Below are 115343 nucleotides of genomic sequence, written 5' to 3'. Positions count from 1 at the left end.
GCCAAGGGAAACGGTGCCCCGGGACCGGGCCGCACCGACGGACCTCAGCAGGATCGCGGCCATCGTGGCCGAGCTGGACGCCGTCGAAGTGATCGTCGGGCTGCCGCTGGGGCTGTCGGGACGGCACACTGCCTCCACGGATGACGCGGTCACGTTCGCCACCACCCTCGCCGGAACCGTGCCGGTCCCCGTGCGCCTCGTCGACGAGCGTCTGTCCACGGTGTCGGCTCACGCCGCCCTCCGCACGGCCGGACGCAGCACGCGCACCCAGCGTCCAGTGGTCGATCAGGTGGCCGCGACTATCATTTTGCAGCATGCTCTCGATACCGAACGTGCCTCCGGCAAGCCAGCCGGCACGTCCGTCGACCAGACCGGAAGGCCGTAACCGTGGCGAAAAGTCCGCCGGAAAACCCCGACCCGAACGTGTCGGGCGGCGCTGGCGACGCGCCGCTGCCCTCCCGCCGGGCGCTCCGCGAGGCTCAGGCCGCCCGGGACGCCCAGGTTGCGAACGAGACTGTCACCCCGGCCGCCCCAGCCCAGCCGGCGGAAGAGCAGCAGGCGGCGGAGCCGCCCGTTGACGCCGGTACCGCCGAGCAGAACCCCCTCGCCGGGCTCGGGTTCGGCACCATGCCAGAGGCAGAGGCCGCCGCAGCACCGGCCGGCACACCGGGCACACCCGGCGCGCCCGCTCGCGCCGGACGACCCAACTCGCGCGCGAACCGACGCGCGCAGCTCGCCGACCACCCGGCCGTGGAGAAGAAGTCCCGCAAGGGCGCGTGGGGCTGCCTGGTGGTCATCCTGGTCCTTCTCGCGCTGATGGGCGCGGCAGCCCTGGCCCTGCAGGGGCCGATCAGCCAGTTCGTAGCCGCCACCCAGCCCCCAGGGGACTACGAGGGGTCGGGCAGCAGCGAAGAGCTCGTCATGATCCACGACGGTGACACCGGCTCCGACATCGCGAACACCCTGGTGGCTCAGGACGTGGTCAAGAGTTACGACGCCTTCTACACGTTGCTCCTCGCACAGGCGACCGACCCGGTCTTCCAGCCCGGTGCCTACCTGCTCGCCTCGCAGATGAGCGCCCAGGCCGCGCTTGATGCCCTGCAGGATCCCGAGACCCGCCAGGACCTCACCGTGGTGATCCCGGAGGGGACCGCGGCGGGGGAGGTGCTGGCGTCGATCTCGGAAGGCACCGAGATCCCCTTGGCTGACCTGCAGGCCGCCGCGGCGGACCTGTCCGGTTTCGGCCTGCCGGCCGAGGCCACCAGCCTCGAGGGCTTCCTGTTCCCGGCCACCTACACGTTCCAGCCCGCGACGAGCGCGCATGACGCGATCAAGACCCTCGTCGACCGCCAGTTCGAAGCACTGGACGCGGCGGGCGTCGCTCCCGCCGACCGTTGGTCGACCATCGTGATGGCCTCGCTGATCCAGCGCGAAGCGGGCCTCAGGGATGACTACTTCAAGGTCGCGCGGGTGTTCTACAACCGGCTCGACCCGGCCCAGTGGGAGAGCGGACTGCTGCAATCGGACGCCACGGTGGCCTACGGGACCGGCAACACGCACCTGGTCACCACGACGGATGCCGAACGCGCCGACGCGAACAACGCCTACAACACCTACGTGCACCCCGGTCTGCCGGTCGGACCGATCAGCAACCCCGGCGATCTGGCCATCGACGCCGCCCTGCACCCTGCTGACGGAACCTGGCTATTCTTCGTCACGTGGAACCTCGATACCGGAGAGACCATTTTCTCGAGCACGGTGGAGGAACACGAAGCCGGCGTCGCGAAGTGGCTGGACTGGATGGATGAACACCCCGAATATGGCTGATTCGAGAAACGGCTCACCGAGCCCGGCGCCGAGGCGCCGGTTGGCCGTGCTCGGCTCGCCGATCGGCCATTCGCTGTCGCCCGTGCTGCACACCGCGGCGTACCGGGTCCTCGGCCTGGATTGGGAGTACACGGCCGTCGAGGTGGGCGAGGGCGAACTGGATACGTTCCTCGACGCTCTCACGCCTGACTGGCTCGGCCTGTCGCTGACGATGCCGCTCAAACACGAGATTCAGCCCCGCCTCAACGACCTGGACCGCGTCGCGACTCTCACCAGCGCGGTGAACACCGTGCGGTTCGGTGACGCTCCTCCGGCCGGCGGGTCGACACCGGTCGCCCCGCGAGCGCTCTCCGGTTTCAACACGGATGTGCCCGGCCTGGTCCGGGCTCTCGCCGAAGCCGGCCTCGACCGTGCCGCACACGTCACCCTGCTCGGCGCCGGCGCGACGGCCGCATCCGCCCTCGTCGCGGCCGCCGATCTCGGTGCGGAGACCGTGGACATCATCGCCCGCACCCCCGAACGGGCCGACCCGCTGGCAGACCTCGGCCGCCGGCTCGGGCTCGTCGTCACGGTCTCCGGCCTGTCTGCCCTGGCCGCGGCCGACCGGGTCAGCGACCTGGTGATCAGCACTCTCCCCGGCGACGCCGTCCTGCCGAATGAATTCCCCGAGACGCTCAGAGCCACCACCCTGCTCTTCGACGTGGCCTACGCGCCCTGGCCCACCGCCCTGGCCCGCTCCTGGGCGGCCGCCGGCGGACGAAGCAGGTCCGGTCGAACGATGCTGCTGCACCAGGCCCTGGTGCAGATCCGAATCTTCCTCTTCAACGACCCCTTTGAACCGCTTCCCGGCGAGGATGCGGTTCTGGAGGCCATGCGCGACGCGTTGGAGGACGGCCGCGCTGTGGAAGGATAGAACCATGCTTCGTTGGCTCACCGCCGGAGAGTCCCACGGCCCCGAACTCCTCGCCATTGTCGAGGGTTTGCCCGCCGGGATCCCGGTCACACTAGATGCGATCCGCCTCGACCTTGCGCGCCGCAAACTCGGCTACGGCCGAGGGGCGCGGATGAAGTTCGAGCAGGACGAACTGAACATTTCCGGCGGTGTTCGCCACGGCGTCACCCTCGGCGGCCCCGTGGCGCTGCGGATCGGCAACACCGAATGGCCCAAATGGGCCGAGGTGATGAGCCCTGAGCCCGTGGATCCCGCCCTGCTCACCCGCGGCCGGGGTGCGCCGCTGGTGCGCCCCCGTCCAGGTCACGCCGACCTGGTCGGGATGCAGAAGTACGACTTCGACGAGGCCCGCCCGGTCCTCGAGCGTGCCAGCGCCAGGGAGACCGCTGCCCGTGTCGCACTCGGCGCCGTCGCCAGGGCCTTCCTCGCCGGCCTCGGCATCGAACTGGTCAGCCACACCCTCTCGATCGGCCCGGTTCGCGTGCCGGAGGGCTCGCCGCTGCCGCGCCCCGGCGACGTTGACGCCCTCGACGCCGACCCGCTGCGCTGCTTCGACGCCGCCACGAGCGCGCTCATGGTCGCGGAGGTCGACGCCGCACACAAAGACGGCGACACCCTGGGCGGCATCGTCGAGGTCCTCGCCTACAACCTCCCGCCCGGCCTCGGTTCCTTCGTGCACTGGGACCGTCGGCTGGATTCCCAGCTGGCCGCCGCATTGATGGGCATCCAGGCGATCAAGGGCGTCGAGGTCGGCGACGGTTTCCTCACCACCACTCGCCGCGGATCCCAGGCCCACGACGAGCTCGTCCAGGTCGACGACGAGATCATGCGCGCCAGCGACAAGGCCGGGGGTACCGAGGGCGGAATGAGCACCGGCACCGTGCTGCGGGTACGCGCCGGCATGAAACCCATCGCCACCATCCCGCGGGCCCTGCGCACCGTGGACATCACCACCAACGAGGCCGCACCCGCCCACCACCAGCGTTCCGACGTCTGTGCGGTACCGGCGGCCGGCGTCGTCGCCGAGGCCATGGTGGCGTTGGTCCTGGCCAATTCGGTGCTGGAGAAGTTCGGCGGCGACTCGCTGGGCGAAACCAAACGGAACCGGGATTCCTACCTCGCCAACATCCCGGCCAACCTGCGCAGCGGGGCGTCCAGCGACGCCACGCTCTAGCGTGCTGTTCTTGAGCCCGGACGCGTCCCGTCCGGCCGGCGGCTGGCCGGCGGCCAGGCCGGAGCCGGCTCGGACGGACCCGGCGGCGCAGGGAGTCCGCGCGGCGGGATCGGTGGAGCGGAGCGTCGAACCGGTCCGTGATTCGGACGCCCCGCTCTACCCGCTGGTCTTCATCGGCCCGATGGCGTCGGGCAAGTCCAAGATCGGTCGCCGCGTGGCCCGCACCCTCCGGGTTCCGTTCATCGACACCGACACAGACATCGTCGCCGGCCACGGGCCGATCACCGAGATCTTCGCCTCGGCAGGTGAGGGGCACTTCCGGTCCCTCGAGCGCGCCGCCGTCCAGGCAGCATTGCTGCGGCACCGCGTCGTCGTATCGCTCGGCGGTGGAGCCGTGCTGGACCCGGCCACCCGCGCCGACCTGCGCCGCGCCACGGTGATCTCGCTGAGCACCACCGCGGAGGCCGTGCGGAACCGCACCAAGAACGCCAAACGCCCGCTGCTTGCGGCGGGCCCGGACGCCTGGCAGCGCATCTACGACGAGCGCCGCCCCCTGTACGAGGCGCTGGCCAGCATCCACTTCGATACGTCGACCAGACCGGTCGACGCCATCGCCGCCGACATCGTGAAATGGGTAAGAGAACAATCGTGACCGACATGCAGCCCGAAGAAACCGGCACCACCACCATCACCGTCAGCGGTGTCGACAGTTACCCCGTCCTGATCGGGCGCGGCATCGTCGCCGACGTCGCCGAGCAACTCGGCGACACCGTGAAGAAGGTGCTCATCGTGCACACCTCGCACCTCGGCGCCCGCGCCGTCGCCCTGCGGGAGAGCCTGCTGGATCGCTACGAAGTGCTCATCGCCGAGGTTCCCGACGCGGAACCGGCCAAGCGGGTGGAGGTGGCCGCGTTCTGCTGGCAGGTGATGGGTCAGGCTGACTTCACCCGCACCGACGCCGTGATCGGTTTCGGCGGCGGCGCCGTGACCGACCTGGCCGGCTTCGTCGCGGCGACCTGGCTTCGCGGCGTGAAGCTCGTGCAGATCCCCACCAGCGTGCTGGGCATGGTCGACGCCGCCGTCGGCGGTAAGAACGGGATCAATACCGCCGAGGGCAAGAACCTCGTCGGCACCTTCTACGCTCCCGCCGCGGTCGTCTGTGACCTGGACATTCTCGCCGACCTGCCCCGCAACGAGATCCTCGCCGGCTTCGCCGAGATCGTGAAGGCCGGCTTCATCCAGATCCCCGAGATCCTCGACATCGTCGAGGCGGACGTCGCCGCCGTCACCGACCCGACCACGCCCGAGTTCCGTCGGGTGCTCGAACTGGCCATCGCCATGAAGGCCCGCGTCGTCGGCGCGGACTTCAAGGAGGCCGGCTTGCGCGAGATTCTCAACTACGGGCACACGCTCGGCCACGCCGTCGAGCACGCCGAACGCTACGGCTGGCGCCACGGTGCCGCCGTCGCCGTCGGCATGATGTTCGCCGCCGAGCTCGCCAGGCTCAGCGGCCGGCTCTCCGACGAGGCCGTCGACAGGCACCGCCGCATCCTGGAGTCACTGACCCTGCCCACGACCTACCCGGTGGGTCGCTGGCCCACGCTGTTGGCCACCATGCAGCGCGACAAGAAGACCCGCAGCGGCATGCTGCGCTTCATCGTGCTGGACGACATCGGCAAGCCCACAGTGCTCGAGGGGCCCGATGCCTCGCTCCTGTTCGCCGCGTACCAGGAGATCGGCTCCTAACCGGGTTCGAACACCGGCCAGCGGTGCTCCTTTCACACCTTTCTGGCTGACTGTGCCTAGAATGAAGCACCCGACCGGCCGCGACGCAGGTCGCCTACGACCAGCGTTGATCGGTGGTGTTGTGAGCAGCCAGTTGCCAGCAAGCCTGTGGACGGTAAGCCCGTCGAGCGCAGACTCACTCGACTCGTCCCTCCGCCGGTTCTCCCGGCAGGAACGCCTGCATGAGGCCGCCATCGGGGACCGAACCGACCTGCGCTCCGCTGCCCTGCAGGTCGGCGTGCGCCGCCTGGTGCGGGAATCCTGGCAACGCTCGATCACGCTCCGGCTGGACCCGTTGACGGCGCAGGCCGCGCCGACACTGAGCGCCGAGGAGCTCGAGGGGTTGCGCGCCCGCAATCCGCTGGCCGCCGTGCTGCCGGTGATCAACACCCTCCTCGTGCGGCACGCGGCCGAATTCGGGTTGATCGTTGCCGTGGCCGACGAGTCGGGGCGGTTGCTGTGGATCGACGGTGACAGCGCCGTGCGCACCCGGGCAGAGGAGATGCACTTCGTCGTCGGCGCGGACTGGTCGGAGGCCAGGGTCGGCACGAGCGCTCCCGGCACCGCCCTGGCGCTCGACCACGGCATCCAGATTCAACGCGCCGAGCATTTCAGTCAGCTCGCGCACCCGTTCAGTTGCACAGCAGTGCCCATCCACGACCCGGTCACCGGGGCGGTACTTGGCGTGATCGACATCACCGGGGGAGACGCCGCCGTGGCGCCGCAGACACTCCCGCTCGTGGAGGCGGCCGTCGCCGCGCTCGAAGCGGAGCTGCGCATCCAGAGCCTGAGCGCTCCGCGGGCGGCAGCGGCCAGGCCGTCGGGTTTCACTGCACCCGGGATTCTGTTGAGCGTGCTCGGCACCGAACACGGCACCCTGCAGGGGGCGCCACCGGCTGGCACTCCGGGCGGTTTCGGCGCGCCGGTACCCGGCACCCGGCAGAGCGTTGATCTCAGTCCCCGGCACGCCGAGATCCTGCTGCTGCTGGCCTGGCACCGGCAGGGCCTGTCCGCCGAGCGGCTCGCCGGCCTGCTCAGCGACGAACCCGCGCACGGCGTGGAGAACCTGCGCGCCGAGCTGGTGCGGTTGCGCCGGGTGCTCACGCTCAGTCATCCGCAGCTGCGGATCGGCTCGCGCCCGTACCGGCTGGAGACCAGCGTCGACACGGATGCCGGTCGGGTGCTTCGCCTGCTCGGCCGCGGTGCCCACAGGATGGCCCTGGCCGCCTATCGGGGATGCGTGTTGCCGGGTTCGACAGCGCCCGGTGTCGTGGAGATCCGCGCGGAGGTGAGTGCTCGCCTTCGCCAGACCCTGCTCAGCGACGCGTCAGTGGAGGTGTTGCTCGACTTCGCCCGCACCGAGGAGGCCACCTGGGACAGCGAGGTGTGGCGAGCCTGCCTGGAGCTGTTGCCGGCCCGGTCGCCCCAGCGCGCCGCCGTGGTGGCGAGCCTGGCGCGCATCGAGGCGGAGCTGGGCGTGTAACCGACCCGGTGAACGGTCAGCTGAGGACGAACAGGCAGACCGCCACAAAGGCGAGAGTGCCCAGCAGCCCCACGCAGACCACCAGCGATATGGACCGGGGCGCCAGGCGGGCGTGAAGGATCGCCGCCAGCAGGAAGACGCCTGACAACACGATCTCCAGCGACCAATAGACCGGGCTGGTGGTGTCCGCGATAGTGTTCAGGGCCCAGATGCCCTCACCCAGGAGCACAGCGCACAGGGGTGTGACCGCCAGAGCTCGCCACAACGGCGGGGCATACCGCACCAGACCGGCAGCGACACCGAGAAGCGGACCAGCGACCAAGCCCACAAGGGTCCAGATGGAGGTGAACGGATCTCCGTCATCGAAGCCACGCCACTCGGTGACCACGCTGTACGACTCGACGAGCAGTTGGAACACCACCACGCCCAGGACCGCGGCGAGAAGCGGCCGGGCCCGGCCGAGCCAGACGATCAGGAAACTGAACATCGTCCAGCCGCCCACGGAGTTGCTCAGCGAGTGAATCAAGGGCGGCAGGTACTGCTGCGCGAAACTGGTCAGCCCGCCGATCAGCACCGCGCCGGCGATCGCCACCAGGATCGCCCACAGGGCCGACCGCCGGGTCTCGGCGTGCCACCACCCGCTGCGGAGGGCTATCGGCTCGGCTGCCGGCTGGGCTGCCGGCTGGGTGGTGCGGGTGCTCTCCAGGGGTTCCATCTCACCCACGATAGAGAGGCCGGCCCGTGCGGGCATCCGCCCAGAGGGTGACCGGGGCAAACCGGAGGATGACCTCGCCCTCGCCCGGCACCCAGGTGGCCCCGAGCCCACCGCAACGTTTCGCAACCTCGGTTTTCGTAGGCTCACCGCATGGACCGCGAGACCGCGGACGCCATCGACAGAGTCGTCGAACAAGGAGCGAAATGACCGTTTACGCCGCCCCGGGCACACCGGGCGCCAAAGTCACCTTCAAGTCCCGCTACGAAAACTGGATCGGAGGCGAATGGGTGCCGCCGGTGAAGGGTCAGTACTTCGAAGACATCTCCCCGGTCAACGGCAAACCGTTCACGGAGGTCGCCCGCAGCACTCACGAGGACATCGACCTGGCCCTTGATGCCGCCCACAAGGCCGCCCCGGCCTGGGGCAAGACCACGGCCACCCAACGCGCGGCCGTGCTCAACAAGATGGCGGATGTCATCGACGCCAACCTGGAACTTCTCGCGGTGGCCGAGAGCTGGGACAACGGCAAGCCGATCCGCGAGCCCCTGAACGCCGACCTGCCGCTGGCCGCGGACCACTTCAGGTACTTCGCGGCCGCCATCCGCGCGCAGGACGGTGACCACGCCGAACTCGACAATGACACCGTCTCCTACCAGTTCCACGAGCCCCTTGGGGTGGTCGGCCAGATCATCCCGTGGAACTTCCCGATCCTGATGGCGGTCTGGAAGCTCGCGCCGGCCCTCGCCGCCGGGAACGCCGTCGTGCTGAAACCCGCCGAGCAGACGCCGGCGTCGATCCTGGTGTTGATCGAGCTGATCGGCGACATCCTGCCCCCTGGCGTGCTCAACATCGTGAACGGTTTCGGGATCGAGGCCGGCAAGCCGCTGGCCTCCTCGAACAGGATCCGCAAGATCGCCTTCACGGGTGAGACCACCACCGGGCGGCTGATCCTGCAGTACGCCAGCGCCAACATCATCCCGTCGACGGTGGAGCTGGGCGGCAAGAGCGCCAACATCTTCTTCGACGACGTGGCGCAGAAGGACGACAGCTACTACGACAAGGCCCAGGAAGGTTTCGTGCTGTTCGCGTTCAACCAGGGTGAGGTGTGCACCTGCCCCAGCCGGGCGCTGCTGCACAAGCCCATCTACGACAGCTTCCTCGGCGGCGCGATCGAACGCACCAAGCTGGCCAAGCAGGGCAACCCGCTGGACACCGACACCCAGGTGGGTGCGCAGGCCAGCAACGACCAGCTGGAGAAGATCCTCTCTTATATCGACATCGGCAAGAAGGAGGGCGCCACGCTGCTGCTCGGCGGCGAGCAGCTCGACCTCGGCGGCGACCTGGCCGGCGGCTACTACGTGCAGCCGACCATCTTCGAGGGCCAGAACAAGATGCGCATCTTCCAGGAGGAGATCTTCGGACCCGTCGTGGCGGTCACCAGCTTCGAGGACTACGACGACGCGATCTCCATCGCCAACGACACCCTGTACGGTCTCGGCGCCGGCGTCTGGTCGCGGAACGGCAACACGGCCTACCGGGCAGGACGAGACCTGCACGCCGGCCGGGTCTGGGTGAACAACTACCACAACTACCCGGCCGGGGCCGCTTTCGGTGGTTACAAGAGCTCCGGCATCGGCCGCGAGAACAACAAGCTCGCCCTGGGGCACTACCAGCAGACCAAGAACATGCTGGTGTCCTACTCCGAAGACGCACTGGGCTTCTTCTAGACCTGCACCGTGCCGGCCGGGGCGGCAACCCGAAAGCCGCCCCGGCCGCACGGCACCACCGGACCTGCCGCACACCCACGTCCATCACATTGCATCTGCTCTCGCTGGAGGAACCATGACCGATCTCATCACGCCACCACCGGACGCGTCCGTCACGGCAGCCGTCGAGGCAAGCATCACCATTCAAGGCGAGACCCGATCGCGCGTCGCCCTGACCCAGGCCACCGTCGAGCTGCTGCGGAGCCTCTGGGAGGAGCACGGTCCGCTGATGTTCCACCAGTCCGGCGGCTGTTGCGACGGTAGCTCGCCGATGTGCTTTCCGGCCGGTGAGTTCATCACGTCGGACCAGGACGTGCTGCTCGGCCGGCTCGACATCGCGCCGCCGGGCGAGCCGGAACAGGTGATCGACTTCTGGATCTCGGCCGAACAGTTTGAGTACTGGAGCCACACCGCCCTGCTCATCGACACCGTCAAGGGCCGCGGCGGCGGCTTCTCGGCTGAGGCTCCGCGCGGAGTGCGCTTCATCATCCGCTCGGAGCTGATGGAGTCGTTCAGCGCCTGACGGGGGCGCGGTTCGGCCGGGCCTAGGCTGGGTGCATGCGCACAGTCCTCGTTCTGAACGGCCCGAACCTCGGACGCCTCGGCAGCCGGGAGCCCGACGTTTACGGCTCGGCCGATCTCGACGACCTGCGGGTGCTGCTCACCGACGCCGCCCCGGAGGACGTCACCGTCGATCTGCGTCAGACCGACGACGAAGCGGAGCTCATCCACTGGCTCTACGAGGCCGTGGATACGAACACGCCGGTGGTGCTCAACCCGGCCGCGTTCACGCACTACAGCTACGCGTTGCGCGACGCCGCGGCCCTGGTCACCAAGGCGGGGATCCCGCTCATCGAGGTGCACATCTCCAACCCGCACGCCAGGGAGACCTTCCGGCACACCAGCGTCGTCAGCGCCGTCGCGACCGGGGTGATCGCCGGATTCGGCTTCGACTCCTACCGGCTGGCCCTTGACCACATCGTGCGCCTGGCCTGAGATCGCCGCAGGCCGAAAACGCCGGCCGAACACGCTGCCTGGACACGCTGCCTGGACACGCTGACCGAACACGCTGGCCCGGGCCGTCGCGCAGATCACGGAATCGATCGGGCGCGGCCTGTCGGCTACACTCGTCTGAGGCCTGTGGCCGCGCACCTTCCCAATTGAATCGAACGGAACACCTCTTCATGGCATCTACCGCCGACATTAGAAATGGCGTCGTCCTCAACATCGACAAGCAGCTGTGGGCCGTCATCGAATTCCAGCACGTCAAGCCCGGCAAGGGCGGCGCGTTCGTGCGCACCAAGCTGAAGAACGTCGTCACGGGCAAGACCGTCGACCGCACCTTCAACGCCGGCGCCAAGATCGAGACCGAGAATGTCGATCGCCGCGACTTCCAGTACCTGTACGCGGATGGCGACTCCTACGTCTTCATGGACGTCTCCGACTATGACCAGCTCACGGTGTCTTCCGCCGTCGTCGGCGATGCCGCCAACTTCATGCTGGAGAACCAGGCCGTGACCGTGGCCCTGCACGACGGAAACCCGCTCTACGTCGAGCTGCCGGCATCCGTCGTTCTCGAGATCACCTACACCGAGCCGGGCCTGCAGGGCGATCGCTCCACCGGCGGTACCAAGCCCGCGACCGTCGAAACCGGCTACCAGATCCAGGTGCCGCTGTTCCTCGAGCAGGGCACCAAGGTCAAGGTCGACACCCGCAATGGTGACTACCTCGGCCGCGTCAACTAGTGAGCGCCCGTACCAAGGCGCGCAAGCGCGCCATCGATATCCTGTACGCCGCTGACATCCGCCAGACCACGATCCCACAGTCGCTGGCCATGGAGGCCGAACGCGCCGCCAACGAACCGGCCCGCATGGTGTCGTGGTTGTACGCGCGTGACATCGTCGACGGGGTCGTCGACCACCGCGAAGAGATCGACGAACTGATCGAGACGTATTCGCAGGGCTGGTCGCTCTCCCGGATGCCCACGATCGACCGTGCCATCCTGCGCATCGGCATCTGGGAGATCCTGTACAACGACGCTGTGCCGCACGCCGTCGCGATCGACGAGGCCGTCGAGGCCGCCAAGGTGCTCTCGACGGATGATTCCGCGGGGTTCGTCAACGGGCTGCTCGGCCGGATCGCCCAGACGGCGCCATCCGCCTGAGCCGGCGGCACCAGCAGTATCGGCTTCGGCTGTAGGCAGGCCGGGCCGGGTGCATCCGCCCCGGCCCGGGTCGACGAGGGGGAGCAGCAGCATGACGGAACGCACCGACCACAGCACCGGGGCACCGGGCACTGCAGGACCGGGCGCTGCGGAACCGGGCACCGGGGCGGTGGCCGACCAGCCGACCGCGTCGCATGCCACCCCTCCCGCGCCGGTTCCCTACCAGGTCCTCCCCGCGCCATACGCCGGGTCGGTGGGCGGGCCGGTGGGCTGGCCCTACGCACCGCGTACCAACACCCTGGCGATTGTGTCGCTGGTGACCGGTTTCTGCTGTTCCATCGCCGCCGTGATCACCGGGCACATCGCTCTGGGCCAGATCAGGCGCACCGGCGAGGCCGGCAGGGGCCTGGCCATAACCGGCCTGGTGCTGGGCTATGTGAGCCTGGGGTTCGCTGCGCTGATGCTCGTGATCCTGCTGTTCTTCACGGCGGCATTTGGCGCGATCCTCACCGGCGTCGCGAATTCCACCTCCTCGCTGGGTTCGGTTGAACCACCGGTCGTGGAAGCCGCGAGTGGCCAGACCGGCGCCGCGTACCTGGACGACGGCTACCTTCAGGTGGGCATCGGAGCCGCTGTTGTCGATCTCTATATCGACCCGATGTGTCCCTACTGCGGCCAGTTCGACATCGCCAACGGCGACACCCTCGCGGCCATGGTCGACGACGGCACTATCACCCTACGCCTGCACCCGCTCACCTTCCTCGACCAGGCGTCGCAGGGCTCCGAGTATTCCACCAGGGCCTCCGCCGCGCTGACCTGCCAGGCAGCAATCAACCCGGAGTCCACCCTTGACTACCTGGCCGCGCTGTTCCTGAACCAGCCGGCCGAGGGCACCACTGGTCTCAGCGACGACGAACTTGTGGCGTTGTCCAGCGGCAGCGCACCGATCGCCGACTGTGTCGCCAGCGAGCGTTACCAGGGCTGGTCACAGCAGAACACCGATGCCGCGCTCACCGGCCCCATTCCCGGCGCTGACATCTCGTCGATCCAGGGCACCCCCACGGTCCTGGTCAACGGCAGCCAGTACAGTGGCCCCATCAACGACCCGCAGGCGCTGGCTGATTTCATTCACGGCGCGACGGTCTAGCGGAAACTCAGGTTGCCTTAGTCACACCGCCCGCTTCTGGCCGCCCGTTTCAGGTCACCCGTTTTAGTTCGTCCGTTTCAGTTCGTTCGTTTTAGGTCGTCAGAGTGATGCTGGGAACGGTCCCGGCGATCGACGCCCAGAGTTTCACATCGTCCCCGGGTTGGGGCAGATACTGGGTCCCAGAGCGGTCCCGGCACTCGAAGGAAATTTGCGCTTCCAAGGCCACGCCGATCGCGTAGGTCCGCGAGCCGCGCAACTGCAGCGTAACCGAGAGGTCGGCGAACGAATGGCGCTGTGAACTGATAGCCGAACCGCCCTTACCGCACTCGTCGAAGGCGAACAGGGTGCGAGACCCGAACGGGCTCAGCAGTTCCCAGGCCCCGGTGATCGGGTCGATTTCCCACCCGGCAACGTACGCCGTGCCGCGGTAGGAGAACGCCGCGAAGCCGATCGGTCCGGCGGGAAGGAACCACCATCGGCTCTCGGCCACCAGGTCCACTTCGGCCGTCACCGTGACTGATGAGAGACTGGCCCTGGGCGCGAGCGTCACTCCGGTTCCGGCGAAGCTGATGTAACCGGCGTCCAGAGCGGATGCATTCACCCAGCTGAACAGCCGTCCGGTCTTCTCTGACGCGTCGCTCCCATCCGGCTGCCCGTCACGGCCGTTCGCCCACCGGTACCGATAGCGATGGTCGTCTGGAGCCGGTGCGCTCCAGTAGGCGCGGTAGTCGGCCTCGGCGGGGATGTAGAGATTGTCCGGCCAGGTGACGACGAACGGTGAACGCGTCCGGAAGTAGTTCGCGAACAGGGCGTCGCGGTACTCCCGGACTCCGACCAGGGCGCGGGATCGATCGCCAGTGCTGAGCTCGATCTCCTGATGCACCGCTTCGATCTCTCGCCTGCGCACGAAGCTGATCGGGCCGGCCGGTGCGCCGATCTCCGAAACGACATCCGAGGGCTGGCGCGAGTCGGACCTGGCCGTCGAGGCCTCCTCGGTGGCTTCGCGGCGGTTCTGGCGATGGGTGCCGGGGTGCTCGTGCCCGGGGCTGGGGAGGGACGCCACGTCGCCCGGCGGGCTTGTCGGGTCTGTCGGGCTTGTCGGGTCTGTCGGACTTGTCGGGTCTGTCGGGTCCAATGGGCCTGTCGGGTTTGTCGGGTCAAGCGGGTGGTCTAAGGTCGGGTTCGCAGGAGTGTCCTGTGGCCCGTTCTGCGCACCGTCCTGAGGCGTGTCCAGTGTCGATTCCACGGCTGGGATCCGCGGAAGATTCTCTGTCGGGTGGGCGTTCTGAGCGCGTGGCGTCCCCGGTCGGTCCTCGTGGGTGTGGCCGCCCCTGCTGTCTGGGCGCTCGATATCTCCGAGACCTTCAGTGTCGCCGGGTCCCTCGGTGTCGCCGGGTCCCTCGGTGTCGCCGGGTCCCTCAGTGTCACCGGGTCGTTCCGTTTCGTCGGGACGGTCCATGTCGGCGGAGCTCATCAGACCACCTCCTGGCACCATGATGCACGGCATTCCAGATCGCTGAGTTGTATCGCAATGCAGGGTAATCAACCTGAGCCGGTTATGCGAGGTGCAGGAGGTGCCGCGATAGGCGCGAGCCCTCCGAGAATCCATGACCCATCGCAGAAGTCCCTACATGTGCGCCTTTCGGCCGTCCATGTCGTGCGCGCCTCCGCGTCTACGTCGTGCGCCACTCGCTGGTCGAGGATTTCGACTCCTGCCGACCGTGTGGGGTAGAGCCGGTGAGCGGTCCGATGGTGTGTGGATCAATATCCCCTGGATCAGAAGGGCGGGTCCTCGGGCACCGGTGGTGTGGGTGTCCGGGTTGGCCGGTGCCGGGGAGGCATCAGGTAGCTTTCCTCCGGGGGTCGTTTCCGGGTTTTCGGCCCCACCACCGGGGCGTGTGGCCGGGGTGGTCCCATGGGGTTGGCGGGGTCGGTGCGGTAGCTGCGTTTGCCCGGGGAGGTCCAGAGCAGGATGCCGCCGGGTTGTTGAGTGACTCGCCAGTGGGTGAGGTGTTTGAGGCGGTGGTGGGGTTCGCAGAGATGGGCGAGGTTGTCGCAGTCGGTGGTGCCGCCGTCGGCCCAGTCGTGGGTGTGGTCGATGTCGCTGGTGACCGCGGGCCGGGAGCAGCCGGGGAATCGGCAGGTTTCGTCGCGCACCCTCAGCCATTTCTTCATGGCTGTGGTGTTCTTGTGTTGGGTTTTGCCCAGGGAGAGTACGACTCCGGTTTCGGGGTGGGTGAGTAGTCGGGTGAAGCTGGGGGCGTGTCCGGCGATCTGTCGGGCGATTTCGGGGGAGATCGGGCCGTAGCCTTCGAGGGTGGCGGGTTCCTCGTCCAGGCCGAGCAGGGTGAGCACGGGCACGGTGATCATGACCGTGCCGCGGATCCCGGCGCCCATCCCGTCGGGGGTGATGCCGTCCAGCAGGAGGGCCCGGGTGATGTCGGCGCGGAGCTGGTCCAGGGTGCGTTTCGTCTCCTCCGCATCAGCTGCCGCATCTGCCGTCGCGCCGGTCCCCGCGTTCGCCGCCGTACCGTTCCCTGCGCTCGCGTCCGCCGCCGTGCCTGTCCCCGCGCTGGCGTCCGCGCCTGCCTGCCCACTTCCCAACCCGACGGCTTTCCCGGCCGCGTCGCCGGCCCGGGTGGGGTCGCCGAGTTTTTTCAGTTTCACGGCCATCGTGTTGATCCGGGTGTAGGCGGCTTTGGTGTCGTGGGCGGTGCCGTACCAGTGCAACCAGCCCATCCCGTCCGGCGCCGCTTCCCACCGGGTGTGCCTCTCGGCCAGGGCGTTGGTGGTGCGGGTCACGATGGACTCCGGGTGCAACCGCTCCCGCAGCCGGCGGGCCCTGTCCGTGAACCGGCTCACCGGGAGTCGCTTCGCGTCTGGCAGTACCTTGTCCTCGAAGGCCTCCTGATCTTCGGCGGGCAGGGTGCGCATCTGGTCGATGAGCACGGTGGCGTGCCGGTAGCTGATCTCGCCGTTGGAGAGGGCGTGGAAGGTTGCCGGGGCCGACAGCAGCCAGAGTGACTGCTCCATCAGGTGTTCCACCGTGCGTTCGGCCATCCGCAGCAGGCAGGCGGTCTCACTCACGATCGTGCGCCGGGCCACGTCCCGGTCCTCCCACCGGCCATAGAAGGCCGCGCGGGCCTGATCCTCGGTCATGCTGGCCGCGTTCACGTCGGCCAACCGGATGCTCTCCGGGTTGCCGTGCAGCCGGGAGGACACCTGCGGGTCCTCGCTCCAGCTCTGCAGCTCGACGAGGAACTCGGCCTGCCGGGCCTGCGCGTGGGCGATGGCCCGGGCCTCGGCCGCGATCAGCTCGGTGCGGCGGGCCAGCTCCGAACAGACCAGCTCGTCCAAGGTCGGATTGGGGACATACGCCTCACGCCCTGCCGGTTCGGGCCCTGCCGGTGTCGGCCCTGCCGGTTCGGGCCCTGCCGGTTCGGGCCCTGCCGGTTCGGGCCCTGCCGGTTCGGGCCCGGCCGGTTCGGGCCCTGCCGGTGCGGGCCCGGCCGCGGTGGACTCGAGTCCGGCCGGCTCGAGTGCCGGTTCGGCCGCGGTGGACTCCGCCGACCCAGCTTGCGTCGGGTCGACAGGAGCGGGGATGTTGCCAGGTGGAGCGGACTCCGGAGAGTAGTGGTCATCATCCGGAGCGGGCGGTAGTGCCTGGTCGGGGTTACTCATAATGAGATCGTCTCACCTACCACCGACACTGCCCCCGCACGCCCCCACACCCCACTCGACCCCTCCGCGAACCGTGAGAAAAGCACCCAAAATCGCGAAAGTGCGGTGCTTAACTCACGGTTCGCGAGGTGGGAGCGAGGGGGAGGCGCGGGCGAGAGCGGGCGCGGGCGCGGGCGGGGATGCTAGGGTCGAGGGGTACGTAAGACCTACTTTAAGAGCCGTCCTGTGAGACGGGAAAGGAGGTCGGTTTGACAGAGCGCACCGTGCTCACCCAGGCTGACGTCACCCGAGCGTTGACTCGGATCTCCCACGAGATCCTGGAGTCCAATCGAGGAGCGGAGAACCTGGTCATTCTGGGCATCCCCACCAGGGGAGTGGCCCTCGCCCAGCGCATCGCCGGCATCATCCAGCGCATCGAACCGGCTTCCGGCGCCGTGCGTGTCGGGTCCCTCGACGTGACGATGTACCGCGACGACCTCGCGCACACCCGCACCCGCACCCCGTCACCCACCCAGGTGCCCGGCAGCATCGACGGCGCCACGGTGGTGCTCGTGGACGATGTGCTCTACTCCGGCCGCACCATCCGCGCGGCCCTGGACGCCCTCGGCGACCACGGCCGGCCCAGTGTCGTGCGCCTGGCCGTGCTGGTGGACCGGGGCCACCGCGAACTGCCCATCCGGGCCGACTTCGTGGGCAAGAACCTCCCCAGTGCATCCCACGAACGCATCAACGTGCACGTCACAGACGTGGACGGCGACGAGTTCGTCAACATTGAGGGAGGCGCAGAATGAGGCACCTGCTCTCCACCAAGTCGCTCAGCCGCGACGAGGCCATCACCCTGCTCGACATCGCCGAAGACATGGCGGATGTGGCCAACCGCGAGGTCAAGAAGCTCCCGACTCTGCGCGGCAAGACCGTGGTGAACCTGTTCTTCGAGGATTCCACCCGCACCCGCATCTCCTTCGAGGCCGCGGCCAAACGGCTCAGCGCCGACGTAATCAACTTCAGCGCCAAGGGTTCCAGCGTGTCCAAGGGCGAGAGCCTGAAAGACACCGCCCAGACCCTCGCCGCGATGGGCGCGGACGGCGTCGTCATCCGTCACCCGGCCTCCGGCGCCCCGCAGGTGCTGGCCGGCAGCGGCTGGATCGACGCCGGCATCATCAACGCCGGCGACGGCACCCACGAACACCCCACGCAGGCCCTGCTGGACGCGTTCACCATCCGCCGCCGCCTGCACGGCCCGGCGTCCAGAGGCCATGGCCTCGACGGCGTCACTGTCACCATCGTCGGCGACATCCTGCACTCCAGGGTCGCCCGCTCCAACCTGTGGCTGCTTGACACGTTGGGCGCCCAGGTGACCTTCATCGCCCCGCCCACCCTGGTGCCGGCGGACACCTCGGCCTGGCCGGCCACCATCGGCTACGACCTGGACGCCGCCATCGACGCCGGCCCCGACGTGGTCATGATGCTGCGCATCCAGGCCGAACGGATGAACGCGGCGTTCTTCCCGAACAGCCGCGAATACTCCCGCCGCTGGGGCCTGGACGACGAGCGATTCGCCCGGCTCTCGTCGCATAGCATTGTCATGCACCCCGGACCGATGAATCGCGGCCTGGAGATCTCCTCCGCCGCGGCCGACTCTGAACGGTCCACCGTGCGCGAACAGGTCGCAAACGGGGTCAGCGTGCGCATGGCGGCGTTGTACCTGCTGTTGTCGGGCGACCGAGAGGATCACTGAATGTCGAGCGAACGCTACCTTGTGCGCGGAGCACAGCTGAGCAACGGAACCACCACCGACCTGCTGTTGGACGGAGGCCGCATCTCTGAGATGGGCGCCGGGCTCTCCGACGTGGGCGCCACCGTGATCGACGCCGACGGCCTGATCGCCCTGCCCGGCCTGGTCGACCTGCACACGCACCTGCGCGAACCCGGCTACGAACAGAGCGAAACCGTGCTCACCGGCAGCCAGGCCGCCGCGATCGGCGGCTTCACCACGGTGTTCGCCATGGCAAACACCTCGCCGGTGCAGGACACCGCCGGCGTCGTCGAGCAGGTTCTCGCGCTGGGGGAGAGCGCCGGGTACGTCACCGTGCAACCGATCGGCGCCGTCACCGTGGGCTTGGCCGGCGAGCGACTCGCCGAACTCGGCGCCATGGCCGCCAGCCGAGCCAACGTGCGGGTCTTCTCCGACGACGGCTTCTGCGTCTCCGACCCGCTGCTGATGCGCCGGGCGCTGGAATACGTCAAGGCCTTCGACGGCGTCGTCGCCCAGCACTCCCAGGAACCGCGCCTCACGGTGGGCGCCCAGATGAACGAGGGCGCGCTCTCCAGCGAACTCGGCCTCACCGGCTGGCCGGCGGTCGCCGAGGAATCGATCATCGCCAGGGATGTGCTGCTGGCCGAACACGTGGGTTCCCGGCTGCACGTCTGCCACGTCTCCACGGCCGGCGCCGTCGACGTGGTGCGGTGGGCCAAGGCCCGCGGCATCAACGTCACCGCCGAAGTCACCCCGCACCACCTGCTGCTCACCGAGGAACTGGTCGCCGGCTACGACGCCCGCTACAAGGTGAACCCGCCGCTTCGCCGCCGGGAAGACGTGGAGGCCCTCCGCCAGGGGCTGGCCGACGGCACCATCGACATCATCGCCACCGACCACGCCCCGCATCCGGTGGAGGCCAAGGACTGCGAGTGGGACGCCGCCGCCAACGGCATGGTCGGTCTCGAATCCGCCCTGTCGGTGGCCCACGCCGCCGTGGTGGAGACCGGATTCCTGGACTGGAACGATCTTGTCCGCGTTCTCTCGACGACCCCGGCCCGCATCGGCCGCATCCAGGGCCAGGGCCACCAGCTCACCGTCGGTGCACCCGCCGAACTCACCCTCTACGACCCCAGCGCCCGCCGCGTGTTCGGCCGGCAGAACCTCATCGGCAAGGGCGTCAACTCGCCCTACCTTCAGATGACACTGCCCGGTCAGGTGCTGGCCACCTTCCATCGGGGCTACGCCACCGTGCTCGACGGCGTGCTGCGCACCCCGGCCGAGATCGGAGCAGCTCGGGCGGCCCTGGCACTGGGCAGCCATGAGTAGCCGCACGGTCGCGACGATCATCACGGCTCTGGTCCTGCTGACCGTTCTCGCCCTGATGCTGCGCTCCTGGCGCCGGCGCAGCAACCGGGATGCCGCGCTGCCCGCCGGCTACCCGCTGCCCGCCGATCTCGGACGCGAGCTGGCCTCGGCCGCAGCCCTGTACGTGGCCACCACCCCGCGCGACACGCCGCTTGAGCGGCTGAACATCCCCGGGCTCGGCTTCCGCGCCCGCGGCGGTGTCTCCGTCTTCGAACGGGGCGTGCTGCTCGAACTGGCCGGCTCGCCCACCCTGTTCATCCCCACGGATGCCGTGCAGATCGTGGCAGACGCCACCGTGGCCATCGACCGGGTCGTCGAGCCCGGCGGCCTGTTGCGGCTCGGCTGGGGATTGAACACCACCTCAGCCGACGCCCCGGCGCACAACGTCTCGGAGGGCGTAGACAGCTACTTCCGCTTCAGCGACCCCGTCGATCGCCGGGCGATCAGCGAGGCGATCAGTTCCACCAGAGCACCTGGCAAGACAGAATTCGGCACCGAAGAAAGTGAGGTGTAGCCCGTGAGCTACCCAACAACCACACCGGCTCCGGCCGTACTCGTCCTCGAAGACGGCAGCCGATACGTTGGACGAGCCTACGGCAGCCACGGCCAGACCCTCGGCGAGATCGTCTTCGCCACCGGCATGACCGGCTACCAGGAGACGCTCACCGACCCGTCCTACGCGGGCCAGATCGTCCTGATGACGGCGCCGCACATCGGCAACACCGGCGCCAACGACGAAGACATGGAATCCTCCCGCATCTGGGTCTCCGGCTTCGTCGTACGCGAGCCCGCCCGGGTGCCGTCCAACTTCAGGTCCCAGCGCACCCTCGACGCCGATCTGGAATCCAACGGCGTCGTCGGCATCAGCGGCATCGACACCCGGGCCGTCACCCGGCACATCCGCTCGCTCGGCGCCATGCGCAGCGGCATCTTCTCCGGCGAGGACTACCACCTCTCCGAGGGCGAACAGCTCGCCCTGGTGCGGGGCGGTGCCAGCATGCGCGGCCGCAACCTGTCCGACGAGGTCTCCACCGTCGAGCCGTACTCGCTGCCCGCCCAGGGCGAACGCATCGGTTCAGTCGCCGTGCTCGACCTCGGTGTGAAGACGTCCACCCTCAACTACCTCGCCGAGCGCGGGTTCGAGGTCTTCGTCCTGCCGCAGTCGGTCACCGCGGAGCACGTGCTGTCGCTGAACCCGTCGGCGCTCTTCTTCTCCAACGGTCCTGGCGACCCCGCCGCCTCCGACGCGCACGTCACCCTCTTGCAGGAGGTGCTGCGCGCCGGCGTGCCGTACTTCGGCATCTGCTTCGGCAACCAGCTGCTCGGCCGCGCCCTCGGCTTCGGCACCTACAAGCTGCCCTTCGGCCACCGCGGCATCAACCAGCCGGTGCTGGACAAGGCCACCGGCCGGGTGGAGATCACCTCGCAGAACCACGGCTTCGCCGTCGACATGCCCATTGAGGGCATCAGCGAGTCCAAGACCGGCTTCGGTCGCGTCGAGGTCAGTCACTACAGCCTCAACGACCAGGTCGTCGAGGGCATCAGATGCCTGGACATCCCGGCTTTCTCGGTGCAGTACCACCCGGAGTCCGCGGCCGGCCCGCACGACGCCAACTATCTTTTCGACAGGTTCAGGGATGTGGTTGTCGCGCACGCGGCCGCCGGAGCAGGAGACGCCAAGTAATGCCCAAGCGCGACGATATCAACAGCGTCCTCGTCATCGGAAGCGGCCCGATCGTGATCGGCCAGGCGTGCGAGTTCGACTACTCGGGCACCCAGGCCTGCCGGGTCCTCCGCGAAGAGGGCGTCCGGGTCATCCTGGTCAACTCCAACCCGGCGACCATCATGACCGACCCCGACTTCGCGGATGCGACGTACATCGAGCCGATCACCCCGGAGATCCTCGAGACCATCATCGCCAAGGAGCGCCCGGACGCGATCCTGCCGACCCTGGGCGGCCAGACGGCCCTCAACGCTGCCATCGCCCTGCACGAACGCGGCATCCTCACCACGTACAACGTGGAGCTGATCGGCGCCAAGTTCGAGGCCATCCAGAAGGGCGAAGACCGCCAGATCTTCAAGCAGCTCGTGCTCGACTCCGGCGCGGACGTGGCCAAGTCGTACATCGCCCACACCGTGGAGGAGGCCGTCGGCTTCGCCGAGGACCTCGGCTACCCCCTCGTGGTGCGCCCGTCGTTCACCATGGGCGGCCTGGGCTCAGGCTTCGCCTACACCGAAGCCGAACTCCGACGCATCGTCGGCGACGGCCTGCACCAGAGCCCGACCACCGAGGTGCTCCTGGAGGAGTCCATTCTCGGCTGGAAGGAATACGAGCTCGAGATGATGCGCGACACCGCCGACAACACGGTGGTCGTCTGCTCGATCGAGAACGTCGACCCGGTCGGCGTGCACACCGGGGACTCGATCACCGTCGCCCCCGCCCTCACTCTCACCGACCGCGAGTACCAGAAGCTGCGCGATATCGGCATCGACATCATCCGCGCCGTCGGCGTCGACACCGGTGGCTGCAACATCCAGTTCGCCATCGACCCGGCCGACGGTCGTATCATCGTCATCGAGATGAACCCGCGGGTCTCCCGCTCGTCCGCCCTGGCCAGCAAGGCCACCGGGTTCCCGATCGCCAAGATCGCCGCGAAACTGGCCCTCGGCTACCGCTTGGACGAGATCCCCAACGACATCACCGGCGTCACCCCGGCCAGCTTCGAGCCCACCCTGGACTACGTCGTGGTCAAGGTGCCCCGGTTCGCGTTCGAGAAGTTCCCCAAGGCCGATGCGCGCCTGACCACCACCATGAAGTCCGTCGGCGAGGCCATGGCCATAGGCCGCAACTACGCGTCCGCCCTGCAGAAGGCGCTCCGCTCGCTCGAAAAGCGCGGCTCCTCCTTCCACTGGGGCGCCGAGACCCGCTCCGTCGAGGAACTGCTGAGAGTCGCCGAGATTCCCACTGACGGCCGTATCGTCACCGTGCAGCAGGCGCTCCGCAAGGGCGCCAGCATCGAGCAGCTCTTCGAAGCCACGAAGATCGACCCGTGGTTCCTCGACCAGATCGTGCTCATCAACGAGATCGCCGACGCCGTCGCCGCCTCGGACACCCTGGACACCGAGATCCTGCGCACCGCGAAGGACCACGGCTTCTCGGACGCCCAGATCGGCGAACTCCGCGGTTTCGGCGAAGCGGATGTGCGCAAGGTCCGGCACATCCTCGGGGTGCGGCCGGTCTTCAAGACCGTCGACACCTGCGCCGGCGAGTTTCCCGCCCTCACCCCGTACCACTACTCGAGCTACGACCAGGAGACCGAGGTGATCCCGAGCGACCGCCGCAAGGTGGTGATCCTCGGCTCCGGCCCGAACCGGATCGGCCAGGGCGTCGAGTTCGACTACTCCTGCGTACACGCCTCGTTCGCCCTGTCAGAGGCCGGCTACGAGACCATCATGATCAACTGCAACCCGGAGACGGTCTCGACCGACTACGACACCAGCGACCGGCTCTACTTCGAGCCGCTCACGCTGGAAGACGTGCTGGAGATCATCCACGCCGAGAGCCAGAGCGGTGAGCTCGTCGGCGTGGTCGTGCAGCTCGGCGGCCAGACCGCGCTGGGCCTGGCCAAGGGCCTGGAGGCCGAGGGCATCCCGATCCTGGGTACCTCGCCCACGGCGATCGACCTGGCCGAGGAACGCGGCCTGTTCAGCGGCATCCTCGCCGGCGCCGGCCTGCTCGCTCCGCGGAACGGCGTGGCCATCGACTACAGCGGCGCCGTCGTCGTGGCCGAGGAGATCGGCTACCCCGTGCTCGTGCGACCCAGCTACGTGCTGGGCGGCCGTGGCATGGAGATCATCTACGACAGCGCCAGCCTGGCCGACTACTTCACCCGGATGCAGGGCCAGGGCATCATCGGCCCGTCGCACCCGCTGCTGGTGGACCGGTTCCTCGACGACGCCATCGAAATCGATGTGGACGCCATCTACGACGGCCACGAGCTCTACATCGGCGGCGTCATGGAGCACATCGAGGAGGCCGGTGTGCATTCCGGTGACTCGAGCTGCACCCTGCCGCCGGTCACCCTGGGCCGGGCCGAGATCGACCGCGTGCGCGACGCCACGCTCGCCATCGCCAAGGGCATCGGTGTGCGCGGCCTGCTCAACGTGCAGTTCGCCATCGGTGCCGGCGTGCTCTACGTGCTCGAGGCCAACCCGCGCGCGTCCCGCACCGTGCCGTTCGTGGCCAAGGCCCTCGGCATCACCCTCGCCAAGGCCGCGTCGCTGATCATGGTGGGCACCACCATCGCCGAACTCAAGGCCGACGGCAAACTGCCGCTGATCGACGGCTCCAGGGTTCCGATGGACTCGCCGGTCGCCGTGAAGGAAGCCGTACTGCCGTTCAACAGGTTCCGCACCCAGGAAGGCCTCATCGTCGACTCGGTGCTCGGCCCGGAAATGCGCTCCACCGGCGAAGTCATGGGCATCGACCGGGACTTCCCGCGGGCGTTCGCGAAGAGCCAGCTCGCCGCATACGGCGGAATCCCGCTGACCGGCACCGTCTTCGTGTCGGTCTCCGACCGGGACAAGCGCGCCGTGATCCTGCCGATGCTGCGCCTCTCGCAGCTGGGTTACACGATCATGGCCACCGAGGGAACCGCCGAAGTTTTGCAGCGAAACGGAATCGGGGCCACAGTGGTGGCAAAGTTCAGCGAAAAGGCCGATGAGTCCGTGGACACCGTCGTCGACCTGATCCGCCGCGAGGAGGTGCAGATCGTGATCAACACACCCAACGGTCGCTCCGCCCGCGCGGATGGCTACGAGATCCGCGCCGCGGCCGTCGCCGGCGACCTGCCCCTGTTCACCACCATCGCCGAGCTCTCCGCCGCCGTGGCATCGATCGACTCGATCCGCACCGGCTTCGAGGTCACCAGCCTGCAGGAGTACCAGGCGAAACGGTCGGCAGCACTGTGACCCCAGCCGGCGCCGTGACTGCAGCCGAATCGGTCGGCACGACCGCAACCTTCGGCGAACGCCTGCACGGCGCCTTCGAACGATACGGCAGGCTCTGCGTCGGCATCGACCCGCACGCCTGGCTGCTGACCGACTGGAACCTGCCGGACAGCGCCGCCGGCGCCGAGAACTTCGGCCGACGGGTCGTCGAGGCATCCGCGGGCGTGGTGGGCATCGTGAAGCCGCAAGTGGCGTTCTACGAGCGATTCGGCTCCGCCGGCTACCTGGCCCTTGAGCGGGTGCTCAGCGACGCACGCGCCGCCGGGCTTCTGGTCATCGCCGACGTCAAGCGCGGAGACCTGGGCACGAGCGTCGAGGCGTACGGCCAGGCCTGGCTGAGCCCCGGCTCTTCGTTGGAGGTCGACGCCATCACCGTGAACGCGTACATGGGAGTCGGCTCCCTTGCGAGCACCGTGGCACTGGCCGATTCCCAGAACAAGGGACTGTTCCTGCTCGCCGCGACCTCCAATCCTGAAGCCGCTGAGCTGCAGCAGGCGGTCGTCTCGCGGGGCACACACGCCGGCCGGACCGTCGCCGGATCGGTCCTCGCACAGGTGGGCGCCATCAACGCCGACCACGCGGCCACGCGCTCCGCCGGCTCGTTCGGCTCTATCGGCGTGGTGCTGGGTGCCACGGTTTCCCTGGCCGACTTCGGCATCGACATCCACGCCCCGGCCGCCGCCATCGTCACTCCAGTCCTCGCCCCGGGCTTCGGCCATCAGGGCGCGAATCCCACCGATCTGGCGAGTTTGTTTGGCGGATACGCACAAGGCGTTATCGTAAGTGAATCGCGCAGCGTTTTGTCCGTCGGTCCCGACCGGGTGGCCGATGAGATAAACCGCCGAGTAACCGAAGCTGGAGCGACCCGTGGCTGACAATCGCCCTACCCCACCCGACGTCGACCGTGTCGCGGCCTCCCGGGCCGCCGTAGCGGCCCGACGAGCCCGCGCCGCAGTGAAGGCACAGGTCGCCGCCGGTGAGCGCACGTCGCTCGACGTGCTCGCCGCCGCAGTGAAGGACCCCAACGGAGTCGAGGGGCGCCTGCGCGTGACCGAGCTCCTCGTGAGCATCCCGGCGATCGGGGTGACCAAGATGCAGCGCATCATGAGCCGGCTGGAGATCTCGCCGTCCAAGCGTCTGGGCGGCCTCGGCAAGCACCAACGCGACCGGCTGCGGGACTTCCTCGCCGCCCGCCCGCCTGCCCGCCGCGGCGCCCCCGACTCCAGGCTCGTCGTCCTCGCCGGGCCCACCGCCGTGGGCAAGGGCACCGTCGCCGCGTATATTCGCGAGCACCACCCCGAGGTGCACCTGTCGGTCTCCGCCACCACCCGTGCGCCGCGCGCCGGCGAGGTTGAGGGCGTCAGCTACTTCTTCGTCGACGACGCCGAGTTCGATCGCATGATCGAAGCCGGCGACCTGCTCGAGTACGCCACCGTGCACAACGCCTACCGCTACGGAACCCCCCGGGGACCGGTCGAGGCGGCCATCGCAGTCGGCAACAGCGTCCTTTTGGAGATCGACATCCAGGGTGCGCGCGCCGTGCGCCGGGCCATGCCGGAGGCCCGGCTGGTCTTCCTGCTCCCGCCCAGCTGGGACGAACTCGTACGCCGACTGATCGGGCGGGGCACAGAGGATTCCGCCGAACAGAGCCGCAGACTCGAGACTGCGAGGCTCGAATTGGCCGCTCAGGGCGAGTTCGATTACCGTGTCGTGAACACCGACGTGGCCGAAGCCGCCGAAGAAGTCGTAGACTTGATGCAGATTCGCAAGACAGCGGCGCCGTCGTAGCGCCTGCCGTACTTGAATTTCCGCGTCGAATAGACGCATCATCGCGGTAAAGCCTGAAGTTTCCGGCCATGGGAACCACCGGCATGACACCGCGCAGCCCGTACATTTTGCTTGAACTGCATGAAGGAGTGTGACAGCGTGCCCAACAAGCCCACTGGCATCATTGACCCGCCCATCGACGACCTGCTGACCAAGGTCGATTCCAAGTACGCCCTGGTGATCTTCGCGTCCAAGCGCGCCCGCCAGATCAACGACTACTACGCAGACCTGCACGAAGGCAGCCTGTTCGACAACGTCGGACCGCTCGTCGACTCCACCGTCGACGACAAGCCGCTCTCCGTGGCGCTGCGCGAAATCAACGAAGACAAGCTCACCTCGAAGCCCATCGTCGAATAGCTCGACGCAGCCCTTCGTAAGCGCGCAGGATGTCGACTGGTCGCACGATCGTCGTCGGGATAACCGGCGGCATCGCTGCCTACAAGGCCGTCAACGTCGTGCGCGCTTTTGTGCTGCTCGGGGACGACGTGCACGTGGTCGCCACGGCAGCTGCCCTCCGGTTCGTCGGCAAGCCGACACTGGAGGCGATCTCCCGCAACCCGGTGAACACCGACCTGTACGAGGGCGTCGCTGAGGTGCGGCACGTGGCCATCGGTCAATCCGCCGACCTCATCGTGATCGCCCCCGCCACCGCGAACAGCATCGCCAAGATCGCCCTCGGCCTGGCCGACGACCTGCTCGGCAACACCATTCTCGCCAGCACCGCGCCGCTCGTGCTCGCGCCCGCCATGCACACCGAGATGTGGCAGAACCCCGCGACCGTGGCCAACATCGTCACCCTCCGAGGACGTGGCGTGACCATCGTCGGACCAGGGATCGGCCGCCTGACCGGCTCCGATTCCGGTGCCGGCCGCATGGAAGAACCCGACACGATCGTCGAGGCCGCCCTCGCCGTCCTGGCCGCCCGGGACGCGGAGCGGTCCCGCGGGCAGGACCTGGCGGGCCTGCAGGTGCTGATCAGCGCCGGCGGGACCCGCGAACCCCTCGACCCGGTGCGTTTCCTCGGCAACCGCTCCAGCGGGCGCCAGGGCGTCGCCCTCGCCGAAGCCGCCCTGTCCCGCGGTGCCACGGTGACCCTGGTCGCCGCGCACCTCGAAGTCGCCGTACCCGACGCCGTCACCGTGCTGAACGTGAGTAGCACCCTCGACCTGCACGGGGCCATGCGCGAAGCCGCCGCAACAGCCGACATCGTCATCATGGCCGCCGCCGTCGCCGACTACCGGCCGGCGGAGGTGCAGGCCGGCAAGATCAAGAAGGACGTCGCGGGGGACCGGTTGTCGCTCGAGCTGGTGCGCAACCCCGACGTGCTCGCGGGCCTGGTCGAGGAACGCCACCAGGGTCAGGTCATCGTGGGCTTCGCCGCCGAAACCGAACCGGATGACACCCTGCGCCGGGAGCTCGGCCGCACCAAGGTGCAACGCAAGGGCTCAGACCTCCTGGTGCTCAACCGCGTCGGCTGGACCCAGGGCTTTGCCACCGAACGTAACGAGATCGAAGTGCTCGACCGCGCCGGAGATATAGTGATGGAGGCCTCCGGAACGAAGTTGTCGGTGGCCCACCGTATCCTCGACAGCATCCTCCAGGTCATTTCCCCCGCCTGAATCTGCAGCATCGTGAGTACCCCGTCAACCGCAGCACCTTGAACACAGAATTGAGACATGCCCCGATGAGCGAACTTCGCCTCTTCACCTCGGAGTCGGTCACCGAAGGCCACCCGGACAAGATCTGCGACCAGATCTCCGACAGCATCCTCGACGCGCTCCTCACCGAGGACCCGCACAGCCGCGTGGCCGTGGAGACCCTGGTCACCACCGGTCTCGTTCACGTTGCCGGTGAGGTCACCACCGCGGGCTACGTCGAGATCCCCTCGATCGTGCGAAAGTGCATCACCGACATCGGCTACGACTCGTCCGACGTGTGGTTCGACGGCCGCTCCTGCGGTGTCGAGATTTCCATCGGTGGCCAGTCGCCCGATATCGCCCAGGGGGTCGACGACGCCTTCGAAAGTCGCGAACAGGACAGCCTGGACGACTACGACCGCCAGGGTGCCGGCGACCAGGGCATCATGTTCGGCTACGCCACCCGCGAGACCCCCGAGCTCATGCCGATCCCGATCTGGATCGCGCACCGCATGGCCGAACGCCTGGCCGAGGTGCGCAAGTCCGGCGAGCTGGACTACCTGCGCCCGGACGGCAAGACCCAGGTCACCATCGGCTACGACGGCATCGTGCCGCGCACGGTCGAGACCGTGGTGCTCTCCACCCAGCACGCCCCCTCCGTCACGACAGCGAAGCTGCGCGCCGACATCGCCGAACTGGTCATCCGTCCCGTGCTCGAGCGGGTCGACCTGGACGCCTCAGCGCTGCGCACCCTGGTGAACCCGACCGGCCGGTTCGAGATCGGCGGCCCCCAGGGCGATGCCGGACTCACCGGCCGCAAAATCATCATCGACACCTACGGCGGATCCAGCCGGCACGGCGGCGGTGCGTTCAGCGGCAAGGACCCGTCCAAGGTGGACCGCTCCGCCGCGTACGCGATGCGCTGGGTCGCCAAGAACGCCGTCGCGGCCGGACTGGCCGAACGGCTCGAAATCCAGGTGGCCTACGCCATCGGAACCGCCTCACCGGTCGGCCTGTACGTGGAGACCTTCGGCACCGGCGCCCTCCCGGAGAAGGACATCACCGCCGCGATCCGCGAGGTGTTCGACCTGCGCCCCGCCGCCATCATCAAGGACCTCGACCTGCTGCGCCCGATCTACGCCCAGACGGCCGCCTACGGCCACTTCGGCCGCGAACTGCCCGACTTCACCTGGGAGCGACTCGACCGGGTCGACGACCTGAGAAGCGCAGCGGGACTCTGAACCGTACCGACTCGACCGCACCGATCCGGAACCAGGGAGGCCGCCGATGACTCGCACCGGCCTCATCGCGCGGGTGCTGATCGACTCACCCCTGCCCCAGCTGGACCACCTGTTCGACTACGCCATTCCCGACGACCTCGCGCACCTCGCCCAGCCGGGTGTGCGGGTGCGGGTGCCTTTGCGCTCGGCGAACCGGGTGGCCGACGGATACCTGATCGAACTGATCGACCCGCAGCAGGCGTCCGATGCCGCGGCGGGCCCCGACGCTGCGGCGACCCTGGAGGGGACCGGCCCGGACACCGGGTACAGCGGCAAGCTGAGCCCGATCGACTCGATCGTGTCGGCGGTGCCCGTGCTCACCGAACCGGTCTGGCAGCTGGCCAGACGACTGGCCGACCGGGCCGCCGGCAACGCGAGCGACATCATCCGCCTCGCGGTACCGCCGCGCGCCGTGCGTGTGGAGAAGGCCTGGTTGGCGGCCCGCACCGCCCTGGATGCCGCCGCGGTGAATCCGACGGCCCCGGGTGCCGCCGACCGGCTGGCCGAACCCGGCTTCGCCGAATACCCGGCGCAGACCCTGGGGACCATCGTCGCCGACCGGCTACGGGTCTGCGTCGCCGCGGTGCCCGGCGTCGTGCGCCTGCCCGGGCTCGGCGGGCCCGCCGACGCCAGCGCGACGACCGCGGCGTCAGCCGGCGGTCCCACCGTCGGAAGCTGGGCGCTCACCGTGGCTGAACTCGCCGTGTCCGCGCTGCGCCAGGGCAAGAGCAGCATCCTGATGGTGCCCGACTATCGCGACCAGGACCAGTTGCAGGCGGCCCTGGCGGTGCTGGTACCCGCGGACGATGTGGTGCGGGTCGACGCCCGGCAAACAAACCCCGACCGGTACCACGGCTTCCTGACCCTTCTGGAGGACACCCCGCGCATCATTCTGGGCAACCGGTCCGCCGTCTACGCCCCGGCCCACGAGCTCGGCCTGATCGTGCTCTGGGACGACGGCGACCCGCTCTACGGCGAACAACTCAGCCCCTACGTGCACGCCAGGGACGCCGCCCTGATCCGTCGGGAAGCCGCAGACTGCGCCCTGGTCTTCATCGGGCACTCCCGCAGCGTCGAGACCGAACGCCTGGTCGAGATCGGCTGGCTGCACGCCGTGCACCCCAGCCGCGACGCTCACCCCAGGATCATTCCCACCACCTTCCAGGCCGAGCCGGATGCGCAGGCCAGGGCCGCCCGCATCCCGTCGGCCGCCTGGCTCGCCGCGAAGGAGGCCGTGCGCACCGGGCCCGTCCTGGTGCAGGTCGCCAGCCCCGGCTACGCGCCGATGCTCGCCTGCCGCTCCTGCGGGCAGTCCGCCCGGTGTACCCAGTGTCAGGGGCCGCTCGCCCTGACCTCCGCCACCGCCACCCCGGCCTGCCGCTGGTGCGGTCACCTCGCCGCCGGGTGGCGCTGCACGCACTGCGAGGCAACCGTGTTCCGCGTCGTGACCGTCGGGACCGGCCGCACCGCGGAGGAACTCGGCCGGGCCTTCCCCGGCTCCAGGGTGATCGTCGCCGACGGCGAGCACACCGTGCAGACGCTCGGCCCCGAGCCGGCCCTCGTGATCGCCACCCGCGGCGCCGAACCGATTCCCCAGAACGGCTACAGCGCCATCCTGCTGCTCGACGGCGAACGGATGCTCGCCCGGGAGTCGCTGCGGGTCGGCGAGGACTGCCTGCGGTGGTGGGCGAACGCCGCCGCGCTGGCCGCACCCGGCGCCCCCGTGATGCTCGTCGGAGTCGGCGGGGCCCTCGCCCACGCGCTGAACACCTGGCAGCCCGGCCCGTACGCCGCCGCCGAGCTCGCCGACCGCCGTGCACTGCGGTTCCCGCCCGCGGTGCGGGTCGCCTCGGTGACCGGCACCACCGCCGAAGTCGAAACGGCCATCGACTCGCTGACCGACCTGGCCGGTCTCGACGTGCTCGGCCCTGTCAGTCACGACCCGGCGGGCCCGGGGCAAAAGGCCGGCGGCCCCGCGCTGGTGCGCGCCATCGTGCGGTTCGGCTACCCGCTCGGCGACGAGGTCGCCCGCACCCTCAAGGCTGCCATCGTGCGGAACGCCGCCACCAGACGGAAGCCCAAGGGCGCCGCGTTCCGTCCTGCACCTACACTCAGAGTACGATTCGACGACCCGGAGCTGCTGTAAATGAAACTCGTCTTCGCCGGGACCCCGCCGGTCGCCGTGCCCAGCCTGACCCTCCTGGCCGCCTCGGGACACGAGATCGCCGCAGTGATCACCCGCACCGATGCCGCCCTCGGCCGGAAGCGCGTTCTCACCCCGTCGCCGGTCGCCGCCGCCGCCGAGAAGCTCGGCCTGCCCGTGATCAAGGCCAACCGGCTCGACCAGGCCGCGACCGAGAGCATCACCGCTCTTGACGTAGATCTCGGCGTCATCGTGGCCTACGGCGGCCTGGTGCGCGAACCGCTGCTCTCCGCACCGCGCCTGGGCTGGATCAACCTGCACTTCTCGCTGCTGCCACGTTGGCGCGGCGCCGCTCCCGTGCAGCGTGCGATCATGGCCGGCGACACCGAGACCGGAGCCGCAGTGTTCCAACTCGTCGCCGAACTCGACGCGGGCGCCGTGTTCGCCCAACTCAGCACCCCCATCGGCCGGCACGCCACCGCTGGGACCCTGCTGGAGAGCCTGAGCCGCAGCGGAGCGGCCCTGCTGCTCGACGTGGTGAACGAGCTGGCCGCAGGCACCGCCCAGTCTGTGCCGCAAGCGGGCGAGGTCACCCTTGCTCCCAAGCTCACCCTCGACGACGCGCGCATCGACTGGAGCCTGCCCGCGGAGACCGTGCACGCGGTGGTGCGGGGCGTCACTCCCGAACCCGGAGCGTTCACCGAGATCGACGGCGCCCGGCTCAAACTCCACGATGTGGCGCCCGCTCACGGCCACCCCGCCCTACCGGCCGGACACATCACCGAGATCGACAAGAGGGTTCTGATCGGCACCGGCACGGAGCCCCTGGAACTCATCAACGTACAACCGGCAGGAAAAACCCCGATGAAGGCAATCGACTGGTGGCGCGGAGTGGCAGCAACCGAGGTGACCGCATCATGAGTGGACCAGATCAGAACGGCGCCGGCAGGCCCAGGGCGCCCCGTCAGGGCGCCCGCACGGACAGCCGGCCGAGCTACGTCGTGCAGCCCGCCCGCCGGGTCGCCTACGAGGTCATCGCGGCCGTCCGCGAATCCGACGCGTACGCCAACCTGTTGCTGCCCACCCGCATCCAGCGTGCCGCGCTGAACACCGCGGATGCCGCCCTGGCCACCGAGCTCACCTACGGCACCCTGCGCATGCAGGGCTTCTACGACAGGGTCATCGCCGAGGCGGCCGGCCGGCCGGTCACGGCCATCGACCCGGCGATCCTCGACGTGCTCAGGCTCGGCGCGCACCAGCTCCTGGCGACGCGCGTCGCCACCCACGCCGCCGTCAACGAATCCGTCGAGCTGGCCCGCCAGGTGGGCTCCCGGTCTGCGACGGGCTTCACCAACGGCGTGCTCCGCGCCATCGCCCGGGTCAGCGCCGACGAGTGGCGTGAACGCATCCTCGCCGACACCAGCACCCCCGACGACGCCCTCGCCGCCCTGTACTCCCACCCGGTCTGGGTGGTGCGGGCATTCCGGCAGTCCCTGCGTCAGGAAGGCCGGGAAAGCGAACTCGAGGAGCTCCTCGCCGCCGACAACGCGGCTCCGCGCGTGAACATGGTGGCGCTGCCCGGGCTGGCCGAGGCCACCGCGGACCTCGGCGACGCCAACGACTTCTCCCCGATCGGCTTTGTGCTCGGCGGGGGAGACCCGCACCCCCTGATGAAGCAGAGCGACGGCCGCTTGCGTGTGCAGGACGAGGGTTCTCAGCTCGCCGCCCTCGCCCTCAGCCGCGCCCGACCGATCGTAGAGGGGGAGCGGTGGCTCGACCTCTGCGCCGGCCCCGGCGGCAAGGCAGCCCTGCTTGCCGCTGAAGCCCTGAACGGCGGCGCGACCCTGGTCGCCAACGAGGTCGTGCCGGCCAGGGCCCAATTGGTGCGCGCAGCTCTGGCCGCCGTCCCATCCGACGTGCCGGTCTGGGAGATGGACGGCACCTGGGTCGGCGAGGACCAGCCGGAGGCCTTCGACCGGATCCTGCTCGACGCTCCGTGCACCGGACTGGGTGCGCTGCGCCGTCGCCCTGAGGCACGCTGGCGGAAGCAGCCCAAGGACGTTGCCGAGCTCTCCGACCTGCAGTCCGCGCTGATCCATGCCGCGCTCGGCGCCCTGAAGCCCGGCGGCATCCTCGCCTACGTCACCTGCTCCCCGCACATCGCGGAGACCCGGGGGATCGTGGCCACGGCCCGCAAGGCCTGGGGTGACAAGGTGGCGCCGCTGGACACCGCGGCGGTGCTGCAGAACCTGGCCGTGCATCCGCTCGACCTGGCCGGCGACCCCGGCAGTGTGCAGCTGTGGCCGCACCGGCACGGCACCGACGCCATGTTCATCACGCTGCTGCAGCGCCAGGCCGACTGAAGCTGCAGGCGCGGCCCGGGCGCGGCCCGGGCGCCGCCCCGGGTTCCGCCGCCCTGGGACCCGCCCCCGGGCCCAGCTTCCGGGCCGCGCCTGGGAGCCTGGGCGACCGTTCGGTAGGCTGACGGCATGGTTACCCGGATCAACCCGAGCATTCTGTCCGCAGACTTCGCCAACCTGGAGCGGGAGCTTGGCAGCATCAGCACCGCCGACCTGGCGCATGTCGACGTCATGGACAACCACTTCGTGCCGAACCTCACCCTCGGCCTGCCGGTGGTCGAACGCCTGCTGCAGGTGTCGCCGATACCACTCGACCTGCACCTGATGATCGACGACCCCGACCGGTGGGCACCGGCCTACGCCGATGCCGGCGCGTACTCGGTCACCTTCCACGCCGAGGCGGCAGCGGACGCCGTTGCGCTGGCCCGTCGGCTGCGCGACATCGGCGCTCGGGCCGGCATCGCTCTGAAGCCCGGCACCCTCGTTGAGCCCTACCTCGACCTGCTCGCCGAATTCGACCAGGTACTGGTGATGACTGTCGAGCCGGGCTTCGGCGGCCAGAGCTTCATGGCGACCACCATGCCCAAGCTCTCCCTGCTCGCCGATGCCGTGCGCGCGAGCGGCCTGGACGTCTGGCTGCAGGTGGACGGCGGCATCACCGAGGACACCATCGTGCAGGCCGCCCAAGCTGGTGCCAACACTTTCGTCGCCGGCTCCAGCGTCTTCAACGGCAATCCCGCGGAACAGATCGCCCGGCTGCGCGAGGCCGCCGCCCTACACACGCACACCCACTAAGCGACGCCCCGTCCCTCCCTGCCCCGCTGTGCTCGGTCAGGCGACGTCCGAGTAGCCCCCGCCATGACTCGCCCAGTTTCGCCAGTAAATCGACCCGACCCACCCGCAAAGCTGGGCGAGCCATCCGCGGGCTCCGCACCGGATCCGGCGTCGCCCCCTGACTCGCCCGTTTTCGCTGGTCCGCCGACTCACGCATCAGCAGAAACAGGCGAGTCATGGCTTGGGGTGAGTATCGGTCGCCTTCGCGTCCTCGCGGGGAGGTCGGAACCGAGCCGGGGAGCCGCTCGAACCGCCGGAGGCGACAGGCCCGCTCCCGGGGAGCCGACGGGACCGGTAGCCTGTACAGGTGAAAACTTTCGACGACCTGTTCGCTGAGCTGAGCCAGAAGGCCATTGACCGGCCGGAGGGCTCCGGAACCGTCCGCGAACTCGACGCCGGCGTGCACGCCATCGGCAAGAAGATCGTCGAAGAGGCCGCAGAGGTCTGGATGGCCGCCGAGTACCAGAGCGACACCGAAACGGCCGAAGAGATTTCGCAGCTGATCTACCACCTGCAGGTCCTGATGGTGGCGAAGGGGCTTTCCCCCGAGGACGTCTACCGACATCTGTGATGACGGCACCCGTACGGAAAACCACCCACCATCCTTGGAAAGATTGACATGTTGAGAATTGCTGTGCCCAATAAGGGCTCGCTCGCCGAGACCGCCGCCCAGATGCTGTCAGAGGCCGGCTACAACGGCCGCCGTGACCCGCGCGACCTCGTCGTCGCCGACCCGCGCAACGACGTGGAGTTCTTCTACCTGCGCCCGCGCGACATCGCCACCTACGTCGGCAGCGGCGCCCTGGACGTCGGCATCACCGGCCGCGACCTGCTGCTGGACTCCCGTTCGACAGCTGGGGAGATCGCCAGCCTCGACTTCGGCGACTCCACCTTCCGGTTCGCCGGTCCCGCCGGCCGGTTCACCGAGCTGGCCGACCTCGAGGGCTTGCGCGTCGCCACCAGCTACCCCGGCCTGGTCGGCAGCTTCCTCGCCGGCCACGGCATCAGCGTCGACCTCGTCACCCTCGACGGCGCCGTCGAGTCCGCCGTGCAGCTCGGTGTGGCGGATGCCGTCGCCGACGTCGTCTCCACCGGCTCCACCCTGCGCAAGGCCGGCCTGCAGATTTTCGGCCCGGTGATCCTGGAATCCACCGCCGTGCTGATCACGTCAGAGAACGCCCACCCGGGCATCAACACGCTGCTGCGCCGCCTCCAGGGCGTTCTCGTGGCCCGCCAGTACGTGCTCGTCGACTACGACGTGCACGTCGACAACCTCGACGCCGCCTGCCAGGCCGCGTCAGGGATCGAATCGCCCACCATTTCGTCTCTGCGCGAACCGAACTGGGTGGCCGTTCGAGTGATGATCCCGCGCCTGGACACCAACAGCGTGATGGACCGGCTCTACGAACTCGGCGCCCGCGCGATTCTGGTCACCTCGATTCACAACGCCAGGTTGTAAAACCATGAGCCTCGCCGTCAGAGTGATCCCGTGCCTCGACGTGGCCAACGGCCGGGTCGTCAAAGGCGTCAACTTCCAGAACCTGCGAGACGCGGGCGACCCCGTCGAACTCGCCAAGCGCTACTACGAGCAGGGCGCTGACGAACTGACCTTCCTCGATGTGACGGCAACGGTCGACGACCGCTCCACCACCTACGACGTGGTGCGTGCCACCGCCGAGCAGGTCTTCATCCCGCTCACTGTCGGCGGCGGCATCCGCAGCGTCGACGACGTGTCCAGGCTGCAGGCCAGCGGCGCGGACAAGGTCGGCGTGAACAGCGCCGCCATCGCCCGCCCGGCGTTGATCTCCGAGATCGCCGACCGGTACGGCGCCCAGGTGCTGGTGCTCTCCCTCGACGTCAAACGCAGCGAGCGCACGTCGTCCGGGTTCGTCGTCACCACCCACGGCGGCCGCACCGAGACCGAGCTGGACGCCCTCTCCTGGGCCCGGCAGGCGATCGAGCTGGGCGCGGGCGAACTGCTGGTGAACAGCATCGACGCCGACGGCACCAAGGCCGGCTTCGACCTCGAACTCATCACCATCATGCGCGAGCTCAGTTCCGTTCCCGTGATCGCCTCCGGGGGAGCCGGCCGCGTCGAACACTTCCCGCCGGCCATCGCGGCGGGCGCCGATGCCGTCCTGGCCGCCTCCGTCTTCCACAGTGGAGACCTGACGATTGGCGACGTCAAGCGGGAGCTTGCCGACGCCGGAATGGTGGTGCGCCGATGAACGTCGACGCCGCTCTGGAGTCCGCACTTTTCTCACCAGACGGGCTGCTGCCCGCCGTCATCCAGCAGTGGGACACCCGCGAGGTGCTCATGCTGGGCTGGATGGACCGCGAGGCACTGCGCCGCACCCTCACCGAGGGCCGGGTCACGTTCTGGTCCCGAAGCCGCCAGGAGTACTGGCGGAAGGGCGACACCTCCGGGCACGCCCAGTTCGTGCGCTCGGCCGCACTGGACTGCGACGCCGACACCCTCGTGGTGCAGGTCGAGCAGATCGGCGCTGCCTGCCACACCGGCACGCACACTTGCTTCGACGGTCGCGGCATCGACGTGACCGGACTGAGCGGCGCCGACGACGACGACGAGGCCGAGCGATGAGTGCCGGATCGACCACCCTGGTGGATTTCACCGGTCTGCTCGCCGACCACCGGGTGATCCCGGTCATCCGTGAACTCTTCGCCGACGGTGAAACCCCCGTCGGCATCTACCGCAAGCTCACCGGGGGAGCCGCGGGCAGCTTCCTGCTCGAATCCGCCGAGCAGGGCGGCATCTGGTCCCGCTTCTCCTTCGTGGGAGTGTCCTCCTTCGGGGTGCTCACCCAGACCGGCGACGACACCGCCTGGCTCGACTACGGTATCTCGGCCGAGCGCGCCTTCGGCGGCGCCACCGACCTGGCCCCCCTGAACGCCCTGGCCTACCTGTATGAGCGCTGGCAGACGCCGCGGCTGGCCGAGCACCCGCCCCTGACCGGCGGACTCGTCGGGTTCATCGGCTGGGAGGCCATCCGGCAGATCGAACGGCTGCCCAACCGGCCGCCCGCCGACTACGACGTGCCGGGCCAGGCGTTCAGCTTCGTCGCGGACCTGGTCGTGATCGACCACAAGTTCGGCACCGTGCAGCTGATCGCCAACGTGCTCAACGACGGCGTGGAAGCCACCGATGCCCTCTGGCCGGCCGCGCAGGCACGCCTGGACGCCCTGCAGAGCAGGCTCACCCAGCCGGCGGAAGCCTTCGTGTCCGAGGTCGACCTGACCACCCCCGCGGCGCCCCGGCACCGCACCGAGCGAGCCGACTTCCTCGCTGCGGTGGGCACGTCCAAGCAGCACATCGTCGACGGCGACGTGTTCCAGGTTGTCGTCTCCCAGCGGTTCGACCAGGACTGCACCGCGGACCCGATCGATGTCTACAGGGTGCTGCGCAGCCTCAACCCGAGCCCGTACATGTACCTGCTCAGCCTCGAATCCACCGCCGGGTTGCCTTATTCGATCGTCGGGTCGTCCCCGGAGGCCCTGGTGAAGGTGGCGAACACCCGGGTCTTCACCCACCCGATCGCCGGGTCAAAGCCCCGCGGGGCGACCCCGGAGGCCGACGCCGACTTCGAGACCGAGCTGGCCAAGGACCCCAAGGAACGCGCCGAGCACCTCATGCTCGTCGACCTCGCCCGCAACGACCTGCTCAAGGTCTGCCGCGCCGGGTCGGTGGAAGTGACCGAGTTCATGCGCATCGAACGGTTCAGCCACATCATGCACCTGGTCTCCTCCGTCGAGGGCGACCTGCTGCCGGAGATGACCGCGATCGACGTCTTCAGGGCCACCTTCCCGGCCGGCACCCTGTCGGGCGCGCCCAAACCGCGGGCTCTGGAGATCATCGACGCCCTCGAACCGGCCCAGCGCGGCGTGTACGGCGGAGTGGTGGGCTACTTCGGCTTCGCCGGCGACGCGGACCTCGCCATCGCCATCCGCACCGCGACGATCATGAACGGCATCGCTTACGTGCAGGCCGGCGGTGGCCTGGTCGCCGATTCGGATCCCGCCTCGGAGTTCCAGGAGTCGCAGAACAAGGCGGCGGCCCCGCTGCGCGCCGTCGCCGTGGCCAACGCAATGACCCGGGTCTACTGAATGGCCGCCCCACGTCGGATCAAGCCGATCCTGATCCTGGCGGTCATCGCGGCCAGCGGCCTCGCGTTGCTGGCCTGGACCCAGGTCTGGGCAACCGTGCGGCTGTCCGCCGACGGCACCAGCCAGCAGGTCCTGGACGTCACCGGCTCGATCGCCGCGCCGGGCCTGACCGCCCTGGCCCTGGCCGGGCTGGCCCTCGCCGGCGCGCTCACCATCGCCGGTGTGGTGATTCGCATCGTCCTCGGCATCCTCGAAATGCTCCTCGGCGTCAGCGTCATCCTCTCGGCAGCCCTGGCCCTGGCCGACCCGGTCGGCGCCAGCGTGGCGGCGGTCACGGCTGCCACCGGCATCGCCGGCACCGACTCCACCCGCGCGGCCGTGCAGAGCGCCGCCGTGACCTTCTGGCCGTTCCTGGCCCTCGTCGCCGGGATCCTGATGCTCGTCGTGGGCCTCGTGGTCTGCGTGAGCGCCCGCCGCTGGCCGGGCCCGACCACACGGTACGAGAGCACCCGCTTCACGCCGGTCACGGATGCCGCAACGGGCCAGACCCGCCCCCACGACGCCGTCGACGACTGGGACGGCCTCACCAGGGGCGACGACCCCACGGCCTGACCCGAACAGTCTGATCCGGATTACCCGGCAAGCTAGAATTATGTCGCACGCCCCTTGACCTTAGGAGAACCATGAGCTTCGAGTCGGCAGACCCCGGCCACGGCCACTCGACGGCGGCCTGGACCGCAGTCACCATCATGCTGATCGCATTCACCATCGGCACCGTCGCGTTCTTCTTCGAGGTCGCCTGGCTCGTCTGGACCTCCGCGGCGCTCCTGCTCGCCGGCCTCGTTGTGGGCTGGATCATGGCCAAGGCCGGTTACGGCGCGGCATCGGTCGACGGAAGCCACTGAATCAGTGCCAGCCAACCTCCTCGCTGAACTTCTCGCCGGCTCGCTCGCCGACGCCGACACCCGTCGGCTGGAGCGCCCGTTCGCCGCGCTCGAAGCCGACGCGCTCGCCCAGGCGCCCGCCCTCGACGCGGTGCACGCACTCGCGCCCTCCGACCGGGTGAGGATCATCGCCGAGGTGAAGCGCGCCAGCCCCTCCCGTGGGCCGCTCGCCGAGATCACCGATCCGGCCGCACTGGCCGTGTCCTACGAATTCGGCGGCGCGAGCGCGATCAGCGTGCTTACCGAAGGCCGACGGTTCCTCGGGTCGCTCGAGGACCTCGAGCAGGTCAGGGCGTCCGTGTCGATCCCGGTCCTGCGCAAGGACTTCATCGGCACCGACTACCAGGTACTCGAAGCGCGGGCGGCGGGGGCCGACCTGGTTCTGCTCATCGTCGCGGCCCTCGACCAGGCCACCCTCGGCACCCTGCACCGCCTGGTGCTCGAGCTGGGCATGACCCCGCTGGTCGAGACCCATAGCGCGGATGAGGTCGACCGCGCCCTGGACGTGGGCGCCAACCTGGTCGGCGTGAACGCCAGAGACCTCAGCACCTTCGAACTCGACCAGAACCTGTTCGCCAGCCTGGCCGACCGGATCCCCGCCGGCGTCGTCCGGGTGGCCGAATCCGCGGTCAAAACCGCCGCCGACGTGGCCCACTACCGCGCCGCGGGCGCCGATGTCGTGCTGGTCGGTGAAGCTCTCGTCACCAACGATCCCATTCTCACCCTCAACGAATTCCTGGCGGTATAGATGTCCAACACCACCGATTCCCTCCGCGCCCAGTCCGGGCCCTACTTCGGCGACTTCGGCGGCCGGTTCGTGCCGGAATCCCTCGTGGCCGCGCTCGACGAGCTGTCGGCGGAGTACGCCCTCGCCAAGGCCGACCCGGCCTTCGCCGCCGAGTTGACCGAGTTGCACCGCAGCTACACCGGTCGGCCGTCACTCATCACCGAGGTGCCCAGGTTCGCCGCGCACGGCGGCGGCGCCCGCATCATCCTCAAGCGCGAAGACCTCAACCACACCGGCTCGCACAAGCTCAACAACGTGCTCGGCCAGGTGCTGCTCACCAAGCGCATCGGCAAGAAGCGTGTCATCGCCGAAACCGGCGCCGGCCAGCACGGCGTCGCCACCGCGACGGCCGCCGCCCTGTTCGGGTTGGACTGCGTCGTCTACATGGGCGAGGTCGACACCGAGCGCCAGGCGCTCAACGTAGCCAGGATGCGATTGCTCGGGGCCGAGGTTGTCTCGGTGAAGACCGGCTCACGCACCCTCAAGGACGCCATCAACGACGCAATGCGCGACTGGGTCACCAATGTGGACACCACCAACTACGTCTTCGGCACCGTCGCCGGCCCGCACCCGTTCCCCGCCATGGTGCGGGACTTCCAGAAGATCATCGGCGAAGAAGCCCGCCAGCAGGTACTCGACCTGACCGGCCGGCTTCCCGACGCCGTCACGGCCTGCGTCGGCGGCGGCTCCAACGCCATGGGCATCTTCCACGCCTTCCTCGACGACCCCGAGGTGGCCCTGTACGGCTACGAAGCCGGGGGTGAAGGCATCGAGGGCCTGCGCCACGCCGCGACGCTCACCAAGGGCCGCCCCGGCGTGCTGCACGGCGCGCGCAGCCTGATGCTGCAGGACGAAGACGGCCAGACCGTCGAGTCGCACTCCATCTCGGCCGGCCTGGACTACCCGGGCGTCGGCCCCGAGCACGCCTGGCTGGCCAGCATCGGCCGCGCCACCTACCTGCCCGTCACCGACGCGGAGGCCATGGACGCGCTCCGCCTGCTCAGCCGCACCGAGGGGATCATCCCCGCCATCGAATCGGCGCACGCCCTCTCCGGAACACTGCAACTGGGCAAGGACCTCGGCCCGGACTCGATCATCCTGGTCAACCTGAGCGGCCGCGGCGACAAGGACATGGAAACCGCCGGCCGTTACTTCGACCTCCTCGACGCTGGAGCGCAGCAGCTGTGACGAACACTCGCAACACCCAAACCAGCACGGTCGCGGCCACGATCGCGGCCAGCCGTGCGGCCGGCGGCGGCGCCCTGATCGGCTACCTGCCGGTAGGTTTCCCCACCCTCACCGAGAGCATCGACGCGGCCGTCGCGATCGCCGGGAGCGGGGTCGACGTCATCGAGCTCGGCCTGCCGTACTCCGACCCCGTGATGGACGGCCCGGTCATCCAGGCCGCCACCCAGCAGGCCCTGGCCAACGGATTCCGCCTGCGGCACGGCTTCGAGGCCGTCGCCGCGATCACCGCCCAGGTCGACACGCCCGTATTGATGATGACCTACTGGAACCCGGTCCTGCAGTACGGTGTCGACCGTTTCGCCGACGACCTCGCCGCCGCCGGGGGAGCCGGGCTGATCACGCCGGACCTCATCCCCGACGACGCGCAAAGCTGGCTCCTGGCCAGCGAACGGGCCGGCCTTGACCGGGTCTTCCTCGCCGCGCCGTCCTCCTCCGACGAACGCCTGGTGCAGGCGGTGACCCGTAGCCGCGGGTTCGTCTACGCGGTCTCCACCATGGGCATCACCGGGGCCAGGAGCGATGTCGACTCCGCCGCCCGGGTGCTGGTCACCCGACTGCGGGAAGCCGGCGCCACGAGCGCCTGCGTCGGCCTGGGAATCTCCACGCCCGCCCAGGTACGCGAAGTACTGGAGTACGCCGACGGCGCCATCGTCGGCTCCGCGCTGGTCAAGGCCCTTGCCGACGGGGGAGTCGCCGCCGTGGCGACCCTCGCGGCCGAGCTCGCTGCCGGGGCCAGAGACATCCGCGCCGCCGTCTAGTCGCGTGCTTCCCGGTAGGCGATCCCCGCCGCCCGGTCCCTTCGTTTAACCCAGCCCGGTTAGGCTAAATTGTCCGAGGCGGTCGACCGACCGGCTCACAGTGACCAGAGCGTCACGATGAAAGGTTGTTGTGGTGTCGTTGCCCTTGAGCATTCCGAGCCCTGAGTGGAGCTATTTCGACCTGGGGCCGTTCCGCATCCACGCGTACGCGATCTGCATCCTGATCGGGATCTTCCTGGCCACCGCCGTCACGAGCCGGCGCCTGACCAAACGCGGCGGTGAGCCGGGCGTGGTGCTGGACATCATCCTCTGGGCCGTGCCGCTCGGCATCGTCGGCGCCCGGATCTTCCATGTGCTCACCCACCCTAACGACTACTTCTACGACGGTGCGAATCTCTGGGACGTGTTCGCGGTCTGGAAAGGCGGCATCGCCATCTTCGGCGCCCTGCTGGGTGGCGCCGTCGGGGCCTACATCGGCACCCGCCGTGCCGGCATCCGATTCTGGTCCTTCGCCGACGCCCTGGCCCCGGGCATGCTCCTGGCCCAGGCCATGGGTCGCCTCGGCAACTGGTTCAACCACGAACTGTTCGGCCTGCCGACCACGCTGCCGTGGGGGCTGGAGATCTCTCCCGACAACCCCGCCTACCCGGTCGGCCTGCCCGCGGGCACCCTGTTCCACCCGACGTTCCTGTACGAGATCGTCTGGAACCTGGTCGGTGTCGCCGTCATCCTCATCCTCGAGCGCAAGTTCCGGCTGCGCTGGGGCAGCGCGTTCGGCGTCTACCTGATCTGGTACGGCGCCGGCCGCAGTGTCTTCGAATCGATCCGGGTCGACCCGAGCGAGATCTTCTTCGGTCTGCGCACCAACGTCTGGGCCGCCCTGTTCGCGATCGTGGTGGGACTGGTCATCATCCTCGTGCAGAGCCGACGCCACACCGGGATCGAACTGAGCCCGTATCTGCCCGGACGCGAGTGGAAGCTGGTCGACCCTGAGGTAGAATCTGGTGAAACCGATTCCGAACGAGGCGATCCCGGCGATGAAGCTGATGAACCCGTTGAATCACGAGACGTCGACGCCACAAGCACCACCGACTCCCGCCCCTAACCGGGGTCCCCACCCGGTCCACGGTTTCCGCCCTCCATACCGGGCGGCCGGCATCTCCATTTCTAACGGGCCAACGTCGTCCCCACCTGCCAGTCATTTCGTGAGGACGGTCCAATGACGCAGCAACCTCTCTTCTCGCGGTTCAGTAGTGTCCCCCCAGCCCAGGGGCTCTACAACCCGCACGACGAACGCGACGCCTGTGGTCTCGCCATGGTCGCCACCCTGCGGGGACGGCCGGACACGACATCATCACGCGAGCGCTCGACGCCCTCCGCAACCTCGAACACCGAGGTGCGGTCGGATCCGACGCCGGAACGGGCGACGGCGCCGGGATCGTCACCCAGATCCCGGACGACTTCTTCCGCGCCGTGTCGACCTTCGCGCTTCCCGAGGCGGGGCGATACGCCGTCGGCAACGTCTTCCTGCCCACGGAACCGACCGCGCGCAGCGCCGTCAAGGGCGCCATCGAGAAGATCGCCAAGGAGGAGAACCTCAGGGTGCTCGGCTGGCGCGAGGTTCCCGTGCGGCCCGAAGAGGTCGGCAACCTGGCCCGCGCGGCAATGCCCGCGATCCAGCAGCTCTACGTGTCCAGCAGCCGCACCACGGAGGAGGGCCTGCCCCTGGGCGGCATCGACCTGGACCGCCAGGCCGTACGGCTGCGGAAGCGCGCCGAACGCGAAGTGGAGACCTACTTCGCGTCACTGTCCTGCCGCACCATCGTCTACAAGGGCATGGTCACGACCATGCAGCTTGAGCCGTTCTACCCGGATCTCTCCGACGAACGCTTCACCTCCAAGCTGGCACTCGTGCACTCGCGGTACTCCACCAACACGTTCCCGTCCTGGCCGCTGGCCCAGCCGTTCCGCATGATCGCGCACAACGGCGAGATCAACACCGTGCAGGGCAACCGCAACTGGATGCGCGCACGCCAGTCGCAGCTCGAATCGAGCCTGCTCGGCGACCTGAACCCGCTGTTCCCCATCGTCACCCCCGGCGCCAGCGACTCGGCGTCCTTCGACGAGGTCGTCGAGCTGCTGAGCCTGTCCGGCCGGTCGCTGCCGCACGCCGTCATGATGATGGTGCCGGAGGCCTGGGAGAACCAGCCAGACCTGGACCGTGACCGTCGCGCCTTCTACGAATACCACTCCATGCTGATGGAGCCGTGGGACGGACCGGCCGCCATCGTCTTCACCGACGGCACCCTCGTCGGAGCCACCCTCGACCGCAACGGCCTGCGCCCCGGCCGATACGTCATCACCGACGAGGGCCTCGTCGTGCTCGCCAGCGAGATCGGCGTCATCGACGTCGACCCCGCCAGGGTCGTGCGGAAGGGCCGCCTGCAGCCGGGCAAGATGTTCCTCGTCGACACCGAAGCCGGCCGCATCATCGAAGACGAAGAGGTCAAGGGCTCCCTCGCCGCCAGCGAACCGTGGGGTTCCTGGCTCGACGCCGGCCGCATCAACCTCAAGGACCTGCCGGACCGCGAGCACATCGTGCACCCGCCGGCATCCGTGGTGCGCCGTCAGCGCACCTTCGGGTATACCGAGGAAGAGGTGCGCATCCTGCTCGCCCCGATGGCACGCAACGGCGCTGAGCCGCTCGGCGCGATGGGCAGCGACACGCCCATCGCCGTGCTCAGCGAGCGTCCCCGGCTGCTCTTCGACTACTTCACCCAACAGTTCGCCCAGGTGACGAACCCGCCGTTGGACTCGATCCGTGAGGAGGTCGTGACCAGCCTCAAGCTCGGGCTCGGCCCCGAACTGAACCTGCTCGCCGCGGGTCCGGAGCACGCCCGCCAGGTGGTGCTGGACTTTCCGGTGATCGACAACGACGAACTGGCCAAGATCCAGCACATCGACACCTCGCCCGGCAGCCGCACCACCACCACGATCCGGGGCCTGTACCGCTTCGACGACGGCCCCAGCGCGCTCTCGAACCGCATCGAGGAGATGTGCCACGAGGTCGACGCCGCCATCGAGGCCGGCGCCCTGTTCATCGTGCTCTCCGACCGGGACAGCACCAAGGACCTCGCACCGATCCCGTCGCTGCTGATGATCGCGGCCGTGCACCACCACCTCATCCGCACCGAGAACCGTCTCAAGGTGGGCATCGTGGTGGAAGCCGGCGACGTGCGCGAGGTGCACCACGTGGCCCTGCTGATCGGCTACGGCGCCAGCGCCGTCAACCCGTACCTGGCCATGGAAACCTGCGAGGACCTGGTCCGCAGCGGCTACATCACCAACGTCACTCCCGAAAAGGCCGTGAAGAACGTGATCAAGGCGCTCGGCAAGGGTGTGCTCAAGATCATGTCCAAGATGGGCATCTCCACGGTTTCCTCCTACGCCGGTGCGCAGACGTTCGAGGCCGTCGGCCTCAGCCAGGAGTTCATCGACCAGTACTTCACCGGCACCACCAGCAAGCTCGGCGGCGTCGGCATCGACGTGATCGCGGCCGAGAACCTGGAACGCTACGCCGGCGCGTACCCCCAGGACGGCGCCGTCACCGTGCACGAGCGACTCGCGACCGGCGGCGAATACCAGTGGCGCCGCGACGGGTCTCCGCACCTGTTCAACCCGGAGACCATCTTCAGGTTGCAGCACTCCACCCGCACCCGCCGCTACGACATCTTCAAGGAGTACACCAAACTCGTCGACGACCAGTCGGAGAGCCTGATGACCCTGCGCGGCATGTTCGCGTTCAACATCGGCCAGCGCAAGGCCGTGCCGATCGACGAGGTCGAATCGGTCGCGTCGATCGTCAAGAAGTTCTCCACCGGCGCGATGAGCTACGGCTCCATCTCCCAGGAGGCCCACGAGACTCTCGCCATCGCCATGAACCGGCTGGGCGGCAAGTCCAACACCGGTGAGGGCGGCGAAGACCTGGACAGGCTGCTCGACCCCGCCAGGCGCAGCGCCGTCAAGCAGGTCGCCTCCGGCCGGTTCGGCGTGACGAGCATGTACCTCACGCACGCCGACGACATCCAGATCAAGCTCGCCCAGGGTGCCAAGCCCGGGGAGGGCGGCCAGCTGCCGCCCACCAAGGTCTACCCGTGGGTTGCCCGCACCCGGCACGCCACCGCGGGTGTCGGCCTGATCTCGCCGCCCCCGCACCACGACATCTACTCGATCGAAGACCTCAAGCAGCTGATCTTCGACCTCAAACGGGCCAACCCGACCGCGCGCATCCACACCAAACTGGTCAGCCAGTCCGGGATCGGTGCCGTCGCTGCCGGTGTCGCCAAGGCGCTCTCCGACGTGATCCTGGTCTCCGGGCACGACGGCGGCACCGGCGCGAGCCCGCTCAACTCGCTCAAGCACGCCGGCACACCCTGGGAACTCGGCCTGGCCGAGACACAGCAGACCCTGATGCTGAACGGGATGCGCGACCGCGTCGTGCTGCAGGTCGACGGCCAGCTCAAGACCGGCCGGGACGTCGTCATCGGCGCCCTGCTCGGGGCGGAGGAGTTCGGTTTCGCCACCGCCCCGCTCGTCGTCGAGGGTTGCATCATGATGCGGGTCTGCCACCTGGACACCTGCCCGGTGGGCGTCGCCACCCAGAACCCTGAGCTGCGCCAGCGCTTCAGTGGCAAGGCCGACTACGTGGTGAACTTCTTCGAGTTCATCGCGCAGGAGGTCCGCGAGTACCTCGCAGAGCTCGGCTTCCGGAGCCTGGATGAGGCCACCGGCCGCAAGGAACTGTTGAACGTCGACGGTGCCGTCAACCACTGGAAGGCGTCCGGGCTCAACCTGGCGCCGATCCTGGTCGGGCCGGACTTCTCGGCCGGAGAGCCCCGGCAGTCTGCCCGGGAGCAGGAGCACGAACTCGACAAACACTTCGACGTCGAACTGATCAGGCAGAGCGCCAGCGTGCTCGAGCACGGCGGTGAGATCAGCATCGCGCTGCCCATCCGCAACACCGAACGGGCCGTCGGCACCATGCTCGGCCACGAGGTGACCCTGCGGCACGGCGAGAACGGGCTGCCGGCCGGCTCCATCGACGTCACCCTGACCGGTTCGGCTGGACAGTCCTTCGGTGCGTTCCTGCCCAGCGGCATCACCCTGCGCCTCGAGGGCGACTCCAACGACTACGTGGGCAAGGGCCTCTCCGGTGGCCAGATCGTCGTTCGTCCGGACCGCGGCAGCGTCTTCGCCGCCGAGGACAACGTGATCGCCGGAAACGTCATCGGCTACGGCGCCACCCTGGGCAGCATGTTCATCCGCGGCATCGTCGGTGAACGGTTCCTGGTGCGCAACTCCGGTGCCACCGCCGTCGTCGAGGGAGTGGGCGACCACGCCCTCGAGTACATGACCGGCGGCCTCGCCGTGATCCTCGGCGAGACCGGCCGTAACCTCGGCGCTGGCATGTCCGGCGGAACCGCCTACATCTACCGGCTGCGTCCCGATCTGGTCAACCGTGACTCGCTGGACTCCGGCGAACTCACGCTGACGCCGCTCGGCAGCGCCGATATCGAAATCGTCGGCGACCTGCTCGAACAACATTTGGAGCAGACCGATTCTGTTCTGGCCGCCCGGCTCCTCGCCGACCGCGGCACGACAATGAAGAACTTCGTCAAGGTGCTGCCGCGTGACTACGCAGCCGTCCTGGCGACCAGGCAGAGCGCCGTCGCCGAGGGGCTCGACCCCGACGGTGACGTGGTCTGGAACCGCATCTTGGAGGTAACCAATGGCTGACCCGAAGGGATTCCTGAAGGCCACAGAGCGGGAACTGCCCGCTCGTCGTCCGGTATCCATCCGTTTGATGGACTGGAAAGAGGTCTATGAGGCGGGCGATTCGGCCGTGCTCAAGCGACAGGCCGGCCGCTGCATGGACTGCGGTGTGCCGTTCTGCCACCAGGGCTGCCCACTGGGCAACCTGATCCCGGAGTGGAACGACCTCACCTGGCGGGACGAGGGCCGGCAGGCCATCGAGCGCCTGCACGCCACGAACAACTTCCCGGAGTTCACCGGCCGGCTCTGCCCCGCGCCGTGCGAATCCGCCTGCGTGCTGAGCATCAACCAGCCTGCCGTGACGATCAAGCAGGTCGAGGTGTCCATCATCGACCAGGCCTTCGCGGAGGGCTGGGTGACCCCCCAGCCGCCCGGCCGGCTCACCGGCAAGACCATCGCCGTCGTCGGCTCCGGCCCGGCCGGCCTCGCGGCCGCCCAGCAGCTGACCCGGGCCGGCCACACCGTGGCCGTGTTCGAGCGCGACGACCGCATCGGCGGCCTGCTGCGCTACGGCATCCCGGACTTCAAGATGGAAAAGAAGCACCTCGACGGCCGGCTCGCCCAGATGACCGCGGAGGGGACCCGGTTCCGTGCCGGCGTCACCATCGGCGTGGACATCACCTGGGCCGACCTGCGGGCCCGCTACGACGCCGTCGTCGTCGCGACCGGCGCCATGGTGCCCCGCGACCTGCCGATCCCGGGCCGCGACCTGCCCGGGGTGCACTTCGCCATGGAATACCTCGTGCAGCAGAACAAGGTGGGCGCCGGCGACACCGTCGACAACCAGATCATCGCTGAAGGCAAGCACGTGGTCGTCCTCGGCGGCGGTGACACCGGTGCCGACTGCATCGGCACCGCGCACCGCCAGCTCGCGGCATCGGTGACCAACCTGGCCATCGGTAAGCAGCCCGGCGACAGCCGGCCGGAGCACCAGCCCTGGCCCATGTCGCCGACCCTGTTCGAGGTGTCCAGCGCACACGAAGAGGGCGGCACCCGCGAGTACCTAGCCTCCACCATCGAGTTCCTCGCCAACGACGCCGGCGAGGTGCGGGCCATCCGGGTCGCCGAAACCGAGTATCTCGACGGCCGCCGGGTCCCCAAGGCCGGAACCGAGCGAGAGATCCCCGCCGATCTTGTGTTGCTGGCTCTCGGATTCACCGGTCCGGACACGGCCGAGCTGACCCAGCAGCTGCACGTACCGCTCGACGACCGGAGTAATGTCGTCCGTGATAGTGATTACCAGACCAGCCACGAGGGTGTTTTCGTTGCCGGAGATGCAGGCCGAGGTCAGTCGCTCATCGTATGGGCGATCGCCGAAGGGCGCGCTGCCGCGGCAGCCGTCGATCGGTATCTCGAAGGCGAGACTCAACTGCCCGCCCCGGTGAAGCCGACGGATCATTCGTTTGCCATCTGAGCGAACGAACTGAATTCCGCTGCCCATTCTCTCCAATCAACCGAACGCACAATGCGCCACACCGGCGCGGAAACCGGAGATCCACCAGTATGAGACGCGCGAAAATCGTCGCCACCCTCGGGCCGGCAGCATCAAGCTACGAACAGATCCGCGCCATTATCGACGCCGGGGTAGACGTCTGCCGGATGAACCTGAGCCACGGTGACTACACCGTGCACGAGGGCGTTTACGCCAACATCCGCAAGGCAGCCAACGACTCCGGCCGCGCCGTCGCCGTGATGGTCGACCTCCAGGGCCCGAAGATCCGCCTCGGCAAGTTCGAGGGCGGCCCGTACGACCTCGCCGTCGGCGACATCTTCAAGATCACCACCGAGGACATCCTCGGCACCAAGGAACTGTCCGGAACGACCTACAAGGGCCTGCCGAACGACGTCAAGCAGGGGGACTTCCTCCTGATCGACGACGGCAAGGTCAAGGTCGAGGTCGTCGAAACCGACGGCACCGTCGTGACCACCAAGGTCATCGTTGCCGGACCGGTTTCGAACAACAAGGGCATCAACCTGCCCGGTGTCGCGGTCAACGTTCCCGCCCTGTCCGTCAAGGACGAGGCAGACCTGCGTTGGGGCCTGCGCCTGGGCACCGACCTCATTGCGCTGTCCTTCGTGCGCAACGCCGCCGACATCGACCGGGTGCACGAGATCATGGCCGAAGAGGGCCGCAAGGTTCCCGTCATCGCCAAGATCGAGAAGCCGCAGGCCGTGGAAGCCCTCGAGGGCATCGTCGACGCGTTCGACGCGATCATGGTCGCCCGTGGCGACCTGGGTGTTGAGCTTCCGCTCGAGGCCGTCCCCATCGTGCAGAAGCACGCCGTCGAGCTGGCCCGCCGCATGGCGAAGCCGGTCATCGTCGCGACGCAGATGCTCGAATCGATGATCCACAGCCCCGTTCCGACGCGCGCGGAGACGTCTGACGTCGCCAACGCCGTGCTCGACGGTGCTGACGCAGTCATGCTCAGCGGCGAGACCAGCGTCGGCGAATACCCGGTGGTCACCGTTCAGACGATGGCCCGCATCGTGTCCTCCACCGAGGAGCACGGCTTGGAGCGGATCGCTCCGCTCACCAACAAGCCGCGCACCCAGGGCGGCGCCATCACGCTGGCCGCCATCGAGGTCGCCGAGTTCGTCGAGGCCAAGTACCTGTGCATCTTCACCGAGTCCGGCGACTCCGCGCGTCGTATGTCGCGCCTGCGCTCCTCGATCCCGATGCTGGCCTTCACCCCCGAGGCGAGCATCCGTCGTCGCCTCGCGCTGACCTGGGGCGTGCAGACGTACCTGGTCGACCGGGTGACCCACACCGACTCGATGTTCGGTCAGGTCGACGACATCCTGCTTGGCCAGGGCCTGGCCGAGATCGGCGACAAGGTTGTGGTGATCTCCGGATCCCCTCCCGGAATCGCGGGTTCCACGAACGACATCCGGGTTCACCGCATCGGTGACGCCCACAACGGTGTCGCTCCGGCGTACGCCCAGCAGTAAGCAGCAGCGCGTCGACAGCCCCGTGGAGAAACCCGCGGGGCTGTTGTCGTTCCCCCAGGCACAAGCCCTCCTGAACGCCCGTGCACGGCCGATGGGCGCCTGTGCGCCCACACCCGCGCCGCCTGGACGAATGGCGCGAACGATGGCTGAGAAGGGCGTATGCGGGCGCTGGACGCCTCTGCCGGTGTCGCCGCCTGAGTGACGGACGTCTCATAAGGACAAAGGTCGCAAAAAATAAGGACAAAGGTCGCAAAAAAGGACGAAATGTCCGATTCCGTCCTTATGCAGTCACTTCTTCCTCGTATCGAGCTGACGTGACACCGGGCACCGGAACGCGGCCTTGGGCTCGCTCACGGGCCGAGACACCGCATGCCCGCCGCCGGGGTCAATCCGGGGGACGGGCATGCGGTGAAGTGGTACCGGTGGTGGGACTCGAACCCACACGTCCTTTCGAACAAAGCATTTTGAGTGCTCCGCGTCTGCCATTCCGCCACACCGGCTCACAACACCTGCACCAGAATACCGTAGGCTTTTGGCTGTGACCGACCAAGAGACAACTCCAGCACCCCCCCGCCGCGTCGTTGTAGCGGAGGATGAATCCCTCATCAGGCTCGACATCGTCGAGATCCTCCGTGACAACGGATTCGAAGTGGTCGGCGAAGCCGGCGACGGCGAGACCGCCGTGGCCCTTGCCACCGAGCTCCGCCCCGACCTGGTGATCATGGATGTGAAGATGCCCCACCTCGACGGGATCTCCGCGGCGGAACGGATCACCAAGGCCCACATCGCCCCCGTCGTCCTGCTCACGGCGTTCAGCCAGAAGGAACTGGTCGAGCGGGCGAGCGAGGCCGGCGCGCTGGCCTATGTCGTCAAGCCGTTCACCCCGAACGACCTGTTGCCGGCGATCGAGATCGCCCTCTCCCGCTACAGCCAGATCATCACCCTCGAGGCCGAGGTCGCCGACCTGGTCGAGCGCTTCGAGACCCGCAAGCTCGTCGACCGGGCCAAGGGCCTGCTCAACGAGAAAATGGGCCTAACCGAGCCGGAGGCATTCCGCTGGATCCAGAAGGCGTCCATGGACCGCCGCCTGACCATGCACGACGTCGCCCAGGCGATCATCGAACAGCTCAGCGCCAAGAAATAACCCGAACCACGACGCCCACCGTCACAAAAAGGGCGGGCCCCTCCTGGAGGGGCCCGCCTTTTCGTACCCGCGCGCGGAACGGGCGCGGAGTCAGGCCCCGGCGGGACGGTCCATGATCAGGTTCGTGATGCGGATGGTGGAGCAGCGCCGACCGCGGTCGTCGGTGACGACGATCTCGTGGGTCGTGAGCGTGCGGCCGAGGTGGATGGGCGTGCACACCGCCGTGACCCAGCCGGAGGTCGCTGAACCCGTGTGGCTGGCGTTGATCTCGATGCCCACCGCGATCTTGCCGGCTCCGGCGTGCAGATTCGCGGACATCGACCCGAGCGACTCGCCCATCACCACGTAGGCTCCGCCGTGCAAAAGCATGGCCGGCTGGGTGTTCCCCTCGACGGGCATCCGGGCGACCGCCCGGTCGAGCGAGAACTCGGTGAACTCGATGCCCATCTTGTCGGCGAGGTCGCCGGCGCCGCGCGCCTTCGTCCAGGCCAGGTAGTCGGCATCGTGCGCGGGCCTGATGGGTTCGTGCCTGGCGTGTTCGGTCATGGTCACCTCGGGTCGGCCGGGTCCCATCCGAAAGCGGCTTGTAGGCTGGGACTGTGTCGGAATCCAAAAAGCCTACCCTGATGATCATCGACGGCCACTCGCTGGCCTACCGGGCATTTCATGCCCTGCCCGTCGACAGCTTCCAGACCAGGGACGGACAGTACACCAATGCCATCCACGGCTTCCTGTCGATGCTGCTGAGCCTGCTGCGCAACGAGAAGCCCACCCACATCGCGGTTGCCTTCGACATCTCCCGGTACTCGTTCCGCACTAGGGACTACCCCGAGTACAAGGGCACACGTGCCATCACGCCCTCCGAGTTCAAGGGCCAGGTTCCGCTCCTGCAGGAGGCCCTCAAGGCCATGAACATCACCACCCTCACCAAGGACGACTACGAGGCCGACGATATCCTCGCGACCCTGTCGGTGCGCGGCACGGCGGAGGGCTACGCCGTGTACGTCGTGTCCGGCGACCGTGACACCATCCAGCTCGTCAACGACACGGTGACGTTGCTCTACCCGGCCAGCCAGGGCGTCTCGGCGTTGACCCGGTACGACCCCGCGAAGGTGCGCGAGAAGTACGGCATAGCCCCGGCCCAGTACCCCGACATCGCCGCGCTGGTGGGGGAGACCAGCGACAATCTGATCGGCATCAGCAAGGTCGGCGAGAAGACCGCGGTCAAGTGGCTGGAGCGGTTCGGCAGCCTGAACGCGATCCTCGAACACGCCGATGAGATCACCGGCGTTGTGGGCGCCAACCTGCGCGAGCAGAAGGAGAACGCCATCCGCAATCGCCGGCTCAACCGGCTCGTGACCGATCTCGACCTTCCCGTCGAGCTGGCGGACCTGGTGCGTGGCCCCATCGACGAGGACGCCGTGCGCGACGTGTTCGGACGCCTGGAATTCCGCACCTTGCTGGACCGGGTGATCAAGATCGAAGCCGGGAACGGCAACGGTGTTGGTGCCACTCCGGCTGCCGCCGTCGTGACCCCCGAGGCTCCCGCCGCGGCCCGGGCACCCGTTGAACGCGAACTGCTCGACGAGGAACTGGCCACCTGGCTGGACCGGGTGACCCGCGCAGGCACGGCGATCTCCGTCACCGTCGAGGTTCAGGGCGGCCTGCCCATCGGGTTCGGTCTGGCCACGGCCACCGAGACTGCCACGGTCGCCTGGCAGCCGAACCGGGCCGACTACCGGCCGCTGGAGGACTGGCTCGCCGGCCCCAGCCCCAAGATCATGCACGACGCCAAGCCGCAGGTGAAGGCACTCACCCGGGCCGGCCTGTCACTGGCCGGACTGGCCGTCGACACTCTCATCGCCGGCTGGCTGCTGCGGCCCGGCGGCCCCGACAAGACCCTCGCCGACCTGGTCACGCGCTACCTGGACGAGAGCCTGCCGGTCGTCGACCCGAACCAGCTGGTGCCGGACGAGACCCAGGCCGGCGGCGTCGCCGTGGATTCCTGGTACACGGTCCGTCTTGCCGCCACCCTGGTCGGCCTGCTCGACGCCGGGTCGCTGAACGTGCTGTCCGACCTCGAGATGCCCACCCTGATGACCCTGGCCGACATGGAGCTGGCCGGCGTCGCCGTGTCCCACGACGAGCTCGCCGCCCTGTCCACCCAGCTCGGCGACTCCGCGGCCGGACTCGCGGCCAGTGCCTACGCCGAAATCGGCCGCGAGGTGAACCTCGGTTCGCCCAAGCAGCTGCAGGAGGTGCTCTTCGATCAGCTCGGCATGCCGCGCACCCGCGCCAACAAGACCGGGTTCACCACGGATGCCGGCGCCCTCGCCGACCTCCAGGCCAGCAACCCGCACCCGTTCCTGGACCTGCTGCTCAAGCACCGGGACGCCACCAAGCTCCGCCAGATCGTGGAGACCCTGGACAAGGCCATCGACGACACCGGCCGCATCCACACGACGTACGTGCAGATCGGCACGGCGACCGGCCGGATCTCCTCCAACGATCCCAACCTGCAGAACATCCCGGTGCGCACGGAGGAAGGCCGCCGTATTCGGGCCGCCTTCCACGCCGGCGCCGAGGCTGATTGCCTGCTGACCGCGGACTACTCCCAGATCGAAATGCGCATCATGGCGCACCTGTCCGAGGATGCCGGCCTGATCGAGGCGTTCAATGCGGGGGAGGACCTGCACCGTTTCGTCGGAGCCCGGGTGTTCGGTGTCGCGCCGGAGGACGTCACCGGCGAGATGCGCAACAAGGTCAAGGCCATGTCGTACGGGCTTGCCTACGGGCTGAGCGCCTTCGGGCTGTCCCGCCAGCTGCGGATCGAGACCCGCGAGGCCAAGCAACTGATCACCGACTACTTCGCCAGGTTCGGCGCCGTGCGGGACTACCTGCGCCGCGTGGTCGAGCAGGCAAAGGTGGACGGCTACACCACCACGATCTTCGGGCGTCGCCGGCCGTTCCCCGAGCTGAACAGCCCCAACCGGGTGCTTCGCGACAACGCCGAGCGAGCGGCGCTGAACGCGCCCATCCAAGGCTCCGCCGCGGACCTGATGAAGATCGCGATGAACAACATCGCCGTCGACCTGCGCGAGCAGGACCTGGCTAGCCGGATGCTGCTGCAGGTGCATGACGAACTGATCTTCGACGTGGCACCGGGCGAGTGGGACGCAGTGAAGACCGTGGTCACCGCCCGCATGGAATCGGCCGCCGAGCTGCTCGTGCCGCTGGACGTGCAGGTCGGCCGCGGCGCCAACTGGGACGACGCCGCCCACTGATCGGGGGCATGTCCTAGGCTCGGTGCATGACTCTGAACGAACAGCGGACGCCCACTCCCGTCGACCAGATCGCCGAACAGTGGGTCGACACCCTCGTTGAACTCGACCCAACGGTTGGCACCTACATCGGCCGGTCCAGGGACGGCTCCGGGTTCGCCGACTACTCACCGGATGGCCACGCCCGGTACATCCAGGCCGCTACGGCCACCATCGGCGCACTGGACGCGACAGCCGCCGTCGATGCGATCGACGAGGTCACCCTCACGGACCTCCGCAGCACCCTCGCCCTCGACCTCGAGAGCTCGGCGGCGCAGCTGCAGCTGCGTGACCTGAACGTGATCGCGTCGCCGGCCCAGGCCATCCGTGAGGTCTTCGACCTGATGCCCACGGGCACCGTCGCCGACTGGACCAACATCTCCGCCCGATTGCAGGCCGTGCCCGACGCCGTGACCGGCTACATCGAGACCCTGCGGCTCGGCATCGAGCAGGGCGTCACTCCCGCCCGTCGCCAGGTGGTCGAGGTGCTCGGCCAGGCCAGGCGCAATGCCGCGAACGACGGCTTCTTCAACCAGTTCGTCGCCGAGGCGGCGCTCGAAAACGGTTCGTTGCCGGCCTCCCTGGCCAACGACCTCTCGGCCGGTGCCCGCACGGCTACCGCCGCGTACGAGAAGCTGGCAAGCTTCCTCGCCGACGACCTCGCTCCGCGCGCCACTGAGCAGGACGCCATCGGCCGGGAGCTCTACGCCCTTCGTTCCCGCCACTTCCTCGGTGCGAGCATCGACCTCGACGAGACCTACGAGTGGGGCATCCAGGAACTCGGGCGCATGGTGGACGAGCAGGAGAGCGTGGCCAGGCAGATCAAGCCCGGCGCGACAGTGCTCGAGGCCATCGAATTCCTCGACACCGACCCCGCCCGCAAGCTGCATGGCACCGACGCGCTGCAGCGGTGGATGCAGGAGACCAGCGACCGGGCCGTCGCCGAGCTGGGGGAGACCCAGTTCAACATCCCCGACGAAATCCGCCGTCTCGAGTGCATGATCGCGCCCACCCAGGAGGGCGGGATCTACTACACCGGTCCCACCGACGATTTCTCCCGGCCGGGCCGGATGTGGTGGTCGGTTCCCGTCGGCGTGACCGAGTTCGACACCTGGCGGGAACTCACCACGGTGTACCACGAGGGTGTGCCGGGCCACCACCTGCAGATCGGCCAGGCGGTCTACAACCGGGCCAAGCTGAACACCTGGCGACGGCAGCTGGCCGGCACCTCCGGCCACGCCGAGGGCTGGGCGCTCTACGCCGAGCGCCTGATGGAACAGCTCGGCTACCTGGACGACCCGGCAGACCGGCTCGGCATGCTCGATGGGCAGCGGATGCGGGCGGCCAGGGTGGTGCTCGACATCGGTGTGCACCTGGGCAAGAAGGTGCCGGACGGATCACAGACCTGGACCGCCGACTACGCATTCGACTTCCTGGCCAAGAACGTGAACATGAACGAGGGCTTCGTCAAATTCGAGGTCAACCGTTACCTCGGCTGGCCCGGCCAGGCGCCGTCGTACAAAGTCGGCCAGCGCATCTGGGAGCAACTGCGCGACGAGGCCCAGACCAGGGACGGTGCGGCGTTCAACATCAAGGAGTTCCACCGCCGGGCCCTCGACCTCGGCGGGGTCGGCCTGGACACCCTCAGAACGGCGCTGCAGGGCTGATCCGACCGACTGCACAATCGGCCGCGATACGCCCCGTCAGGCGGGTTGCCCGGGGCGCCCGGAAACAGCTAAGCTTTACTGTCACGCCTGTGACGAATTAGCCGCTGCCAGTCGCGGAATGTCAACAGAAAACGCACCACCATCAATCGCACGTCCCTCCCTTCTGGCCCGAATATGTCCATCCTGGAGCAACTACTACATGACAATCGCAACGACCGAACGGGCACCCAAGCAGGTCGCCATCAACGACATCGGATCTGCTGAAGACTTCCTTGCCGCGGTCGAAAAGACTCTGAAATTCTTCAACGACGGAGACCTCATCGAGGGCACCGTTGTGAAGATCGACCGCGACGAGGTCCTCCTCGACGTCGGCTACAAGACCGAGGGTGTCATCCCCTCCCGCGAACTCTCCATCAAGCACGACGTTGACCCTTCCGAGGTTGTCAAGGTCGGCGACCTGGTCGAGGCCCTTGTTCTTCAGAAGGAAGACAAAGAAGGCCGTCTCATCCTGTCCAAGAAGCGCGCTCAGTACGAGCGTGCATGGGGCGACGTTGAGAAGATCAAGGAATCCGATGGTGTTGTCACCGGTTCGGTCATCGAGGTCGTCAAGGGCGGGCTCATCGTCGACATCGGCCTGCGCGGCTTCCTGCCGGCATCGCTCATCGAGCTCCGCCGTGTTCGCGACCTGACCCCGTACCTGGGCCAGGAGATCGAGGCCAAGATCCTCGAACTCGACAAGAACCGCAACAACGTTGTGCTGTCGCGTCGTGCGCTGCTCGAGCAGACCCAGTCTGAGAGCCGCACCACCTTCCTCAACAACCTCCAGAAGGGACAGGTCCGCAAGGGCGTCGTCTCGTCGATCGTCAACTTCGGTGCGTTCGTCGACCTGGGCGGCGTTGACGGCCTGGTTCACGTCTCCGAGCTCAGCTGGAAGCACATCGAGCACGCCAGCGAGGTCGTCGAGGTCGGTCAGGAAGTCACCGTCGAGATCCTCGAGGTCGACCTGGACCGTGAGCGCGTTTCCCTGTCCCTCAAGGCAACTCAAGAGGACCCGTGGCAGGTCTTCGCCCGCACCCACGCCATCGGCCAGGTTGCACCGGGTAAGGTCACCAAGCTCGTCCCCTTCGGCGCGTTCGTTCGCGTGGCAGAGGGCATCGAGGGCCTGGTGCACATCTCCGAGCTGTCCGGCAAGCACGTCGAACTCGCAGAGCAGGTTGTCTCGGTCGGCGACGAGGTGTTCGTCAAGGTCATCGACATCGACCTCGAGCGTCGCCGCATCTCGCTGAGCCTCAAGCAGGCCAACGACGGTGTCGACCCCGAGGGCACCGAGTTCGACCCGGCACTCTACGGAATGCTCACCGAGTACGACGACCAGGGCAACTACAAGTACCCCGAGGGCTTCGACCCGGAGACCAACGAGTGGCGCGAAGGATTCGAGACCCAGCGCGAGAAGTGGGAGCAGGACTACGCTGCAGCCCAGGCTCGTTGGGAAGCTCACAAGAAGCAGGTTGCATCCGCGAACGACGAGATCATCGCCCCCGGCGACGTCGCGTCCGTCGCTGGCAACTCGTTCACCGGTGAGGCCGCCGGAGCCGGTACCCTCGCCGACGACGAGGCGCTTGCCGCTCTGCGCGAGAAGCTGTCCAGCAACAACTAGCAACACCCGCCCCGCTTCGGCATGGGCAACGACAGGCCGGACCCTTCGGGGTCCGGCCTGTCGTCGTTAACCGGCGCCACCATCAGATCGGCTGATGAAGCGGTGTTCCCACCGCGGCCCAAGCCCCACCCGGTAGCATGGGTGGGTGTACTTGATTGGGTTGACCGGCGGGATCGCATCGGGGAAAAGCACCGTGGCCAAGCGCTTCGCCGAGCACGGTGCCGTGGTGATCGATGCCGATCAATTGGCGCGCGCCGCCGTCGCACCCGGCACGGAGGCGCTGGCGCACATCGCCGAGATCTTCGGCTCGGAGGTCATCGCAGCGGACGGCAGCCTCAATCGCGCGCGGCTGGGGTCGATCGTCTTCGGGGACGCGACAGCGCTCAGCGTGCTCAACAATGTGGTGCACCCCGCGGTCCGGGCACTCTCCGCCCAGGCCATCGCCGCGGCCCAACTGGACAACCCGCATGTCGTCATCGTCTACGACGTCCCCCTGCTCGTCGAAGCATCCGTCGGCCACCCCTTCGACCTCATCGTGGTCGTCCACGCCGATGCCGAAACCCGGGTGCGCCGGATGGTGGAGCTGCGCGGGATGCCCGAGGCCGATGCCCGCAAGCGGATCAGCTCCCAGGCCGCGGACGCGGATCGTCTCGCCGTCGCCGACGTTGTCATCGACGCGATGGTGTCCCTGGAGGAGACCATCGCCCAGGTGGACCTGCTGTGGGATCAGAGCGTCAGCTCGCACCACAGCTTCGCGCACTCCGACGCCGGTGTCGGTGGCGCTCCTTAGACTGGAGTAATGGAACCCACCCGCGCCGTTCACCCCTTCGAGGTCGTGAGCGAGTACACGCCCAGCGGCGACCAGCCCGCTGCGATCGCCGAGCTGACCGGTCGCATCAACGCCGGCGAAACCGACATCGTTCTGCTCGGAGCCACCGGCACGGGCAAGTCCGCCACGACAGCCTGGCTGATCGAGCAGGTGCAACGGCCCACCCTGGTGCTGGCACACAACAAGACCCTGGCTGCCCAACTCGTCAACGAGTTCCGCGAACTGATGCCCAACAACGCCGTCGAGTACTTCGTCTCGTACTACGACTACTACCAGCCGGAGGCGTACGTACCGCAGACCGACACCTTCATCGAGAAGGACTCCTCGATCAACGAGGAAGTTGAACGGCTGCGACACTCCACCACCAACTCGTTGCTCAGCCGGCGCGACGTCATCGTCGTCTCCACGGTCTCCTGCATCTACGGCCTGGGCACCCCTGAGGGCTACCTGGAGGCCATGGTCGCGCTGCAGGTGGGTCAGAAGGTGGACAGGGACTGGCTGATCCGCCGGTTCGTGGCCATGCAGTACCAGCGCAACGACGTCGACTTCTCCCGCGGCCACTTCAGGGTGCGCGGCGACACCATCGAGATCATCCCGATGTACGAAGAGCTCGCCATCCGCATCGAAATGTTCGGCGACGAGATTGAGGCGCTGTACAGCCTGCATCCGCTCACCGGCGACGTCGTGCGCAAGCTCGACGCCGTCTCGGTGTTCCCTGGCTCCCACTATGTGGCCTCGACCGACGTGATGCAGCGGGCCATGGTGACCATCCAGGAGGAACTGGCCGAGCGTCTCGGCCAGCTCGAACGCGAGGGCAAGCTCCTCGAAGCACAGCGCCTGCGGATGCGCACCACCTTCGACCTGGAGATGATGGAACAGATCGGGTTCTGCTCCGGCATCGAGAACTATTCCCGGCACATCGACGGACGGAACGCCGGCGAACCCGGACACTGCCTGCTGGACTACTTCCCCGACGACTTCCTCGTGGTCATCGACGAGTCCCACGTGACGGTTCCGCAGATCGGCGCCATGTACGAGGGGGACTCCTCGCGGAAGCGCACCCTCGTCGAGCACGGCTTCCGGCTGCCCAGCGCGTTGGACAACCGCCCGCTCAAGTGGAACGAGTTCAAGGGCCGCGTCGGTCAGACGGTGTACCTGTCCGCCACTCCGGGCAAGTACGAGATGGGCATCGCCGACGGCGTCGTCGAGCAGATCATCCGCCCCACCGGCCTGGTCGACCCGCAGATCGTCGTGAAGCCCTCCGCGGGCCAGATCGACGACCTCCTCGAGCAGATCCGGCTGCGGGTCGAACTGAACGAACGGGTGCTGGTCACGACCCTGACGAAGAAGATGGCCGAGGAACTCACCGACTTCCTCACCGAGGCGGGTGTCCGGGTGCGTTACCTGCACTCGGACGTCGACACCCTGCGCCGCGTGGAACTGCTCACCGAACTCCGGCAGGGCCTGTACGACGTGCTCGTGGGCATCAACCTGCTGCGGGAGGGCCTGGACCTGCCCGAGGTGTCCCTGGTCGCCATCCTCGACGCCGACAAGGAGGGCTTTCTGCGGTCGTCGACGTCACTGATCCAGACCATCGGCCGCGCCGCCCGCAACGTGTCCGGTGAGGTGCACATGTACGCCGACCGGATCACCGACTCGATGGCCAGAGCCATCGACGAGACCGACCGCCGGCGGGAGAAGCAGGTGGAATACAACACCCTGCACGGCATCGATCCCACCCCGCTGCGGAAACGCATCGCCGACATCACCGATGTGCTCGCCCGCGAGGAGGCAGACACCGCCGAGCTGCTCGCCGGCCGGGACGCCCGCCGGCGCAGCCCCACCCCGTCGATCCGGAAGGGCCTGGCCGCCAACGGCGCCAACGATCTCGAATCGATCATCGCCGACCTCAACGCCCAGATGCTCGAAGCCGCCGGGGAACTCAAATTCGAGCTGGCCGGCCGGCTCCGCGACGAGGTGTCCGAACTCAAACGGGAGTTGCGCCAGATGGAGAAAGCCGGCCACCTGGCCTAGCGCACCCACGGGGCCGCCGCCGACCTGCCGCGCCCCGCGTTCGCTGTCGGCGCCCGCCAGGGGCCGCCCGTGGCACTGGAGTGTCGGTGGCACTGCATAGACTCGAATGGTGTCAATTTCAGAGGTAGAGCACGGCTCTCAACTCAGCGTCCGTGGCGCTCGCGTGCATAACCTGCACAACGTCAACCTGGACATCCCGCGCGATTCGCTCGTGGTGTTCACTGGTCTATCCGGGTCGGGCAAATCATCGCTCGCCTTCGATACCATCTTCGCCGAGGGTCAGCGGCGCTACGTCGAGTCCCTCTCGGCGTACGCCCGCCAGTTCCTCGGCCAGGTCGACCGGCCCGACGTCGACTTCATCGAGGGCTTGAGCCCCGCGGTGTCGATCGACCAGAAGTCCACCAACCGCAACCCCCGCTCAACGGTGGGCACCATCACCGAGATCTACGACTACATGCGCCTGCTCTGGGCGCGCATCGGCGTGCCGCACTGCGCGATCTGCGGCGAGATCATCCAGTCGCAGACCGTGCAGCAGATCGCCGACCAGTTGATGGAGATGGAAACCGGTGTCCGGTACCAGATCCTCAGCCCGATCGTCTCGCAGAAGAAGGGCGAGTTCGTCGACCTGTTCAAGGAACTCGCCGCATCCGGCTACTCCCGCGCCATGGTCGACGGCACCCAGATCCAGCTGAACGAACCGCCGATCCTCAAGAAGCAGGTCAAGCACGACATCTCCGTCGTCGTCGACCGCCTGGTCGCCGGCCCCGACCTGCTCAGCCGCCTCACCGACTCCCTGGAGACGGCGCTCAAGCTCACCGACGGTCTCGTGCAGGTCAACTACGTCGACCTCACCGGTGACGACGCCTGGCAGAGCTACTCCGAGAAGCTCTCCTGCCCGAACAACCACCCGGTTCAGCTGACCGAGATCGAACCGCGCACGTTCTCCTTCAACGCGCCGTTCGGCGCCTGCCCCGAGTGCTCCGGCCTCGGCACGCGCATGTCGGTCGACGAGGACCTGCTGCTCGGCGACCCTGACCTCAGCATCGCCGAGGGCGTCGTGCTGCCCTGGACCACCCAGGGCAAGGGCCTCTTCCAGTACTACGAGAAGCTGCTCGACGGCCTCGCCCGTGACCTCAAATTCAAGCTCACCACCCCGTGGAAGAAGCTCAGCGAAGAGGTGCGCACCGCGGTCATGCGGGGCGACAACTTCGAGGTCAAGGTCAAGTGGAAGAACCGCTACGGCCGGGAGATGAGCTACACCTCCGGCTTCGAGGGTGTGGTGCCCTACATCGAGCGCCAGTTCCTGCAGGCCGAGACGGATAGCCAGCGGCAGCGTTGGGGAGAATACCTGCGCGAGGTGGACTGCCCAGTCTGCGACGGCACCAGGCTCAAGCCCGAGGTCCTCGCCGTTCTGGTACACGAGAAGAGCATCGCCGACATCTGCCGGCTGAGCCTCACGGATGCCCGCCAGTTCATGGACAAGCTCGACCTGACTGAGCGGGAGAAGACCATCGCCGCCCAGGTGCTGCGCGAGATCAAGGTGCGCCTGGACTTCCTGCTCCAGGTGGGCCTGAACTACCTCAGCCTGGCCCGCGCGGCCGGCACCCTGTCCGGCGGCGAGGCCCAGCGCATCCGCCTGGCCACCCAGATCGGCTCGGGGCTCACTGGGGTGCTCTACGTGCTCGACGAGCCCAGCATCGGCCTGCACCAGCGCGACAACCGGCGCCTCATCCAGACCCTCGTGGCCCTCCGCGACCTGGGCAACACCCTCATCGTCGTCGAACACGACGAGGACACCATCAAGACCGCGGACTGGGTGGTCGACATCGGGCCCGGCGCCGGCGTCAACGGCGGCCACGTCGTGCACTCGGGCTCCTACGCCGACCTGCTCACCAACACCGACTCGCTCACCAGCGACTACCTCTCCGGCCGCAAGTCGATCGCAACCCCCCAGACCCGGCGGCCGCTCGACCCGGAACGGGAGATCACCGTCGTCGGCGCCGAGGCGAACAACCTCAAGAAGGTCACCGTCAAGTTCCCGCTCGGCGTGTTCACCGCCGTCACGGGCGTGAGCGGATCCGGCAAGTCCTCCCTGGTCAACGATGTGCTCTACCGGGTCCTGGCCAACCGGCTCAACGGCGCCCGGAAGCTGCCAGGCCGGCACACCAAGGTCACCGGCCTCGACCAGCTCGACAAGGTCATCCACGTCGACCAGGCGCCGATCGGCCGCACCCCGCGCTCGAACCCGGCCACCTACACCGGGGTGTTCGACAAGATCCGCACCCTGTTCGCCGAGACCATGGAGGCCAAGGCACGCGGCTACCTGCCCGGCCGGTTCAGCTTCAACGTCAAGGGCGGCCGCTGCGAAGCCTGCTCCGGCGATGGCACCATCAAGATCGAGATGAACTTCCTGCCCGACGTGTACGTGGCCTGCGAGGTCTGCGGGGGAGCGCGCTATAACCGCGACACCCTCACCGTGCACTACAAGGGCAAGAACATCGCCGAGGTGCTCGACATGCCGATCAGTGAGGCCGCCGAGTTCTTCGAACCCATCTCGTCCATCCACCGGTTCCTCAAGACCCTCGTCGAGGTGGGACTCGGCTACGTGCGCCTGGGCCAGAGCGCCACGACCCTCTCCGGCGGCGAAGCCCAGCGGGTGAAGCTGGCCACCGAACTGCAGCGCCGCTCCAACGGCCGGAGCGTCTACGTGCTCGACGAGCCGACCACCGGCCTGCACTTCGAAGACGTGCGCAAGCTCCTGCTGGTGCTCAACAGCCTCGTTGACAAGGGCAACACCGTCATCGTGATCGAGCACAACCTCGACGTGATCAAGTCCGCCGACTGGGTCATCGACCTGGGCCCCGAGGGCGGCTCAGGCGGCGGTAAGGTCCTCGCCACCGGCACGCCGGAGCATGTCGCATCCGTGAAGAAGAGTCACACCGGAACGTTCCTGAAGGAGGTCCTCGCCGCGCGGTAGGCCGAGGAAGAACATGTCTGACGCGTTGAGCTATCGCCCCAAGCCGGGGGAGATCCCCACCGAACCGGGTGTGTACAGGTTTCGTGACGCCTCTCGCCGGGTGCTCTACGTGGGCAAGGCCAAAAACCTCCGCGCCCGGCTGAGCAACTACTTCGCCCCGCTGAGCAGCCTGCACGAGCGCACCCGGCGGATGGTGACGACGGCGACCAGCGTCGAATGGACGACGGTCGGCACCGAGATCGAGGCGCTGCAGCTGGAGTGGACCTGGATCAACGAGTTCGACCCGCCGTTCAATGTGCAGTTCAAGGACGACAAGTCCTACCCGTACCTCGCCGTGACCCTGGCGGATGAGGCCCCCCGGGCCCTGGTGACCCGCACCACCGGCATCAAGGGCGCCCGCTACTACGGCCCGTACCCCAAGGTCTGGGCGGTGCACGAGACCATCGACCTGATGCTCAAGGCGTTCCCGATCCGCACCTGCAACAACGCCAACTACAAGCGCGCCATGCAATCCGGCAAGCCCTGCTTCGCCGGCCAGATCGGCCGTTGCTTCGGACCGTGCTCGGGGAAGGTCGGGATCGAGGAGCACCGCAAGTCCGTCAACGAGTTCGTGAGCTTCCTGGGCAGCCAGGACCGCAAGCTCATCAACAGCCTCACCGGCCAGATGAAGGAGGCCGCGCTCGCCCAGGACTACGAGACCGCCGCCAGACGCCGCGACCAGGTGAAGGCGCTCAACGCCGTGCTGGAGAAGAGCGCAGTGGTGCTGCGGGACAACGTGGACATCGACCTCTTCGCGATCGAACAGGACGAGCTCGCCGCGGCCGTTCAGCTGTTCATCGTGCGCGGCGGCCGCATCCGCGGTGTGCGCGGTTGGGTCGTCGACAAGGAACTCGACCTGAGCATCAGCGAACTGATCGACTCGATCATGCAGACCGCATACACCGGCGACGCCGTGCCGCCCCGGGAGATCGTCCTGCCCGAGCTGCCGGACGACGCCGACGCTCTCGAGGGCTGGCTCGGGGAGATCGCACACCGCAAGGTGCGGCTCGTCGCCGCGCAACGCGGGGAGAAGGCCGCCCTGCTCGTCACCGCCACGCAGAACGCCAAGCAAGCGCTGATGCTGTACAAGACCCGGCGCAGCTCCGACTTCGTCGCCAGGTCGAAGGCCCTCGAGGACCTGCAGGAAGCGCTGGGCATGGACTCCGCGCCGCTCCGGATGGAGTGTTACGACGTGTCCCACCTCGGCGGAACCAACATCGTCGCCTCGATGGTGGTCTTCGAAGACGGACTGCCCCGGAAAGACGAATACCGCCGCTTCGGTGTGCCGGAGTCCACCGACGACACCGACTCCCTGTACCGGGTGCTCACCAGACGGCTGGTGTACCTCGTGCCGGATGACGCCACTCCGGAGGCGCTGCCCACCGGCGGCGTGATCACTGTCGACCCGACCGCGGACCGTCCGGCTGCCGACCTGATGGTCACCGTGGAGTCGGTGCCCGGCGCCCCAGCCGACACCGCCGACAGCTCGGATGCCGCCGAGGTCAGCGCCAAGCGGAAGAAGTTCCGCTACCAACCGAATCTGCTCATCGTGGACGGCGGCCAACCCCAGGTCGCCGCCGCCGCCAGAGCCTTGCGTGAGTCCGGCGTCGAGGGCATCACCCTGTGCGGTATCGCCAAACGCCTGGAGGAGATCTGGCTGCCCGATTCGGACTACCCGGTGATCCTCCCGCGCAACAGCGACGCGCTGTTCCTGATCCAGCGCATCCGCGATGAAGCGCACCGATTCGCCATCACCCACCAGCGCGCCCGGCGCAAACGGGACATCAACACAATCCTGGGCGAAATCCCCGGTTTGGGCCCGTCCCGCATCAAGGTGCTGCTGGCCCACTTCGGGTCCGTCGCCCGGCTCAGGGAAGCCTCCGTCGACTCGATCGCCGAGATCCGCGGCATCGGACCGGCCCTCGCCGAGGGCATCTACCGGCACCTGCGCGCCTGAACCTGCGCCCCGGTCGGTAGGCTGGACATTCACCAACTCCGACCGAGGGCGCAATCCAGCATGAGTACCGAGACCGAGAAGCAGGAGATGCTCATCGTTACGGGCATGTCCGGCGCCGGACGGTCAACCGTGGCGAACGCCCTGGAAGACCTCGGCTGGTACGTCGTGGACAACCTGCCGCCGCAGATGCTCCGCCCCCTGGTCGAACTGGTCGGACGGGCCGGCACCAGCCTGCCCAAGATCGCGGCGGTCGTCGACATCCGGGGCCGGGACTTCTTCGGCGACTTTCAGGAACTCGTCCAGGCGTTGCGGAGCGGCACCCAGGTTCGCGTGATCTTCCTCGAAGCGCGGGACGACGTGCTCGTGCGCCGTTTCGAAGCCGTCAGGCGCCCGCACCCGCTGCAAGGTGAGGGCACCATCCTCGACGGCATCTCCGCCGAGCGCACCCGATTGGCGGTCGTGCGGGAATCCTGCGACATCGTCATCGACACGTCGGACCTCAACATCCACCAGCTCGCCACCACGATCACCGAGCGGTTCGCCGCGGAGAACGCGGCCGGGCTGCACCTGACCGTGATGAGCTTCGGGTTCAAGTACGGACTGCCCACCGACGTCGACATGGTCGCCGACGCCCGGTTCCTGCCCAATCCGTTCTGGGTTCCCGAGCTCCGGCCGCACACCGGTCTTGACCCCGAGGTCAGCGGGTACGTTCTCGGCCAGGAGGGGGCACGGGAGTTCATCACCGCCTACGCCGCCGCCGTCGGTCCGGTGCTCGCCGGTTACCAGCGCGAGAACAAGCGGCATGCCACCATCGCCATCGGCTGCACCGGCGGCAAGCACCGTTCGGTGGCGATGGCCAGGGAATTGGCCGGCCTGCTCCAAGAATTTCCCGGCGTCGCAGTGAGTCTCAAGCACCGCGACCTCGGACGAGAATAACAACAGGACCTGCCGTCCACCGTGACGGCCGGCCTCGAACAACAGAATGGAATGACGATTGGCACTCACCATCGACGTCAAAGATGAACTAGCCCGCGTCGAGGTTTCGAAGACCACGGTTCGCGCGGCCGAACTGGCGACGATCCTGCGGTTCTCCGGCGGTCTGCACATGATCTCCGGGCGCATCGCCATCGAGTCGGAACTCGATACCGCCCTGCTGGCCCGCCGGGTGCGCAAGGACCTGGCCGAACTGTACGGCGTACGCAGCGACGTGTCCGTGATCACGGCCTCCGGACTCCGCCGCACGAACCACTACCTCGTGCGGGTGCTCGACGGCGGCGAAACACTGGCCAGGCAGACAGGCCTGCTCGACGCCAGGCGGCGTCCGATCCGCGGCCTGCCCAACCGCCTGACCACCGGGTCCAAGGAAGAGATCGCCGCGGTCTGGCGAGGCGCCTTCCTCGCCGCCGGCTCGCTGACCGACCCAGGTCGCTCCGCGGCCCTCGAAGTCGTCTGCCCCGGAAACGAGGCCGCCATGGCCATCGTCGGAGCCGCCGGCCGGCTGGGCATCGTGGCGAAAGCCCGCGAGGTACGCGGCGTCCACCGGGTGGTCATCCGTGACGGCGACGCCATCGGCCAAATGCTCGTGCAGATGGGCGCCGCGGAGACCGTGCTCAACTGGGAAGCGCTGCGCCAACGCCGTGAAGTCAGGGCAACCGCCAACCGCCTGGTCAACTTCGACGACGCCAACCTGCGCCGGTCCGCCCAGGCTGCCGTCGCAGCCTGCGCGCGCGTCGACCGGGCGATGGAGATCCTCGGCGACGACATCCCCGATCACCTGCGCTACGCGGGGGAGCTGCGCCTGTCCTTCCGAGACTCCAGCCTCGACGAGCTCGGCCACCACGCCGACCCGCCCATGACCAAGGACGCCGTCGCCGGCCGGATTCGCCGCCTCCTGGCCATGGCCGACAAGAAGGCCGTCGACCTCGGGATTCCCGGCACCGACGCGAACCTGCCGGCGGATCTCGACGACGTCTGAGCCCTCACCGGCGGCCCGTCCCTGCCCCGGCGTTGGCGGCCTCCACAGGGGTAAGAGGGGACTAACGTCCCCTATTCACCTGAGTAGACTAAAAAGGTCACTTACAGTGCAGATGCCGAGAGAAATCCCGCCGCTGCCACACAATGAGGAGATACGAGCTATGGCCGAATACACCCTGCCTGAACTGGCTTACGACTACTCTGCGCTCGCGCCGAGTATCAGCGGCACCATCATGGAACTCCACCACAGCAAGCACCACCAGGCCTACGTGACCGGCGCCAACACCGCCATCGCCCAGCTGGCTGAGGCTCGCGACTCAGGCAGTCTCGGCTACGTCAACAAGCTCGAGAAAGACCTCGCGTTCAACCTCGGCGGTCACGTCAATCACTCAATCTTCTGGACCAACATGTCGCCGAACGGCGGCGACAAGCCCGTCGGCGAACTCGCCAGCGCCATCGACGACTTCTTCGGGTCCTTCGACAAGTTCCAGGCCCACTTCGCGGCGACAGCGATGGGCGTGCAGGGGTCCGGATGGTCGGTCCTCGCCTGGGATTCGATCGGGCAGCGCCTGATCATCCAGCAGTTCTTCGACCAGCAGGCCAACTTCGCGGCCGGCACCGTCCCGATCCTGCTGCTCGACGTCTGGGAGCACGCGTACTACCTCGACTACCAGAACGTGCGCGCCGACTATGTCAAGGCGTTCTGGAACATCGTCGACTGGGAGAACGTCCAGGCGCGCTTCGTTGCCGCCAGGGAGAAGACCAACGGTCTTCTGCTGCTCTCCTAGAGCCACCCCACACACTTTCGGTTTTTTCCTTCCCACCACCCGGCGCCACACGCGTCATCAATAACAGGAGCTATTTTGTCTGTAAAGATTGGCATCAACGGATTTGGCCGCATTGGCCGTAACTACCTGCGCGCCGCACTGGCCCAGGGCAGCGACATCGAGATCGTCGCTGTCAACGACCTCACCGACACCAAGACGCTGGCCCACCTCCTCAAATACGACTCCATCACGGGTCGTCTGGACGCCACCGTCTCCGTCGAGGGCGACTCCATCCTCGTTAACGGCAAGCCGATCAAGGTTCTCGCCGAGCGCGACCCGGCCAACCTTCCCTGGGGCGCCCTGGGCGTCGACATCGTGATCGAGTCCACCGGTCGCTTCACCAAGGCCGACGATGCGCGCAAGCACATCACCGCCGGTGCCAAGAAGGTCATCGTCTCCGCTCCCGCCACCGGTGACGTTGCGACGATCGTCATGGGCGTCAACGAGGAGACCTACGACTCCGCGAAGTTCGACATCATCTCCAACGCCTCCTGCACCACGAACTGCCTCGCACCGCTGGCCAAGGTCTTCAACGACAACTTCGGCATCAAGAGTGGCCTGATGACCACCATCCACGCGTACACCGCAGACCAGAACCTGCAGGATGGCCCGCACAGCGACCTGCGTCGCGCCCGCGCCGCCGCCGTCAACATCATCCCGACCTCGACCGGTGCCGCCAAGGCCCTGGGCATCGTCCTCCCCGAGCTCGCCGGCAAGCTTGACGGCTTCGCACTGCGCGTACCCGTGCCCACCGGTTCCATCACCGACCTCACCGTCATCGCCGAGAAGCCGGTCACGATCGAGGCCATCAAGGCCGCCTACAAGGCAGCAGCCGAGGGCCCCCTCAAGGGCATCCTGATGTACACCGAGGACGAGATCGTCTCCAGCGACATCGTCACCGACCCGCACTCCTCGATCTTCGACGCCGGCCTGCTGCGCGTCCTGGGCGACCAGGTCAAGCTGTCCTCCTGGTACGACAACGAGTGGGGCTACTCCAACCGCATGGTCGACCTCACCGAGTTCGTCGCCGAGCGTCTCTAACCAGGGGACACGCAGTGACGCTTCGCACTATCGAATCGCTGGGATCGCTCCACGGCAAGCGCGTCATCGTTCGGTGTGATCTGAACGTTCCGTTGAAGGACGGTCAGATCACCGACGATGGCCGCGTGCGGGCGTCCCTGCCCACCCTCAAGGCCTTGGTCGAACAGGGTGCCCGTCTGGTGATCGTTTCTCACCTCGGGCGCCCTGACGGCCAGGTCAACCTCAAGTACAGCCTCGAGCCGGTTGCGGCCCGCCTGGCTGAACTGATCGGTTCCCCGGTTGCCTTCGCCGCCGACACCGTCGGCGAATCCGCCCAGGACGCCGTCGCGGCCCTGACGGATGGCGACATCGTCGTACTGGAAAACCTCCGCTTCAACGCGGGGGAGACCAGCAAGGTCGAAGCGGAGCGGGTTGCTTTCGCCACCGAGCTCGCAACCCTCGGCGACGCCCTCGTCTCCGATGGCTTCGGTGTCGTCCACCGCAAGCAGGCCAGCGTCTTCGACCTGGCTCAGATCCTGCCGAGCGCGGCCGGTCTGCTCATCGCCACTGAGCTCGACGTGCTCGACCGCCTCACCGAGAAGCCCGAGGCGCCGTACACGGTGATCCTCGGCGGCTCGAAGGTCTCGGACAAGCTGGGCGTTATCGGACACCTGCTTCCGCGGGTGAACTCTCTCCTGATCGGCGGCGGCATGCTGTTCACCTTCCTCGCGGCCCAGGGCCACAAGGTTGGCGCCAGCCTGCTCGAGGTCGACCAGATCGAGACCGTTCGCGGCTACCTCGCCGAGGCCGACCGTCTCGGCGTGAAGATCGTCCTGCCCACCGACATCGTGGTTGCCTCCAAGTTCGGTTCCGACGCCGAGTACGTCACGACACCGGCCGATCAGATCGAGGACACCCCGTTCGGCGCTGCCGGACTGGGCCTAGACATCGGACCGGACACCGCAGCCGCATTCGCTGCGGTCATCCGCGAGTCGAAGACCGTGTTCTGGAATGGCCCGATGGGCGTGTTCGAATTGGCACCGTTCGCTGACGGCACCCGCACGGTTGCCGCCGCACTCACCGAGGTCAATGGGCTCAGCGTCGTCGGCGGAGGAGACTCCGCCGCCGCAGTGCGCATCCTCGGTTTCAATGATGACCAGTTCGGTCATATTTCTACCGGCGGTGGCGCCAGCCTCGAGTTCCTCGAGGGTAAGCGACTGCCAGGACTGGAGGTCCTCGGATGGCAGTAAACACGCGTGTTCCCCTGATTGCAGGAAACTGGAAGATGAACCTGGACCACCTCCAGGCCATCGCCTTCGTGCAGAAGCTGGCGTGGAGCCTCAAAGACTCCGGACACGACTTCACCTCCACCGAGGTCGCCGTGTTCCCGCCCTTCACCGATCTCCGCAGCGTTCAGACGCTGGTGAGCGCCGACAAGCTGCCCCTGGCCTACGGTGGACAGGATGTCTCCACACAGGAGTCCGGCGCGTACACCGGTGAGATCTCGGCCGCTTTCCTGGCCGCGCTCGAATGCCAGTACGTCCTCGTCGGCCACTCCGAGCGACGCACCCTGCACAACGAGACCGACGAGGTTGTCGCCGCCAAGGTGACCGCCGCGTTGAAGCACAACCTGGTTCCCATCATCTGCGTCGGCGAAAGTGCCGCGGACCTGGAACTGCACGGCCCCAGCGCCGTCCCGGTCGCTCAGCTGAAGGCCGCGCTGGCCGGAGTCGAGAACGCAGCGGACATCGTTGTGGCGTACGAGCCGGTCTGGGCCATCGGCTCCGGCCAGGCGGCGACGCCCGACCAGGCCGAGCAGGTCGCGGCTCAGCTGCGGCTGACCCTGGCCGAGGTTCTGGGCCAGGATGTCGCCGACAAGACCCGCATCCTCTACGGAGGTTCGGTCAAGGGCGTCAACATCGCCGGTTTCATGAAGGAACCGAACGTTGATGGAGCATTGGTGGGAGGCGCGAGCCTGGACATCACCGAATTCTCCAGCATCGTCCGCTTCCAGAAGCACGTCGGACTGTAACGAGTACCCGTCGTACCCCTTGAGGGGGGTGCGGCGGGTTTCGTTTGCCGTCAGGCTATAATTGCCAATGGTCTTGGTGGAGCTCTAGCGCCCATCGTTTTGTGAAAGGTTTCGCGTGGAGATTCTCCAGGTTGTATTGCAGGTTTTGCTCGGCATCACGAGCCTCCTGCTCACCATGCTCATTTTGCTCCACAAGGGGCGCGGTGGGGGTCTATCCGACATGTTCGGCGGTGGCGTCACCTCGAATCTCGGTGCGTCCGGCGTTGCCGAACGGAACCTCAACCGTATTACCATCGTCCTGGCCGTGCTGTGGATTTCCTGCATCGTCGTGCTGGGCCTGATCACCAAATTCGATACCGGCGCTTAGCCGTAGTCGAGTCGGCGCGCCCGGGAGGGCGGTCCGGCGGACGCACAGGCCGCGACGACCAGGTCACCCCCGGCGGGACCTGGACGCGGCAGTACAACCCGAACAAGCCGAACAGTATTAGCGGAGGAACACAATGGCATCTGGTGGAAGCGCAATTCGCGGCTCGCGAGTCGGAGCCGGCCCCATGGGCGAGCAGGACCGTGGTTTCCACGCCGATCGCATCCGCGTGTCCTACTGGGACGCCCTCGGGAATGAGACTGTTCGGTACTTTGCCGCGAACCTGCCGGACGAGGAGATCCCCGACACCATCGACTGCCCGTCGTCGGGTCTACCCGCCGGTCGTGACAAGGAGAACCCGCCGTCCGTCGTCAAGCTCGAACCGTACAAGACCCACCTCGCGTACGTGAAGGAACGCCGCACCGAAGAGGAAGCGGAGTCCCTCCTGGAGGAGGCGCTCCAGCAGCTCCGGGTGCGTCGCGGCAAGCTCAGCGCCACCAACTAACGACGGCGCGCTCGCACCAACACACTCGCAGCAACAGAAGAAGCGCATCGGTTCCGAGGAACCGATGCGCTTCTTCGTGCCTGTGAACGGCGTCAGGTCAGTGCGGCGACACTACTGCGGCGACGCGATCAGGTTCTCCGGAACCTCCGCGGCGGCCTCGCCGTCGACGAAGAAGTCCGTGTAGTGACGCCCGCGGATGCCCGCGACGGGCACCTCGTCACGACTCGCGCCGGCCAGGGCCAGGCCGAGGGCCGAAGCCTTGTCCGTGCCGGAGACGACGAGCCAGATCCGCTCGGACGAGTTGAGCACCCAGCGGGTGAGGCTCAGGCGTTCCGGCGGCGGTTTTGGCGAGTTCAGCACGGCGATGACGGTCAGGTCGTTTTCCCTGATGCCCTGCAGGTGCGGGAACAACGACGCGATGTGGCCGTCGGCACCGACACCGAGGAAGGTCACATCGAACTGCGGCACCAGGGAATCCGGTGCGGCCTGGGACTTCAGCTCGGCCGCATAGCGGTCAGCGGCAGCATCGATGTCCAGGCCTTCATCCGACGCTGGAAACGAGTGCACATTCTCTGCAGGGATGTCGATGTGATCCAGCAGTGCCGCGCGCGCCTGCACCTCGTTGCGGTCGGCGTGCGCGCGGGGAACCCAGCGCTCGTCGCCCCACCAGAAGTCGATCTTGGCCCAGTCGACCGTGTCACGGTCGGGGGAGACGTTGATCGCTTCGAGAACACCGGTGCCGACGGTTCCACCGGTCAGGATCACGTGGGCGTGGCCCTGCTCGTGCAGAATGTCGGCCATCTTGGTGATGAACCGGGTCGCGACGGAGGCGATGAGGGCCGCCTTGTCGTCGTGGACCAGGACACGCCTGTCGTGCGTCATGAGTGTTCTCCGGTCGTTTCGGTGGGACCCGCCAGTTGCGGGAGCCCACGGGTGATGACCTCGCCGTACAGTTCGTCGGGGTCGAGGCGGCGCAATTCGTCGCTCAGGCAGTCACGCAGGCTGCGGCGCTTGAGCGTCAGGTCCTGCACGGGCTGACCCGACTGGGTGAGCGTCGCGATGCCGGGAACCTCCCGTTCAAGGGAGATCACTCCGGAGGCCCGCGTCAGGTGCACACCACGGATACCGTTCGAGTTCTGACCCGAGGTGAGTTCGTACTCCACCGGGACCTGCAGCTGCAACTGCAGCCAGGCGGCCAGCAGCGTGGTGGAGGGGGAGTCAAGCGCACCGCTGACGGACACCGCAGTGATGGGCTCATAAGGGGGCTGGTCCAGCACTGCGGCCAGCTGCGCGCGCCACAGGGTCAGCCTGGTCCAGGCGAAGTCGGTGTCGCCGGGCCGGTAGGTGGAGCAGATCCGGGTGAGGGCGGCTTGGGGGTCTGGCTGAGCCGACGCGTCGGTGATCCGCCGGTAGGCGATGCGGCCCAGCGGGGACTCGGCAGGCACCTCGGGCGACTCGCCGGGCCACCAGGCCACCACCGGGGCATCCGGCAGCAGCAGCCCGGTCACCAGGCTCTCCGGGTCACTGGCGGCGTCACCGTAGGCGCGCAGCACAATGACCTCGCTCGCGCCGGCGTCGCCGCCGACCCGGATCTCGGCATCCACCCTCGGGTCCCGCGCGGCGGTGCCCTCGGCCTGGGTGGAGAGCACGATGACCCGCATCGGGTGTTCCCGAGAAGCGTCATTGGCGGCTTCGATGGCCTCTTCTTCGTGCCCGAGCTCGGCCGCGATGATGAGGGTGAGCACCCGGCCGAGGGCGACAGCGCCGCCCTCCTCCCGGATGCGCACGAGGGCCTTGGAGATCTTCGCGGTGGTGGTGTCCGGCAGATCGACGATCATGGGCGTCTCCAGTTCCGGCCGTCTCGTGACAGCAGTTCGTCGGCTGATGCGGGCCCCCAGGTTCCGGGTCGGTACTGTTCCGGCTGGCCTTGGGTGGTCCAGAATTCTTCGATCGGGTCGAGGATCTTCCAGGATAACTCGACCTCCTCATGGCGGGGGAAGAGGGGCGGGTCGCCCAGCAGGACGTCCAGGATCAGACGCTCGTAGGCCTCGGGGCTTGCCTCGGTGAACGCGTGGCCGTAACCGAAGTCCATGGTCACATCGCGTACCTGCATGCCGACACCTGGCACCTTGGAGCCGAACCGGATCGTGACACCCTCATCGGGCTGCACCCTGATGACCAGCGCGTTCTCGCCCAGCGCGGCCGTCTGGCTCTTTTCGAACAGGTACTGGGGAGCACGCTTGAAGACCACCGCGATCTCGGTGACCCGCCGGCCCAGGCGCTTGCCGGCGCGGAGGTAGAACGGCACACCGGACCAGCGCCGTGTGTCGATCTCCAGGCGCAGCGCCGCGTAGGTTTCGGTGAGTGACTCCGGGTTCATGCCGTCTTCCTCGAGGAAGCCGAGGATCTTCTCGCCGCCCTGCCAGCCGCCGGCGTACTGGCCGCGGGCGGTGCCCGTGGCGAGGTCTTCGGGCAGGCGCACCGAGGCGAGCACCTTCTCCTTCTCGGTGCGGAGGTCCGCCGCATCGAAGGAGATGGGCTCTTCCATGGCGGTGAGCGCGAGGAGCTGCAGGAGGTGGTTCTGGATCACATCACGGGCGGCGCCGATACCGTCGTAGTACCCGGCCCGTCCGCCGACGCCGATGTCCTCGGCCATGGTGATCTGCACGTGGTCGACGTAGTTGGCGTTCCAGATCGGTTCGTAGAGCTGGTTGGCGAAGCGCAGAGCCAGGATGTTCTGCACAGTTTCTTTGCCCAGGTAGTGGTCGATTCGGAACACCGAGTCGGCCGGGAAGACCGACTCGACGACGTCGTTGAGCTCCCGGGCCGTCTTCAGGTCGCTGCCGAACGGCTTCTCGATCACGACACGGCGCCACTGGCCGTCCTTCTGCTCCGCGAGACCCGAGCGCCGCAGCTGCTCGGTGACCTGGGGGAAGGCCTTGGGCGGGATCGACAGGTAGAACGCATGGTTGCCCATGGTTCCGCGTTCACGGTCAAGCTCCTCGATGGTGTCCTTGAGGAGTTCGAACGCGGCGTCATCGTCGAAGGTGCCCGGCACGAACCGGATGCCCTCGGCGAGCTGGGCCCAGACGTCCTCATGGAACTCGGTGCGGGCGTACTCCTTGACGGAGTCGTGCACGACCTGCATGAAGTCCTGGTTGTCCCAGTCCCGACGGGCGAACCCGACGAGTGCGAAACCGGGCGGCAACAGACCGCGGTTGGCTAGGTCATAGACCGCGGGCATGAGTTTCTTCCGAGACAAATCTCCGGTTACGCCGAAGATGACGAGGCTGGAGGGCCCCGCGATCCGGTTCAGGCGATAGTCGGAGGGTGAACGCAACGGATTGAACTCCGGGGTGATTTCCACCGGGGACATGCGGCTCCTTAGGGGATGAAAGGGAAACGAGGCGACGGACGCGACTTAGCGGACTGCGGCGAACAGGGTATTGATGTTCGCAGCCGGGTCGGTCAGCGTGAGGGTGAGGACGGGGCGACCGTGCTCGGCGAGGACGCTGGCATCGCCGACGGCCTGTGCCTGGATGAGCTCACCGAAGGTGAACGGGCGGCCCGGGATCTCAAGGTCCTCAGCCGGGGTGCTGAGGATCTGCAGGAACACTCCGGTGGGGGTGCCACCCTTGTGGAACTGGCCGGTGGAGTGCAGGAACCGAGGTCCCCAGCCAAACGTGACCGGACGCTTGGAGAGCGCCGCGAGCAGTCCGCGGAGCTCGGCAAGCCGGGGGAGGGCCAACCGGTCGGCGTAGGCCTGGACGGCGACATACCCGTCTGGGCCGATTTCTTCGAGCAGTGCGTCGACGGCGCCGGCCAGGTCGCTGGCTGCGCCGATCACGTGCGGCGTGCCACGGACCTCGATGCCGTCGGCGATGAAGGCGGCAGGCTCAGGCTCCGGGCGGGAGTCGAGCAGGCCACGGGTGGCGATCTTGGCCGATTCGACGTCGGGCTGGTCGAAGGGGTTGATCCCGAGCAGCCGGCCCGCGACGACGGTCGCGTACTCCCAGACCAGGAACTGGGCGCCGAGGGTTCCACTGACACGAATCTCGTCGGCACCGTCGTGGTCGCCGAAAACATCCCCGCCGGCATCCGCCACAACCCGCACGATCTGCAGGTCGGGCAGGGGCGTGGCGAGCTCGGGCGCGTCACGCTCGAGCACGACGGGCAGGATGCCGGTGCCGATCTTGCCCGTCGATTCGGCGATGAGCTGTTCGGCCCAGTCGGCGAGACCGACGATGTGGGTGCCGTCGGCGACGATGGCCAGCTTGTCCCGGCGCGGCGTGGTCGACGCCATGGCCGCTCCGAGAATCAACCCGGGGTTGTCCTCTGAGTCGAGGGCCAGGGCCAGGGAGACGGCGTCGGCCTCGTCCAGAAGTGCTCCGATGTCCGCCCCGGCCAGACCGGACGGCACGAGACCGAACGCGGTCAACGCCGAGAACCGGCCGCCCACGGTCGGGTCGGCGGTGAACACCCGGTAGCCGGCCTGAATAGCCGAGGCCTCGAGCGGCGAGCCGGGGTCGGTGATCACGATGATGCGCTCGACCGGGTCGATCCCGCTGTCCCGGAAGGCGCGTTCGAACGCCCGTCGCTGGCTGTCGGTCTCCACTGTGCCGCCAGACTTCGACGACACCACCAGAGCGGTCGACTCGAGGCGGTCGGCCAGGGCCGCCAGCACCTGGCCGGGGTCGGTCGAGTCGAGCACCGTCAGCTCGACACCGCTGGTGCGCGCGATGACCTCCGGTGCGAGCGACGAACCGCCCATCCCGGCCAGAACGACGCGGGTGACGCCCCGCGCATGCAAGTCCTCCCGCAGGGCGTAGATCTCGGCGACGAGGGGACGGGAGGTGACCACGGACTCGGTCCAGCCCAGGCGCTTACGGGCCTCCACCTCCGCCTCGGGGCCCCACAGTGCGGGGTCGAGCGACGTGATGCCGGTGGCAACGAGGTCGGCGACCAGAGTGGGGACCACGGTGCGGACGGCCTGCGCCGCCGCACCGCTCACCGAGATCTGGAAACTCACTTGGCCGACTGGAGCGCAGCCGTCACCGTGTCCAGGAGTTCGTTCCAGGAGATGATGAACTTCGAAACGCCCTCCTCTTCGAGCACTCGGGTGACGTCGTCGTAGGAGACGCCCTGGGCGGCGATCGCGTCGAGTACAGCGTTGGCCTCGTCGTACGAACCCGTGACGGCGCCTTCGACGATCACGCCGTGGTCGAAGGTGGCCTCGAGGGTCTTCTCCGGCATGGTGTTGACAACCTCGGGCGCAACCAGTTCGGTCACGTACAGGGTGTCGGGCAGGTCGGCCGACTTGACACCGGTGGATGCCCACAACGGGCGCTGCTTGTTGGCCCCGGCGGCGATCAGGCTCGCCGCGCGCTCGGAGGTGAAGGCTTGCTCGAAGACCTGGTAGGCGAGCTGGGCGTTGGCGACGCCGGCCTTGCTCTGCAGGGCAAGGGCTTCGTCGGTGCCGACGGCCACGAGACGCTTGTCGATCTCCGTGTCGACACGCGACACGAAGAAGGACGCCACCGAGTGGATCGTCGACAGGTCGATGCCCGCCGCCTTGGCCTTCTCAAGGCCGCTGAGGTACGCGTTGATGACCGCGCGGTACCGCTCGAGGCTGAAGATCAGGGTGACGTTCACACTGATGCCCAGAGCGATGGTCTCGGTGATCGCGTCCAGGCCCTCGACTGTTGCCGGGATCTTGATCATCGCGTTGGGGCGGTTGACCTTGTTCCACAGCTGCTGGGCCTGGGCGAGGGTCTTCTCGGCGTCGTGGGCGAAACCGGGCTCGACCTCGATCGAGACACGGCCGTCAAAACCGTTGGTGGTGTCGTAGATCGGGCGGAAGATGTCGCAGGCTGCGGCGACGTCGTCGGTGGTGATCTCGAAGACAGCGTCGGTGACGTTGGTTCCGGCGGCGGCCAGCGTGGCCACCTGGGAGGCGTAGGCCTCGCCCTTGCTGAGCGCTCCGGCGAAGATCGTCGGGTTGGTGGTGACGCCGACGACGTTCTTCTCTGCGATGAGGGTCTTCAGCCCGCCGGACTGGATGCGCTGACGGGACAGGTCGTCGAGCCAGATGCTGACGCCCGCGGCGGACAGGGCGGCGGTGGGGGTTGTTACTGTCATGAAAATCAAATCTCCTTGAGAGCTGCGCTTGTTGGTGTCGCGCTTAGAGCGCGGCGAGGGATTCTTTGGCGGCGGCGACGACGGCCTCGGTGGTGATGCCGAATTCGCGGAACAGGGTCTTGTAGTCGGCCGACGCACCGAAGTGCTCGATCGAGACGCTGCGGCCGCGGTCGCCGACGTACTTGTTCCAGGTCAACGCGATTCCGGCCTCAACCGATACCCGGGCGGTGATCGCCCTGGGTAGAACTGCCTCACGGTAATCGGCGGACTGCTCCTCGAACCACTCGAGGCTCGGCACCGACACGACGCGGGCGTTGACGCCATCCGCCTTGAGGGCTTCGCGGGCGGCCACGGCCAGCTGGACCTCGGAGCCGGTGGCGATGAGGATCACATCCGGCGTGCCGTTCGGGGCCTCGGCGAGCACGTATGCGCCCTTGGCGACGTTCCTGGCCGAGGCGAAGGTCTCGCCGCTGGCGTCGCCCTCACCGCGCTCGAACACTGGAATGTTCTGACGGGTCAGCACGATGCCGGCCGGGCCGTTGCGACGCTCGAGGATCGTCTTCCAGGCCCAGGACACCTCGTTGGCGTCACCGGGGCGCACCACGTCGAGTCCGGGGATGGCACGGAGCGCAGCAAGCTGCTCGATCGGCTGGTGGGTCGGTCCGTCCTCACCGAGGGCGACCGAGTCGTGGGTCCAGACGAAGATCGACGGCGCCTTCATGAGCGCTGCAAGCCGAACGGCCGGGCGCATGTAGTCGCTGAAGATCAGGAAGGTACCACCGAACGGGCGCGTGTTGCCGTGCAGGACGATGCCGTTCAGGATCGCGGCCATCGCGTGCTCTCGGATACCGAAGTGCAGGACGCGACCGTAGGGGTTACCGGTCCACTCGCCGGTGGAGTGCTCGCTGGGGATGAAGGACGCGGCGTTGTTGATCGTGGTGTTGTTCGACTCGGCCAGGTCGGCGGAGCCGCCCCAGAGCTCGGGGATGACCGGGCCGAGCGCATTGAGCACCTTGCCGGACGACGCGCGGGTGGAGACCTCGGTGCCCGCGGGGAAGACCGGCAGGGCGGCCTCGACGCCGTCCGGCAGGTCTCCGGAGAGAATACGGTCCAGCAGGATCTTGCGCTCGGGGTTCGCGGTCGCCCAGGCGTCGAAGCGCACGTTCCATTCGGCGTGTTGCTCGGCCCCTCGGTCGAGCGCCTTGCGGGTGTGGGTGATGACCTCGTCGGAGACCTCGAAGGTCTTCTCGGGGTCGAAACCGAGGATCTCTTTCACGCCGGCGAGTTCCTCGGCGCCAAGGGCGGAGCCGTGAATCTTGCCGGTGTTCTGCTTCTTCGGGCTGGGCCAGCCGATGATGGTCTTGAGGATGATCAGCGACGGCTTGTCGGTGACGGCCTTGGCCGCTTCGATGGCGTCATTGAGTGCGACCACGTCTTCGACGTACTCCCCGGTCTTCTTCCAGTCCACGGTCTGAACGTGCCAGTGATACGCGTCGTACCGGGCGGCAACATCCTCGGTGAAGGCGATGTTGGTGTCGTCCTCGATCGAGATCTGGTTCGAGTCGTAGATCGCGATCAGGTTGCCGAGCTGCTGGTGTCCGGCGAGCGAGGAGGCCTCGGAGGTGATGCCCTCCTGCAGGTCGCCGTCGCCGGCGATGACGTACACGAACTGGTCGAACGGGCTGGTGCCCGCGTCGGCCTCGGGGTCGAACAGGCCACGCTCGAAACGGGAGGCATAGGCGAAGCCCACGGCGGAGGCAAGGCCCTGGCCGAGCGGCCCGGTGGTGATCTCGACGCCGTCGGTGTGGCCGTACTCGGGGTGGCCGGGGGTCTTGGAGCCCCAGGTGCGCAGGGCCTTGAGGTCGTCGAGTTCGAGGCCGTAGCCGCCGAGGTACAACTGCACGTACTGGGTCAGGGAGCTGTGGCCGACCGAGAGGATGAACCGGTCACGGCCGATCCACTCGTTGTCAGCGGGATCGCGACGCATCACCTTCTGAAACAGGAGGTACGCGGCCGGAGCGAGGCTCATGGCGGTACCAGGGTGACCGTTTCCCACCTTCTCGACGGCGTCGGCCGCCAGGATGCGCGCGGTGTCAACCGCCCGGTTGTCGATGGAATCCCACTGCAATGCTGCCACGTGAACTGACCCTTCTGAATTGCGAAAAGGCGGCACGCTATACCCGCGCCGCTGGAGAGTGAATGCCCGCCGACTTCGTTATCGGCATCAGGTGTGCAGCACAGGGCCTCGATCAGGCGCTCAGGGATGCGTGCACCTAGATTGGCGAGCATTTCCAGTATACGGACCGTGGCTTCCAGGCGTCGTTTCGCCGGGATTGCGTCCCTGTCGCACCGGGGAGCCGGGACTGAGAGGTGTGGGAATGATCTAGAATCAAGGCAATATGCGAAGCGCACGAGAGACAGTCGAAACGGACCAGGAACCCCGCGAACGGGGGACCCAGGACCGTGTTGCGCGGTACAAGCGGACTTTTCTGGCCTACCTGTCCCTGACCAAGCCGCGTGTGGTCGAACTGTTGCTCGTCGTGACCGCCCCGACGATGATCCTCGCCACCGGAGGACTGCCCGACCTGTGGCTGGTTGTCGCCACCCTGATCGGCGGGGCGCTCAGTGCCGGTTCGGCCGGTGCATTCAACTGCTACCTCGACCGCGACATCGACCGTCTGATGAACCGCACGCAGGGCCGACCTCTGGTCACCGGCGAACTCACCGACCGTCAGGCCCTGGTGTTCGCCTGGGTCCTCGGCGCCATCTCGATCGCCTGGCTCTGGCTGTTCACCAATTGGGTCGCCGCAGCGCTGTCGCTGGGCGCCATCCTGCTCTACGTCGTCTTCTACACGATGATCCTCAAGCGCCGCACGGCGCAGAACATCGTCTGGGGCGGGGTGGCCGGTTGCATGCCGGTCCTGATCGGCTGGGCGGCCGTGACCGGTGACCTGTCCTGGCCCCCGTTCATCCTGTTCCTGATCATCTTCCTCTGGACCCCGCCGCACTACTGGCCGCTGTCGATGAAGTACCGGGACGACTACCAGGCCGCCGGCGTGCCCATGCTTGCCGTGGTGCGCGGTCGCGCCCAGGTCGGCCTGCAGGTCATCCTGTACGCCTGGGCCACCGTCGCCTGCTCGTTGCTGCTGATTCCCATCGCCGGCATGGGCATCGTCTACACGGTCGTCGCGTCCGCGTCGGGCGCCTGGTTCATCTTTGAGACCCACCGTCTCTACAACTTGACCATCCGCCACGAGAAGGTGTCGCCGATGCGGGTGTTCCACGGCTCGATCGCGTACCTCACCCTGGTTTTCGTCGCCGTGGGCGTCGACCCGCTGCTGCCCTTCTAGCCCTCACTCCGCCTAGTCACTCCGGCTAGCCCGCGCTCCGCGCCTGGCCCGGCCCCGCGCCCTCCCCGAATACGCTTACCGCGAAAGCGGGGGTGTGGCTGCTTCGAGCACGCTGAGGTGACCGTTTCACCGCTCTCGCGGGGGTGCCCACGAGTCCGCCGAGGATCCGGGGAGCGCTCGCCAGTGGCGCCGGTCAGCGCGTGACGGAGTCCGCGGTGGTCCGTGGGGCCGGGGGAGCGGCCACGGCAACGGGCTGCTTCAGGTTCAGGATCACGGCGGTCATGACCGACGCGAGCACGCAGGCGAGCACCATGTGGATGCCGACGAGCACGGCGGGCAGGCCCAGGTTGGCCTGGACCAGGCCGACCGCGGTCTGCGCGACCTCCACGGCCAGCAGCAGCAGCACCCAGCGGCGCACCGGCAGGCGCAGCGATACCGCGCCGATGAGCAGCACCAGGGTCAGGGCCACGGTCAGGTAGGCGGGCCAGCTGTGCACATGCTGCAGGAACTCGGAGTCCAGACCGTTCCGGGGCGCGTCGGCGTCGCCGGCGTGCGGGCCGGACCCCGTGGTCAGGATCCCGACGGCGATGGTGACGGCGACGGCGAAGGTCGTGAGGTGGGTGACGATGAGGAACCAGAGCGGCACCACCCGTGCCCGCGGACCCGGCACGGTGTACAGCCGGTAGATGAAGGCCGTGCAGAGGCCCACCAGGCCGACGGAGATCACGAAGTGCAGGCCCACGACGTAGGGGTTCAGCTGGGTCAGCACGCTGATGCCGCCGATCACCGCCTGGGCCGGGATGCCCAGGCCGGCCAGCAGGGTCAGCCTGAACAGGTCCGGGCGGCTCTTGCGCATCCGCAGCACCGCGACGAACGCGGCGATGGCGACCAGGCCGAGCAGAACCCCGAGCAGCCGGTTGCCGAACTCGATGACACCGTGGATGCCCATCTCCGGCGTATTCACCAGGGAGTCCGCGGTGCACTTGGGCCAGGTGGGGCAGCCGAGACCCGAACTGGTGAGCCGCACAAGCCCGCCGGTGCCGACGAGGAAGATCTGGGCGGCCAGGTACACCCAGCCGAGCACTCTCAGCCGACGGTCCACCTGCGTGGGCAACCACTGGATAATCCGTTTCACGGGTTCTGCTTCCTGCTGGTGCGCGCGTATGTGAATACGCCGGGTCGCATTACTAATAACATCACTAACCTGTAGAATTAAGTGTTTCACGGGCTCCGTGTGTTCGACGACTGTTCTCAGGTCGCGGCGCAAGAGGCCCTTATTCATCTTAGGTACGCAACGTAGCCATCCACACAACTCACGCGCGCAGCGGGTTGCACGTCCGACCGAATGGTCGGCCGCAGCCCGGTACGGGAATGACCGGACTGATATCCGGGTTGATGTGGGTAGGAGAAGAGGTAAAGATGTCTGACGTTCTACTGGACCGACCCGAGCTCGAGGGGCTGGGGGTGTACGAATTCGGCTGGTCCGATTCCGACGCCGCTGGAGCCTCCGCCCGACGCGGCATTTCACCCGAGGTCGTCACGGACATCTCGAACCTGAAAAAGGAACCGGCCTGGATGCTGGAGCGCCGCCTGAAGGCGTTGGCGCTCTTCGAGCGCAAGCCCATGCCGACCTGGGGCGCCGACCTGTCGGAGATCGACTTCGACAACATCAAGTACTTCGTCCGCTCCACGGAGAAGCAGGCCCAGACCTGGGAAGACCTGCCGGACGACATCAAGAACACCTACGAGAAGCTGGGCATCCCCGAGGCGGAGCGTCAGCGCCTCGTCTCCGGCGTCGCCGCCCAGTACGAGTCCGAGGTGGTCTACCACCAGATCAACGAGGAACTCGAAGCCCAGGGCGTCATCTTCATGGACACCGACACGGCGCTCAAGGAGCACCCGGAGTTCTTCGAGGAGTACTTCGGCAGCGTGATCCCGTCCGGCGACAACAAGTTCGCCGCGCTGAACACCTCGGTCTGGTCCGGCGGCTCGTTCGTCTACGTGCCGCCCGGCGTGCACGTCGAGATTCCGCTGCAGGCCTATTTCCGGATCAACACCGAGAACATGGGTCAGTTCGAGCGCACGCTGATCATCGCCGATGAGGGCAGCTACGTGCACTACATCGAGGGCTGCACCGCGCCGATCTACAAGTCGGACTCGCTGCACTCCGCCGTGGTGGAGATCATCGTGAAGAAGAACGCCCGCGTTCGCTACACGACGATCCAGAACTGGTCGAACAACGTCTACAACCTGGTCACCAAGCGCGCCACGGCCGCCGAGGGCGCCACCATGGAGTGGATCGACGGCAACATCGGTTCAAAGGTCACCATGAAGTACCCGTCCATTTACCTGATGGGCGAGCACGCCAAGGGCGAGACCCTCTCCGTCGCCTTCGCCGGCCCCGGTCAGCACCAGGATGCCGGCGCCAAGATGATCCACATGGCCCCGTACACCCAGTCCTCGATCGTCTCCAAGTCGATCGCCCGCGGCGGCGGGCGTGCCGGCTACCGCGGCGAGGTGCGGGTGGATGCCACCGCCCACCACTCCGCGAACACCGTGCGCTGCGATGCCCTGCTCGTTGATACCCAGTCGCGCTCCGACACCTACCCGGCCATCGACATCCGTGTCGACGACGTGCAGCTCGGCCACGAGGCCACCGTGTCGCGGGTCAGCGAAGAGCAGCTCTTCTACCTGATGAGCCGCGGCATGCCCGAGGACGAGGCCATGGCCATGATCGTGCGCGGGTTCATCGAACCCATCGCCAGGGAGCTCCCGATGGAGTACGCCCTCGAACTCAACAAGCTCATTGAAATGGGCATGGAAGGATCCGTCGGCTAAATGTCCGCCGCCTCGACTTCAACAGCACCCACCTCCGCATCATCGTCCGAAGCCCTGCCCACGGCCGAACAACACGGCATCAAGGAACACTCCGACGGACGCTTCGGCTTCGTCCCCGTGCAGACCCGGTCCGCCAGGTTCAAGAGCTTCGACGTGGCCGACTTCCCCGCCGTCACCGGCAGGGAAGCGGTCTGGAAACTCTCACCCGTGGCCAAGTTCACCGACCTCACCGCCGGCGTCCTCGACGGCTCGGTCTACCAGATCGACCGGACGCCGCACCCCGACGTCGACGTCTCCTGGGTCGAGCGCTCTGACCCCCGCATCGGCAGCGCCGGTGCGCCGGAAGAGCGCGCCGCCGCCAACGCCTGGAGCGCCTTCGAGAAGGCCCTCGCCATCACCGTGACCGGAGAAGAAGCCAAGGAGATCACGCTCACCCGGGCGAACCTCGGCTCGGCTCCGCGCGCCGCCCACACCGTGATCGAGGCCAAACCGTTCAGCCAGGCCGTGGTGATCCTGCAGAACACCGGTGACGCCCGGATCTCAGAGAACATCGAAATCATCGTGGGCGAATCGGCCAACCTCACCGTGGTCACCGTGCAGGAGTGGAACGCCGACGCCGTCCAACTGGCCAACCACTTCGCCACCATCGGACGCGACGCGCGCCTCAAGCACGTCGTGGTCTCCCTCGGCGGCGGCATCGTTCGGGTCAACCCGTCGGTGCAGCTGGCCGGCCAGGGCAGCGACACCGAGCTGTACGGGCTCTACTTCGCCGATGCCGGCCAGCACCTGGAGCAGCAGGTCTACGTCAACCACGACGCCCCGAACAGCCGCAGCCGGGTCAACTACAAGGGCGCACTCCAAGGCGCCGGCGCGCGCACGGTCTGGATCGGCGACGTGCTGATCGGTCGCACCGCACCGGGAACCGACAGCTACGAGCAGAACCGCAACCTGGTCCTGACCGAGGGCACCCGCGCCGACTCGATCCCGAACCTCGAAATCGAGACCGGCGACATCCTGGGCGCCGGCCACGCCAGCGCGACGGGACGCTTCGACGACGAGCAGCTGTTCTACCTGCAGTCCCGCGGCATCGGTGAGGTCGAGGCACGTCGCCTCGTGGTTCGCGGGTTCCTCAGCGAGATCGTGCAACACATCGGCTCGTCGCCGCTCGAAGAACGCCTGCAGGGCGCCATCGAAGACGAACTCCGCGGAACAGAAGGCAACTGAACATGGCATCGACCAAGATTTGTGCGCTCGACGACCTCGAACCCAACGAGGCCATCAAGGTCGAGATCGGCGGCGTGAACATCGCCGTCGTCCGCGACTCGAACGGCGCGGTTTTCGCCATCGGTGACACCTGCACCCACGGCGACATCTCGCTGTCCGAGGGTTTCGTCGAAGGCGACACCCTGGAATGCTGGGCGCACGGCTCCAAGTTCTCCCTCAAGACCGGCCGCCCGCTGACCCTCCCGGCGTACGAACCGGTCCCCGTCTACCAGGTCGACCTGATCGACGGCGACGTGTTCATCGATCCGCTGGTCACCATCGCCGTTTGACGCGCTCGGCCTCCGGGCCGCGCCCCACATACTGAAAGCCCGCCGCACGCGGACAACGAAAGAGATACCGAATAATGTCTGTTCTTGAGATCAAAGACCTGCACGTCAGCGTCGAGACCGACCAGGGCACCAAGCAGATCCTGCGCGGCGTCGACCTCACCATCAACGAGGGTGAGATCCACGCGATCATGGGTCCGAACGGCTCCGGCAAGTCCACCCTGGCGTACACGATCGCCGGGCACCCGAAGTACCACGTCGACAGCGGCTCCATCCTGCTCGACGGCGCAGAGGTCCTGACGATGACCGTGGACGAGCGCGCCCGCGCCGGACTCTTCCTCGCCATGCAGTACCCGGTCGAGATCCCCGGTGTCACGGTGACCAACTTCCTGCGCACGGCCAAGACCGCGATCGACGGCGAAGCTCCGGCCATTCGCCACTGGATCAAGGACGTACGCGAGTCGATGGTCAGGCTCCGGATGGACAAGAGCTTCGCCGAGCGCAACGTCAACGAGGGCTTCTCCGGTGGCGAGAAGAAGCGCAACGAGATCCTGCAGCTCGAACTGCTCAAGCCCAGGTTCGCCGTTCTCGACGAGACCGACTCCGGACTCGACGTCGACGCCCTGAAGATCGTCTCCGAGGGTGTCAACCGGGCCAAGGAGAACACCGGCCTCGGCCTGCTTCTGATCACCCACTACACCCGCATCCTGCGCTACATCAAGCCGGACTTCGTGCACGTCTTCGTCGACGGACGCATCGCCGAACAGGGCGGACCCGAGCTCGCCGACCGCCTGGAAGACGAAGGTTATGATCGCTTCCTGGCCGAGACGCCCGTAGGCTAGAGCCATGGTTTCGACACTCACCCCGGCGCGCTTCGACGAGATCGAAGAGGCGCTGAAGGACGTCATGGACCCGGAACTCGGCATCAACGTCGTGGACCTGGGGCTCATCTATGACCTCGGTTGGGACGACGAGAACGACGCCCTGATCATCCACATGACCCTCACCTCGGCAGGCTGCCCGCTCACCGATGTGCTCGAGGAACAGACCGCTGAAGCGCTGGACGGGGTCGTCGACCAGTTCAGGATCAACTGGGTCTGGATGCCCCCGTGGGGCCCGGAGAAGATCACCGACGACGGCCGCGACATGATGCGAGCCCTCGGCTTCGCGATGTGAGCCGAACCACGAGCCAGTCCCGCGCCGGGACGGATGCCCACGCATCCGTCACCCGGCGCGGTCTGTTTTAGCCCGGTCTACCCCGCATCAGCGGGTGAGGACCGGCGCCGACCCCCGTTTAGAACAACATGCTATTAATTGGAAGAGTATTCTATAAGCATGGACACCCCACGCACTCGCAGCCAGATCCGGCGAGACATCCAGACCATGGGCACCCGGGGCGACATCGTCCAGGCCGCCTCCGAACTGATGCGTGAGCACGGCTACGTCGGCACATCGATCGCCGCCATCGCCGAGCGCGGTGGCGTGGCCGTGCAGACCATCTACAACACCGTGGGATCGAAGGTGGATGTGCTCGCCGCCGTGCTCGCCACCGCCAACAGCCAGGCACGGAACTCAGGGCTCTCCGTGGCCGAGCTCGCCGCTGGGATCACCGGAGCGACAACACCGGCCGCTGCCGTGGGCGCCCTGGCGACCTGGATCGCCGCTGACAACGAGCGGGCGGCGCCCCTGCATCGCGTCGTGAACGAGGCGGCAGGGACCGACCCGGAGATCCGAGAGCTCGAAGTGACCATGGCCGCCCGCAGCCTGCACACCTACGCAGAAGCCGTCGGCGCTCTCCGGTCACAGCTGGGCCTGCGGCCCGGGCTGAGCGACCACGAGGCGGCGACGTCCATCTGGGCCCTCGGCCACCCGCAGGTCTTCCACACCCTGGTGGTCGGGCTCGGCTGGTCCCGGGAGGCCTACACGGCGTGGCTGCGATCCGCGCTGCCGGGAGTGCTGCCGACCGGCCGGTTTCCGGTGCGGTAACCCGCTCCGGCCGGGCCTCTTCGGCCAGATCGGACCAGAAACCGCGCGCGAGCAAATATACTGGTGAATTGGCCACGTTCGGCCGCCTCCCACGACTCCCTCGAATGGACTATTGCTGTGCTCAGTGTGCAAGATCTCGAAATCCGAGTTGGGGCGCGCGTGCTCATGGAGGACGTCAACTTCCGGGTGTCCGCCGGCGACAAGATCGGCCTGGTCGGCCGTAACGGTGCCGGCAAGACGACGCTGACGAAGACCCTGGCGGGCGAGACGATGCCGACCAAGGGCAAGATCGAGAAGTCCGGCGAGATCGGCTACCTGCCGCAGGACCCGCGCTCCGGCGACCCCGACATGCTGGCCCGCACCCGCATCCTGGATGCCCGCGGCCTCGGCACCATCTCGCTCGGCCTCACCCAGGCCGGCATCGAGATGGGCAGCAGCGATAGCAAGACCAGCGAACGGGCCATGAAGCGCTACGGCACGCTGACCGACGAGTTCAATGCGCTCGGCGGGTACGCCGCCGAGGCAGAGGCCGCGTCGATCGCGAGCAACCTGAACCTGCCGGACCGGATCCTCGACCAGCCGTTGCGCACCCTCTCCGGTGGCCAGCGCCGCCGCATCGAGCTGGCCCGCATTCTCTTCTCCGCGGCCGAGACGATGATCCTCGACGAGCCCACCAACCACCTGGACGCCGACTCGGTGGTGTGGCTGCGCGAGTTCGTGAAGAACTACCGCGGCGGCTGCATCATCATCAGCCACGACATCGAACTCGTCGGAGACACGGTCAACCGGGTGTTCTACCTCGATGCCAACCGGATGGTCATCGACATCTACAACATGAACTGGAAGAACTACCAGCGCCAGCGCGTGGCCGACGCGGACCGTCGTAAGAAGGAACGCGCCAACGCAGAGAAGAAGGCGTCCACCCTGCAGCTGCAGGCCGCCAAATTCGGCGCGAAGGCCAGCAAGGCCGCGGCCGCGCACCAGATGGTCGCCAGGGCCGAGAAGCTCCTGTCCGGCCTGGACGCCGTGCGAGCGGTCGACCGGGTCGCCAAGCTGCGCTTCCCCGAGCCCGCCCCGTGCGGCCGCACACCGCTGATGGCCAGCGACCTGTCCAAGAGCTATGGCTCGTTGGAGATCTTCGCCGCCGTCGACCTCGCCATCGACCGGGGCTCAAAGGTCGTCATCCTGGGCCTCAACGGTGCGGGAAAGACCACCCTGCTGCGGATGCTGGCCGGCGTCGACAAGCCGGACACCGGCGAGATCGTGGCCGGTCACGGCCTGCGGATCGGCTACTTCGCCCAGGAGCACGAGACCATCGACGTGAAGCGCAGCGTGCTGCAGAACATGATCTCCTCCTCGCCGAACATCACCGAGATGGAGGCCCGCCGGGTGCTCGGTTCGTTCCTGTTCACCGGCGATGACTCGCACAAGCCCGCCGGGGTCCTCTCCGGCGGCGAGAAGACCCGTCTGGCCCTGGCCATGATCGTGGTCTCCGGAGCCAACGTGCTGCTGCTCGACGAACCGACCAACAACCTGGACCCAGCCAGCCGTGAAGAGATCCTCGACGCCCTGGCGCACTTCACCGGCGCCGTGGTTCTGGTCAGCCACGATGAGGGCGCCGTCGAGGCGCTCAACCCCGAGCGGGTGCTGATCATGCCCGACGGCACCGAGGACCACTGGAACAAGGACTACCTGGACCTGATCACCCTGGCCTGATCGCACTGGCCTGATCACCCTGGCCTGATTCACGCACAACAACGAACCCGCCGGTCCAGTGGACCGGCGGGTTCCTTGTGCCCGGGATCAGGAGTGCTGATCCATCAGCTCGTCCTCGATGTCGGAATCGCTGCGGGGCTTGGCTGCCTGACGACGCGCCCGCTCGGCGGCCCTGTCCTGTTCTTCGGGGTCTTCTGCGTTCACGGTGCGGTACTCCTGCCTGGCCGCCCAGCCGAGGCCGATGAAGGCCATGAGAGCGAACACGAACCACTGGAAGGCGTAGGACAGGTGCGGGCCTTCATCGCGCACGGGCCGGGTGACGGCGGTCGGCCGGTCGGTGGGCCCTGGGTCTTCAGACTTCATCAGGCCGTATGCGCCCGTGTACGTGTCGGAGCCGAGTCGCTCGGCGATCTCGGTCAGGTTGATCGTGGCGATCTGGTTCCCGGTGGCGCTGCGGCCGGCCAGGGACGGTTCCCCCTGCTTGAGCCGGGCGATCACGGTGACCTCCCCGGCCGGGGCCGACGGCACGGCGTCGGGAGCATTCTGGTCGTCGCCGGTGGGCACCCATCCCCGGTTGACGATGAAAACGTCGCCGTTGGTCAGCAGCAGGGGAGTGAGTACCTCGAAGCCGGGGTTGATGTTCAACGGACGGTTGCGCACCAGGAGTTCCTCGTCCCTGAGGTAGGTGCCTGTCACCTCGACGGGCAACCACTTTTGGGATTCATCGAAGGACTCCAGCGTGGGCAGTGCGTCGGTGATCGGTATCCCCTCGGCGTCGAAATTCGCCTCCACCCGGCTGATCTCGGCCTGAGCCTCCGCACGCCGGGCAAGCTGCCACATGCCCAACCCCGAGCAGACCACCGCGAAGATGATCGTGAGTGCGAGGTAGCCCGCCCATTGCCTGGAGAGCAGGAACCGCCAGCCGGTCATGCGCCCTCCGTCACGTCAACCGCCAGCGGGCTCACCCGCAGTGGGAAATCGCGGGTCAACAGGAACTGGCGCAGGAACTCGACATGCTCATCACAGGCCAGCCAGGTCTTGACCCGGTCCTCGGTGTGGATGCGCGGGTTGCGCCAGTCCAACCGCCAGCCGGCCGTTTCCTGGCAGCCCGCGCGTGAACAGCTGGTTGTTTCCGGAGCGGCACCGAAGCCGATCACCGCGGGTCCTCGCGATCTACGGGTCGAGTGTCATCGGGGGGCGTCCCATCCCTCCGTGCGCCATCGGGCCGTGCGCCATAGGAGCGCGGGTCATCCTGGCGGGGGAGCAGCGCCATGGCGCCGGGGCGCAGGACGGCCTGGGACCGCTGGTCGGTGTGCACGTTCGCGGCGATCACCGCGAAGTAGGGCAGCAGGATTGCCCCCAGCGCGCAGACCAGCAGCCACCAGCCCTGCACGAACAGCATCAGAACGATGCAGACCATACGGATGCCCATGGTCACTGTGTACTTGATCATGCGGCGTCGCCGCTCCTCGTCCGGTGACAGAGGGAGCGTCGTGATCGACTGCTGCTGCTTCATCATGCCCATCGCTTCGACTGCCGGTGAGGATCGCACCAAGCGGGCGCCTCCTGCGCCTGTCCACGCATGAAACAAGCCTACGTCCACTGTCCGCTCCTCGGGCCCCGCCCACCGAACACTCTAAGCTGAATGAATCTGTGCCCGCCGTCGTGCGGGCGTTCCCACTGAAAGGACCGCGCCATGGCGACCGCTCGAACAGTTCTGGTAACTGGAGGCAACCGGGGCATCGGCTATGCCATCGCCGAGGAATTCCTCGCCAAGGGGCACCGGGTCGCCATCACCGCGCGCTCCGGCGAAGGCCCGGCAGGCAGCCTCACCGTGCGTGCGGACGTCACCGACTACGCATCGATCGACGCCGCGTTCACCGAGATCGAGGCCGCCTACGGTCCGGTGGAGGTCGTCGTGGCAAACGCCGGCATCACCAAGGACACCCTGCTGATGCGCATGTCTGAAGAGGATTTCACTTCGGTCATCGACACCAACCTCAGCGGAGCCTTCCGGGTGGTCAAACGCGCCTCGAAGGGAATGCTCAAGGCCCGGTTCGGCCGGATCGTGTTGATCTCCAGCGTCGTGGGCCTGTACGGGTCCGCCGGTCAGGTCAACTACTCGTCGTCCAAAAGCGGCCTCGTCGGCCTGGCCCGATCGGTCACCCGCGAGCTCGGCGCCCGCGGCATCACCGCCAACGTCGTGGCCCCCGGCTTCATCGAGACCGACATGACCGCGGCGCTGCCCGAAGCGCAGCAGGCCGAGTACAAGCGCAACATCCCGGCCGGCCGGTTCGCGTCTCCCGGCGAGGTCGCCCGGGTCGTCAGCTGGATCGCCGGCGACGACGCGTCGTACATCTCCGGCGCCGTGATTCCCGTCGACGGTGGCCTGGGCATGGGCCACTAGGCAGCTCCACCCCGGACGCCATTAAGCCCGGCCGGACCAGTGGTCCCGCCGGGCTTCTTTCGGTTCTACGCTGCGTCCGCCGTGGCCGACCGGGTTCAGCCGCGCAGGCCCAGAATGGGCAGCACCTGGCTGAGGTCGGTCGTGCCGATCACCAGGTCGGCCGTGCGACGCACGATGGGCTTGGCGTTGAAGGCCACTCCCAGACCGGCGATGCGCATCATGGTGAGGTCGTTGGCCCCGTCACCGACCGCCACCGTGGAGCACAGGTCCACGCCGTCCAGCGCCGCCCATTCGGTCAGGGCGGCGGCCTTGGCCGTCGCGTCGATGATCGGTCCGGCCAGCCTGCCGGTGAGGTGCCCCTCCTCGACCTCGAGCCGGTTGGCCCGCCAGTGATCGAGGCCCCAGGCCGCGGCCAGGGGGTCGAGGAGCTCGTGGAAGCCGCCGGAGACGACGCCGATGCTGCTGCCGCCGGCGTGCAGCCCGGCGATCAGGTCGTGCACGCCGGGAGTCGGGCGGATCAGGGCGCCCACCTCGGCAAAGACGTCGGTGGGCAATCCGGCCAGAGTGGCGACCCGCTGCCGCAGGCTCTCGGCGAAGTCGAGCTCGCCCCGCATGGCGCGGTCGGTCACCTCGGCCACCAGGGCGAGGGAACCGGCCGCGTCAGCGAGTAGCTCGATGACCTCGTTCTCGATGAGGGTGGAGTCGGCATCCAGGACGACGAGGAATCGGGCTGCAGGAATCACGGGTGGACGTGCACGCCCTTGCCGACCACCGTGATGCCGGATTCGGTGACGCTGAATCCACGGGCAAGGTCGCGATCGCGGTCCACACCGACGGCGGCGCCCTCCGCGACGATGACGTCCTTGTCGAGGATGGCACGGTGAACAACGGCGCCCGGACGGATCTGCACCCGGTCGAACACGATCGAGTCCACCACATGGGCGCCGGAGTCGATGACGGCCCACGGCCCGACAACGCTGCGCTCGAGATGAGCGCCGGAGATGACACAGCCCAGCGACACAATGGAGTCGATGGCACTGCCGAGGGCGCCCTTGCCATCACGCACGAACTTGGCCGGCGGCGAGTTCAACTGCTGGCTGAAGATCGGCCAGCTCTGGTTGTACAGGTTGAACACCGGCAGTGCCGAGATGAGGTCCTGATGCGCTTCGAAGAACGAATCGATCGTTCCCACGTCGCGCCAGTAGTACCGGTCCCGGTCGGTCGAGCCGGGCACGTCGTTGCGCTGCAGGTCATACACTCCGGCTTCACCGCGAGAGACGAAGTCTGGCACGATATCACCGCCCATGTCGTGACTGGAATCGGTGCGTTCGCCGTCGCGGCGCACGGCCTCGATGAGCGCGTCGGCGTTGAACACGTAGTTGCCCATCGAGGCGAAGACCTCGTGCGGTGCGTCGGCGAGACCGATCGCGTCCTTGGGCTTCTCCCGGAAATCGCTGATCCGGTCCGGAGTGGCGGCATCCACTTCGATGACACCGAACTGGTCGGCCAGGGCGATCGGCTGACGGATGGCGGCGACGGTGGCCTGGGCACCCGAATCGATGTGAGCCTGGATCATCTGGCTGAAGTCCATGCGGTAGACGTGGTCGGCTCCGACCACGACAACGATGTCGGGTTTCTCGTCGTGGATCAGGTTCAGGCTCTGCAGGATGGCGTCAGCCGAACCGCTGAACCAACGCTTGCCCAGCCGCTGCTGGGCGGGAACCGAGGCGATATACGAGTTGAAGAGCCCACCCGAGACATGCCAGGTCTGGGAGACGTGGCGATCCAGGCTGTGGGATTTGTACTGGGTCAGTACGACGATCTGGGTGACACCGGAATTGATCAAATTCGACAATGCGAAGTCGATCAGACGGTAATGCCCTCCAAACGGCACTGCCGGCTTGGCGCGGTCTTCGGTCAACGGCATCAGCCGTTTTCCCTCGCCGCCTGCGAGAACGATTCCAAAGATCTTCTTGGCCTTCATAAGTTCAGAGTAGGGCTATCCGGGGGCTTGGGCCAGCGCGCGGGGGTGTGTCCGGGGTTCAGCCTGCGCTAGCTTTACTGCATGCGCGTCGATCTGCTCACCAAGGAATACCCGCCCGAAATCTACGGAGGGGCCGGTGTCCATGTTGCTGAGCTGGTGAAGTCGCTCCGCACCGACATCGACGTCACGGTGCGTTGCTTCGGCGCTCCTCGTTCGGAGGCGGATACCTTCGCCTACGGCGTTCCGGCCGAGCTCGCCGACGCGAACGCTACCTTGACCACTCTCGGCGTCGACCTGCAGATGGCCCAGGATGTGCAGGGCGCCGATGTTGTGCACTCGCACACCTGGTACGCCAACGGGGCCGGCCACATCGCGAAGCTGCTGCACGGTGTGCCGCACGTGGTCACGGCGCACAGCCTCGAACCGCTGCGGCCCTGGAAGGCCGAGCAGCTCGGTGGCGGGTACCGCGTCTCGAGCTGGATCGAGAAGACCGCTTTCGAAGCGGCGGATGCCGTCATCGCCGTCAGTGGCGGCATGCGCGCCGACATCCTGCGCAGCTACCCGGCGCTGGACGCCTCCCGGGTGCACGTTGTCTACAACGGCATCGACCTGGACCGGTGGAAGCCGACGACCGACGACGACGTCGTTCGCGCTCTGGGCATCGATCCGGACCGGCCGTCCGTCGTGTTCGTCGGGCGGATCACCCGGCAGAAGGGTCTGCCCTACCTGCTCCGGGCTGCGGCCCTGCTGCCGCCGGAGGTGCAGCTCGTGCTCTGCGCCGGCGCCCCCGACACTCCAGGCATCCTGGCCGAAGTCACCGAGCTGGTCGAAGCGCTGCAGCGGCAACGTTCCGGCGTGGTGTGGATCGACAGGCTGCTGCCGCAGCGCGAACTGTCGGCCGTGCTCACGGCGGGGACCGTCTTCGTCTGCCCGTCGGTCTACGAACCGTTGGGAATCGTCAACCTCGAGGCCATGGCCTGCGGCCTGCCCGTCGTCGGCACCGCCACCGGCGGGATCCCCGAGGTGGTGGCCGATGGCGTGACGGGACGGTTGGTGCCCATCGAGCAGCTCAGCGACGGCACCGGCACCCCGACCGACCCGGCGGTGTTCGTGGCGGACCTGGCCAGGACCCTCACCGAGGTGCTGGCCGACCCCGCCCTGGCGGCCGAGATGGGCCGCGCCGGCCGTGTGCGTGCGGAAGAAATGTTCAGCTGGGGTCAGATCGCCGCGAGTACCCGGGAGATTTACGCCTCGCTGCTCTAGCGTGACCGGGGGCCCGGGCGGCGCCCGATAACATGGCTGTATGGTCAACGTTCTTCAATTCACCGGAGTTTCCGTCGTCCGGGGTGGCACAACCATCCTCGACTCAGTGGATTGGAGCGTCGACGGCGATCAGCGCTGGGTCATCCTGGGCCCCAACGGCGCGGGCAAGACCACCACGCTCCAGATCGCGGCCGCGCTCATCCACCCGTCCAAGGGAACGGCCGAGGTCCTCGAAGAGCCGCTCGGCGGCAGCGACCTCTTCGAACTGCGCCCGCGGATCGGTTTCGCCTCCACGGCCATGGCCCGTCGAGTGCCGGCAGGCGAAACCGTTCTGAACGTGGTGATGACCGCGGCCTACTCGGTCACCGGCCGGTGGAACGAAGAGTACGAGGAGATCGACGAGCGCCGCGCGCAGCGCGTCCTCGGCGAGTGGAAGCTCGACCACCTCGCCGACCGTAAGTTCGGCACCCTGAGCGACGGCGAGCAGAAGCGGGTACAGATCGCCAGGTCGATCATGACCGACCCGGAGATCCTCCTGCTCGACGAGCCGGCGGCCAGCCTCGACCTCGGCGCCAGGGAAGAACTGCTTCGCCTGCTCAGCGGCTACGCCAGCGAGCCCAACTCCCCGGCCATCATCATGGTCACCCACCACGTGGAGGAGATCCCGCGCGGCTTCACCCATGTCCTGCTGCTCGCCGGCGGCAAGGTCGTCAGTGCCGGCCCGCTCGCCGAGGCGCTCACCGCCGACACCCTGACCGAGGCGTTCGGGCTCCCGATCGACCTGACCGAGACCGACGGCCGGTACACGGCCCGCGCAATCTGACCGATCGAGAGTGCTGGCCACCCCCGGCCCCAAGATTCTGCTAAACTCACTAGCTGGTCCTCAAGACCGGAACACTTTTCTGCCGCAACCGGCGAGCCAGAACCCACCCACCGAAACGCACCAAGGAAGTCTCCATGAAGTCTGACATTCACCCCACATACGCTCCCGTGGTTTTCCGCGACCTCGCGTCGGGTGCGACGTTCCTTACCCGTTCGACGGTCTCCAGCTCGAAGACCATCGAGTGGGAAGACGGCACCACGTACCCGGTCATCGACGTGGAAATTTCCTCCGAGTCGCACCCGTTCTACACGGGCAAGCAGCGCATCATGGACTCCGCCGGACGCGTGGAGAAGTTCAACTCGCGCTACAAGGGCTTCGGCAAGTAACCACGACGCCTCACCTTCGAGGGCGACCTGCTTCGGCAGGTCGCCCTTTTTTCGCGCCTATCGCCGGATCCGGTGGCCGTACGATCCCAACCCGCCGCACGTGACCGGTCGCGAGCAGCAGCGGAGCTCAGCAGCCTACGGCGTCCGCACCGCTCGTACTGCTGACCTGGCGCACAGGCTGCCACACCTGAGGTCGGCGGTGGTTGTCGGTCACAGGGCACTCGCACAGCGTGGATTCAGACAGGCGTCCCCCACAACCCTCATCTTCCGAAAAAAGTTCTTTCGAGTGCTGTCGATCCGTCGGTGCGTCTGCGTCATGATTGCGTGAGACGGAGTACATCGGCTTCTTTCACATCCGACACAAGGAGATGGCCATGGAATACATGATCTTGATCAACATTGATGAAACGATTCAGACGCCGGAGTACGGAGAGCCTGGGTTCGAGGAATTCATGGGCCCCTGGATGGCATACAACCAGAAGCTCATCGACGGTGGGCACTGGGTTAGCGGAGCGAACCTGCAGCCGACCACGACCGCGACCACCGTGCGCCGCACTGCTGGAACGCCCGACGCCGTAGTCGATGGTCCCTACGTTGAGACCAAGGAGCAGTTTGGCGGCTACTACCTGATCGCGGCCGGAAATCTCGACGAGGCGATCGAGCTTGCCAAGCAGATGCCCGTCTCGGCGGGATCGTTTGAGATTCGGCCAGTTGCCTTCCGTCCGGACGCTGGGTGACAGGATGGGCGAGGTGGCCATCGTCCAACTCGCCCGCGAGGAGAGCGGTCGTGTGATCGCTCTCCTCGCGCACCGCTTCGGTGACCTCGACCTGGCAGACGAGTCAGTTCAGGATGCCCTGCTCGAAGCCCTCGAGGTGTGGCCGGTTCGCGGCATCCCGTCGAACCCACCCGCTTGGCTTTACACTGTCGCGCGCAACAAGGCCATCGATCGTCTGCGTCGCGCGGCCAGTGCGAAACGCCGGCTTCGCGAGGCTGCGCACGAGCTTGTCGCCGAGCCAGGGGAGGAGGAACCCGACATGATCGTTGAACATTCATACGTCGGAGACGAGCAGCTCCGGCTGCTGCTGCTGTGTTGCCATCCTGCCCTCGACCGCAATGCCCAGGTCGCGTTGACGTTGCGGCTCGTCGGAGGCCTGACCACGGCCGAGATCGCTGCCGCCTTCCTGGTGTCAGAGGCAACGCTTGCGCAGCGGATCGTTCGCGCGAAACGCAAGATTCGGGATGCGGGTATCCCGTTGAGCATCCCCGCCAACCTTGACGAGCGAGTCGACGCGCTTTTGGATGTGCTCTACCTCATCTTCAATGAGGGCTACCTGTCGCGGGGCGCCGGCGAATCGGCGATCCGGCTGGATCTCGTGGAGTGCGCGGTGCGGCTCACCGAACAGGCTGTGGAATTGCTCCCCGACAGCGTGGAGGTGCTCGGGTTGCTCGCGGTGGAGCTGTTCGCTCAATCACGGGTCGATACGAGAGTCGATCGTGACGGCGACCTCATACTGCTCGACCGACAGGATCGTACGCGGTGGGATTCGCAACTCATCACGGAGGCAAACCGTGTGCTGGCGTCAGCCCTCGCTGCGATGAGACCAGGGCCCTTCCAGGTGCAAGCGATGATCGCAGCGCATCATGGCAACGCTCGCACATCCGCAGACACTGACTGGGCTGCGATCGCGACACTGTATGCGCAGTTGTCAGCGATGACAGGCTCGCCGGTTGTCGAGGTCAACCGCGCCGTTGCCGTCGCCATGGCCGACGGCCCAGGCGCTGGTCTCGACGTGCTGAATGCAGCGCGCGGGCTCGACGACTACTATCTCTGGCATGCCACACGCGGCGAGCTGCTGCTTCGAAGCCTCGACTTCGGCGGGGCGCTCGAATCCTTTCGCCGCGCGCGCCGTCTGGCCGCGAACCCCGCCGAGCAAAGGCACCTGGACAGGCGCGTCGCGGAAGTCGTTCGAGGTGAATGTGATTCCTCACACTAGAGGTGCACCTGGCGAAAACAACTGCGGTAGAAATCACCCCTACCGAGCAGAACCGACAGACTGGTCTCATGACGACGGTTGCGGACCGAAAGGGACGAGTCGACCACGCCGCAAAGGTGCCGCGCTGGGCGCTGTGGGTTGCTCACGCCGTTCCCCTCTGCGTGCTGCCCTCGGAAGTTTGGCGTCTCGCAATGAGCATTGGCATCCCCGTTGGCTTCAGCGACGCCGTGCTGCGCGAGGACTATGATTTGCCTGGCTGGGGAGCCGTCTACACGATCGGCCTCGCTGTGGCCCTCGAGTGTCTGGCTCTGCTCACTCTGGGCCTCGTCTACCCCTGGGGGAGGTCGTCCCCCGGTGGATTCCCTTCATCGGTGGCAAGTCCGTGCCGCGAACGGCGGCGGTCATCCCAGCCGGAATCGGCGCCACTCTGATCACCATGATTACCTTCAGCCAGCTCGCGATCTGGGACACGGTCGACAGCATCAGCCTTCCCCTGATGGGACCGTCCTACGCCCCGATTCTCGCCTGGGGGCCGCTTCTCGCCGTGGTCACCGTCGCCTACTTCATTCGCCGCGGCAAAGCCGCACCTCCAATCGCTTAGCGAATGGACGTGGGCCGGCTCGCGCCCGTGGGCCGACTCGCGCCCGTTGGCCGGACCGCGACCAGGAATTTCCGTACCGACCCTACTCAGACCACGAGCAGCATCAGCCGCAATGCAGCCAATAGAAGCTCTGCGCGCCCAGGGTGAGGGTGAGACCGCCTTCCTCGTCGAAAGACGGGAAGACGCCGCCGCCGAAGATGTCGTACAACCGGGTCCCGGCCAGGTCGGGCTCCTCAATCCGGAACGCGACGGGATTGTGCGCAAAACTGAACACACACAGCACGGTCTCCGGCTGATCGCCGAAGCTCGAACCCGAACCGGCGTAGGCCCTGGTGAACGCCAGGATGGACTCGTGGTCGGTGCTCAACACGCGCAGGGTGCCGAACCCGAAGGTGGGATGGCCTTTGCGCACGTGGATGACGTTCCGGATCCAGTGCAGCAGCGAACCGGACTGCGCGAGGTGGGACTCGACATTGGTTTGGGCGAAGTTGTAGACCAGCGACTGCACAACGGGCAGGTACAGTTTGCCCGGGTCTGCGGCGGAGAATCCGCCGTTGCGGTCCGGTGTCCACTGCATGGGGGTGCGGGAACTGTCCCGATCGGGTAGCCAGATGTTGTCGCCCATCCCGATCTCGTCGCCGTAGTACAGGAACGGACTGCCCGGCAGCGAGAACAGCAGGGCGTGCGCGAGCTCGAGCTCGGAGCGGGAGTTGTCCAACAGCGGTGCCAGGCGACGGCGGATGCCGATATTGGCGCGCATCCGCGGGTCGTACGCATACCACCCGTACATGGCCTGCCGGTATTCTTCGCTGACCATCTCCAGGGTGAGTTCGTCGTGGTTGCGCAGAAAAACAGCCCATCCGGCGCCTTCGGGGATGTCCGTCGTTTCCGACAGCACCCGAACGAGTTCACCGGCGCGCTGGGACCGCAGCGAATAGAAGATCCTCGGCATCACCGGGAAGTCGAAGGCCATGTGGCACTCCGGTTCCTCCTCGGTGCCGAAAAAGGCGGCAACCTCCCGAGGCCACTGGTTGGCCTCGGCGATCATAATGCGCCCCGGATAGTCCCGGTCCACCACCGCGCGGAGCCGTTTGATGAACTCGTGGGTCGGCGGCTCACCCTCGCCGTTGCCGTCATCGGATTCGTACAGGTAGGGGATCGCGTCCAGCCTGAACCCGTCAACACCCAGGTCCAGCCAGAAGCGCACCACACCGAGGATCTCCTCGTGCACGGCTGGATTGTCGTAGTTGAGGTCGGGCTGGTGGGAGAAGAACCGGTGGAAGTAGAACTTGCGCCGGACCGAGTCGAACGCCCAGTTCGACTCCTCGGTGTCGGTGAAGATGATCCGGATGTCGGGGTATTTGTTGTCGTCGTCACTCCACACGTAGAAGTCGCCGAACGGCCCGCTCGGCTGACGCCTCGACTGCTGGAACCACGGATGCTGGTCGGAGGTGTGGTTCAGCGGCAGATCGATGATGATGCGCATATTGCGCTCGTGCGCCTTCGTGACGAGCTCCTTGAACTCTTCGAGCGTGCCGAATTCGGGCAGGATCGCGCGGTAGTCGGACACGTCGTAGCCGCCGTCGCGCAGCGGGGACGTGAAGAACGGCGGGATCCAGAGCGCGTCGATGCCCAGCCACTGGAGGTAGTCGAGTTTGGAGATCAGCCCGGACAGGTCACCGGCGCCGTCCGCGTTGCTGTCGACGAAGCTGCGCACCATCACCTCGTAGAACACCGCGCGGCGATACCAGCGGGGATCCAGGGTCAGCCCGGGCAGCTGAATGGGTGCGGTGAAGCTCACGGCGTTCCTTCCGCTGACGCTGACGCGGATCTGGATGGTGCAGATGTGAGAGAGTCTAGGTCGATCCGCACGGGTTGGGTCCAGCTCCGTCAGTATCGCCCGCCTAAACTGGAAGCGATGATCGTTCCCTCGCCATACGCCGACCTGCTCACCCTCATGGATGCGCGTGCCCACACCCTCGCGGTGTCCGGCAGCGACACCCGGTACTGGGAGTATGGCGACCCGGACTCACCGACCACCGTCGTGATGGTGCACGGGTTCCGCGGCGACCACCACGGCCTCGAGGCCGTCGTCTCGCAGCTGCGGGGCCTGCGGATCATCTCTCCGGACCTGCCCGGTTTCGGCGAATCTGCCGCGTTCGCGGCTGGGCCGCACTCCATCGACGCCTACGCTGCCTGGCTGGCCGAGTTCCTGCGCCTGCTGGCGCTGCCCGGCCGACTGGTGGTCCTCGGACACTCGTTCGGTTCGATCGTGGTCTCGGCGGCCGCCGCGTCGCCGGACGGCCTGCCGGCCCAGGACCTGGTGCTGGTGAACCCGATCGCAGCCCCGGCCCTGTCCGGGCCCCGCGGCCTGCTGACCCGTCTCGCCGTGTTCTATTACTGGCTGGCGTCCAAGCTGCCGGAGCGGCTCGGTTTCGGCCTGCTCCGCAACCGGGCCATCGTGCGGGTGATGAGCATCACGATGGCCAAGACCCGAAACCGGCAGCGGCGGCGCTGGATCCACAACCAGCACGACCGGTACTTCTCCGCGTTCGCGGACCGCACCGTGGTGCTCGAGGCCTTCCGGGCGTCCGTGGGGCACGACGTCAGCGAATACGCCACGGACATCAACATCCGCACCCTCTTGATCGCCGCCGAGAAGGACGACATCACCCCGCTCGACGCCCAGGTTCGGCTGCGCGCACAGTTTCCGGAAGCCCAGCTGCACGTCCTGCCCGGGGTCGGCCACCTCATCCACTACGAGGTACCCGAAAACGCGGCGAGGGAACTGCGCCGTTTCCTGGAGCCGGTCGTCCCGGCCGGAGAGGCGTCGTGACCACCGCCGAACGGCCCCTGCGCATAGTCTTCGACTGCCGCTACACCCGGATCGACCGCCACGACGGCATCAGCCGCTACACCGCCGGACTGGTCACCGAACTGGGCCGGTTGCATCCGGTGACGATGCTGATCAGCGACCACCGGCAACTGGCCATGCTGCCCGCTTTGCCCTGGCAGCTGGTGCGGTCGCCCACCAGCCCGCTCGAACCGCTGGTCGCCCTGACAGTGAACCGGCTGGCCCCCGACATCGTGTTCAGCCCGATGCAGACCATGGGTTCCTGGGGTAGGAAGTACCGCCTGGTACTGACGGTGCACGACCTCATCTACTACCGCAACCGCACGCCGCCGCGGGAGTTCTCCGCCGGCATCCGTCTGCTCTGGCGTCTCTATCACCTCTCCTGGGGACCGCAGCGGCTGCTGCTGAACCGGTCGGACGGCGTCGTCACGGTGTCGGAGACCACCGGTGCGCTGATCAATCGCCACCGGCTCACCCGACGACCGGTGTCCGTGGTGCCCAACGCCGCCGATTCCGTCGCCGGAGCGGCAGAGACTCACGACCGGGCCGGACCGGCCACGAAGACCCTGGTATACATGGGCTCGTTCATGCCGTACAAGAACGTGGACACTCTCGTACGCGCCGCGGCGGCCCTGCCCAGCTACTCGCTGCACCTGCTCAGCAGGGTCGGCGCCGGCGAACGCGCCCGGCTGTCCGCCCTCGCCCCGCAGGCGAGCCTGGTCTTCCACGACGGCGTCAGCGATGAGGAATACGTCTCACTGCTGGCCAACGCCACGGCGCTGGTCACCACGTCCCTCGACGAGGGCTTCGGCATTCCCCTGGTCGAGGCGATGAGCCTGGGTATTCCGGTGGTCGTGAGCGATATCCCCATTTTTCGGGAGATCGGTGGCGACGCGGCGAGCTATGTGCCTCCGCGCGACCCGGATGCGGTGGCGGCCGCGGTGCTCAGCCTGGAGGCTCCGGGGGAGTGGACACGGCGCTCCCGGCTCTCGGTCGGTCAAGCCGGACGCTTCACCTGGGCCGAATCGGCCGCTCGACTGCTGCGGGTGTTGCAGGGCACCGCGGCGGCTGCCCGTCGTGGCTGATGGCGGAACTGAGCGCGGTCAGCGCGCCGTTACGACGCTCTCCAGCTGAAGACGACCGCCCTGCCAGAGGAACTCGTGGATCGAGCCGTTCGGGATGAGTTCACCCGTGGCCGGTCGCTCACCGGCCGTGGTGTAGCGCAAGAGGGTGCCGATCACGCCGCCGTGGCAGACCACGACGACCTCCTGGCCCGGGAAGTCCAGGGCGATCCGTTCCAGGGCCGGCAGCACTCTGTCGAGCACGGACTGCCGGCTCTCCAGGCCCGGAACCGATGAACCGTCCGGGAACCGCGCCTGCCGCTCAGTGAAGGTCAACCCCTCGATGTGACCGTGGTGCCGCTCGGTCAGTTCCGGCACGACGAGCGGTGCCGGGTGGTCCAGTTCACCCGCGATGATCCGGGCGCTCTCGTGCGCCCGCAGCAGCGGGCTGGTCACGATGGCGTCCCAGCGGGAACGGCTCAGCCGCAGCCCGGTCTCGGCTGCCTGGGCGCGGCCGGTGGAATTCAGCGGGATGTCGGTGCTGCCCTGGATGCGTTTTTCCAGGTTCCAATCCGTCTGGCCGTGCCGGACGATCGCGAGCTTGGTGATCACAACGCTGCCTTCTGCTGGTCGGGTACTGCTGCTGCACTGGTACTGCTGCCGCACTGGAACTGCCTGCTGGCACACTACCGACCGGTGAGGCGGGTCACCAACCCGGCAAACGACTCGGACGTGCCAGCCTCCAGTTTAACCAGCGCCCGCCCGTCACCCTTGGTCGTCCCGCGGTTGATCACCACGATGGGCAGCTTGCGGCGCCGGGCCAGTTCGAGCAACCGGATGCCGGAATTGACCGCCAGGGACGAGCCCGCCACGATCAGGGCATCGGCTGCCCGCACGAGCGCCGCCGCCGCGGTGAACTTCCCGGTCGGCACCAACTCACCGAAGAACACCACATTGGGCTTGAGCAGGCCGCCGCAGACCGAGCAGTCCGGCACGACGAAATCATCGATGTCGACCACGATGGCATCGCCGTCCGGTGCGATCTCGACCTGGTCGGGGTTCGCCAGCACCGGATTGTGCGCCTCCAGGCGGGCGGCGATACTGTCCCGGCCGAAGGCCTGCCCGCAAGAGAGGCAGACCACGAGGTCCATCGACCCGTGCAGGTCGACGACATGGCGTGACCCTGCCCGGGTGTGCAGGCCGTCCACGTTCTGGGTGACGATACCGCTGACGAGTCCGGCCGATTCCAGGGACACCAGCGAACGGTGACCCAGGTTGGGTTCGGCCGCCCTGAACCGGTGCCAGCCCAGGTGGCTCCCGGCCCAGTAGCGTTTGCGGGCGCGTTCGTCCGAGAGGAAGGTCTGGAATGTCATGGGCACACGCACCGGGGCACCAGCGCCGCGGTAGTCGGGAATCCCGGAGTCGGTGCTCACCCCGGCACCGGTGAGGACCGCGGTGCGCCGGCCGCGCAGGATGGCGGCCACTTTGTCGAGGGCCTCGTCGGCAGCCGCCGACGTCGTCAGGACAGTCTCGGCCGTCATGGTGCTCCATCCTCGTCCCGTCGCCGCCGGCCCGGCCCCGAGGGAGCCGGCGCGGCGATGATGTCCTCTGAGTCTAAACTGGTGAGTTTTCGGCTGTGTTGCGGTTCGAGGTTCCCGCGCGGGCAGCTGTGCACCAGACACCTCTCAGAAAGGCGGCGGCCTCCGTGCAGATCGTCCCGATTACCGACCTTGACGCCCCCGGCCTGGCCGACTACTCCCGGCTGACCGACGTAGCCCTGCGCCGGGTCTCCGAGCCGGCCAACGGCCTCTACATCGCCGAGTCGGCCAAGGTGATCGGCCGCGCCCTGGCCGCCGGGCACCGTCCCCGTTCGGTTCTCGTGCAGGAACAGTGGTTGCCGGACGCCCAGCACCTGCTGGCGGACTGGCCGGACGTTCCGATCTACGTGGGTTCGGCGGTGCTGCTCGAGCAGCTCACCGGGTACAACCTGCACCGTGGCGCGATGGCGGCCATGCACAGGCCTGACCTGGCCTCGGTGGCCGACATCATTCGCGGTGCGCGGCGCATCGTGATCCTGGAGGACATCGTCGACCACACCAACGTCGGGGCGATCTTCAGATCGGTGGCCGGGCTCGGCGCGGACGCCGTACTGATCACTCCGCGCTGCGCCGACCCGTTGTACCGCCGTAGTGTCAGGGTGAGCATGGGAACCGTGCTGCAGGTGCCCTGGACCCGGCTGCCGGAGTGGGGCGAGGCCGCACCGGTTCTCAAGGAGAACGGCTTCCATCTGGCTGCCCTGGCCCTGGCCGACGATGCCGTCTCCCTGGATGCCTTCGCGGTCGATCCGCCGGACCGGGTGGCCCTGATCCTCGGCACCGAGGGCGACGGCCTGAGCCGCCATGCCCTGGCCGTGGCTGACAGCGTCGTGACCATCCCGATGATGCACGGCGTGGACTCCCTGAACGTGGCATCGGCCAGCGCCGTCGCCCTGTACGCGCTACGCGCCTAGCTGATTCACAGGGCGCGCGGCGGCCCTGCGAGCGGGTTACGGCGGCCCTGGTTAGAATCATCGAATGTCACTCTCCCGACGCCAGGTCTACCGCCGTCGGCGCATCGCATTCTTCGGCGTGCTCGCCGTGGCGCTCGCGTTTGTCGCCTATCTCACCAGCACGGGCCTTGCCCCGGTCTCCAGCACGGCCGCGGCGCTGACCGAGCCGCCGGCCCTCACGCAGGCGGCCGCGCTGCCCGCCTGGCCGGATCAGGGCGCCGGCGCCATCGGTGCTGTCGGGTTCGACGGCGTTCTGGCGTCCAGCGGCGAGCAGGGGTCAGTGCCCATCGCCAGCATCACCAAGATGGTCACCGCTCTGGTGATCCTGGAGAGCAAGCCGTTGACCGGCGACGACCCGGGGCCGGACATCGAGTTCACCGACGCCGACGTCGACATCTACTACGACGCGATCGCGGAGAACGGGTCGGTGGCACCGGTCGTGTCCGGCATGGTGCTCAGCCAGCGTGAGGCGTTCGAGACGATGCTGATCCCGTCGGCAAACAACTACAGCGTGTCCCTGGCCGTGTGGGCGTTCGGCTCGGTGGATGCGTACCTCGCCGCGGCGGCGGACTTCCTCGCCGCCAACGCTCTGACAGGTACCACCGTCGCCGACAGCAGCGGACTCTCCGCCCAGAGCGTGAGCAGCCCGGCAGACCTGGTGGCCATCGGCAAGCTGGTGATGGCCGATCCCGTCCTTGCGGCCATCGTGGCCATGCCCACCGCCGAGATACCGACCGTCGGCACCGTCACCAACACGAACAAACTGCTCGGAGTCGACGGCGTCGAGGGCATCAAGACGGGCACCACCGATGAGGCCGGCGCCTGCCTGCTCTTCGCGGTTGATGTGCCCGTCGGCGACTCGTCGGTCACCCTCGTGGGAGTTGTGCTCGGCGGGGACACCCACAGCGAGCTGAACGAGAGCATCCTCGGCCTGATCGGCAGCGTGCAGCCCGGTTTCCGCACGGTGACCCTGGTGGAGGCCGGGACGCCGTTCGGCACCTACACGACGCCCTGGGGCCAGTCAGGGCAGGCCGTCGCCGAGACCTCGGCGTCCACCGTGGTCTGGTCAGACACCCCGATCACCAGCACCGTGGACGTTGCGGCCGTGACGCTGGCGGAGAAGGGCGACTCCGTCGGTAGTCTGGACGTGACCGTCGGTACGGAAACGGTCACGGTTCCCCTGGTGCTTGATCAGACCCTGACCGATCCGGGCCCGTTTTGGCGTTGGACGCACCCGGGCGAGGTCTAACCCTCGAACCCCCGGGTCAGGCCGGATGGTCGAGCCTGGTCACCGGGTCCGCGGCGGGACGTTTGGGCAGGACGTGGTCCCCTGACGACTGGTGGCGCACCCGGCGCAGTACCCAGGGCACCAGGTACTCCCTGGCCCAGGCGAGGTCTTCGGTGCGAGCCTGACGCCAGGTGACGCCGGGCATCGGTTCCGGCAGCTGCGGTTCCAGCGGGTTGGGCACGTTGAGCACGTCCAGCACCATCCGCGCCACGGTGTGGTGGCCGAGCGGGTTCAGGTGCAGGCGGTCCGGAGCCCACATCCGGGAATCCTGAATCTCGGTCAACGACCACATGTCCGCCACGATCGCGTCGTGGGCAGCGGCGATGGCGCGGAGGTTCTCGTTGTAGATGGCGACCTTGCCCCGCAGCCCCCGCAGCACGGGGGAGAAACGCACATCGGTGCCGGTGAACAGCACCACGGTGGCGCCCTCCGAGCCCAGCAGAGTGACCGCTTGCTCCAGCCGCCCGGCGATGGCATCCGGGTCGCTGCCGGGCCGCAGCACGTCGTTGCCGCCCGCCGAGATCGTGACAAGGTCGGGATGCAGGGCGAGCGCCTGACCCACCTGCTCGACCAAGATCTGGTTCATCAATTTGCCCCGAACCGCGAGATTGCCGTAGGCGAAGTCGTCGGAGCCGAGGCTGAGCATCTCGGCGACCCGGTCGGCCCAGCCGCGGTTGCCGCCGGGGCTGGACGACTCCGGGTCGCCGACACCCTCCGTGAAGGAGTCGCCGACGGCGACGTAGCGGGACCACGGATGTTGCTGCTTCGTCATGATTTCATTCTGCCCCGTCGGGCAGATGTCGGTGGGTGTTGGTAAGTTCTTATGAAGTGACTACTCCACCTGACTTCGGATCCGCTTTCCGGGAACCCTCGCACCGGGAGACCACTGCATCTGGATCTGGCGCACCAGAATCGGCTGGACCCGGATCGGCTGAACCCGGATCGTTCCCAGTCGCCTCGTTCCCAGCCGCCTCGTTCCCAGCCGCCTCGTTCCTGGCCGAGACCGTCGACACCCCGCCCGTGTTCGGGCCGGACCGCGGGCCCGCCGGCACCAGCGCTGCCGAACACCTCTCGCCGTCCTTCCCCGAGCGAGCAGCCTGGGGAACGGCCAGCAAGCTGCGGGCCTGGCAGGCCGAGGCCCTCGAGGCCTACTTCCAGCATCAGCCCCGAGACTTCCTCGCCGCCGCAACGCCGGGCGCCGGCAAGACCACCTTCGCGTTGCGCCTGGCCGCAGAACTGCGCGCGCGCCGGGTGATCGACCGGATCACCGTCGTCGCCCCCACCGAGCACCTCAAACGGCAGTGGGCCGATGCGGCCGCCCGGGCCGGAATCCGGCTCGACCCCGGCTTCAAGAACGCGCACGGCCGCTACGGCAGCCACTTCCACGGCATCGCCGTCACCTACGCGCAGGTCGCCACCCGTGCCGCGCTGCACCGCGAGCTCACACAGGCCAGCCGCACCCTGGTGATCCTGGACGAGGTGCACCACGGCGGTGACGCGCTGAGCTGGGGCGACGCCATCCGCGAGGCCTTCGACCCCGCCACGCGCCGGCTCTCGCTGACCGGAACGCCGTTCCGTTCCGACACGTCACCGATCCCGTTCGTGACCTATCTGCCCGACAAGCACGGCATCCGGCTGTCGCAGAGCGACTACAACTACGGCTACGGCCGCGCCCTGGAGGACGGCGTCGTGCGCCCGGTCATGTTCATGGTCTACGCCGGGCACATGAAATGGCGCACCAGGGCCGGCGACGAGATGGAAGCCAAGCTCGGCGAGGGCAACACCAAGGACATCACCTCGCAGGCCTGGCGCACGGCGCTCGAACCCAGCGGCCAGTGGATCCCCGCGGTCCTGCGGGCGGCGGACGCCCGCCTGACCGAGGTCAGGCACGGTATTCCGGATGCCGGCGGCCTGGTCATCGCCACCGACCAGACCACAGCCCGGGCGTACGCGGCGATCCTCGAGGAAATCTCCGGCGAGCCGGCGACGGTGGTGCTCTCCGACGAGAAGGAGTCCAGCGACCGGATCGACGAGTTCTCGCACAACACCAAGAGGTGGATGGTCGCAGTGCGGATGGTGTCGGAGGGGGTGGACGTGCCCCGCCTCGCCGTCGGCGTCTACGCCACGAGCGCGTCAACGCCGCTCTTCTTCGCGCAGGCCATCGGCCGGTTCGTGCGCGCTCGTCGCCGCGGCGAGACGGCGTCGATCTTCCTGCCCAACGTTCCCGGGCTGCTGAGCTTGGCCAACGCCATGGAGCTGGAACGCGATCACGCCCTCGACCGCAGCAACCGCGACGACGGCGACGACGGCATGTACAACCCGGAGGACGCCATGGTGGCGGCCGCGAACAAGACCGAGAAGGCCTCGGACGACCTCGGTGAGGAATTCACCTGGCAGGCGTTGGACTCGCAGGCCACCTTCGACATGGTGATGTTCAACGGCGACGAGTACGGCGAACTCGCCGAACCCGGCACCGACGAGGAGTTCGACTTCATCGGCATCCCCGGGTTGCTCGAACCGGAGCAAGTCTCGGAGCTGCTGCGCCAACGCCAACAGCGGCAGTCCAAGCGCGGCTCTGAGCGGCGCACCGCGGCCGCCGCGGTCGAGGGTGCACCGCCGGAGCCGATCCCGCTCTACCGCACGCTCAAAGAGCAGCGCACACTGCTGGGCAGTCTCGTGGGCATGTGGTCCAAGTTGTCGGGGGAGCCGCACGCCATGGTGCACGCCGAACTACGGAGGCTGTGCGGCGGCCCCGCGGTCGCCCAGGCCAGCGTCACCCAGATTCAGAAGCGCATCGATCTGCTCCGGCAACGCCTCGGCCGCAGCTGAGTCTCCTCAGGGCGGTCGCAGCGCGGTCGCAGCTTCGGCGGCGTAATCCGCCGGAAACCCAGCCGTGATGCAGTTGATGCAGGGACGACTGTCGCTGTCGAAGAACGGTCGATAAACTGACTCTCAACGAAAGAGAGCGTGAATGGAATCCAAGAAGGCCGACCTAGACCGCGTTGACCGGGCCCTGTTGCGGGCGCTCTCGGTCAATGCTCGCGCGTCGGGTTCCGCCCTGGCGGCTGAAATCGGCGTGGCCGAGTCCACGGTGTCCCTACGGTTGCGCCGGCTCCAGCAGCTCGGCCACATCCGCGGCTACCGGGCCAACATCGACCTCGCCGCTCTCGGCGCCTCACTACAGGCCCTGATCTCCGTGCGCCTGGCCAAGCACGCCCGGGAGCAGATCGACGACTTCCGTAGTGCCGCACCGCACTGGCCCGGCGTGATCGGACTCTTCCACACCGCCGGCGCCGACGACTACCTGCTGCACGTGGCGGCAGCGGATGCGTCCGACCTGCGCGACTTCGTTCTCGAACACCTGGCGGAGCATCCGGCCGTGGCGCACACCGAGACGAACCTGATCTTCGAGTACGTCGACGGCGACGGCTGGCAGGACCTGGTCAAGTAGCCAGTCGCGCCCGCCCCGCCCCGAGCCCAACCTCCCACGTCAACTGTTCCCCGTGCGGACAAGTGCACCCGGCACACCGGGCGCAGAAGTCCGCACGGGGAACAGTTGGTTGGGGTTAGTCTGCCGTGGCTTTAAAAAACAACGCCCCCGCCGAAGCGGGGGCGTTGTCAGCAGCTTTATACAGCTACGCAGCTCTATTTAGAGGGCGCGGATGTTCTCGGCCTGGGGACCCTTGGGGCCCTGGGTTACCTCGAACTCGACCTTCTGGTTCTCGTCGAGCGACTTGTAGCCGTTCGAAGCGATCGCAGAGTAGTGCGCGAAAACGTCGGCGCTTCCGTCGTCGGGAGCGATGAATCCGAAGCCCTTTTCAGCGTTGAACCATTTCACGGTACCTGTTGCCATTATGAAACTCCTCCAGGAGTGTAAGAAAGGCCCCGACTTTCGAGGCCGTTCGTCGCGGTATTCGTCGTCCGCTTCCGAAAGGAATAAGCCCGTACCAACCGAAGTCAATACGTTTTTTAGACGTGCAAGCACTACAACTACTTCGACAACACTAGCCCACATCGCTCGGTCTCCGTGGAGATCTGTGCGAAAAAGCCATCAAAGTGTTACGAATTCTGACAGAAGTGCTCAAAGCGTGCCGATGACGGCGCTAATCGACGGTGACGAAATCGATGAGTTGCTCGACCCGGCCCAGCAACGCCGGTTCGAGGTCTGCGTAGGTGCGAACCTGGCCCAGGATGCGCTGCCATGCCCTGGCGATGTCGGCCTGGTCGTCGTGCGGCCAACCGAGGGCAGCGCAGATGCCGTGCTTCCACTCGATGTTTCGAGGGATTTGCGGCCAGACCGGCAAATTCAATCGAGCTGGTTTGACCGACTGCCAGACATCCACATAGGGATGCCCGACCACGAGAACATGCCGTCCGTGCGGGCCGCTGGCGACGGCGTCGGCGATCCGGCTCTCCTTGGATCCGGGCACCAGGTGGTCGACCAGTACGCCGACCCGGCGGGTGGGACTGGGCTTGAACTCGGCCAGCAGTTCGGCCAGATTGTCGACGCCCTCGATGTATTCCACGACGACGCCCTCGATGCGCAGATCCGCCCCCCAGACCTTCTCCACCAGTTCGGCGTCGTGGCGGCCCTCCACGAAGATACGGCTGGCCCTGGCCACTCGCGCCGGCGCATCCGCCACCGCCAGCGAGCCTGATGCGGTGCGCCCGCGGGCGGCCGGTGCGCTCGATCGCGGTGCCACGAGGACGACCGGTTCGCCGTCGAGAAGGAAGCCGGCGCCGAGCGGGAACAACCGGAGCTTGCCGTGCCGGTCCTCCAGCGTGACGACCTTCTTCTCGACCCTGAGGACGGCCCCGCAGAATCCGGTGGCGACCTCTTCGATCACGAGGTCGCGCACGGCCTCCTGCTGGGGGACGACACGGCGGCCGGCCTCCCGCCATCCCGCGGCGAGCACATCATTGGAGTAACGGTCTTCATTCACTGAATCGACGCTAGCGGAAGTCCCGCGACGAGGTAGGGGCCGCCACGGTCAGGGGTTCGAATCTGTCGGCGATGAGGTTGACCACGCCCTCCGGCGAGCGTTCGAGGATGCCCCGGATCATCAGGGCGGGAGACTCCCTGGCGATCCTCCGGAAGCGGTTCCACACCCCGACGCTCACCACCACATTGACGTTGCCGGTCTCATCCTCCAGGTTGATGAAGGTCACCCCGTTCGCCGTTGCCGGTCGCTGGCGGTGCGTGACGACCCCGCCGACCTCGATCCGGCGGCCGTTCTCACTGACGGCCAGCTGCTCGGCGGCCAGTGCGCCCCTGGCTGCCAGGACCGGCCTGGCGTGGCGGATCGGATGGTCGTCGGTGGAGACCCCGGTGGCCCAGAGGTCGTAGGCCACCTGCTCCACGGGAGTCATCAGGGCCAGCAACGGCGGCTGCACGGTCTCGAAGGAGCCGCGCAGATGGGCGTCGGTCTCCTGGGCTGCCTCCCCGGCCGACCACAGTGCCTGCCGGCGCTCCAGGCCGAACCCCTCGAACGCTCCGGCCGTTGCCAGGGATTCGAGTTGTTCGGTGTTCAGCCTGGCCCGTCTGGCGAGGTCGTTCATCGAGCGGAACGGGCCGAACCTGGTCCGGTCGGCCACGATCCTCTCCGCCACCGCCGAACCGATGGAACGCACCTCCGCGAGGCCGAGACGCACGGCCAGGGCCCCGTCCCTGCGGTGCCCACGATCGTCCACCGGCAGGGTCCGGTCATAGCCCGGCACGGCGGGCTGGTCGTGGTCCAGGCAGCCGGGCCGTCCGGCCGGTTCGGTCGACGGGTCGGCAAGGGGCTCGAGGGAAGCGTCGGCGCCGGAGAGCTGCACATCCGGTCGCAGCACCTGAACACCGTGCCGGCGGGCATCCGCGACCAGGGATTGCGGCGAGTAGAACCCCATCGGCTGGGCGCGGAGCAGTGCCGCGAGGAAGGCTCCCGGGTAGTGCAGTTTCAACCAGGCGCTGGCATAGACGAGCAGGGCGAAGCTGATGGAGTGGCTCTCGGCGAAGCCGAAGTTCGCGAAGGCCTCGATCTTCTCGTAGATCTCGTCGGCCAGGGCACCGGTGATCCCGTTGCCGGCCATGCCCTCGTAGAGGGTTGCCCGCAAGGAGGAGATCTTCTCCACTCCGCGTTTGGAACCCATCGCCCGGCGCAGCAGGTCGGCGTCTTCGCCGGTGCAGCCGCCGACCGCCATGGCCATCTGCATGAGCTGTTCCTGGAACAGCGGGATGCCGAGGGTGCGTTCGAGGACCGGTTCGAGTTTGGGATGCAGGTAGGTCACCGGTTCCTGGCCGAGCTTGCGCCGGATGTAGGGGTGCACGGCCCCGCCCTGGATCGGGCCGGGCCGGATCAGGGCGATCTCGACCACGAGGTCGTAGAAGCGGCGAGGCTGCAGCCTGGGCAGGGTGCCCATCTGGGCCCGGCTCTCCACCTGGAACACCCCGATCGAATCCGCTCGGCAGAGCATGTCGTAGACGCCGGCCTCCTCCCGGGGAATGCCGGCCAGGCTCCAGTCCTCTCCGAGCGAGTCCCTGACCAGGTCGAAGGTGTACTGCAGGGCCGCGAGCATGCCCAGGCCGAGCAGGTCGAACTTGACCAGTCCCATCCAGGCGCAGTCGTCCTTGTCCCACTGCAGCACCGTGCGATTCTCCTTGCGGGCGTGTTCGATGGG

101 protein-coding genes, 1 tRNA gene and 1 pseudogene (2 of these 103 running past the window's edge) are annotated in these 115343 nt (G+C 67.5%); 79 read left to right on the top strand and 24 right to left on the bottom strand.

Going from position 1 to position 115343, the window contains the following annotated elements; all coding sequences use genetic code 11:
- The 7 genes from ruvX to BJQ95_RS09840 form a co-directional block, all read left to right on the top strand.
- Window positions 1-385 carry the 3' portion of a Holliday junction resolvase RuvX gene (gene ruvX / locus BJQ95_RS09870; protein WP_205750266.1) on the top strand. The gene continues 101 nt to the left of window position 1, outside the view, so 385 of the gene's 486 nt are visible here — the last part of the coding sequence; its start codon lies beyond the left edge, outside the window; the stop codon is at window positions 383-385.
- Window positions 386-387: 2 nt separating this feature from the next.
- Window positions 388-1827 (top strand): endolytic transglycosylase MltG, encoded by a 1440-nt coding sequence (gene mltG / locus BJQ95_RS09865; protein WP_240694958.1) that lies wholly within the window; start codon window positions 388-390, stop codon window positions 1825-1827.
- The gene (locus BJQ95_RS09860; protein ID WP_130179300.1) at window positions 1820-2740 is read left to right on the top strand and encodes a shikimate dehydrogenase; all 921 of its coding nucleotides are present in this window, start codon (window positions 1820-1822) and stop codon (window positions 2738-2740) included. The genes mltG and BJQ95_RS09860 overlap by 8 nt, the downstream gene beginning before the upstream one ends.
- A 4-nt stretch (window positions 2741-2744) precedes the next feature.
- The gene (aroC, locus tag BJQ95_RS09855; RefSeq protein ID WP_130179299.1) at window positions 2745-3953 is read left to right on the top strand and encodes a chorismate synthase; all 1209 of its coding nucleotides are present in this window, start codon (window positions 2745-2747) and stop codon (window positions 3951-3953) included.
- A 10-nt stretch (window positions 3954-3963) separates the two neighbouring features.
- Entirely contained in the window at window positions 3964-4605 is a 642-nt protein-coding gene (locus BJQ95_RS09850) for a shikimate kinase (protein WP_240694957.1), read from the top strand.
- 5 nt (window positions 4606-4610) lie between these two features.
- Entirely contained in the window at window positions 4611-5699 is a 1089-nt protein-coding gene (gene aroB, locus BJQ95_RS09845) for a 3-dehydroquinate synthase (RefSeq protein WP_130179328.1), read from the top strand.
- A gap of 121 nt (window positions 5700-5820) precedes the next feature.
- A complete protein-coding gene (locus tag BJQ95_RS09840; protein ID WP_240694956.1) occupies window positions 5821-7221 on the top strand; it encodes a transcriptional regulator in 1401 nt (466 codons plus the stop codon).
- A gap of 16 nt (window positions 7222-7237) precedes the next feature.
- Here BJQ95_RS09840 and BJQ95_RS09835 read toward each other — a convergent pair whose 3' ends face one another.
- Complete coding sequence (locus BJQ95_RS09835) at window positions 7238-7936, bottom strand: DUF6518 family protein (protein ID WP_130179298.1); 699 nt, start codon at window positions 7934-7936, stop codon at window positions 7238-7240.
- Between the two features lie 203 nt (window positions 7937-8139).
- Between BJQ95_RS09835 and BJQ95_RS09830 the strand changes: the two genes are divergently transcribed.
- From BJQ95_RS09830 to BJQ95_RS09805, 6 genes are all read left to right on the top strand, one after another.
- On the top strand, window positions 8140-9663 hold the full coding sequence (locus BJQ95_RS09830; RefSeq protein ID WP_130179297.1) for an aldehyde dehydrogenase family protein: 1524 nt from the start codon (window positions 8140-8142) through the stop codon (window positions 9661-9663).
- Window positions 9664-9778: 115 nt separating this feature from the next.
- Window positions 9779-10225, top strand: coding sequence for a DUF779 domain-containing protein (locus BJQ95_RS09825; RefSeq protein ID WP_130179296.1), 447 nt, complete (start codon window positions 9779-9781; stop codon window positions 10223-10225).
- A 35-nt stretch (window positions 10226-10260) separates the two neighbouring features.
- A complete protein-coding gene (aroQ, locus tag BJQ95_RS09820; protein ID WP_130179295.1) occupies window positions 10261-10698 on the top strand; it encodes a type II 3-dehydroquinate dehydratase in 438 nt (145 codons plus the stop codon).
- Window positions 10699-10886: 188 nt separating this feature from the next.
- Complete coding sequence (gene efp / locus BJQ95_RS09815; RefSeq protein WP_130179294.1) at window positions 10887-11447, top strand: elongation factor P; 561 nt, start codon at window positions 10887-10889, stop codon at window positions 11445-11447.
- The gene (gene nusB, locus BJQ95_RS09810) at window positions 11447-11866 is read left to right on the top strand and encodes a transcription antitermination factor NusB (protein ID WP_130179293.1); all 420 of its coding nucleotides are present in this window, start codon (window positions 11447-11449) and stop codon (window positions 11864-11866) included. The genes efp and nusB overlap by 1 nt, the downstream gene beginning before the upstream one ends.
- A 91-nt stretch (window positions 11867-11957) precedes the next feature.
- Complete coding sequence (locus BJQ95_RS09805) at window positions 11958-13013, top strand: DUF4190 domain-containing protein (protein ID WP_165385039.1); 1056 nt, start codon at window positions 11958-11960, stop codon at window positions 13011-13013.
- Between the two features lie 91 nt (window positions 13014-13104).
- Here the strand turns inward: BJQ95_RS09805 and BJQ95_RS09800 are convergent, their stop codons facing one another.
- Together BJQ95_RS09800 and BJQ95_RS09790 are read right to left on the bottom strand one after the other, a co-directional pair.
- On the bottom strand, window positions 13105-14076 hold the full coding sequence (locus tag BJQ95_RS09800) for a hypothetical protein (protein WP_165385038.1): 972 nt from the start codon (window positions 14074-14076) through the stop codon (window positions 13105-13107).
- Between the two features lie 713 nt (window positions 14077-14789).
- On the bottom strand, window positions 14790-16694 hold the full coding sequence (locus BJQ95_RS09790; RefSeq protein ID WP_256041340.1) for an HNH endonuclease signature motif containing protein: 1905 nt from the start codon (window positions 16692-16694) through the stop codon (window positions 14790-14792).
- Between the two features lie 248 nt (window positions 16695-16942).
- On the opposite strand from BJQ95_RS09790, the gene pyrR reads away from it, so the two are divergent.
- The 29 genes and pseudogenes from pyrR (at window position 16943) to pyk (ending at window position 51549) form a co-directional block, all read left to right on the top strand.
- Entirely contained in the window at window positions 16943-17485 is a 543-nt protein-coding gene (gene pyrR, locus BJQ95_RS09785) for a bifunctional pyr operon transcriptional regulator/uracil phosphoribosyltransferase PyrR (RefSeq protein ID WP_130177411.1), read from the top strand.
- Window positions 17482-18432 (top strand): aspartate carbamoyltransferase catalytic subunit, encoded by a 951-nt coding sequence (locus tag BJQ95_RS09780; RefSeq protein WP_130177412.1) that lies wholly within the window; start codon window positions 17482-17484, stop codon window positions 18430-18432. Before pyrR ends, BJQ95_RS09780 begins: the two co-directional genes overlap by 4 nt.
- Window positions 18433-19779 (top strand): dihydroorotase, encoded by a 1347-nt coding sequence (locus tag BJQ95_RS09775; protein WP_130177413.1) that lies wholly within the window; start codon window positions 18433-18435, stop codon window positions 19777-19779.
- Entirely contained in the window at window positions 19772-20332 is a 561-nt protein-coding gene (locus tag BJQ95_RS09770; protein WP_130177414.1) for a hypothetical protein, read from the top strand. The genes BJQ95_RS09775 and BJQ95_RS09770 overlap by 8 nt, the downstream gene beginning before the upstream one ends.
- Before the next feature lie 3 nt (window positions 20333-20335).
- Entirely contained in the window at window positions 20336-21502 is a 1167-nt protein-coding gene (gene carA, locus BJQ95_RS09765; RefSeq protein ID WP_130177415.1) for a glutamine-hydrolyzing carbamoyl-phosphate synthase small subunit, read from the top strand.
- On the top strand, window positions 21502-24789 hold the full coding sequence (gene carB / locus BJQ95_RS09760; RefSeq protein ID WP_130177416.1) for a carbamoyl-phosphate synthase large subunit: 3288 nt from the start codon (window positions 21502-21504) through the stop codon (window positions 24787-24789). The genes carA and carB overlap by 1 nt, the downstream gene beginning before the upstream one ends.
- A 14-nt stretch (window positions 24790-24803) precedes the next feature.
- On the top strand, window positions 24804-25703 hold the full coding sequence (gene pyrF / locus BJQ95_RS09755) for an orotidine-5'-phosphate decarboxylase (RefSeq protein ID WP_130177417.1): 900 nt from the start codon (window positions 24804-24806) through the stop codon (window positions 25701-25703).
- Window positions 25696-26616: a guanylate kinase gene (gmk, locus tag BJQ95_RS09750; protein ID WP_130177418.1), complete on the top strand. Its 921-nt coding sequence runs from the start codon at window positions 25696-25698 to the stop codon at window positions 26614-26616. The genes pyrF and gmk overlap by 8 nt, the downstream gene beginning before the upstream one ends.
- A 120-nt stretch (window positions 26617-26736) precedes the next feature.
- A complete protein-coding gene (gene rpoZ, locus BJQ95_RS09745) occupies window positions 26737-27012 on the top strand; it encodes a DNA-directed RNA polymerase subunit omega (protein ID WP_174776231.1) in 276 nt (91 codons plus the stop codon).
- A gap of 29 nt (window positions 27013-27041) precedes the next feature.
- Window positions 27042-28274 carry a bifunctional phosphopantothenoylcysteine decarboxylase/phosphopantothenate--cysteine ligase CoaBC gene (gene coaBC, locus BJQ95_RS09740; protein ID WP_130177419.1) on the top strand — a complete coding sequence of 411 codons (1233 nt, stop codon included), beginning with the start codon at window positions 27042-27044 and terminating at the stop codon, window positions 28272-28274.
- Between the two features lie 65 nt (window positions 28275-28339).
- Window positions 28340-29533, top strand: coding sequence for a methionine adenosyltransferase (gene metK, locus BJQ95_RS09735; RefSeq protein ID WP_130177420.1), 1194 nt, complete (start codon window positions 28340-28342; stop codon window positions 29531-29533).
- 46 nt (window positions 29534-29579) lie between these two features.
- Window positions 29580-31718 (top strand): primosomal protein N', encoded by a 2139-nt coding sequence (locus BJQ95_RS09730; protein ID WP_130177421.1) that lies wholly within the window; start codon window positions 29580-29582, stop codon window positions 31716-31718.
- Complete coding sequence (gene fmt, locus BJQ95_RS09725) at window positions 31719-32636, top strand: methionyl-tRNA formyltransferase (protein ID WP_130177422.1); 918 nt, start codon at window positions 31719-31721, stop codon at window positions 32634-32636.
- Entirely contained in the window at window positions 32633-34078 is a 1446-nt protein-coding gene (locus BJQ95_RS09720) for an RsmB/NOP family class I SAM-dependent RNA methyltransferase (protein ID WP_130177423.1), read from the top strand. The genes fmt and BJQ95_RS09720 overlap by 4 nt, the downstream gene beginning before the upstream one ends.
- Window positions 34079-34204: 126 nt before the next feature.
- Window positions 34205-34870, top strand: a complete 666-nt coding sequence (gene rpe, locus BJQ95_RS09715) for a ribulose-phosphate 3-epimerase (RefSeq protein WP_130177424.1) — start codon at window positions 34205-34207, stop codon at window positions 34868-34870.
- Between the two features lie 346 nt (window positions 34871-35216).
- Entirely contained in the window at window positions 35217-35480 is a 264-nt protein-coding gene (locus BJQ95_RS09710; RefSeq protein ID WP_130177425.1) for a phosphoribosyl-ATP diphosphatase, read from the top strand.
- 48 nt (window positions 35481-35528) lie between these two features.
- The gene (gene hisG / locus BJQ95_RS09705) at window positions 35529-36368 is read left to right on the top strand and encodes an ATP phosphoribosyltransferase (protein WP_130177426.1); all 840 of its coding nucleotides are present in this window, start codon (window positions 35529-35531) and stop codon (window positions 36366-36368) included.
- A 4-nt stretch (window positions 36369-36372) separates the two neighbouring features.
- Window positions 36373-37137 carry an imidazole glycerol phosphate synthase subunit HisF gene (gene hisF, locus BJQ95_RS09700; RefSeq protein WP_130177427.1) on the top strand — a complete coding sequence of 255 codons (765 nt, stop codon included), beginning with the start codon at window positions 36373-36375 and terminating at the stop codon, window positions 37135-37137.
- Window positions 37134-37511 (top strand): phosphoribosyl-AMP cyclohydrolase, encoded by a 378-nt coding sequence (hisI, locus tag BJQ95_RS09695; protein WP_130177428.1) that lies wholly within the window; start codon window positions 37134-37136, stop codon window positions 37509-37511. The genes hisF and hisI overlap by 4 nt, the downstream gene beginning before the upstream one ends.
- Window positions 37508-39031 carry an anthranilate synthase component I gene (locus tag BJQ95_RS09690; protein WP_130177429.1) on the top strand — a complete coding sequence of 508 codons (1524 nt, stop codon included), beginning with the start codon at window positions 37508-37510 and terminating at the stop codon, window positions 39029-39031. Before hisI ends, BJQ95_RS09690 begins: the two co-directional genes overlap by 4 nt.
- A complete protein-coding gene (locus tag BJQ95_RS09685) occupies window positions 39032-39643 on the top strand; it encodes a Trp biosynthesis-associated membrane protein (protein WP_130177430.1) in 612 nt (203 codons plus the stop codon). It begins immediately after the preceding gene.
- A gap of 71 nt (window positions 39644-39714) precedes the next feature.
- Entirely contained in the window at window positions 39715-39936 is a 222-nt protein-coding gene (locus BJQ95_RS09680) for a DUF6704 family protein (RefSeq protein WP_130177431.1), read from the top strand.
- A gap of 4 nt (window positions 39937-39940) precedes the next feature.
- Entirely contained in the window at window positions 39941-40723 is a 783-nt protein-coding gene (trpC, locus tag BJQ95_RS09675) for an indole-3-glycerol phosphate synthase TrpC (protein WP_130177432.1), read from the top strand.
- Window positions 40724-41950 carry a tryptophan synthase subunit beta gene (gene trpB / locus BJQ95_RS09670; protein WP_130177433.1) on the top strand — a complete coding sequence of 409 codons (1227 nt, stop codon included), beginning with the start codon at window positions 40724-40726 and terminating at the stop codon, window positions 41948-41950.
- Window positions 41947-42768: a tryptophan synthase subunit alpha gene (trpA, locus tag BJQ95_RS09665; protein ID WP_130177434.1), complete on the top strand. Its 822-nt coding sequence runs from the start codon at window positions 41947-41949 to the stop codon at window positions 42766-42768. Before trpB ends, trpA begins: the two co-directional genes overlap by 4 nt.
- 130 nt (window positions 42769-42898) lie before the next feature.
- The gene (gene lgt, locus BJQ95_RS09660; RefSeq protein ID WP_370688325.1) at window positions 42899-43873 is read left to right on the top strand and encodes a prolipoprotein diacylglyceryl transferase; all 975 of its coding nucleotides are present in this window, start codon (window positions 42899-42901) and stop codon (window positions 43871-43873) included.
- Window positions 43874-43987: 114 nt separating this feature from the next.
- Window positions 43988-48564, top strand: a pseudogene (gene gltB / locus BJQ95_RS09655) (glutamate synthase large subunit).
- Window positions 48557-50014 carry a glutamate synthase subunit beta gene (locus BJQ95_RS09650; RefSeq protein ID WP_130177437.1) on the top strand — a complete coding sequence of 486 codons (1458 nt, stop codon included), beginning with the start codon at window positions 48557-48559 and terminating at the stop codon, window positions 50012-50014. Before gltB ends, BJQ95_RS09650 begins: the two are co-directional and overlap by 8 nt.
- Before the next feature lie 89 nt (window positions 50015-50103).
- Window positions 50104-51549 (top strand): pyruvate kinase, encoded by a 1446-nt coding sequence (gene pyk, locus BJQ95_RS09645; RefSeq protein WP_130177438.1) that lies wholly within the window; start codon window positions 50104-50106, stop codon window positions 51547-51549.
- A 414-nt stretch (window positions 51550-51963) separates the two neighbouring features.
- Here the strand turns inward: pyk and BJQ95_RS09640 are convergent.
- Window positions 51964-52049: transfer RNA gene (locus tag BJQ95_RS09640), tRNA-Leu, on the bottom strand.
- A 38-nt stretch (window positions 52050-52087) separates the two neighbouring features.
- Between BJQ95_RS09640 and BJQ95_RS09635 the strand changes: the two genes are divergently transcribed.
- Complete coding sequence (locus BJQ95_RS09635) at window positions 52088-52693, top strand: ANTAR domain-containing response regulator (protein WP_110127353.1); 606 nt, start codon at window positions 52088-52090, stop codon at window positions 52691-52693.
- A gap of 90 nt (window positions 52694-52783) precedes the next feature.
- Here the strand turns inward: BJQ95_RS09635 and BJQ95_RS09630 are convergent, their stop codons facing one another.
- Window positions 52784-53140, bottom strand: a complete 357-nt coding sequence (locus tag BJQ95_RS09630) for a hotdog fold thioesterase (protein WP_240694716.1) — start codon at window positions 53138-53140, stop codon at window positions 52784-52786.
- 152 nt (window positions 53141-53292) lie between these two features.
- Here BJQ95_RS09630 and polA point away from each other — a divergent pair, with 152 nt between their 5' ends.
- From polA to BJQ95_RS09555, 15 genes are all read left to right on the top strand, one after another.
- A complete protein-coding gene (polA, locus tag BJQ95_RS09625) occupies window positions 53293-55977 on the top strand; it encodes a DNA polymerase I (RefSeq protein WP_130177439.1) in 2685 nt (894 codons plus the stop codon).
- A 26-nt stretch (window positions 55978-56003) separates the two neighbouring features.
- A complete protein-coding gene (locus BJQ95_RS09620; protein WP_130177440.1) occupies window positions 56004-57680 on the top strand; it encodes a DUF885 domain-containing protein in 1677 nt (558 codons plus the stop codon).
- Window positions 57681-57879: 199 nt separating this feature from the next.
- Window positions 57880-59337, top strand: coding sequence for a 30S ribosomal protein S1 (gene rpsA, locus BJQ95_RS09615; RefSeq protein WP_130177441.1), 1458 nt, complete (start codon window positions 57880-57882; stop codon window positions 59335-59337).
- A 145-nt stretch (window positions 59338-59482) separates the two neighbouring features.
- A complete protein-coding gene (gene coaE, locus BJQ95_RS09610; protein ID WP_130177442.1) occupies window positions 59483-60127 on the top strand; it encodes a dephospho-CoA kinase in 645 nt (214 codons plus the stop codon).
- Between the two features lie 9 nt (window positions 60128-60136).
- Window positions 60137-62200, top strand: coding sequence for an excinuclease ABC subunit UvrB (gene uvrB / locus BJQ95_RS09605; RefSeq protein WP_130177443.1), 2064 nt, complete (start codon window positions 60137-60139; stop codon window positions 62198-62200).
- A gap of 106 nt (window positions 62201-62306) precedes the next feature.
- Complete coding sequence (uvrA, locus tag BJQ95_RS09600; RefSeq protein WP_130177444.1) at window positions 62307-65177, top strand: excinuclease ABC subunit UvrA; 2871 nt, start codon at window positions 62307-62309, stop codon at window positions 65175-65177.
- Window positions 65178-65190: 13 nt separating this feature from the next.
- The gene (uvrC, locus tag BJQ95_RS09595) at window positions 65191-67173 is read left to right on the top strand and encodes an excinuclease ABC subunit UvrC (protein ID WP_130177445.1); all 1983 of its coding nucleotides are present in this window, start codon (window positions 65191-65193) and stop codon (window positions 67171-67173) included.
- A 60-nt stretch (window positions 67174-67233) separates the two neighbouring features.
- Window positions 67234-68109, top strand: coding sequence for an RNase adapter RapZ (gene rapZ / locus BJQ95_RS09590; protein ID WP_130177446.1), 876 nt, complete (start codon window positions 67234-67236; stop codon window positions 68107-68109).
- A 58-nt stretch (window positions 68110-68167) separates the two neighbouring features.
- The gene (whiA, locus tag BJQ95_RS09585) at window positions 68168-69148 is read left to right on the top strand and encodes a DNA-binding protein WhiA (RefSeq protein ID WP_130177447.1); all 981 of its coding nucleotides are present in this window, start codon (window positions 68168-68170) and stop codon (window positions 69146-69148) included.
- Between the two features lie 160 nt (window positions 69149-69308).
- Complete coding sequence (locus BJQ95_RS09580) at window positions 69309-69935, top strand: superoxide dismutase (protein WP_130177448.1); 627 nt, start codon at window positions 69309-69311, stop codon at window positions 69933-69935.
- 75 nt (window positions 69936-70010) lie between these two features.
- A complete protein-coding gene (gene gap / locus BJQ95_RS09575) occupies window positions 70011-71015 on the top strand; it encodes a type I glyceraldehyde-3-phosphate dehydrogenase (RefSeq protein WP_130177449.1) in 1005 nt (334 codons plus the stop codon).
- 14 nt (window positions 71016-71029) lie between these two features.
- Entirely contained in the window at window positions 71030-72244 is a 1215-nt protein-coding gene (gene pgk / locus BJQ95_RS09570) for a phosphoglycerate kinase (protein ID WP_130177450.1), read from the top strand.
- Entirely contained in the window at window positions 72235-73026 is a 792-nt protein-coding gene (gene tpiA / locus BJQ95_RS09565; protein ID WP_130177451.1) for a triose-phosphate isomerase, read from the top strand. Before pgk ends, tpiA begins: the two co-directional genes overlap by 10 nt.
- 115 nt (window positions 73027-73141) lie before the next feature.
- Window positions 73142-73393 (top strand): preprotein translocase subunit SecG, encoded by a 252-nt coding sequence (gene secG / locus BJQ95_RS09560; protein ID WP_130177452.1) that lies wholly within the window; start codon window positions 73142-73144, stop codon window positions 73391-73393.
- A 133-nt stretch (window positions 73394-73526) separates the two neighbouring features.
- Window positions 73527-73895 carry an RNA polymerase-binding protein RbpA gene (locus BJQ95_RS09555; protein WP_066595496.1) on the top strand — a complete coding sequence of 123 codons (369 nt, stop codon included), beginning with the start codon at window positions 73527-73529 and terminating at the stop codon, window positions 73893-73895.
- 111 nt (window positions 73896-74006) lie between these two features.
- On the opposite strand, the gene pgl is transcribed toward BJQ95_RS09555, so the two are convergent.
- The 6 genes from pgl to tkt are packed head-to-tail and all read right to left on the bottom strand — an operon-like array spanning window position 74007 to window position 82170.
- The gene (pgl, locus tag BJQ95_RS09550) at window positions 74007-74777 is read right to left on the bottom strand and encodes a 6-phosphogluconolactonase (protein ID WP_130177453.1); all 771 of its coding nucleotides are present in this window, start codon (window positions 74775-74777) and stop codon (window positions 74007-74009) included.
- Window positions 74774-75733, bottom strand: a complete 960-nt coding sequence (locus BJQ95_RS09545; RefSeq protein WP_130177454.1) for a glucose-6-phosphate dehydrogenase assembly protein OpcA — start codon at window positions 75731-75733, stop codon at window positions 74774-74776. Before BJQ95_RS09545 ends, pgl begins: the two co-directional genes overlap by 4 nt.
- The gene (zwf, locus tag BJQ95_RS09540) at window positions 75730-77271 is read right to left on the bottom strand and encodes a glucose-6-phosphate dehydrogenase (protein WP_130177455.1); all 1542 of its coding nucleotides are present in this window, start codon (window positions 77269-77271) and stop codon (window positions 75730-75732) included. Before zwf ends, BJQ95_RS09545 begins: the two co-directional genes overlap by 4 nt.
- Before the next feature lie 45 nt (window positions 77272-77316).
- A complete protein-coding gene (locus BJQ95_RS09535; protein WP_130177456.1) occupies window positions 77317-78924 on the bottom strand; it encodes a glucose-6-phosphate isomerase in 1608 nt (535 codons plus the stop codon).
- Window positions 78921-80033, bottom strand: coding sequence for a transaldolase (tal, locus tag BJQ95_RS09530; RefSeq protein ID WP_130177457.1), 1113 nt, complete (start codon window positions 80031-80033; stop codon window positions 78921-78923). The genes BJQ95_RS09535 and tal overlap by 4 nt, the downstream gene beginning before the upstream one ends.
- A gap of 43 nt (window positions 80034-80076) precedes the next feature.
- Window positions 80077-82170 (bottom strand): transketolase, encoded by a 2094-nt coding sequence (gene tkt, locus BJQ95_RS09525; protein ID WP_130177458.1) that lies wholly within the window; start codon window positions 82168-82170, stop codon window positions 80077-80079.
- Window positions 82171-82432: 262 nt separating this feature from the next.
- Here tkt and BJQ95_RS09520 point away from each other — a divergent pair, with 262 nt between their 5' ends.
- Complete coding sequence (locus BJQ95_RS09520) at window positions 82433-83383, top strand: heme o synthase (protein ID WP_130177459.1); 951 nt, start codon at window positions 82433-82435, stop codon at window positions 83381-83383.
- A 193-nt stretch (window positions 83384-83576) separates the two neighbouring features.
- Here BJQ95_RS09520 and BJQ95_RS09515 read toward each other — a convergent pair whose 3' ends face one another.
- Window positions 83577-84518 (bottom strand): heme A synthase, encoded by a 942-nt coding sequence (locus BJQ95_RS09515; RefSeq protein WP_130177460.1) that lies wholly within the window; start codon window positions 84516-84518, stop codon window positions 83577-83579.
- A gap of 284 nt (window positions 84519-84802) precedes the next feature.
- Between BJQ95_RS09515 and sufB the strand changes: the two genes are divergently transcribed.
- From sufB to BJQ95_RS09480, 7 genes are all read left to right on the top strand, one after another.
- Window positions 84803-86221 (top strand): Fe-S cluster assembly protein SufB, encoded by a 1419-nt coding sequence (gene sufB / locus BJQ95_RS09510; RefSeq protein WP_130177461.1) that lies wholly within the window; start codon window positions 84803-84805, stop codon window positions 86219-86221.
- Window positions 86222-87445 carry a Fe-S cluster assembly protein SufD gene (gene sufD / locus BJQ95_RS09505; protein ID WP_130177462.1) on the top strand — a complete coding sequence of 408 codons (1224 nt, stop codon included), beginning with the start codon at window positions 86222-86224 and terminating at the stop codon, window positions 87443-87445. It begins immediately after the preceding gene.
- Window positions 87446-87447: 2 nt separating this feature from the next.
- The gene (locus BJQ95_RS09500) at window positions 87448-87774 is read left to right on the top strand and encodes a non-heme iron oxygenase ferredoxin subunit (RefSeq protein WP_130177463.1); all 327 of its coding nucleotides are present in this window, start codon (window positions 87448-87450) and stop codon (window positions 87772-87774) included.
- A gap of 74 nt (window positions 87775-87848) precedes the next feature.
- Window positions 87849-88613, top strand: a complete 765-nt coding sequence (sufC, locus tag BJQ95_RS09495) for a Fe-S cluster assembly ATPase SufC (protein ID WP_130177464.1) — start codon at window positions 87849-87851, stop codon at window positions 88611-88613.
- A 4-nt stretch (window positions 88614-88617) separates the two neighbouring features.
- On the top strand, window positions 88618-88947 hold the full coding sequence (locus tag BJQ95_RS09490; RefSeq protein WP_130177465.1) for a metal-sulfur cluster assembly factor: 330 nt from the start codon (window positions 88618-88620) through the stop codon (window positions 88945-88947).
- Between the two features lie 159 nt (window positions 88948-89106).
- On the top strand, window positions 89107-89757 hold the full coding sequence (locus BJQ95_RS09485; RefSeq protein WP_130177466.1) for a TetR/AcrR family transcriptional regulator: 651 nt from the start codon (window positions 89107-89109) through the stop codon (window positions 89755-89757).
- Window positions 89758-89874: 117 nt separating this feature from the next.
- A complete protein-coding gene (locus BJQ95_RS09480; protein WP_130177545.1) occupies window positions 89875-91473 on the top strand; it encodes an ABC-F family ATP-binding cassette domain-containing protein in 1599 nt (532 codons plus the stop codon).
- An 87-nt stretch (window positions 91474-91560) separates the two neighbouring features.
- Here the strand turns inward: BJQ95_RS09480 and BJQ95_RS09475 are convergent, their stop codons facing one another.
- The 3 genes from BJQ95_RS09475 to BJQ95_RS09465 are packed head-to-tail and all read right to left on the bottom strand — an operon-like array spanning window position 91561 to window position 93025.
- Window positions 91561-92403, bottom strand: coding sequence for an SURF1 family protein (locus BJQ95_RS09475; RefSeq protein ID WP_256041602.1), 843 nt, complete (start codon window positions 92401-92403; stop codon window positions 91561-91563).
- Complete coding sequence (locus BJQ95_RS09470) at window positions 92400-92630, bottom strand: hypothetical protein (protein ID WP_130177467.1); 231 nt, start codon at window positions 92628-92630, stop codon at window positions 92400-92402. Before BJQ95_RS09470 ends, BJQ95_RS09475 begins: the two co-directional genes overlap by 4 nt.
- The gene (locus BJQ95_RS09465) at window positions 92627-93025 is read right to left on the bottom strand and encodes a DUF3099 domain-containing protein (protein WP_240694717.1); all 399 of its coding nucleotides are present in this window, start codon (window positions 93023-93025) and stop codon (window positions 92627-92629) included. Before BJQ95_RS09465 ends, BJQ95_RS09470 begins: the two co-directional genes overlap by 4 nt.
- A gap of 144 nt (window positions 93026-93169) precedes the next feature.
- Here BJQ95_RS09465 and fabG point away from each other — a divergent pair, with 144 nt between their 5' ends.
- Window positions 93170-93880: a 3-oxoacyl-ACP reductase FabG gene (gene fabG, locus BJQ95_RS09460; RefSeq protein WP_130177469.1), complete on the top strand. Its 711-nt coding sequence runs from the start codon at window positions 93170-93172 to the stop codon at window positions 93878-93880.
- Between the two features lie 95 nt (window positions 93881-93975).
- Here fabG and serB read toward each other — a convergent pair whose 3' ends face one another.
- Window positions 93976-94620 carry a phosphoserine phosphatase SerB gene (gene serB, locus BJQ95_RS09455; protein WP_130177547.1) on the bottom strand — a complete coding sequence of 215 codons (645 nt, stop codon included), beginning with the start codon at window positions 94618-94620 and terminating at the stop codon, window positions 93976-93978.
- Window positions 94620-95864, bottom strand: coding sequence for a glucose-1-phosphate adenylyltransferase (locus BJQ95_RS09450; RefSeq protein WP_130177470.1), 1245 nt, complete (start codon window positions 95862-95864; stop codon window positions 94620-94622). The genes serB and BJQ95_RS09450 overlap by 1 nt, the downstream gene beginning before the upstream one ends.
- Before the next feature lie 81 nt (window positions 95865-95945).
- On the opposite strand from BJQ95_RS09450, the gene glgA reads away from it, so the two are divergent.
- From glgA to BJQ95_RS09420, 6 genes are all read left to right on the top strand, one after another.
- Complete coding sequence (glgA, locus tag BJQ95_RS09445; RefSeq protein WP_130177471.1) at window positions 95946-97127, top strand: glycogen synthase; 1182 nt, start codon at window positions 95946-95948, stop codon at window positions 97125-97127.
- 40 nt (window positions 97128-97167) lie between these two features.
- Window positions 97168-97950, top strand: coding sequence for an ABC transporter ATP-binding protein (locus BJQ95_RS09440; RefSeq protein WP_130177472.1), 783 nt, complete (start codon window positions 97168-97170; stop codon window positions 97948-97950).
- A gap of 134 nt (window positions 97951-98084) precedes the next feature.
- The gene (locus BJQ95_RS09435; RefSeq protein WP_066595443.1) at window positions 98085-98336 is read left to right on the top strand and encodes a type B 50S ribosomal protein L31; all 252 of its coding nucleotides are present in this window, start codon (window positions 98085-98087) and stop codon (window positions 98334-98336) included.
- Between the two features lie 374 nt (window positions 98337-98710).
- A complete protein-coding gene (locus BJQ95_RS09430) occupies window positions 98711-99073 on the top strand; it encodes a YciI family protein (protein WP_130177473.1) in 363 nt (120 codons plus the stop codon).
- Between the two features lie 13 nt (window positions 99074-99086).
- Window positions 99087-100331, top strand: coding sequence for an RNA polymerase sigma factor (locus BJQ95_RS09425; protein ID WP_240694706.1), 1245 nt, complete (start codon window positions 99087-99089; stop codon window positions 100329-100331).
- A 436-nt stretch (window positions 100332-100767) separates the two neighbouring features.
- Window positions 100768-100932 (top strand): hypothetical protein, encoded by a 165-nt coding sequence (locus BJQ95_RS09420; protein ID WP_256041601.1) that lies wholly within the window; start codon window positions 100768-100770, stop codon window positions 100930-100932.
- A 103-nt stretch (window positions 100933-101035) separates the two neighbouring features.
- Here BJQ95_RS09420 and treS read toward each other — a convergent pair whose 3' ends face one another.
- Entirely contained in the window at window positions 101036-102733 is a 1698-nt protein-coding gene (treS, locus tag BJQ95_RS09415) for a maltose alpha-D-glucosyltransferase (protein ID WP_130177476.1), read from the bottom strand.
- A gap of 117 nt (window positions 102734-102850) precedes the next feature.
- On the opposite strand from treS, the gene BJQ95_RS09410 reads away from it, so the two are divergent.
- Both BJQ95_RS09410 and BJQ95_RS09405 read left to right on the top strand, forming a co-directional pair.
- On the top strand, window positions 102851-103768 hold the full coding sequence (locus BJQ95_RS09410) for an alpha/beta fold hydrolase (protein WP_130177477.1): 918 nt from the start codon (window positions 102851-102853) through the stop codon (window positions 103766-103768).
- Between the two features lie 17 nt (window positions 103769-103785).
- Complete coding sequence (locus tag BJQ95_RS09405; RefSeq protein WP_130177548.1) at window positions 103786-104871, top strand: glycosyltransferase family 1 protein; 1086 nt, start codon at window positions 103786-103788, stop codon at window positions 104869-104871.
- Window positions 104872-104889: 18 nt separating this feature from the next.
- Here the strand turns inward: BJQ95_RS09405 and BJQ95_RS09400 are convergent, their stop codons facing one another.
- Both BJQ95_RS09400 and BJQ95_RS09395 read right to left on the bottom strand, forming a co-directional pair.
- Window positions 104890-105459: a histidine phosphatase family protein gene (locus tag BJQ95_RS09400; protein ID WP_240694707.1), complete on the bottom strand. Its 570-nt coding sequence runs from the start codon at window positions 105457-105459 to the stop codon at window positions 104890-104892.
- Window positions 105460-105533: 74 nt separating this feature from the next.
- A complete protein-coding gene (locus tag BJQ95_RS09395; protein ID WP_130177478.1) occupies window positions 105534-106388 on the bottom strand; it encodes a Sir2 family NAD-dependent protein deacetylase in 855 nt (284 codons plus the stop codon).
- A 164-nt stretch (window positions 106389-106552) separates the two neighbouring features.
- Between BJQ95_RS09395 and BJQ95_RS09390 the strand changes: the two genes are divergently transcribed.
- Together BJQ95_RS09390 and BJQ95_RS09385 are read left to right on the top strand one after the other, a co-directional pair.
- Complete coding sequence (locus BJQ95_RS09390) at window positions 106553-107356, top strand: RNA methyltransferase (protein ID WP_130177479.1); 804 nt, start codon at window positions 106553-106555, stop codon at window positions 107354-107356.
- Between the two features lie 64 nt (window positions 107357-107420).
- Window positions 107421-108644 carry a D-alanyl-D-alanine carboxypeptidase family protein gene (locus BJQ95_RS09385; protein WP_130177480.1) on the top strand — a complete coding sequence of 408 codons (1224 nt, stop codon included), beginning with the start codon at window positions 107421-107423 and terminating at the stop codon, window positions 108642-108644.
- Window positions 108645-108660: 16 nt separating this feature from the next.
- Here BJQ95_RS09385 and BJQ95_RS09380 read toward each other — a convergent pair whose 3' ends face one another.
- Window positions 108661-109455, bottom strand: a complete 795-nt coding sequence (locus BJQ95_RS09380) for an SGNH/GDSL hydrolase family protein (protein ID WP_130177481.1) — start codon at window positions 109453-109455, stop codon at window positions 108661-108663.
- A 248-nt stretch (window positions 109456-109703) separates the two neighbouring features.
- Here BJQ95_RS09380 and BJQ95_RS09375 point away from each other — a divergent pair, with 248 nt between their 5' ends.
- Together BJQ95_RS09375 and BJQ95_RS09370 are read left to right on the top strand one after the other, a co-directional pair.
- Complete coding sequence (locus BJQ95_RS09375; protein WP_130177482.1) at window positions 109704-111512, top strand: DEAD/DEAH box helicase; 1809 nt, start codon at window positions 109704-109706, stop codon at window positions 111510-111512.
- A gap of 142 nt (window positions 111513-111654) precedes the next feature.
- Window positions 111655-112134, top strand: a complete 480-nt coding sequence (locus BJQ95_RS09370) for an Lrp/AsnC family transcriptional regulator (RefSeq protein WP_130177483.1) — start codon at window positions 111655-111657, stop codon at window positions 112132-112134.
- 198 nt (window positions 112135-112332) lie between these two features.
- Here the strand turns inward: BJQ95_RS09370 and BJQ95_RS09365 are convergent, their stop codons facing one another.
- The 3 genes from BJQ95_RS09365 to BJQ95_RS09355 all read right to left on the bottom strand — a co-directional run.
- Complete coding sequence (locus BJQ95_RS09365) at window positions 112333-112536, bottom strand: cold-shock protein (RefSeq protein WP_035840308.1); 204 nt, start codon at window positions 112534-112536, stop codon at window positions 112333-112335.
- Window positions 112537-112786: 250 nt separating this feature from the next.
- Entirely contained in the window at window positions 112787-113626 is an 840-nt protein-coding gene (locus BJQ95_RS09360; protein WP_205750096.1) for a DUF3097 domain-containing protein, read from the bottom strand.
- 10 nt (window positions 113627-113636) lie between these two features.
- A protein-coding gene (locus BJQ95_RS09355; RefSeq protein ID WP_130177484.1) for an error-prone DNA polymerase crosses the window boundary here: on the bottom strand, window positions 113637-115343 show its final stretch. It continues 1707 nt past the right edge of the window; 1707 of the gene's 3414 nt are visible here — the last part of the coding sequence; its start codon lies off the right edge, out of view — the gene reads right to left on this strand; its stop codon occupies window positions 113637-113639.

Source organism: Cryobacterium sp. SO1 (assembly GCF_004210215.2).
In the GTDB taxonomy this organism is placed as follows: Bacteria; Actinomycetota; Actinomycetes; order Actinomycetales; family Microbacteriaceae; genus Cryobacterium.
This window is presented reverse-complemented; position numbering and strand designations above follow the sequence as displayed.

What these genes read in the sequence shown, in the direction of transcription:
- BJQ95_RS09580 (WP_130177448.1), top strand. Translation starts at nt 69,309, where the DNA reads ATGGCCGAATACACCCTGCCTGAACTGGCTTACGACTACTCTGCGCTC.
- hisF (WP_130177427.1), top strand. Translation starts at nt 36,373, where the DNA reads ATGAGCCTCGCCGTCAGAGTGATCCCGTGCCTCGACGTGGCCAACGGC.
- glgA (WP_130177471.1), top strand. Translation starts at nt 95,946, where the DNA reads ATGCGCGTCGATCTGCTCACCAAGGAATACCCGCCCGAAATCTACGGA.
- uvrA (WP_130177444.1), top strand. Translation starts at nt 62,307, where the DNA reads ATGGTGTCAATTTCAGAGGTAGAGCACGGCTCTCAACTCAGCGTCCGT.
- uvrC (WP_130177445.1), top strand. Translation starts at nt 65,191, where the DNA reads ATGTCTGACGCGTTGAGCTATCGCCCCAAGCCGGGGGAGATCCCCACC.
- BJQ95_RS09860 (WP_130179300.1), top strand. Translation starts at nt 1,820, where the DNA reads ATGGCTGATTCGAGAAACGGCTCACCGAGCCCGGCGCCGAGGCGCCGG.
- BJQ95_RS09720 (WP_130177423.1), top strand. Translation starts at nt 32,633, where the DNA reads ATGAGTGGACCAGATCAGAACGGCGCCGGCAGGCCCAGGGCGCCCCGT.
- metK (WP_130177420.1), top strand. Translation starts at nt 28,340, where the DNA reads ATGAGCGAACTTCGCCTCTTCACCTCGGAGTCGGTCACCGAAGGCCAC.
- BJQ95_RS09775 (WP_130177413.1), top strand. Translation starts at nt 18,433, where the DNA reads ATGTCGAGCGAACGCTACCTTGTGCGCGGAGCACAGCTGAGCAACGGA.
- BJQ95_RS09825 (WP_130179296.1), top strand. Translation starts at nt 9,779, where the DNA reads ATGACCGATCTCATCACGCCACCACCGGACGCGTCCGTCACGGCAGCC.
- BJQ95_RS09830 (WP_130179297.1), top strand. Translation starts at nt 8,140, where the DNA reads ATGACCGTTTACGCCGCCCCGGGCACACCGGGCGCCAAAGTCACCTTC.
- BJQ95_RS09555 (WP_066595496.1), top strand. Translation starts at nt 73,527, where the DNA reads ATGGCATCTGGTGGAAGCGCAATTCGCGGCTCGCGAGTCGGAGCCGGC.
- rpoZ (WP_174776231.1), top strand. Translation starts at nt 26,737, where the DNA reads ATGAAGGAGTGTGACAGCGTGCCCAACAAGCCCACTGGCATCATTGAC.
- rapZ (WP_130177446.1), top strand. Translation starts at nt 67,234, where the DNA reads ATGAGTACCGAGACCGAGAAGCAGGAGATGCTCATCGTTACGGGCATG.
- BJQ95_RS09790 (WP_256041340.1), bottom strand. Translation starts at nt 16,694, where the DNA reads ATGAGTAACCCCGACCAGGCACTACCGCCCGCTCCGGATGATGACCAC.
- sufC (WP_130177464.1), top strand. Translation starts at nt 87,849, where the DNA reads ATGTCTGTTCTTGAGATCAAAGACCTGCACGTCAGCGTCGAGACCGAC.
- BJQ95_RS09730 (WP_130177421.1), top strand. Translation starts at nt 29,580, where the DNA reads ATGACTCGCACCGGCCTCATCGCGCGGGTGCTGATCGACTCACCCCTG.
- aroC (WP_130179299.1), top strand. Translation starts at nt 2,745, where the DNA reads ATGCTTCGTTGGCTCACCGCCGGAGAGTCCCACGGCCCCGAACTCCTC.
- BJQ95_RS09410 (WP_130177477.1), top strand. Translation starts at nt 102,851, where the DNA reads ATGATCGTTCCCTCGCCATACGCCGACCTGCTCACCCTCATGGATGCG.
- BJQ95_RS09770 (WP_130177414.1), top strand. Translation starts at nt 19,772, where the DNA reads ATGAGTAGCCGCACGGTCGCGACGATCATCACGGCTCTGGTCCTGCTG.
- BJQ95_RS09835 (WP_130179298.1), bottom strand. Translation starts at nt 7,936, where the DNA reads ATGGAACCCCTGGAGAGCACCCGCACCACCCAGCCGGCAGCCCAGCCG.
- BJQ95_RS09475 (WP_256041602.1), bottom strand. Translation starts at nt 92,403, where the DNA reads ATGACCGGCTGGCGGTTCCTGCTCTCCAGGCAATGGGCGGGCTACCTC.
- fmt (WP_130177422.1), top strand. Translation starts at nt 31,719, where the DNA reads ATGAAACTCGTCTTCGCCGGGACCCCGCCGGTCGCCGTGCCCAGCCTG.
- BJQ95_RS09685 (WP_130177430.1), top strand. Translation starts at nt 39,032, where the DNA reads ATGGCCGCCCCACGTCGGATCAAGCCGATCCTGATCCTGGCGGTCATC.
- BJQ95_RS09430 (WP_130177473.1), top strand. Translation starts at nt 98,711, where the DNA reads ATGGAATACATGATCTTGATCAACATTGATGAAACGATTCAGACGCCG.
- BJQ95_RS09805 (WP_165385039.1), top strand. Translation starts at nt 11,958, where the DNA reads ATGACGGAACGCACCGACCACAGCACCGGGGCACCGGGCACTGCAGGA.
- trpB (WP_130177433.1), top strand. Translation starts at nt 40,724, where the DNA reads ATGTCCAACACCACCGATTCCCTCCGCGCCCAGTCCGGGCCCTACTTC.
- BJQ95_RS09380 (WP_130177481.1), bottom strand. Translation starts at nt 109,455, where the DNA reads ATGACGAAGCAGCAACATCCGTGGTCCCGCTACGTCGCCGTCGGCGAC.
- BJQ95_RS09435 (WP_066595443.1), top strand. Translation starts at nt 98,085, where the DNA reads ATGAAGTCTGACATTCACCCCACATACGCTCCCGTGGTTTTCCGCGAC.
- uvrB (WP_130177443.1), top strand. Translation starts at nt 60,137, where the DNA reads ATGGAACCCACCCGCGCCGTTCACCCCTTCGAGGTCGTGAGCGAGTAC.
- BJQ95_RS09395 (WP_130177478.1), bottom strand. Translation starts at nt 106,388, where the DNA reads ATGACGGCCGAGACTGTCCTGACGACGTCGGCGGCTGCCGACGAGGCC.
- BJQ95_RS09680 (WP_130177431.1), top strand. Translation starts at nt 39,715, where the DNA reads ATGAGCTTCGAGTCGGCAGACCCCGGCCACGGCCACTCGACGGCGGCC.
- BJQ95_RS09780 (WP_130177412.1), top strand. Translation starts at nt 17,482, where the DNA reads ATGAGGCACCTGCTCTCCACCAAGTCGCTCAGCCGCGACGAGGCCATC.
- sufD (WP_130177462.1), top strand. Translation starts at nt 86,222, where the DNA reads ATGTCCGCCGCCTCGACTTCAACAGCACCCACCTCCGCATCATCGTCC.
- BJQ95_RS09485 (WP_130177466.1), top strand. Translation starts at nt 89,107, where the DNA reads ATGGACACCCCACGCACTCGCAGCCAGATCCGGCGAGACATCCAGACC.
- BJQ95_RS09370 (WP_130177483.1), top strand. Translation starts at nt 111,655, where the DNA reads ATGGAATCCAAGAAGGCCGACCTAGACCGCGTTGACCGGGCCCTGTTG.
- BJQ95_RS09520 (WP_130177459.1), top strand. Translation starts at nt 82,433, where the DNA reads ATGCGAAGCGCACGAGAGACAGTCGAAACGGACCAGGAACCCCGCGAA.
- BJQ95_RS09420 (WP_256041601.1), top strand. Translation starts at nt 100,768, where the DNA reads ATGATTACCTTCAGCCAGCTCGCGATCTGGGACACGGTCGACAGCATC.
- BJQ95_RS09450 (WP_130177470.1), bottom strand. Translation starts at nt 95,864, where the DNA reads ATGAAGGCCAAGAAGATCTTTGGAATCGTTCTCGCAGGCGGCGAGGGA.
- zwf (WP_130177455.1), bottom strand. Translation starts at nt 77,271, where the DNA reads ATGTCCCCGGTGGAAATCACCCCGGAGTTCAATCCGTTGCGTTCACCC.
- BJQ95_RS09385 (WP_130177480.1), top strand. Translation starts at nt 107,421, where the DNA reads ATGTCACTCTCCCGACGCCAGGTCTACCGCCGTCGGCGCATCGCATTC.
- rpe (WP_130177424.1), top strand. Translation starts at nt 34,205, where the DNA reads ATGGTTACCCGGATCAACCCGAGCATTCTGTCCGCAGACTTCGCCAAC.
- pyk (WP_130177438.1), top strand. Translation starts at nt 50,104, where the DNA reads ATGAGACGCGCGAAAATCGTCGCCACCCTCGGGCCGGCAGCATCAAGC.
- tpiA (WP_130177451.1), top strand. Translation starts at nt 72,235, where the DNA reads ATGGCAGTAAACACGCGTGTTCCCCTGATTGCAGGAAACTGGAAGATG.
- BJQ95_RS09650 (WP_130177437.1), top strand. Translation starts at nt 48,557, where the DNA reads ATGGCTGACCCGAAGGGATTCCTGAAGGCCACAGAGCGGGAACTGCCC.
- pgl (WP_130177453.1), bottom strand. Translation starts at nt 74,777, where the DNA reads ATGACGCACGACAGGCGTGTCCTGGTCCACGACGACAAGGCGGCCCTC.
- BJQ95_RS09545 (WP_130177454.1), bottom strand. Translation starts at nt 75,733, where the DNA reads ATGATCGTCGATCTGCCGGACACCACCACCGCGAAGATCTCCAAGGCC.
- BJQ95_RS09630 (WP_240694716.1), bottom strand. Translation starts at nt 53,140, where the DNA reads ATGGGCATCGAGTTCACCGAGTTCTCGCTCGACCGGGCGGTCGCCCGG.
- aroQ (WP_130179295.1), top strand. Translation starts at nt 10,261, where the DNA reads ATGCGCACAGTCCTCGTTCTGAACGGCCCGAACCTCGGACGCCTCGGC.
- tal (WP_130177457.1), bottom strand. Translation starts at nt 80,033, where the DNA reads ATGACAGTAACAACCCCCACCGCCGCCCTGTCCGCCGCGGGCGTCAGC.
- fabG (WP_130177469.1), top strand. Translation starts at nt 93,170, where the DNA reads ATGGCGACCGCTCGAACAGTTCTGGTAACTGGAGGCAACCGGGGCATC.
- sufB (WP_130177461.1), top strand. Translation starts at nt 84,803, where the DNA reads ATGTCTGACGTTCTACTGGACCGACCCGAGCTCGAGGGGCTGGGGGTG.
- efp (WP_130179294.1), top strand. Translation starts at nt 10,887, where the DNA reads ATGGCATCTACCGCCGACATTAGAAATGGCGTCGTCCTCAACATCGAC.
- coaBC (WP_130177419.1), top strand. Translation starts at nt 27,042, where the DNA reads ATGTCGACTGGTCGCACGATCGTCGTCGGGATAACCGGCGGCATCGCT.
- aroB (WP_130179328.1), top strand. Translation starts at nt 4,611, where the DNA reads ATGCAGCCCGAAGAAACCGGCACCACCACCATCACCGTCAGCGGTGTC.
- carB (WP_130177416.1), top strand. Translation starts at nt 21,502, where the DNA reads ATGCCCAAGCGCGACGATATCAACAGCGTCCTCGTCATCGGAAGCGGC.
- BJQ95_RS09490 (WP_130177465.1), top strand. Translation starts at nt 88,618, where the DNA reads ATGGTTTCGACACTCACCCCGGCGCGCTTCGACGAGATCGAAGAGGCG.
- BJQ95_RS09500 (WP_130177463.1), top strand. Translation starts at nt 87,448, where the DNA reads ATGGCATCGACCAAGATTTGTGCGCTCGACGACCTCGAACCCAACGAG.
- hisI (WP_130177428.1), top strand. Translation starts at nt 37,134, where the DNA reads ATGAACGTCGACGCCGCTCTGGAGTCCGCACTTTTCTCACCAGACGGG.
- BJQ95_RS09365 (WP_035840308.1), bottom strand. Translation starts at nt 112,536, where the DNA reads ATGGCAACAGGTACCGTGAAATGGTTCAACGCTGAAAAGGGCTTCGGA.
- BJQ95_RS09690 (WP_130177429.1), top strand. Translation starts at nt 37,508, where the DNA reads ATGAGTGCCGGATCGACCACCCTGGTGGATTTCACCGGTCTGCTCGCC.
- BJQ95_RS09620 (WP_130177440.1), top strand. Translation starts at nt 56,004, where the DNA reads ATGACTCTGAACGAACAGCGGACGCCCACTCCCGTCGACCAGATCGCC.
- rpsA (WP_130177441.1), top strand. Translation starts at nt 57,880, where the DNA reads ATGACAATCGCAACGACCGAACGGGCACCCAAGCAGGTCGCCATCAAC.
- hisG (WP_130177426.1), top strand. Translation starts at nt 35,529, where the DNA reads ATGTTGAGAATTGCTGTGCCCAATAAGGGCTCGCTCGCCGAGACCGCC.
- BJQ95_RS09440 (WP_130177472.1), top strand. Translation starts at nt 97,168, where the DNA reads ATGGTCAACGTTCTTCAATTCACCGGAGTTTCCGTCGTCCGGGGTGGC.